At 64.7% G+C, this 110,861-nt stretch carries 112 protein-coding genes, 2 tRNA genes, 2 pseudogenes and 1 riboswitch; of the genes and pseudogenes, 51 read left to right on the top strand and 65 right to left on the bottom strand.

What is annotated here, in order from left to right; all coding sequences use genetic code 11:
- The first annotated feature begins 2 nt into the window (after positions 1–2).
- Complete coding sequence (locus AAC071_RS10605) at positions 3–758, top strand: SDR family oxidoreductase (RefSeq protein ID WP_339832352.1); 756 nt, start codon at positions 3–5, stop codon at positions 756–758.
- A gap of 253 nt (positions 759–1,011) precedes the next feature.
- On the opposite strand, the gene AAC071_RS10600 is transcribed toward AAC071_RS10605, so the two are convergent.
- Both AAC071_RS10600 and AAC071_RS10595 read right to left on the bottom strand, forming a co-directional pair.
- Entirely contained in the window at positions 1,012–1,428 is a 417-nt protein-coding gene (locus tag AAC071_RS10600; RefSeq protein WP_339832351.1) for a hypothetical protein, read from the bottom strand.
- A complete protein-coding gene (locus AAC071_RS10595) occupies positions 1,428–2,813 on the bottom strand; it encodes an aspartate aminotransferase family protein (protein WP_339832349.1) in 1,386 nt (461 codons plus the stop codon). Before AAC071_RS10595 ends, AAC071_RS10600 begins: the two co-directional genes overlap by 1 nt.
- Before the next feature lie 146 nt (positions 2,814–2,959).
- On the opposite strand from AAC071_RS10595, the gene AAC071_RS10590 reads away from it, so the two are divergent.
- Together AAC071_RS10590 and AAC071_RS10585 are read left to right on the top strand one after the other, a co-directional pair.
- Entirely contained in the window at positions 2,960–3,877 is a 918-nt protein-coding gene (locus tag AAC071_RS10590) for a J domain-containing protein (protein WP_339832347.1), read from the top strand.
- On the top strand, positions 3,874–4,203 hold the full coding sequence (locus AAC071_RS10585; RefSeq protein ID WP_339832346.1) for a hypothetical protein: 330 nt from the start codon (positions 3,874–3,876) through the stop codon (positions 4,201–4,203). The genes AAC071_RS10590 and AAC071_RS10585 overlap by 4 nt, the downstream gene beginning before the upstream one ends.
- Before the next feature lie 36 nt (positions 4,204–4,239).
- Here AAC071_RS10585 and AAC071_RS10580 read toward each other — a convergent pair whose 3' ends face one another.
- Entirely contained in the window at positions 4,240–4,746 is a 507-nt protein-coding gene (locus tag AAC071_RS10580) for a hypothetical protein (RefSeq protein WP_339832345.1), read from the bottom strand.
- Between the two features lie 27 nt (positions 4,747–4,773).
- A complete protein-coding gene (locus AAC071_RS10575; protein ID WP_339832344.1) occupies positions 4,774–6,231 on the bottom strand; it encodes an amidase in 1,458 nt (485 codons plus the stop codon).
- Between the two features lie 302 nt (positions 6,232–6,533).
- Here AAC071_RS10575 and AAC071_RS10570 point away from each other — a divergent pair, with 302 nt between their 5' ends.
- Complete coding sequence (locus tag AAC071_RS10570; RefSeq protein ID WP_339832341.1) at positions 6,534–8,174, top strand: 3-(methylthio)propionyl-CoA ligase; 1,641 nt, start codon at positions 6,534–6,536, stop codon at positions 8,172–8,174.
- A gap of 62 nt (positions 8,175–8,236) precedes the next feature.
- A complete protein-coding gene (locus tag AAC071_RS10565) occupies positions 8,237–8,995 on the top strand; it encodes a DUF1499 domain-containing protein (protein ID WP_339832339.1) in 759 nt (252 codons plus the stop codon).
- On the opposite strand, the gene AAC071_RS10560 is transcribed toward AAC071_RS10565, so the two are convergent.
- From AAC071_RS10560 to AAC071_RS10530, 7 genes are all read right to left on the bottom strand, one after another.
- The gene (locus AAC071_RS10560; RefSeq protein ID WP_339832337.1) at positions 8,980–9,891 is read right to left on the bottom strand and encodes an MBL fold metallo-hydrolase; all 912 of its coding nucleotides are present in this window, start codon (positions 9,889–9,891) and stop codon (positions 8,980–8,982) included. The two genes, AAC071_RS10565 and AAC071_RS10560, sit on opposite strands and share 16 nt — an antisense overlap.
- Before the next feature lie 50 nt (positions 9,892–9,941).
- A complete protein-coding gene (locus AAC071_RS10555) occupies positions 9,942–10,478 on the bottom strand; it encodes a MarR family winged helix-turn-helix transcriptional regulator (protein WP_339832336.1) in 537 nt (178 codons plus the stop codon).
- Positions 10,479–10,612: 134 nt separating this feature from the next.
- Positions 10,613–10,834, bottom strand: a complete 222-nt coding sequence (locus AAC071_RS10550) for a hypothetical protein (RefSeq protein WP_339832335.1) — start codon at positions 10,832–10,834, stop codon at positions 10,613–10,615.
- Between the two features lie 181 nt (positions 10,835–11,015).
- Positions 11,016–12,566 (bottom strand): acyl-CoA synthetase, encoded by a 1,551-nt coding sequence (locus tag AAC071_RS10545; RefSeq protein ID WP_339832333.1) that lies wholly within the window; start codon positions 12,564–12,566, stop codon positions 11,016–11,018.
- A gap of 86 nt (positions 12,567–12,652) precedes the next feature.
- Positions 12,653–13,888: an aspartate aminotransferase family protein gene (locus AAC071_RS10540; protein ID WP_339832331.1), complete on the bottom strand. Its 1,236-nt coding sequence runs from the start codon at positions 13,886–13,888 to the stop codon at positions 12,653–12,655.
- A 55-nt stretch (positions 13,889–13,943) separates the two neighbouring features.
- Positions 13,944–14,402 carry a DUF2946 family protein gene (locus tag AAC071_RS10535; RefSeq protein WP_339832329.1) on the bottom strand — a complete coding sequence of 153 codons (459 nt, stop codon included), beginning with the start codon at positions 14,400–14,402 and terminating at the stop codon, positions 13,944–13,946.
- 34 nt (positions 14,403–14,436) lie between these two features.
- Positions 14,437–15,243, bottom strand: coding sequence for an enoyl-CoA hydratase-related protein (locus AAC071_RS10530; RefSeq protein WP_339832327.1), 807 nt, complete (start codon positions 15,241–15,243; stop codon positions 14,437–14,439).
- Positions 15,244–15,352: 109 nt separating this feature from the next.
- Between AAC071_RS10530 and AAC071_RS10525 the strand changes: the two genes are divergently transcribed.
- The gene (locus tag AAC071_RS10525) at positions 15,353–16,201 is read left to right on the top strand and encodes an enoyl-CoA hydratase (protein ID WP_339832325.1); all 849 of its coding nucleotides are present in this window, start codon (positions 15,353–15,355) and stop codon (positions 16,199–16,201) included.
- Between the two features lie 62 nt (positions 16,202–16,263).
- Here the strand turns inward: AAC071_RS10525 and AAC071_RS10520 are convergent, their stop codons facing one another.
- From AAC071_RS10520 to AAC071_RS10510, 3 genes are all read right to left on the bottom strand, one after another.
- The gene (locus AAC071_RS10520; RefSeq protein WP_339832323.1) at positions 16,264–18,252 is read right to left on the bottom strand and encodes a TonB-dependent receptor; all 1,989 of its coding nucleotides are present in this window, start codon (positions 18,250–18,252) and stop codon (positions 16,264–16,266) included.
- Between the two features lie 136 nt (positions 18,253–18,388).
- Positions 18,389–18,630, bottom strand: a riboswitch (cobalamin riboswitch).
- A 44-nt stretch (positions 18,631–18,674) separates the two neighbouring features.
- Entirely contained in the window at positions 18,675–19,310 is a 636-nt protein-coding gene (locus AAC071_RS10515) for a glutathione S-transferase (protein WP_339832321.1), read from the bottom strand.
- Positions 19,311–19,441: 131 nt separating this feature from the next.
- A tRNA-Pro gene (locus AAC071_RS10510) sits at positions 19,442–19,518 on the bottom strand.
- Between the two features lie 158 nt (positions 19,519–19,676).
- Here AAC071_RS10510 and AAC071_RS10505 point away from each other — a divergent pair.
- Positions 19,677–19,751: transfer RNA gene (locus AAC071_RS10505), tRNA-Gln, on the top strand.
- A gap of 78 nt (positions 19,752–19,829) precedes the next feature.
- On the opposite strand, the gene AAC071_RS10500 is transcribed toward AAC071_RS10505, so the two are convergent.
- The 3 genes from AAC071_RS10500 to AAC071_RS10490 form a co-directional block, all read right to left on the bottom strand.
- Positions 19,830–20,264: a hypothetical protein gene (locus tag AAC071_RS10500; protein ID WP_339832318.1), complete on the bottom strand. Its 435-nt coding sequence runs from the start codon at positions 20,262–20,264 to the stop codon at positions 19,830–19,832.
- Between the two features lie 172 nt (positions 20,265–20,436).
- Positions 20,437–20,811, bottom strand: a complete 375-nt coding sequence (gene csgH / locus AAC071_RS10495; RefSeq protein ID WP_339832317.1) for a curli-like amyloid fiber formation chaperone CsgH — start codon at positions 20,809–20,811, stop codon at positions 20,437–20,439.
- A 70-nt stretch (positions 20,812–20,881) separates the two neighbouring features.
- On the bottom strand, positions 20,882–21,385 hold the full coding sequence (locus AAC071_RS10490; protein ID WP_339832316.1) for a hypothetical protein: 504 nt from the start codon (positions 21,383–21,385) through the stop codon (positions 20,882–20,884).
- Between the two features lie 282 nt (positions 21,386–21,667).
- On the opposite strand from AAC071_RS10490, the gene AAC071_RS10485 reads away from it, so the two are divergent.
- Positions 21,668–22,150: a hypothetical protein gene (locus AAC071_RS10485; RefSeq protein ID WP_339832314.1), complete on the top strand. Its 483-nt coding sequence runs from the start codon at positions 21,668–21,670 to the stop codon at positions 22,148–22,150.
- A gap of 8 nt (positions 22,151–22,158) precedes the next feature.
- Here the strand turns inward: AAC071_RS10485 and AAC071_RS10480 are convergent, their stop codons facing one another.
- Both AAC071_RS10480 and AAC071_RS10475 read right to left on the bottom strand, forming a co-directional pair.
- Positions 22,159–24,060 (bottom strand): ABC transporter ATP-binding protein, encoded by a 1,902-nt coding sequence (locus tag AAC071_RS10480; protein ID WP_339832311.1) that lies wholly within the window; start codon positions 24,058–24,060, stop codon positions 22,159–22,161.
- Positions 24,057–25,856 (bottom strand): ABC transporter ATP-binding protein, encoded by a 1,800-nt coding sequence (locus AAC071_RS10475; protein ID WP_339832309.1) that lies wholly within the window; start codon positions 25,854–25,856, stop codon positions 24,057–24,059. Before AAC071_RS10475 ends, AAC071_RS10480 begins: the two co-directional genes overlap by 4 nt.
- A 233-nt stretch (positions 25,857–26,089) precedes the next feature.
- On the opposite strand from AAC071_RS10475, the gene AAC071_RS10470 reads away from it, so the two are divergent.
- From AAC071_RS10470 to AAC071_RS10450, 5 genes are all read left to right on the top strand, one after another.
- Positions 26,090–27,325 (top strand): DUF3419 family protein, encoded by a 1,236-nt coding sequence (locus tag AAC071_RS10470; protein ID WP_339832388.1) that lies wholly within the window; start codon positions 26,090–26,092, stop codon positions 27,323–27,325.
- Positions 27,326–27,339: 14 nt separating this feature from the next.
- Complete coding sequence (locus tag AAC071_RS10465; protein ID WP_339832386.1) at positions 27,340–28,008, top strand: class I SAM-dependent methyltransferase; 669 nt, start codon at positions 27,340–27,342, stop codon at positions 28,006–28,008.
- A 113-nt stretch (positions 28,009–28,121) separates the two neighbouring features.
- A complete protein-coding gene (locus AAC071_RS10460; RefSeq protein WP_339832307.1) occupies positions 28,122–29,687 on the top strand; it encodes a L,D-transpeptidase family protein in 1,566 nt (521 codons plus the stop codon).
- A gap of 111 nt (positions 29,688–29,798) precedes the next feature.
- Positions 29,799–30,401, top strand: a complete 603-nt coding sequence (locus AAC071_RS10455) for a DUF882 domain-containing protein (protein ID WP_339832305.1) — start codon at positions 29,799–29,801, stop codon at positions 30,399–30,401.
- A 119-nt stretch (positions 30,402–30,520) separates the two neighbouring features.
- A complete protein-coding gene (locus AAC071_RS10450) occupies positions 30,521–31,090 on the top strand; it encodes a cytochrome b/b6 domain-containing protein (RefSeq protein WP_339832303.1) in 570 nt (189 codons plus the stop codon).
- On the opposite strand, the gene AAC071_RS10445 is transcribed toward AAC071_RS10450, so the two are convergent.
- The gene (locus tag AAC071_RS10445) at positions 31,075–32,304 is read right to left on the bottom strand and encodes an acyl-CoA dehydrogenase (protein WP_339832301.1); all 1,230 of its coding nucleotides are present in this window, start codon (positions 32,302–32,304) and stop codon (positions 31,075–31,077) included. The genes AAC071_RS10450 and AAC071_RS10445 overlap by 16 nt on opposite strands.
- Positions 32,305–32,384: 80 nt before the next feature.
- Positions 32,385–33,311, bottom strand: a complete 927-nt coding sequence (locus AAC071_RS10440) for a LysR family transcriptional regulator (protein ID WP_339832299.1) — start codon at positions 33,309–33,311, stop codon at positions 32,385–32,387.
- 99 nt (positions 33,312–33,410) lie between these two features.
- Here AAC071_RS10440 and AAC071_RS10435 point away from each other — a divergent pair, with 99 nt between their 5' ends.
- Positions 33,411–34,442 carry an NAD-dependent epimerase/dehydratase family protein gene (locus AAC071_RS10435; protein WP_339832297.1) on the top strand — a complete coding sequence of 344 codons (1,032 nt, stop codon included), beginning with the start codon at positions 33,411–33,413 and terminating at the stop codon, positions 34,440–34,442.
- A gap of 167 nt (positions 34,443–34,609) precedes the next feature.
- On the opposite strand, the gene AAC071_RS10430 is transcribed toward AAC071_RS10435, so the two are convergent.
- Positions 34,610–35,617, bottom strand: coding sequence for a nitronate monooxygenase family protein (locus AAC071_RS10430; RefSeq protein ID WP_339832295.1), 1,008 nt, complete (start codon positions 35,615–35,617; stop codon positions 34,610–34,612).
- A gap of 95 nt (positions 35,618–35,712) precedes the next feature.
- On the bottom strand, positions 35,713–36,615 hold the full coding sequence (locus AAC071_RS10425; RefSeq protein ID WP_339832293.1) for a LysR family transcriptional regulator: 903 nt from the start codon (positions 36,613–36,615) through the stop codon (positions 35,713–35,715).
- Positions 36,616–36,841: 226 nt separating this feature from the next.
- Here AAC071_RS10425 and AAC071_RS10420 point away from each other — a divergent pair, with 226 nt between their 5' ends.
- Entirely contained in the window at positions 36,842–37,840 is a 999-nt protein-coding gene (locus tag AAC071_RS10420; protein ID WP_339832292.1) for a nitronate monooxygenase family protein, read from the top strand.
- 52 nt (positions 37,841–37,892) lie between these two features.
- Here the strand turns inward: AAC071_RS10420 and AAC071_RS10415 are convergent, their stop codons facing one another.
- Complete coding sequence (locus AAC071_RS10415) at positions 37,893–38,594, bottom strand: Crp/Fnr family transcriptional regulator (protein ID WP_339832290.1); 702 nt, start codon at positions 38,592–38,594, stop codon at positions 37,893–37,895.
- Between the two features lie 98 nt (positions 38,595–38,692).
- Between AAC071_RS10415 and AAC071_RS10410 the strand changes: the two genes are divergently transcribed.
- Both AAC071_RS10410 and AAC071_RS10405 read left to right on the top strand, forming a co-directional pair.
- Positions 38,693–39,526 carry a TauD/TfdA family dioxygenase gene (locus tag AAC071_RS10410; RefSeq protein ID WP_339832289.1) on the top strand — a complete coding sequence of 278 codons (834 nt, stop codon included), beginning with the start codon at positions 38,693–38,695 and terminating at the stop codon, positions 39,524–39,526.
- Positions 39,527–39,590: 64 nt separating this feature from the next.
- Positions 39,591–40,460, top strand: a complete 870-nt coding sequence (locus AAC071_RS10405; RefSeq protein ID WP_339832288.1) for a TauD/TfdA family dioxygenase — start codon at positions 39,591–39,593, stop codon at positions 40,458–40,460.
- A 277-nt stretch (positions 40,461–40,737) separates the two neighbouring features.
- Here AAC071_RS10405 and AAC071_RS10400 read toward each other — a convergent pair whose 3' ends face one another.
- Genes AAC071_RS10400 through AAC071_RS10385 form a run of 4 tightly spaced genes read right to left on the bottom strand, consistent with a single transcriptional unit; the run spans position 40,738 to position 44,324 of the window.
- A complete protein-coding gene (locus AAC071_RS10400) occupies positions 40,738–41,643 on the bottom strand; it encodes a DMT family transporter (protein WP_339832287.1) in 906 nt (301 codons plus the stop codon).
- A 17-nt stretch (positions 41,644–41,660) separates the two neighbouring features.
- Positions 41,661–42,902 carry a serine hydrolase domain-containing protein gene (locus tag AAC071_RS10395; RefSeq protein WP_339832286.1) on the bottom strand — a complete coding sequence of 414 codons (1,242 nt, stop codon included), beginning with the start codon at positions 42,900–42,902 and terminating at the stop codon, positions 41,661–41,663.
- Between the two features lie 36 nt (positions 42,903–42,938).
- Positions 42,939–43,229 carry a hypothetical protein gene (locus AAC071_RS10390; protein WP_339832285.1) on the bottom strand — a complete coding sequence of 97 codons (291 nt, stop codon included), beginning with the start codon at positions 43,227–43,229 and terminating at the stop codon, positions 42,939–42,941.
- 33 nt (positions 43,230–43,262) lie between these two features.
- A complete protein-coding gene (locus tag AAC071_RS10385) occupies positions 43,263–44,324 on the bottom strand; it encodes a serine hydrolase (RefSeq protein ID WP_339832284.1) in 1,062 nt (353 codons plus the stop codon).
- Positions 44,325–44,397: 73 nt separating this feature from the next.
- On the opposite strand from AAC071_RS10385, the gene AAC071_RS10380 reads away from it, so the two are divergent.
- Positions 44,398–46,368, top strand: a complete 1,971-nt coding sequence (locus tag AAC071_RS10380) for a cellulase family glycosylhydrolase (protein WP_339832283.1) — start codon at positions 44,398–44,400, stop codon at positions 46,366–46,368.
- Here the strand turns inward: AAC071_RS10380 and AAC071_RS10375 are convergent.
- The 4 genes from AAC071_RS10375 to modA are packed head-to-tail and all read right to left on the bottom strand — an operon-like array spanning position 46,355 to position 49,367.
- Positions 46,355–47,131 (bottom strand): DNA-binding transcriptional regulator, encoded by a 777-nt coding sequence (locus AAC071_RS10375; RefSeq protein WP_339832282.1) that lies wholly within the window; start codon positions 47,129–47,131, stop codon positions 46,355–46,357. The genes AAC071_RS10380 and AAC071_RS10375 overlap by 14 nt on opposite strands.
- Before the next feature lie 52 nt (positions 47,132–47,183).
- On the bottom strand, positions 47,184–47,912 hold the full coding sequence (locus AAC071_RS10370; RefSeq protein ID WP_339832281.1) for an ABC transporter ATP-binding protein: 729 nt from the start codon (positions 47,910–47,912) through the stop codon (positions 47,184–47,186).
- Positions 47,905–48,573, bottom strand: coding sequence for a molybdate ABC transporter permease subunit (gene modB, locus AAC071_RS10365; protein ID WP_339832279.1), 669 nt, complete (start codon positions 48,571–48,573; stop codon positions 47,905–47,907). Before modB ends, AAC071_RS10370 begins: the two co-directional genes overlap by 8 nt.
- Positions 48,574–48,581: 8 nt before the next feature.
- On the bottom strand, positions 48,582–49,367 hold the full coding sequence (modA, locus tag AAC071_RS10360; RefSeq protein WP_339832277.1) for a molybdate ABC transporter substrate-binding protein: 786 nt from the start codon (positions 49,365–49,367) through the stop codon (positions 48,582–48,584).
- Positions 49,368–49,564: 197 nt separating this feature from the next.
- Here modA and AAC071_RS10355 point away from each other — a divergent pair, with 197 nt between their 5' ends.
- Genes AAC071_RS10355 through AAC071_RS10345 form a run of 3 tightly spaced genes read left to right on the top strand, consistent with a single transcriptional unit; the run spans position 49,565 to position 51,559 of the window.
- Positions 49,565–50,422 carry a TauD/TfdA family dioxygenase gene (locus tag AAC071_RS10355; RefSeq protein WP_339832275.1) on the top strand — a complete coding sequence of 286 codons (858 nt, stop codon included), beginning with the start codon at positions 49,565–49,567 and terminating at the stop codon, positions 50,420–50,422.
- Between the two features lie 28 nt (positions 50,423–50,450).
- Entirely contained in the window at positions 50,451–51,020 is a 570-nt protein-coding gene (locus tag AAC071_RS10350) for a DUF1214 domain-containing protein (RefSeq protein WP_339832273.1), read from the top strand.
- The gene (locus AAC071_RS10345) at positions 51,017–51,559 is read left to right on the top strand and encodes a DUF1254 domain-containing protein (protein ID WP_339832270.1); all 543 of its coding nucleotides are present in this window, start codon (positions 51,017–51,019) and stop codon (positions 51,557–51,559) included. Before AAC071_RS10350 ends, AAC071_RS10345 begins: the two co-directional genes overlap by 4 nt.
- A gap of 74 nt (positions 51,560–51,633) precedes the next feature.
- Here the strand turns inward: AAC071_RS10345 and AAC071_RS10340 are convergent, their stop codons facing one another.
- The 6 genes from AAC071_RS10340 to AAC071_RS10315 form a co-directional block, all read right to left on the bottom strand.
- On the bottom strand, positions 51,634–53,178 hold the full coding sequence (locus AAC071_RS10340; protein WP_339832267.1) for a N,N-dimethylformamidase beta subunit family domain-containing protein: 1,545 nt from the start codon (positions 53,176–53,178) through the stop codon (positions 51,634–51,636).
- A gap of 83 nt (positions 53,179–53,261) precedes the next feature.
- Positions 53,262–55,358: a S9 family peptidase gene (locus AAC071_RS10335; RefSeq protein ID WP_339832264.1), complete on the bottom strand. Its 2,097-nt coding sequence runs from the start codon at positions 55,356–55,358 to the stop codon at positions 53,262–53,264.
- An 11-nt stretch (positions 55,359–55,369) separates the two neighbouring features.
- Positions 55,370–55,774, bottom strand: a complete 405-nt coding sequence (msrB, locus tag AAC071_RS10330) for a peptide-methionine (R)-S-oxide reductase MsrB (protein WP_339832261.1) — start codon at positions 55,772–55,774, stop codon at positions 55,370–55,372.
- A gap of 62 nt (positions 55,775–55,836) precedes the next feature.
- Positions 55,837–56,289: a MaoC family dehydratase gene (locus tag AAC071_RS10325; RefSeq protein WP_339832259.1), complete on the bottom strand. Its 453-nt coding sequence runs from the start codon at positions 56,287–56,289 to the stop codon at positions 55,837–55,839.
- Positions 56,290–56,383: 94 nt separating this feature from the next.
- Positions 56,384–56,875, bottom strand: coding sequence for an OmpA family protein (locus tag AAC071_RS10320; RefSeq protein WP_339832257.1), 492 nt, complete (start codon positions 56,873–56,875; stop codon positions 56,384–56,386).
- Positions 56,876–57,095: 220 nt separating this feature from the next.
- Positions 57,096–58,661: an AMP-binding protein gene (locus AAC071_RS10315; protein ID WP_339832256.1), complete on the bottom strand. Its 1,566-nt coding sequence runs from the start codon at positions 58,659–58,661 to the stop codon at positions 57,096–57,098.
- A gap of 215 nt (positions 58,662–58,876) precedes the next feature.
- Between AAC071_RS10315 and AAC071_RS10310 the strand changes: the two genes are divergently transcribed.
- Positions 58,877–59,782 (top strand): crotonase/enoyl-CoA hydratase family protein, encoded by a 906-nt coding sequence (locus tag AAC071_RS10310; RefSeq protein WP_339832255.1) that lies wholly within the window; start codon positions 58,877–58,879, stop codon positions 59,780–59,782.
- A gap of 19 nt (positions 59,783–59,801) precedes the next feature.
- On the opposite strand, the gene AAC071_RS10305 is transcribed toward AAC071_RS10310, so the two are convergent.
- The 4 genes from AAC071_RS10305 to AAC071_RS10290 form a co-directional block, all read right to left on the bottom strand.
- Positions 59,802–61,046 (bottom strand): MFS transporter, encoded by a 1,245-nt coding sequence (locus AAC071_RS10305; protein WP_339832254.1) that lies wholly within the window; start codon positions 61,044–61,046, stop codon positions 59,802–59,804.
- Positions 61,047–61,161: 115 nt separating this feature from the next.
- Positions 61,162–62,421: an MFS transporter gene (locus AAC071_RS10300; RefSeq protein ID WP_339832253.1), complete on the bottom strand. Its 1,260-nt coding sequence runs from the start codon at positions 62,419–62,421 to the stop codon at positions 61,162–61,164.
- 57 nt (positions 62,422–62,478) lie between these two features.
- The gene (locus AAC071_RS10295; protein ID WP_339832252.1) at positions 62,479–63,153 is read right to left on the bottom strand and encodes an NAD(P)H-binding protein; all 675 of its coding nucleotides are present in this window, start codon (positions 63,151–63,153) and stop codon (positions 62,479–62,481) included.
- Entirely contained in the window at positions 63,150–64,373 is a 1,224-nt protein-coding gene (locus AAC071_RS10290) for a citrate synthase family protein (protein WP_339832250.1), read from the bottom strand. Before AAC071_RS10290 ends, AAC071_RS10295 begins: the two co-directional genes overlap by 4 nt.
- A 177-nt stretch (positions 64,374–64,550) precedes the next feature.
- Between AAC071_RS10290 and AAC071_RS10285 the strand changes: the two genes are divergently transcribed.
- Positions 64,551–65,690 (top strand): citrate synthase/methylcitrate synthase, encoded by a 1,140-nt coding sequence (locus AAC071_RS10285; RefSeq protein WP_339832249.1) that lies wholly within the window; start codon positions 64,551–64,553, stop codon positions 65,688–65,690.
- 221 nt (positions 65,691–65,911) lie between these two features.
- On the top strand, positions 65,912–66,961 hold the full coding sequence (locus AAC071_RS10280) for a DUF2332 family protein (protein ID WP_339832247.1): 1,050 nt from the start codon (positions 65,912–65,914) through the stop codon (positions 66,959–66,961).
- 52 nt (positions 66,962–67,013) lie between these two features.
- Here the strand turns inward: AAC071_RS10280 and AAC071_RS10275 are convergent, their stop codons facing one another.
- Positions 67,014–69,017, bottom strand: coding sequence for an alkyl sulfatase dimerization domain-containing protein (locus AAC071_RS10275; protein ID WP_339832246.1), 2,004 nt, complete (start codon positions 69,015–69,017; stop codon positions 67,014–67,016).
- 110 nt (positions 69,018–69,127) lie between these two features.
- Between AAC071_RS10275 and AAC071_RS10270 the strand changes: the two genes are divergently transcribed.
- Both AAC071_RS10270 and AAC071_RS10265 read left to right on the top strand, forming a co-directional pair.
- Positions 69,128–69,781: a Crp/Fnr family transcriptional regulator gene (locus AAC071_RS10270; RefSeq protein WP_339832245.1), complete on the top strand. Its 654-nt coding sequence runs from the start codon at positions 69,128–69,130 to the stop codon at positions 69,779–69,781.
- Positions 69,782–69,897: 116 nt separating this feature from the next.
- Positions 69,898–70,665 carry a carbonic anhydrase family protein gene (locus tag AAC071_RS10265; RefSeq protein WP_339832244.1) on the top strand — a complete coding sequence of 256 codons (768 nt, stop codon included), beginning with the start codon at positions 69,898–69,900 and terminating at the stop codon, positions 70,663–70,665.
- Positions 70,666–70,671: 6 nt separating this feature from the next.
- On the opposite strand, the gene AAC071_RS10260 is transcribed toward AAC071_RS10265, so the two are convergent.
- The 3 genes from AAC071_RS10260 to AAC071_RS10250 form a co-directional block, all read right to left on the bottom strand.
- Positions 70,672–71,583 carry a glycosyltransferase family 61 protein gene (locus AAC071_RS10260; RefSeq protein WP_339832243.1) on the bottom strand — a complete coding sequence of 304 codons (912 nt, stop codon included), beginning with the start codon at positions 71,581–71,583 and terminating at the stop codon, positions 70,672–70,674.
- Positions 71,580–72,872 (bottom strand): hypothetical protein, encoded by a 1,293-nt coding sequence (locus AAC071_RS10255; protein ID WP_339832242.1) that lies wholly within the window; start codon positions 72,870–72,872, stop codon positions 71,580–71,582. Before AAC071_RS10255 ends, AAC071_RS10260 begins: the two co-directional genes overlap by 4 nt.
- Before the next feature lie 148 nt (positions 72,873–73,020).
- Positions 73,021–73,392, bottom strand: coding sequence for a hypothetical protein (locus tag AAC071_RS10250; RefSeq protein WP_339832240.1), 372 nt, complete (start codon positions 73,390–73,392; stop codon positions 73,021–73,023).
- Between the two features lie 195 nt (positions 73,393–73,587).
- Between AAC071_RS10250 and AAC071_RS10245 the strand changes: the two genes are divergently transcribed.
- Positions 73,588–74,730, top strand: coding sequence for a hypothetical protein (locus AAC071_RS10245; RefSeq protein ID WP_339832239.1), 1,143 nt, complete (start codon positions 73,588–73,590; stop codon positions 74,728–74,730).
- A gap of 77 nt (positions 74,731–74,807) precedes the next feature.
- Here the strand turns inward: AAC071_RS10245 and AAC071_RS10240 are convergent, their stop codons facing one another.
- On the bottom strand, positions 74,808–75,113 hold the full coding sequence (locus tag AAC071_RS10240; RefSeq protein WP_339832238.1) for a hypothetical protein: 306 nt from the start codon (positions 75,111–75,113) through the stop codon (positions 74,808–74,810).
- A 147-nt stretch (positions 75,114–75,260) separates the two neighbouring features.
- On the opposite strand from AAC071_RS10240, the gene AAC071_RS10235 reads away from it, so the two are divergent.
- The gene (locus AAC071_RS10235; protein WP_339832236.1) at positions 75,261–76,364 is read left to right on the top strand and encodes a DUF2336 domain-containing protein; all 1,104 of its coding nucleotides are present in this window, start codon (positions 75,261–75,263) and stop codon (positions 76,362–76,364) included.
- A 412-nt stretch (positions 76,365–76,776) separates the two neighbouring features.
- On the opposite strand, the pseudogene AAC071_RS10230 reads toward AAC071_RS10235, so the two are convergent.
- A pseudogene (locus tag AAC071_RS10230) lies at positions 76,777–77,151 on the bottom strand (helix-turn-helix transcriptional regulator); the annotation flags it as partial.
- Complete coding sequence (locus tag AAC071_RS10225; protein WP_339832233.1) at positions 77,148–77,414, bottom strand: hypothetical protein; 267 nt, start codon at positions 77,412–77,414, stop codon at positions 77,148–77,150. The pseudogene AAC071_RS10230 and the gene AAC071_RS10225, both read right to left, overlap by 4 nt.
- A 151-nt stretch (positions 77,415–77,565) precedes the next feature.
- Here AAC071_RS10225 and AAC071_RS10220 point away from each other — a divergent pair, with 151 nt between their 5' ends.
- The 6 genes from AAC071_RS10220 to AAC071_RS10195 all read left to right on the top strand — a co-directional run bounded on the left by AAC071_RS10220 (position 77,566) and on the right by AAC071_RS10195 (position 81,408).
- Positions 77,566–78,498, top strand: coding sequence for an alpha/beta hydrolase (locus AAC071_RS10220; protein WP_339832231.1), 933 nt, complete (start codon positions 77,566–77,568; stop codon positions 78,496–78,498).
- Positions 78,499–78,660: 162 nt separating this feature from the next.
- Positions 78,661–79,101 (top strand): MucR family transcriptional regulator, encoded by a 441-nt coding sequence (locus AAC071_RS10215; RefSeq protein ID WP_339832229.1) that lies wholly within the window; start codon positions 78,661–78,663, stop codon positions 79,099–79,101.
- Positions 79,102–79,186: 85 nt separating this feature from the next.
- Positions 79,187–79,708, top strand: coding sequence for a PAS domain-containing protein (locus AAC071_RS10210; protein ID WP_339832228.1), 522 nt, complete (start codon positions 79,187–79,189; stop codon positions 79,706–79,708).
- A 51-nt stretch (positions 79,709–79,759) separates the two neighbouring features.
- Positions 79,760–80,215, top strand: a complete 456-nt coding sequence (locus AAC071_RS10205) for a hypothetical protein (protein ID WP_339832227.1) — start codon at positions 79,760–79,762, stop codon at positions 80,213–80,215.
- Between the two features lie 192 nt (positions 80,216–80,407).
- A complete protein-coding gene (locus AAC071_RS10200; protein ID WP_339832225.1) occupies positions 80,408–80,842 on the top strand; it encodes a helix-turn-helix domain-containing protein in 435 nt (144 codons plus the stop codon).
- Positions 80,839–81,408: a DUF6456 domain-containing protein gene (locus AAC071_RS10195; protein WP_339832223.1), complete on the top strand. Its 570-nt coding sequence runs from the start codon at positions 80,839–80,841 to the stop codon at positions 81,406–81,408. The genes AAC071_RS10200 and AAC071_RS10195 overlap by 4 nt, the downstream gene beginning before the upstream one ends.
- On the opposite strand, the gene AAC071_RS10190 is transcribed toward AAC071_RS10195, so the two are convergent.
- The 3 genes from AAC071_RS10190 to AAC071_RS10180 all read right to left on the bottom strand — a co-directional run bounded on the left by AAC071_RS10190 (position 81,389) and on the right by AAC071_RS10180 (position 83,752).
- Positions 81,389–81,820 carry a SufE family protein gene (locus AAC071_RS10190; RefSeq protein ID WP_339832222.1) on the bottom strand — a complete coding sequence of 144 codons (432 nt, stop codon included), beginning with the start codon at positions 81,818–81,820 and terminating at the stop codon, positions 81,389–81,391. The two genes, AAC071_RS10195 and AAC071_RS10190, sit on opposite strands and share 20 nt — an antisense overlap.
- Positions 81,821–81,975: 155 nt before the next feature.
- Positions 81,976–82,386, bottom strand: coding sequence for a DUF5330 domain-containing protein (locus tag AAC071_RS10185; RefSeq protein ID WP_339832221.1), 411 nt, complete (start codon positions 82,384–82,386; stop codon positions 81,976–81,978).
- A 307-nt stretch (positions 82,387–82,693) separates the two neighbouring features.
- Positions 82,694–83,752, bottom strand: coding sequence for a hypothetical protein (locus tag AAC071_RS10180; RefSeq protein WP_339832219.1), 1,059 nt, complete (start codon positions 83,750–83,752; stop codon positions 82,694–82,696).
- Between the two features lie 215 nt (positions 83,753–83,967).
- Here AAC071_RS10180 and AAC071_RS10175 point away from each other — a divergent pair, with 215 nt between their 5' ends.
- Positions 83,968–84,309: a DUF1491 family protein gene (locus tag AAC071_RS10175; protein ID WP_339832217.1), complete on the top strand. Its 342-nt coding sequence runs from the start codon at positions 83,968–83,970 to the stop codon at positions 84,307–84,309.
- 2 nt (positions 84,310–84,311) lie between these two features.
- Here the strand turns inward: AAC071_RS10175 and AAC071_RS10170 are convergent, their stop codons facing one another.
- Complete coding sequence (locus AAC071_RS10170; RefSeq protein ID WP_339832215.1) at positions 84,312–84,530, bottom strand: hypothetical protein; 219 nt, start codon at positions 84,528–84,530, stop codon at positions 84,312–84,314.
- Positions 84,531–84,682: 152 nt separating this feature from the next.
- Here AAC071_RS10170 and AAC071_RS10165 point away from each other — a divergent pair, with 152 nt between their 5' ends.
- The 4 genes from AAC071_RS10165 (at position 84,683) to AAC071_RS10150 (ending at position 89,402) form a co-directional block, all read left to right on the top strand.
- Positions 84,683–86,302 (top strand): peptide chain release factor 3, encoded by a 1,620-nt coding sequence (locus AAC071_RS10165; RefSeq protein WP_339832385.1) that lies wholly within the window; start codon positions 84,683–84,685, stop codon positions 86,300–86,302.
- Positions 86,303–86,323: 21 nt separating this feature from the next.
- On the top strand, positions 86,324–87,478 hold the full coding sequence (locus AAC071_RS10160) for a mechanosensitive ion channel domain-containing protein (protein ID WP_339832214.1): 1,155 nt from the start codon (positions 86,324–86,326) through the stop codon (positions 87,476–87,478).
- 101 nt (positions 87,479–87,579) lie between these two features.
- Entirely contained in the window at positions 87,580–88,854 is a 1,275-nt protein-coding gene (locus tag AAC071_RS10155) for a D-amino acid dehydrogenase (protein WP_339832213.1), read from the top strand.
- Between the two features lie 170 nt (positions 88,855–89,024).
- Positions 89,025–89,402 (top strand): phasin family protein, encoded by a 378-nt coding sequence (locus AAC071_RS10150; RefSeq protein WP_339832211.1) that lies wholly within the window; start codon positions 89,025–89,027, stop codon positions 89,400–89,402.
- A 102-nt stretch (positions 89,403–89,504) separates the two neighbouring features.
- On the opposite strand, the gene AAC071_RS10145 is transcribed toward AAC071_RS10150, so the two are convergent.
- The 10 genes from AAC071_RS10145 to AAC071_RS10100 all read right to left on the bottom strand — a co-directional run bounded on the left by AAC071_RS10145 (position 89,505) and on the right by AAC071_RS10100 (position 100,168).
- Positions 89,505–90,023 (bottom strand): DUF934 domain-containing protein, encoded by a 519-nt coding sequence (locus tag AAC071_RS10145; protein ID WP_339832210.1) that lies wholly within the window; start codon positions 90,021–90,023, stop codon positions 89,505–89,507.
- The gene (locus AAC071_RS10140) at positions 90,010–91,668 is read right to left on the bottom strand and encodes a nitrite/sulfite reductase (protein ID WP_339832208.1); all 1,659 of its coding nucleotides are present in this window, start codon (positions 91,666–91,668) and stop codon (positions 90,010–90,012) included. Before AAC071_RS10140 ends, AAC071_RS10145 begins: the two co-directional genes overlap by 14 nt.
- A gap of 33 nt (positions 91,669–91,701) precedes the next feature.
- Positions 91,702–92,037: a DUF2849 domain-containing protein gene (locus AAC071_RS10135; RefSeq protein WP_339832205.1), complete on the bottom strand. Its 336-nt coding sequence runs from the start codon at positions 92,035–92,037 to the stop codon at positions 91,702–91,704.
- A 216-nt stretch (positions 92,038–92,253) separates the two neighbouring features.
- A complete protein-coding gene (locus AAC071_RS10130; protein ID WP_339832203.1) occupies positions 92,254–93,060 on the bottom strand; it encodes an ABC transporter permease in 807 nt (268 codons plus the stop codon).
- Positions 93,057–93,836, bottom strand: coding sequence for an ABC transporter ATP-binding protein (locus AAC071_RS10125; protein ID WP_339832201.1), 780 nt, complete (start codon positions 93,834–93,836; stop codon positions 93,057–93,059). The genes AAC071_RS10130 and AAC071_RS10125 overlap by 4 nt, the downstream gene beginning before the upstream one ends.
- A 17-nt stretch (positions 93,837–93,853) precedes the next feature.
- Positions 93,854–94,897 (bottom strand): ABC transporter substrate-binding protein, encoded by a 1,044-nt coding sequence (locus AAC071_RS10120; RefSeq protein ID WP_339832198.1) that lies wholly within the window; start codon positions 94,895–94,897, stop codon positions 93,854–93,856.
- Positions 94,898–94,999: 102 nt separating this feature from the next.
- Positions 95,000–95,518: a DUF1254 domain-containing protein gene (locus tag AAC071_RS10115; protein ID WP_339832196.1), complete on the bottom strand. Its 519-nt coding sequence runs from the start codon at positions 95,516–95,518 to the stop codon at positions 95,000–95,002.
- A complete protein-coding gene (locus AAC071_RS10110) occupies positions 95,515–96,129 on the bottom strand; it encodes a DUF1214 domain-containing protein (protein WP_339832194.1) in 615 nt (204 codons plus the stop codon). The genes AAC071_RS10115 and AAC071_RS10110 overlap by 4 nt, the downstream gene beginning before the upstream one ends.
- A gap of 103 nt (positions 96,130–96,232) precedes the next feature.
- Entirely contained in the window at positions 96,233–98,041 is a 1,809-nt protein-coding gene (locus AAC071_RS10105) for an ATP-binding cassette domain-containing protein (RefSeq protein WP_339832192.1), read from the bottom strand.
- A gap of 72 nt (positions 98,042–98,113) precedes the next feature.
- Positions 98,114–100,168 (bottom strand): PBP1A family penicillin-binding protein, encoded by a 2,055-nt coding sequence (locus AAC071_RS10100; RefSeq protein ID WP_339832190.1) that lies wholly within the window; start codon positions 100,166–100,168, stop codon positions 98,114–98,116.
- Positions 100,169–100,372: 204 nt separating this feature from the next.
- Between AAC071_RS10100 and AAC071_RS10095 the strand changes: the two genes are divergently transcribed.
- Together AAC071_RS10095 and AAC071_RS10090 are read left to right on the top strand one after the other, a co-directional pair.
- Complete coding sequence (locus AAC071_RS10095) at positions 100,373–100,834, top strand: YcgN family cysteine cluster protein (protein ID WP_339832187.1); 462 nt, start codon at positions 100,373–100,375, stop codon at positions 100,832–100,834.
- A 141-nt stretch (positions 100,835–100,975) separates the two neighbouring features.
- Positions 100,976–102,484 (top strand): inorganic phosphate transporter, encoded by a 1,509-nt coding sequence (locus AAC071_RS10090; protein ID WP_339832184.1) that lies wholly within the window; start codon positions 100,976–100,978, stop codon positions 102,482–102,484.
- A 211-nt stretch (positions 102,485–102,695) separates the two neighbouring features.
- Here the strand turns inward: AAC071_RS10090 and AAC071_RS10085 are convergent, their stop codons facing one another.
- Entirely contained in the window at positions 102,696–103,160 is a 465-nt protein-coding gene (locus AAC071_RS10085; RefSeq protein WP_339832183.1) for an NUDIX hydrolase, read from the bottom strand.
- A gap of 340 nt (positions 103,161–103,500) precedes the next feature.
- Between AAC071_RS10085 and AAC071_RS10080 the strand changes: the two genes are divergently transcribed.
- From AAC071_RS10080 to AAC071_RS10045, 8 genes and pseudogenes are all read left to right on the top strand, one after another.
- A complete protein-coding gene (locus tag AAC071_RS10080; RefSeq protein ID WP_339832182.1) occupies positions 103,501–104,106 on the top strand; it encodes a hypothetical protein in 606 nt (201 codons plus the stop codon).
- Positions 104,066–105,301: a terminase family protein gene (locus AAC071_RS10075; protein ID WP_339832181.1), complete on the top strand. Its 1,236-nt coding sequence runs from the start codon at positions 104,066–104,068 to the stop codon at positions 105,299–105,301. The genes AAC071_RS10080 and AAC071_RS10075 overlap by 41 nt, the downstream gene beginning before the upstream one ends.
- Before the next feature lie 185 nt (positions 105,302–105,486).
- Complete coding sequence (locus AAC071_RS10070; RefSeq protein ID WP_339832180.1) at positions 105,487–105,861, top strand: hypothetical protein; 375 nt, start codon at positions 105,487–105,489, stop codon at positions 105,859–105,861.
- Between the two features lie 296 nt (positions 105,862–106,157).
- Positions 106,158–106,388 (top strand): annotated as a pseudogene (locus tag AAC071_RS10065) (ATP-binding protein); the annotation flags it as partial.
- 342 nt (positions 106,389–106,730) lie between these two features.
- Positions 106,731–106,943, top strand: coding sequence for a hypothetical protein (locus tag AAC071_RS10060; protein WP_339832179.1), 213 nt, complete (start codon positions 106,731–106,733; stop codon positions 106,941–106,943).
- Positions 106,944–107,075: 132 nt separating this feature from the next.
- Complete coding sequence (locus AAC071_RS10055) at positions 107,076–107,774, top strand: hypothetical protein (protein ID WP_339832178.1); 699 nt, start codon at positions 107,076–107,078, stop codon at positions 107,772–107,774.
- 34 nt (positions 107,775–107,808) lie between these two features.
- Entirely contained in the window at positions 107,809–107,922 is a 114-nt protein-coding gene (locus tag AAC071_RS10050) for a large terminase (protein WP_339832177.1), read from the top strand.
- A gap of 413 nt (positions 107,923–108,335) precedes the next feature.
- On the top strand, positions 108,336–109,544 hold the full coding sequence (locus AAC071_RS10045) for a phage portal protein (RefSeq protein ID WP_339832176.1): 1,209 nt from the start codon (positions 108,336–108,338) through the stop codon (positions 109,542–109,544).
- On the opposite strand, the gene AAC071_RS10040 is transcribed toward AAC071_RS10045, so the two are convergent.
- A complete protein-coding gene (locus tag AAC071_RS10040; protein WP_339832174.1) occupies positions 109,513–109,809 on the bottom strand; it encodes a hypothetical protein in 297 nt (98 codons plus the stop codon). The genes AAC071_RS10045 and AAC071_RS10040 overlap by 32 nt on opposite strands.
- A gap of 42 nt (positions 109,810–109,851) precedes the next feature.
- On the opposite strand from AAC071_RS10040, the gene AAC071_RS10035 reads away from it, so the two are divergent.
- Entirely contained in the window at positions 109,852–110,094 is a 243-nt protein-coding gene (locus tag AAC071_RS10035; protein WP_339832172.1) for a hypothetical protein, read from the top strand.
- 45 nt (positions 110,095–110,139) lie between these two features.
- Positions 110,140–110,724, top strand: a complete 585-nt coding sequence (locus AAC071_RS10030) for a hypothetical protein (RefSeq protein ID WP_339832170.1) — start codon at positions 110,140–110,142, stop codon at positions 110,722–110,724.
- Positions 110,725–110,861 lie beyond the last annotated feature (137 nt).

Below are 110,861 nucleotides of genomic sequence, written 5' to 3'. Positions count from 1 at the left end.
GCATGACACAGATCAACAATGCAGATCGCCGGACGCTGATCCTGACCGGCGCCAGTCGCGGCATCGGCCATGCGACGGTGAAACGCTTTTCAAGCGCCGGCTGGCGCGTCATCACCTGTTCGCGCCATCCCTTCCCGGAGGACTGTCCCTGGGAGGCCGGGCCGGAGGATCATATCCAGGTCGATCTGGCCGATGTGAAGAATACCGAGGCCGCCATCGCCGAAATGCGCGAGCGCCTGAAGGATCAGGGCGGCCGCCTCAACGCGCTGGTCAACAATGCCGCGATCTCTCCCAAGGGGCAGGGCGGCTCGCGGCTCGGCGTCTTCGATACAGGCGTCGACACCTGGTACCAGGTCTTCCAGGTCAATTTCTTCGCGCCGGTCATGCTGGCGCGCGGGCTGGTGGAGGAGCTGAAGGCCGCCCAGGGCTCGGTCGTCAATGTGACCTCGATCGCCGGCGAGCGCGTCCATCCCTTTGCCGGGAGCGCCTATGCGACATCGAAGGCGGCGCTGGCCGCGCTGACGCGCGAAATGGCCTCGGAATTCGGCCGCCGCGGCGTCCGCGTCAACGCGATCTCGCCCGGCGAGATCGACACGGCGATCCTCTCGCCGGGAACGGACAAGATCGTCGCCGAAATCCCGATGCAGCGTCTCGGCACGCCGGAGGAAGTGGCGCGCACAATCTATTTTCTGTGCACGGATCAGTCGAGCTATGTCAACGGCGCCGAGATCCAGATCAATGGCGGCCAGCACGTCTGAGGGGATAGCGTTTCTCCTCGCCGTTCCCCTTTTCGTCACGGCCCGGCTTGTCCGGGCCGTCCACGTCTTTCTCTTTTCAGCCTTTCCATGACGCCAAGACCTGGATGGCCCGAATAAATCGGGCCATGACGGCTTTGGGTTGTGAAAAATGCAGCATTCCTGCAACTGACCCCGCTTGACCGGATAGCAGTGGGTCAAGCCCGGCAAGGACGAATTGGGAGGGTGGGAAACAAGCGAAAGACAGCGAGAACACTCACCCCGTGAAGATCACCGCGCTCTGGCTGTCGCGGAAATTCGCATCTTCATCGACCGTGAATGTCGAGACGATATAGCCGGTGGCGTCTTCGAAGATGCCGCTGCCGCCGTCGATCTGGCGGATGACGCAGCCTTGCTGGATGTCGGGTTCGACACTGTCCTCGATGAAACCTTCGCCGCGCGTCGAATAGCGGATCGTGCCGGCGCCGAAGCGGATTTCGCCGCTTTCGGTGAAGCCGCCATATTCGTCGGCCTCGACCACAGCTTCGAGCGAGGCCGTCGCGCCGTTCTGGCGCAGCACGGGGTCGACGCCAGCCGGGATCGGCGCCATCGCCTCGATGGTCAGGCGATTGCCCATCTCGTCCTCGGGCGCGACCTTGCCTTCGAAGGTCAGTTGATAGCGAAGCTCGGGCATCAGGCGGCGCGCAGGCCTTCCTTGCCGACCCGCGCCTCCACATCGTCGAGCGCCTTTTCGATGGCGGCAAAGATCGCGTCGATCTGTTCGGCGGTGACGATCAGCGGCGGGCAGAAGGCGACGATGTCGCCGGCCAGCGGCCGCACGATGAGGCCGTGCTTCTGCGCGGCGGCGATGACGGCGGCGCCGATGCCGAGGGCCGGATCGAAGCTCTTTTTCGACGCCTTGTCGGCGACCAGTTCCAGCGCGCCGATCAGGCCCGACGAACGGGCATGGCCGACCAGCGGATGATCGGCGAGCCGCGCGATATGCGCGGCAAAACGCGGCGCGACCTCGCGCACATGGCCGACAATGTTGCGCTTCTCGTAGATCTCGAGCGTCTTCGCCGCGACCGCCGCGCCCACGGGGTGTGCGGTATAGGTGAAACCGTGACCGAAGGTGCCGATCTTTTTGCTCTCGTCGATCATCGCCTGATACATCTCCTCGCCCACCGTCACGGCGGCGATCGGGAAATAGGCCGACGACAGCGCCTTGGCGACCGAGATCGAGTCCGGCTTCATGCCGAAGGTCTCCGACCCGAACATGTTGCCGGTGCGGCCGAAACCGCAGATGACTTCATCGGCGATGAAATAGATGTCGTATTTCTTCAGCACCGCCTGGATCTTCTCGAAATAGCCGGCCGGCGGAATGACGACGCCGCCGGCACCCATGATCGGCTCGGCGATGAAGGCGGCGACAGTCTCCGGGTCTTCGCGGATGATCATGTCCTCGAGGTTTTTCGCCAGCCGCGTCGTGAACTCGTCTTCGGTTTCGCCGGGCTCGGCATAGCGGTAGTAATGCGGGCAGTCGGTGTGCAGCACGCCGGCGATCGGCAGATCGAAATCGCGGTGATTGGCGGGCAGGCCGGTCAGCGAGGCCGACGCCACCGTGACGCCGTGATAGCCGCGGATGCGCGAGATGAATTTCTTCTTCTTCGGGCGCCCGAGCGCATTGTTGTAGTACCAGACCAGCTTGACCTGCTGATCGTTCGCTTCCGAGCCCGAGCCGCAGAAGAGAACCTTGGACGCCGCATGCGGCGCGATCGCCTTCAGGCGTTCGGCAAGCTCGGCCGCGCGTTCATGGCTCTTGCCGCCGAAGACATGGGTGAAGGGGATCTGGCGCATCTGTTCGGTGGCCGCGTCGATCAGCTCCTGCTCGTTGTAGCCGAGCGAGGTGCACCAGAGGCCGGCCAGCCCCTCGATATACTTGTTGCCCTCATTGTCCCAGACATAGACGCCTTCGCCGCGTTCGAGGATCATCGGCCCGGTGGAACGGAACTGGTCGAGATTGGTGTAGGGATGGATCACCGTCTCGATGTCGCGAACGGCGGCGTTGGACAGGCTCATGGGCGAGCTCCTCAGGTCATTTTCTTGCGGCGTGGCGGGCATAATGGGAGGGGCGGGCAAGCGTGTCAAAGGGGCGCGGGTTTGGCGGTTGACCCCGGGCAGGGAGGCGCGGTTGACTGTGGTGGCGCACAGACAGGACCTGCCGCATGAAAGACCCCTATGAGACCCTTGGCGTGTCGCGCACCGCGACCGACAAGGAGATCGGCGACGCCTTCAAGAAGCTTGCGCGCAAGTTTCATCCCGACCTGCATCCGGGCGACAAGGCGGCCGAGGCGAAATTCAAGGAGGTGTCGGCCGCCAACGATCTGCTGAAGGACAAGGAAAAGCGGCGCCGCTTCGATGCGGGCGAGATCGACGCCAGCGGCGCCGAGCGCCCCGCGCAGCATTTCTATCGCGACTTTGCCGATGGGCCGGCCCATGGCGCGCATGCGGCGCAGGACGGCTTTGCCAGCAACGAGGAGCTGGAGGAATTTCTCGCCCGCGCCTTTGGCGGCGCTGGCGGGCGCCGCACGGAGGGCTTCCGCGCGCGCGGCCAGGATGTCAGCTATGTGCTGCCGGTCGGCTTTCTGGAGGCCGTCAACGGCGCGACGCGCACCATCACGCTGCCCGAGGGCCGGACGCTGCAGGTGACGATCCCGGAGGGCGCCGAGGACCGGCAGATGTTGCGGCTGAAGGGGCAGGGCATGCCGGGTTTCGGCGGCGGCCCGGCCGGCGATGCCTATGTCGAACTGCGTGTCGAGCCGCATCGCTTCTTCCGCCGCAAGGACAACAACATCCATGTCGATATGCCGGTCACGCTGAAAGAGGCGGTGCTGGGCGCGCGGATCGAGGTGCCGACGATCGGCGGCACGGTGACGATGACGGTGCCGAAGGGATCGAACAGTGGCACGACGCTGCGGCTGCGCGAAAAGGGCGTCAAGGACCGCAAGACGGGTCAGCGCGGCCATCAACTGGTGACGCTGCGGGTCGTGCTGCCGGAGGGCGAGGAGCCGGAACTCGCGGCCTTCCTGGAGAACTGGCAGCCCAGGGCGGCGCAGGATCCGCGCAAGGAGATGCTGTCATGACCGGGCTCGAGGATCTGGTGGCGGCGATCGAGGCGCTGCAGCGCCGCGACCTCGATGCATGGATCGCGGAAGAACTGGTGGTGCCCGAGCTTCAGGCCGGAACCCCGGTCTTCTCGGAGATGGAATGCGCGCGGGTGCGCCTGATCTGCACGCTGCATTACGAACTCGAGATCGACGCGGCGACGCTGCCGGTGGTGCTGTCGCTGCTCGACCAGCTCTACGACACGCGCCAGCAGCTGCTGTCGCTGACCGCGGCGATCAGGGCGCAGGACGAAACCGTCCAGGCGGCGATCATGGCGGCGCTGCGGCCGGAGGGCGAGGGGTAGGGATTGGGAGGTGTCAAAGGGGAGACTGTGCGGGCTTTAGCCTTTGAGCTTTCTAGTTTGGGAGGTGAGGTCCTTCCACTCTGACATCCCATCAAGTGAATCCCTCAATTTTGAGTTTGCAGCTTGAAGCGTCGCGGTTCGACGTCGTTCCTCCGCTAGTTCATCATTTAGTCGATGGATAGTTTGTTCGCTTCGTTCTTTTTGGGAAACGGCAGATTTGATCTGCTTCTGAAGCTCATCTCGGCTTGACTGCGTCTTCCTTAGCTTTTCTTCCAGTTTTTTGTTTTTCTTCCACTGAAAAAACTGTCCATCTTTCAACTTCTCGTGCATCTCATCGAACTCAGCGAGGATTGAACATTTCAACGCAGTAAGACGTTCATGAATTTCGGTTTTTAGCTTCAGAGTATCTTGTTCAAGACGCGCCAGATCGGCTCGCGACGTTTCAGCGGAGAGCCAACCTAAAATTCGGTCCATGCCACCTGCAAAGTGCTCCCTTTCAGCACGTAGCTTCTCGATATCTTCGTTCATTGACGGAAAGCCCATCAAACCCTCCTTCTGACTAATCAGCCTTCACCACCCCTTCGGCGGTTTGAACCCACCGAGGATTTCCTCGAACATGCCGGCCACCGCAATCGTCGTGCGGTCTTCGAGATGCGGGCCGATGATCTGGATGCCGACGGGCTTGCCTTCCGAGGTGAGGCCGACCGGCGCGACCGAGGCCGGCAGGTAGGAGACGACGGCGGGTCCCGCCCAGATCAGCACATCCATGTAGTGCCGCTGGATGCCGTTCACATCGAGAACGCGCTTGTGCCAGTTCGACTGGTGATCGTGCTCGAAGGCAGGGCGCATCAGCACCGGCGCCAGTACCACATCATATGATTTGAAGAAGTCCTGCCATTTGCGGCGCAACTGCGCCTGGCGTTCCTTCCAGACCAGTTGTTCGGCAACATTCATCGTGCCGCCGATCGCCTGCAGCACCTGATGGCTCCTGTCGTCCGGCGCGGCGTTCCGGCGGATCTCGGCCCAGCGCGCCCGCACGCTGTCGGGCATGCCGGCGCCGGTCTGCGAATGCAGCAGCACCAGATAGGTCTCGGTGATCTCGGCCAGCGTGAAATCGGGCCGGGCCTGCCAGTCGAGATGGGCACCGGCCGCTTCGAGTGCCCTGGCGGCATCGGTCAGCAGCGCGGCGCTTTCGCGGTCGATGTCGCAGAAGGAATCCTCGATCCAGACCGCGACGCGCAGATCGCGCGGGCGTGCGGCACGGGCCGGCGGCAGGTCGAGCTTCCAGCCGGCGGCATCGGCCCAGCCCGGACCGGCCGCGATGTCGAGCAGCAGGCCGAGGTCTTCGGCCGACCGGGCCAGCGGACCGGCGACCGAAAGATCGCTCTCATGAAGATTGCCGGGCGCCGGTCCGAGATGGCCGCGCTTCGGCACGATGCCATAGCTCGGCTTGTGGCCGAAGACGCCGCAGAGATGGGCCGGGGTGCGGATCGAGCCGCCGATATCGGAGCCGAACTCGGCCGCGGTGAAGCCGGCCGCCAGCGCGGCCGCCGAGCCGCCCGACGAACCGCCGGGACCGCAATCGAGCGCGTAGGGGTTGTTGGTGGTGCCGTAGATCTCGTTGAAGCTCTGCAAATCGCCCGAAAGATAGGGCACGTTGGTCTTGCCGAAAACGATGGCGCCGGCGCGCTGCAGCCGTTCGATGGCGGTGGCGCTTCTTGCCGGCACATGATCCTTCCAGACCGGATTGCCGCCGGTGGAGGTGAGGCCAGCGACCTCGTAAGCATCCTTGATGGTGAAGGGCAGGCCGTGCAGCGGCCCCTGGAGTTCGCCACGCGCCAGCGCCGCGTCGGCCGCCTTCGCGGCCTTGCGCGCGCCATCGAAATCCCGCGCGACGACCGCATTGATCTTCGGATCGTGCTTTTCGATCCAGGCGATGAAGTGATCGGTCAGCTCCGCCGAACCGATCTCGCGGCGGCGGATCATCCGCGAAAGATCGCTGGCCGAGCGGAAATGAAGATCGGTCATCGATAAAGCCCCCTGAAATCCTGTTGTTTTGTTGTCCCATTAGAAGGGGCGGGGCGGCCGGAAAGCAAGGCAAACGCCACGGCGGGCCGTTGTGAGGCCGCCGAAAGGCCCCCGGCGCCCGTTGTCCCGCCCGGCCGGGCGGAACGGGCACCGGATTTTTGTTTTGCGTCGCGTTTTCTTGCGGCGAACCGGTTCCCACTTCGCCGGAAAACGCTCTAGACTGCCCGCCAAACAGGCCCCGAACGGGGCCATGCCGGGCTTGCCCCGGCGGGGACGCCACAGAGGACGAGAGGGACCGATCGATGAAGGGTTTGATGCAGGACTGGCCGCTGCGCGTGTCGACGATTATCGACCACGCGGCACGCTTTCACGGCGATCGCGAGATCGTGACGCGCTCGGTCGAGGGACCGATCACGCGCACCACCTACAAGGACGTACATCTGCGCGCCCGCAAGACGGCGCAGGCGCTGACCAGGCTCGGCGTGAAAGAGGGCGACGTCGTTGCCACCATGGCCTGGAACACGGCCCGCCATCTCGAAGCCTGGTACGGCATCATGGGCATGGGCGCGGTCTGCCACACGCTCAATCCGCGCCTTTTCGCCGAACAGCTCGTCTACATCATCAATCACGCCGAGGACAAGATCATCTTCCTCGACCTGACCTTTGTGCCGATCCTTGAAGGCATTGCCGCAGAGCTGCCGAAGGTGAAGGCCTATGTGATCATGACCGACAAGGCGCATATGCCGCAGACCAAGCTTGCGAACGCGCTCTGCTTCGAGGAAATCGTGGAAGCCGAAGACGGCAATTTCAAATGGGCCGAAGTCGATGAGAACGCCGCCTGCGGTCTCTGCTACACCTCGGGCACGACCGGCAACCCGAAGGGCGTGCTCTATTCGCACCGCTCCAACGTGATCCATTCGATGGCCGCCAATATGGGCGATGCGCTGGGCATGAAATGCGCCGATGCGATCCTGCCCGTGGTGCCGATGTTCCACGCCAATGCCTGGGGCATCGCCTTTGCGGCGCCGGCCGTCGGCGCCAAGATCGTGATGCCCGGCGCCAACATGGATGGCGAGAGCATTTATGAACTGCTCGACAAGGAGCAGGTGACGGTGACGGCGGCGGTGCCGACCGTCTGGCTGATGCTGCTGCAATATCTCGAAAAGACCGGCGCCAAGCTGCCGGTGCTCGACCGCGTCGTCATCGGCGGCTCTGCCGCGCCGCGTTCGATGATCGAGATCTTCGAGAAGAATTACGACGTCAAGGTGTTCCATGCCTGGGGCATGACCGAAATGTCGCCGATGGGGACGCTTGGCGCCTTGAAGGCCGGCATGGCGGAACTGCCGCTCGACAAGCAGATCGACGTCAAGGTCAAGCAGGGCCGCGCCATCTACACGGTCGAAATGAAGATCACCGACGACGACGGCAACGAACTGCCGTCGGACGGCAAGGCCTTCGGTCATCTGATGGTGCGCGGCCCGGCGATTGCCGGCGCGTACCTCAAGGGCGAGGGCGGCAACATTCTCGACAAGGATGGCTGGTTCGACACCGGCGACGTCGCGACCATCGATCCGCAGGGTTACATGCAGATCACCGACCGCGCCAAGGACGTCATCAAGTCGGGCGGCGAATGGATTTCCTCGATCGAGATCGAGAATCTCGCCGTCGGCCATCCCAAGGTCACGGAAGCCGCCGTCATCGGCATTGCGCATCCGAAATGGGACGAGCGTCCGCTGCTGATCGTGGTGCCGAAGGAAGGCGAGAAGCCGAGCAAGGAAGAAATCCTGCGCTACATGGAAGGCAAGATCGCCAAATGGTGGATGCCCGACGATGTGGCTTTCGTCAGCGAGATTCCGCATACCGCGACCGGCAAGATCCAGAAGCTGGCACTGCGCGAACAGTTCAAGGACTACAAGCTGCCGACGGCAACCGCCGCCGAGTAAGACCGGCGACAAGACGGGCGGGTCCATGAGTACCCGCCCGAAATTTTCAGGGGGACGAAATCATGGGCAGGCAGCCATCGCGTCTGGCGAAATGGGGTTTGTGGATCGCGGTTGCGGCGCTTGTCGTGCTGGCGGTCTGCGTCATCGGCAATCGCACCGAGCTCATTCATTTCGGCATTGCCGTGCGCGGCCTGGCACTGGCCGCCGCGCTGGGTCTTGTCGGCGTCGTCGTTTCGGCGGCGGGCATCATCCGCACCATGACGTCGAACCGCAGCGGCGCGCGCCTTGCCATTGCCGGCCTTGTTCTCGGCCTGCTGGTCGCCGCGCCGGTGGTGCAGGCGATCCTTGCCGGGTCGCAGGTGCCGGGCATCCATGACATCACGACCGATCTCGACAATCCGCCGTCATTCGATGCGGTGGTCGCGCTGCGCGGCGAAGGCAGCAATCCGCTCGACCGCGCCGCGCCGGAAGACCTCGCCGCGTTGCAGGCACAGGCCTATCCCGATATCACCACGATCATGCTGGCCGAACAGCCGGGCCGGGTCTTCGAGGCCGCGGTCGAAACGGCGCGCGATCTCGGCTGGGCCATCGTCGCAATGAACCCCGAGACAGGCCTGATCGAGGCGACGGCGACGACGCGGGTGATGAACTTCCGGGACGATGTCGCGATCCGCGTCACCGAACGCGGTGACGGTGCGGCGGTCGACATCCGGTCGGTCTCGCGCGTCGGCATCAGCGATCTCGGCGCCAATGCCAACCGCATCCGCACCTTCCGCGACGCGTTGAAAAAGGAGCTGGCGGCAGGTCAGGCGAGCCGGTAGGTCGCCCCAAGCGTCGGCTTGCCCTCGGTCGTGACGACGCCGCGCTCGACCAGATATTCGATATGGGCGAGCATCGAGCGCGCCGCAGCCGGGTAGAGCCGCTTGTCGACCGCGGCATAGACGACCGGCACCATGTCGGCAATCCGCGTGCGGCCGGCGGCGAGCTGCTTCAATATCTGCTGCTCGCGTTCCTCGCGATGGGCGATGAAGGCGCGCACGAAGGGCTTCGGGTCGCGGATCGCCGGCCCATGTGTCGGCCAGTAGATCTCGTCGTCACGGGTCAGCAGCAGCTTCAGCGATTCCATGTAGCGCTTCATGTTGCCGTCGGGCGGGTTGACAATGCTGGTCGACCAGCCCATCACATGGTCGCCGGTGAAGAGCGCCTTCTCCTCACGCAGCGCGAAACACATATGGTTCGAGGTGTGGCCCGGCGTGTAGACGCATTCGACGCTCCAGCCCTCGCCTTCGAGAATGTCGCCATGCCGGATTTCGACATCCGGCCTGAACGCCATGTCGCCGTCTTCCTCGACCTTCACATCGTCGGCGCCGGCGCCTTCCATGCCCGCGCCATGCGGTCCGAAGGCATAGGTCGGCGCGCCGGTCAGCGATTTCAGCGGCTTTGCGGCCGGCGAATGGTCGGAATGGGTGTGGGTGATCAGGATGTGGGAGACGGTTTCGCCCTCGAGCGCGGCCAGCAGCGCCTCGACATGCGGCATCAGCAGCGGACCCGGATCGACCACCGCGACCTCGCCATGGCCGATGATATAGGTGCCGGTGCCTTTGAAGGTGAAGGCCGAGGGATTGTCGGCGACGACGCGGCGGATCAGCGGCGAGACCTCGTCGCAGGCGCCGTATTCGAAGCTGATGTCGCGGACGTAAGGAATCTCGACGGCCATGTGCATACTCCCGGTTGCGGGCGGGAGAATGGACCGTCCGGCGCCGCGCTTCAACCCAGCGGACCGTCGCGGCCGCGGCGCCCGTTGCCCTTGCCCTGTGCCAGACGCGACAGGTTGGCGCGCATCCGCACCATCATCTCGATGAAGTCCTGGCGTTCGCTCTCGCTGAAGCCTGAAAAGGCCGCGTCGAGAATCTCGTCGCCCGCGTCCCACATCTGGTCGAGCAGCGGCTGCGCCTTGCCGGTCAGGAATAGCTGCTGGGCGCGCCGGTCGCGCGGATCGGGCCGGCGCTCGACCAGGCCGAGTGCGGCGAGCTTGTCGACCAGCCGCGCGACGGTGATCGGCTGCACTTCGAGCAGATCGGCCAGCCCCACCTGGTTGAGCCCCTGATGGCGCGAGAGATGGGCCAGCGCCCCCCATTGCGCCTGGGTCAGGCCGCTGACGCGCTCGGTGAAGGCGACCCGCATCAGCCGCGAATTGTCGCGCAGCAGGAAGCCGGTGGCGCGTTCGGGGTTCTGGTCGGAAGCGGTGCCGGCCGCCGGCTGACGCGCGGCTTCGGCGGCAAGGTCGATTTTCACTCCGGGCATGGCGATACCCTGCATGGCTGTCTAAGGGCCTGACTTCTAATAAGCATTGCTTATCATATCGGTCCGGCTTGACGCCGCGCAAGGGCCGCCTCTGGCCGCCGGGCACCCGGGAAGCCCGGGCGCCCGGCGTGGGGTCAGTAGAGGCCGGCGATATAGACGATCAGACTGGCCGAATAGACCCAGAGCAGCGTGTAGCCGGCCGCGGCCAGTGCGTCCGAAAGATTGAATTCGGCGCGTGTGCGGGCGGCCTGGGCCTTGAGGGCACGGGCGAGGCGGCCGGCGCGGGCGGCGAGGCCCGGGGCCAGCGGGCGGGCTTCGGGGGCGAGGGGGGAGACGGGGTGCTGCGCGGTGGACATGGGACGTGCCTCTCACTGGGGGTTGCGAGAGCCCGGCCCGGCCGTTTCCGTGGACAGGGCGCCTGATACGGCGCCGCTTTCTGTTGCAACCAGGATATGTTGCAATGCACAAACTGACAAGATGTCAGATATGAATTTTCGTTGAACGGCCGCCGCTGTTGCGGTGCCGCAACAGCGCCGCTCAGATCTGCCGGCCGGCCTTCTCCCAATAGGGCTCGCGCAGCTTGCGCTTGAAGATCTTGCCGGAATCCTCGCGCGGCAGGTCGGTCCTGAACTCGACCAGACGCGGCACCTTGTAGCCGGCGATGCGTTCGCGCAGAAAGGTCCTCACATCGGCCTCCGTGAGCGCGGCACCCGGCTGCGGCTGCACCACGGCGCAGAGCGCCTCGCCGAACTCGTCGTCCGGAATGCCGAAGACCGCGCAGTCGCCGACACCCGGCATCTTGTGCAACTCGGCCTCGATCTCGGCCGGGTAGATGTTGACGCCGCCCGAAATCACCATGTCCTTGGCGCGGTCGCAGAGATAGAGAAAGCCGTCCTGGTCGAGATAGCCGACATCGCCCAGCGAGATCAGGCCGGCCTTTTCGGCGCGGCGCCGCTTCTCGTCGTCGCCGTGATAGGTGAAGTCGGGAATGGTCGATGTGCGGCAGACGACCTCGCCGGTGGCGCCCTGCGAGAGCTCGGCGCCATTCTCGTCGATCACCATGACCTTTGCGCCCTCGACCGCCTTGCCGACCGTGCCGGGATGGGCGAGATATTCCTCCGAATTGCAGAACACGACCGCGCCGGTTTCGGTGCCGCCGTAATATTCGTTGATGACCGGACCCCACCATTCGATCATCGCCTGCTTGACATGGACCGGGCAGGGCGCCGCCGCATGCACGACGAAGCGCAGTGAGGAGAGATCGTATTTCTTCTTCACGTCGTCCGGCAGCTTCAGCAGCCGCACGAACATGGTCGGCACCATGTGCAGATGCGTGACCTTGTGGCGTTCGATCATCTGCAGCAGTTCCTCCGGATCGAAACGCGGCTCGAGGATGACATTGGCGCCGACGCGAAAGGCATAGAGCCCGTAGGCATTGGGTGCCGAGTGATACATCGGCCCGGTGACGACGGTCACCATCTCCTGCGGTTCGCCATAGGCGGCGTTGAAGCCCATCACCTGGCCGATGATGGCGCCCCAGGCCACCGCCTGCTCGGCCGTCGGCGGCGCCCGGCGCACGCCTTTGGGATGGCCGGTCGTGCCCGAGGTGTAGATCATCGAGCCGGGCGGCTCGGCGGGGCCGGCCGCGACGGGCTCGAACTGCTCGAGCCAGCGGCTCCAGTCCTCGGTGCCGGCCGGCAGCGCGGCGGCTTCCGCCGATATGCCGTAGGCGGACATGATCTCGGGCGGTGTCGCGACGAGGAAGACGGGCACGTCCTTCGGGATTGCCCTTTCGATGCCGCGATAGAGATCGGCATGGATGACGATCGCCTTGGCGCCCGAATTCTCGAAGATGTAGCGCGCCTCGTCGGGCGAATTGTGCCAGTTGACCGGCGTCGAATAGGCGCCGACCAGACCGGCCGCGACCGAGGCCTCGAAAAAGGGAAAGTCGTTCCGGAGATAGACCGCGACGACATCGCCCGGGCCGATGCCGAGACTGCGGAAGCCGCCCGCCGCCTTCGCCGCCCGCAGCGCCAGCGCCGCATGATCCACCACGCGCGCGCCCGACCGCACCACCGCTTCGCCCATCGTCGCCTCCCCGGATGACATTCTTGTTGGCCGAAGTGTAGCAGCGCCCGCGGCCTTGTCATCGGGCGGCGACAGCTGACGCAGCGTCAGCTGTAGCGTGCCTCGCGCTTCTTGCCTTCGTTCCCGGCCTTCACCTCGCCCAGCGCCCATTCGAGATCGGTGAGATAGGTGCCGGTCACCTGCGCGTGGAAGGGCGAGAGCATCAGATGCAGGCCCTTGGGCTCGGTGGTGAGGCTCGTAAACCAGCCGCGCTCGAACAGCTTGCCCCAGACGGCGAAGGGGTCGACCTCATCATGCGTGAAGGCGATCAGGCCAAGCTGCGGCCGGCCGAGCACGCGGAAGCCGAGTTTCGCGATGCCGGTCTCGATCGCTTCGCGGGCATCGGTGACCTGCCGGTGCTTGGCGCGGTAGCCTTCGACGCCGAGAAAGTTCATCACCGCCCAGGCCGCCGCGATGGCGCCGCCGGGGCGTGTGCCGGCCAGTGTCGGCGTCACCATGCGTCCGCCCGGCCAGTCGGCGCAGTCGAAGATCATGTGCGCGCGCAAGGCTTCCGAGCGGAAGAGCACCGTCGAGGCGCCCTTGGCGCAATAGCCGTATTTGTGCAGGTCGGCCGACATCGAATGCACGGCTGGAACCTCGAAATCGAAAGGCGGAATGTCGCCGCCGTTCATGCGCACGAAAGGCGCGATATAGCCGCCGACACAGGCATCGACATGAAGCCAGAGACCCTTGCGCGCCGCCATCTCGCCAAGCGCCACGATCGGATCGATCAACCCGTAGGGAAAGCAGGGCGCCGAGCCGACCAGCATGATGGTGTTGGCGTCGGCCGCCTGTTCCATGGCCGCGACATCGGCCACCAGATCGGCGCAAGGGACGCGCCGCATCTCGATCTCCATCATCTTCGCCGCCTTGTCGAAAGCGGGATGCGCCGACCAGGGCGCGACGATATTGCAGCGGCCGGTGACGCCTTTTTCCTTCCGCGCATGGTCGCGGGCGGTCTTGACCGCCATGGTGATCGAATCCGTGCCGCCCGAGGTGATGTTGCCGGCCGCCCCCTCCGGCGCATGGAGGAGCGCAAGGCCCATGCCGACGACCTCGTCCTCCATCTGCTTCAGGCTGGGAAAGGCCATCGGTCCAAGCCCGTTCTCGGACATGAACATCGTATAGGCTTCCTTCTGGACCTCCGCGACGTCCGGCCCGGCATTGAAGACGTAGACGGCGGTCTTGCCGTCTCGCCATTTGACGTCGCCCTGCGCGCGCTCCGTCATTTCGGCTTTCAGTGCCGCCCAGTCCGTACCCTTTTCCGGCATTGTCGTGCCCATCCGTCTTCTCCCCTCGGTTGAAGGGGGAAGACTAGCAGATCGCGACGGGCGGGCATCAACGATGTGCGTCGCCGGAGGCCGCTGGAGGTGCACGCGGCTGAGCGGACATTGGAACGATTGCTGCAACAAGATAGGCAACCGGCACGGCGATCATGGGCGGCGCCCAGCCTGATGCGGCATGGGCAAATGTTGAAGCGAGCATGGCCCCGCAATGATGCAGGCAGGAACCGGAGTCGTGCGATGTGCCGGCCGGGACCGGCTCGACCGGATTGCCGTCGGCGTCGAGATAGATCGTCCTGTTCTCGCCGCCGGTGCAGATGACCGTCTCGAAGAGTGCCTGCGTGGCCGGCCCGGCCATCTGCAGGACGGTCGGCAGCGCGATGTGGAGCAGCAGCGCAAACACCGCCAAGGCACGAGCGACGGTCAGCCCCGCCGTCCGTCCCGAAGTGTGGTCATCATATTTGCCAATCGCCCCCATCGAAAAAACATAGTGGCAATCGCGCAGACGCGCCATGCTTGCTGACCGAACATCTTGTCGCAGAGCGAGATTATCTGCCCGTGAATTTCGGCATCCGCTTGTCGAAAAAGGCTTTCACGCCTTCCCGCACATCGGCGCTCGGGTTGGCGATCATCACCGACAGGGCTGCATCGCCCAGCGATTGTTCGAGGGTCATGCCCTGGCCGCGCATCATCATCGACTTGGAGAGCCGGACGGCAAGCGGCGCCCGCAGGGCAAGCTCGCGGGCAAGCTCCATGACACGGGCTTCGAGCTCGGCAGCGGGCACAACTTCGGTGACGAGACCGAGATCCTCGGCCTCGCCGGCACTGTAGACTTCCGCCAGCATGGTCATCTTGAGGGCGAGATCGAGCCCCATGAAGCGCGGGAAGAGCCAGGCGCCGCCTTCGTCCGGCAGCAACCCGAAGCGGCCTGACGTGTCGCCGAGCTTGGCCGTGTCCGCGGCGATCCTGAGATCGCAGGAGAGCGCCAGCGTCAGTCCGCCGGCAACCGCCGGCCCGTTGACCATGGCGATGGTCGGTTTGTCGAGACGCGACAGGGCGAGGATGACGCGGTGCATGCCGTCGCGCATTTCGCGGCCATGCGAAAGCTGCGAGGACATCAATTCGGCATGATGTTCGTCGGCGCCGCTGATGTCGCCGCCCGAACAGAAGCCGCGCCCGGCGCCGGTCAGGATCAGGCAACGCAGTTCGTCGTCGCGCAGATAGATATCGATCGCCTCGACAAGCTCCTCGCAGAGCCGCGTCGTATAGGCGTTCATCTGGGCCGGCCGGTTGAGCGTCACCCGCGCGATATGCGGCTCGGGCGTTTCGAAGAGAATCTCGCTGAATTCAGCCATCCGGTTTCCTCCCGCTGCGCATCTCGAAAACCCGGCGCGCTTCGGCCTATACTGGCCCAAACCGCATTGCCATGAAAGACAAACGCCGAAATCGAGGGAGGAAATAATAATGAGTGGCTACGAAGATCTGACATACGAGGTGAAGGATCGCGTCGCGCTAATGACGCTGAACCGTCCGGACAAGCTCAACGCCTGGACGGCGGCGATGGAGAAAAGCCTGAAACGCGCCATGGCCGAAGCCGTCGCCGATGACGAGGTGCGCGTCATCGTGATCACGGGGGCGGGCCGCGGCTTCTGCGCCGGCGCCGACATGAACCTGTTGCAGTCGATCAAGCCCGGCAAGTGGGAAGACCGTGAACTGGCAAGTGCCGCGCGCGAGGAGAGTTTCGATTTCGCCAGCGGCCTCGGGCCCGATGTCAGTGCGCATTATGGCGGCCGCTTCGGCTATCTGATGCAGGTGAAGAAGCCGATCATCGCCGCCATCAACGGCCCGGCCGCCGGCCTCGGCCTCGTCGTCGCGCTTTATGCCGACATGCGCTTTGCCGGCTCGGAGGCGAAATTCACCACTGCTTTCGCCAGCCGCGGGCTGATCGCCGAGCATGGCGTGTCGTGGCTCTTGCCGCATCTGGTTGGTCCCGCCCGCGCGCTTGATTTGCTGATGTCGGCGCGCAAGGTCTCTGCCGCGGAGGCCGCCGAAATGGGCCTCGTCAACAAGACCTTCCCGCAGGAAAACTTCATGGCGAACGTCATGGATTACGCAAGGATGCTGGCGACGACCGTTTCGCCGCGCTCGATGGCCGTGATGAAGGCACAAATCTGGAAGGCGCTGTTCCAGAACTTCAACGACGCGCTCGCGGTCGGCGACAGCGAAATGCAGAAGAGCTTTTCGAGCGAGGACTTCAAGGAAGGCGTTGCCCATTTCGTCGAGAAGCGCACCGCGAATTTCACCGGGCGTTGAGAGACATTGCAGAATGAGAAAGGCGCGGGATAAATCCCGCGCCTTTCGTGTTTGCGCGCCGTTCAGAACGAGAAGGCGATGCCCGCAAGCGCCTCGACGCCGGGCGCTTCGAGGCCGTGCGCCGGTTCGTAGGTCTTGTCGAGCAGGTTGTTGATCCGCGCGGTCAACTGCACGCTCTCCGTCAGCTGGTGCGAGGCCGCGAAATTCACGACGGTGTAGGGCGCCTGATAGACATAAAAGCCGAAACCGTCGCGCGGAATGTCGCGGTCCGGATCGACCCACTGGATATTGGTCGAAAAGACGGTGCTGTCCCAGGGTCGCCAGCTCGCCGTCAGGCCTATCTCGTGGCGCGGACGGCGCGTCAGAGCGCCGACGACGGCGGCGGTATTGGTGTCGAGCGACATCCATGTGTAGTCGATGCGTGCCGTCAACCGCTCTGTCGGATTGACTTCAATGAAGCTCTCAAGGCCTTTGACATCGAAACGCTGGAGATTGGCGGCGGTGGAATCGCCGGTGAGCGGGTCGAAGACGATTTCGATGGCGTCCTTGACGCTGTTTTCGAACCAGGTCGCGCCGGCACGCGCCTTTCCGCCGGCAAATCCCTGCTCGATGCCCACTTCCCAGCCGCGGCTCTTCTCCGGCTTGAGGTTGGGATTGCCGGTATATTGTCCAGCGGGGAAGCCGAGAAAGGCGCTGAACTCGCTGCCGAAACGCTGATAGAGCGACGGCGTCTTGAAGCCGGTGCCGTAGCTCGCGGTGAGGCGCGTGTCCGTCTCCGGATGGTAGTAGCCCGGCGCGATTGTGTACGAGGTGTGGTTCTTCAAGTCATCCGGCATGTCGTGATGCAGGCTGAGCGTGGCAAAGAAGCGCTCGCCGAACGTCATGTGATCGGCGGCATAAACCGCGAAGGCGTCGGCGTCGGCATCCGACGCCGATGTGACGACAAAACCGCCGAAGTCGCGCAATCCGTTCGACGAATACTCGTCGCGCGTATAGCTGCCGCCGAAGGTCAGCAGGTGCTGCGGATGGATGTCGAGTGCATTTTCGAAGCGCGTCTGCAATGTCCGGCCCTCGTATTCGACATCGGCGAGGTAGATCGAACCGCCGGGGTCCGGGTTGTCGGCGAGATCGGACTTGTACTGCGTGACACCGACCGAGAGCCGTGGGCGCCATTGACCGCCGAGAAACCGGCCGGAGATTTCGCCCGAGGACTGCAGGCGCCTCGACTTGTAGGTGCTGTCGAAGTTCTGGAACACCGGCACAAAGCCCGCCGTCGCGCCGTCATCGTCGATGTCGGTGTCGGAATCCGTGTACTGGACAAAGGCGGCGGCATTGAGACGTTCGTTGAGCTTCACGCCGATGCGGCCGGAGGCGGAAACGACCTCGTTGCCGTCCTTCTCCTTGCCGCGCGCGTCACGAAGACGGGCCGGCGTGACATCGGAGCCGTTGGTTGCTTCGCGCGAGAGCGAGAGGAAATAGTCGACATTTCCCGCCACGCCGCCGGTATTCGCATGCGTATTGAGCGTGCCGAGCGTTCCGCCCTCGACCCTCAGTGTCGTCACAGGCGTTTCGCTGCCTGTCTTCGTGATGATGTTGACGACGCCGCCCATCGCCTGGCTGCCGTAAAGCGCCGATTGCGGTCCGCGCACCACTTCAATCCGCTCCACATTGCCGAGCGGAATATTGGCAAGATTGGCCGCGCCGCCCGGCGAGGCGGGGTCATTGACCGGCAGGCCGTTGACCATCACCAGCGTCTGATTGGAACTGGCGCCGCGCGTGAAGATCGATGTTTGCGAGCCGCGCGCGCCTGACTGCACCACATGCAGGCCTGGAACGGATTTCAATGCGTCGGCAACGTCGCGATATTGAAATGTCTCGATATCTTCGGCCGTGACGATGGTGAAGGAACTGGCGACCTGTTTGGTCGGCAACGGCTCGACGCCGGTCGTGACCAGCACTTCGGGTGCGACGGGTGTGTTGTCGGCCTGCGCGGCGACCGCGAAAACGGGTAGCAGGAGAGCGGCAATTGCCGCCCGGCTTGCATTTTTCATTTGAATGGATGCCCTGTCTCTGGCGCGGCCAACCCCGGCCGCATGGCGCCGGGAGAAGGGGAAAGACAGGAAACGGAAAGGCCCGGACGAGAACGAATGCGGGCGTAACCGTCCCGCTGGCGCACCCCGGCCCTCGGCAGATGACGAACCCGGTGGCAGGTCTCCTGGCTCGCGGGTCGTCGGCCTCGTTCCGTCTTCCCGGCCGTCACTCCCGAAAGAGCACTGCGCCAGTGACATAAGTGGAACGCGGCCTCGCCGCTTACAGTTGCGGGGGCAGCCAGGGCATCGGCTTCGCTCGAAGCCTCACCCTGTTCCCTCTTGCCTCCTTGCATCCGTTCCGAGGAACGAATGCGCGGAACCATCGAGTGCCCGCATCATAGGCCGCGCGCGGCCCGTGTCAAACTGACGGTTTCAGGATTGGACTATGCCTTGGCGCTGGGCCGTGCCGACACGGCGGCATGCCAGCGCAGAAGGTCGGCATGGTCCGGCCTCGGCTCCTGCTTCACCCATTTGGCGAAATCGACGCAGACCAGTGCGGTGATGTCGGCAAAGGAATAGCGGTCGATGGCGATGAATTCGCGGCCTTTCAGTCGCTCGTTCAGCATGTCGAAAAAGCGCGCCAGACGCAGAGCGCCTCGCGCGGCGAGTTCGGGAATCTGCGGCAGGTCGACCGGACCGGGCAGCGCGCGATTGACCATGCCCTTGGATGTATTGCGCAGCACTTCGGCAATCGGCATGAAGCCGTCGAACTCGATCCGCGCATTCCAGCTGAACACAAGCCCCTTTTCCTCCGGCGTCGTGCCGAACAAGGGCGGCTCCGGCTTGACCGCCTCGGCCCATGCCGCAATTCCGATATTCTCGGTGAGGATGGTGCCGTCATCGAGCTTGAGTGCCGGCACGGTGCATGCCGGATTGATCTGCCGATACGCGTCGCCGAGTTGTTCGGCCTTCATCAGATCGACCTGGACGGTTTCGTGATCGATGCCCTTCTCGGCCAGCAGGATGCGGGCGCGGCGCGGACTCGGCGCGGCAGTGAAATCATAGAGAACGGCAGCCATATCGGTTCCTCGTATTCGCAATAGGGCAGGCCGTCGCATCGGCGCTGCGGCGAATGATACAGGGGATGTCCGGATTTGGAACCGTCAGGGCTCCACCGTCTCTCGACGATCGGCGGCGGTCTTCTTCGCATTGGTCGGAGTGGCAGGATTCGAACCTGCGACCCCCTCGTCCCGAACGAGGTGCGCTACCAGACTGCGCCACACTCCGTGTCCCATGCGAGGCGGCGTTATAGCCGCCAAAACCGGGCCCCGCAAGGGAGATTCCCGGCCGCGTCCCGTGCCGGCCCGGCCGGTTGCGGGGACCCGCCGATGCCGGTATGTTCCGCCACATTTCGCGAGGCCACCCATCAGGCTTCCGGAGCCTGCTGGGGCGTAGCCAAGTGGTAAGGCAGCGGATTTTGATTCCGCCATTCGGAGGTTCGAGTCCTCCCGCCCCAGCCAGAAAACCTGGTCCGCGCGACCCGATTCCAACCAGTCAGCCCAGCCTGTGCCGAACGCGCGATGCGGGCGCCCCGAAACTCAGAGCCGGACGACGGCACCGAGCAGCATGCTGACATGTCCTTCACCCCAGAGTGGCAGCAGGAGACGTGCATAGGCGGCCGATCGGAAATAACTCGGTTTGCCGCTTTCGACCGTTACGCTGGCCTGACTCCGGAAAAAATCGAGCGGCGCCTTTACGTCGACTTCGTCGGCGAAGCGTCCGTTGACGTCCCTGCCATATTGCGCAGCGATCTCCTTGCCGACCATTTCGAAACGGAAGCGCTCCGGCTTGGCGAAGGCGGTCACGAGCATCAGCCGGTCCGCAAGAGCGGGCAGATCCGAGAGCTTGACGTCATCCCAATAGGGCATGTCGCTCGCCTGGCCCCTTATCAGCTTCCGCCAATAGGCATGGACTTCGGCAAGGTCGGATTCGAGTGCTTCGGGAACGGTATAGGGAATCGTTGGGTTGGTCATGATCTTCCCGTGACTGGCCGGACCGCAGTCCGGCACCGGACGAAGCCTCACCGTACCGCGCCGGGTTTATGCCGACAACCGCCTTGCGCCGATTGATCCGGTCGCGTCGGCGAGCCGGTATTCCACCCGACACCTGGCAGGTCTTGGCTGCATCCCGTCCGCGACCTTGCGGTTACAGCGAGACGTGTTCGCAATAGGTCGCACCCGAGGAACTCTCGATGGTCAATGCGACATTGTATTTGTCGTGCGGGCCGAGATTGAACTCGGTGACGGATATGACGACTTCGCCGTCATCGCCGACCTCGAAATCGCCGCCTTGCGACACATTCGAGCTTCCGCTTGCGCCCGAGCGCTCGAGCGAGAGTTGATAGCTGCCCGAAAGGCCGGGCGATCCAAAGGCCACACTCTCAAGGCGAATGCCGCCAGGAACGGCGATCGCGCGGATTTCGCACTGCATTGGCGGCGCTGCGCTTGCCGGCACGATGGCGGCGAGCGAAATGCCCAGTACAATGGGCGCAAGGGCAAGAGACATCCGGTTTCTCGACATGAACTTTCTCCCGTTTGAGGAAGCGGCGCAGGAGGCAGCGGGGTGCCGCCTCCTGACGCGGGCCTCGGGGTCAGTAGCCGCCCTGAATGACGACCGTCGTGTTGCCGTGACCGGTCTGCACGGTATTGGCCTTCTGGCCGTTGCCGACCTGGATGGTGGCGGCCGTGTTGTTCGAACCGAGCTGATCGGTCGTCGCCTTGTGGTTGTTGCCGATCTGGGCAATGCCGGAGGTATTGTTGCGGCCCGTCTGGATCGTGGTCGCAGTATTGTTGCGACCTTCCTGACCGGTCACGGCGTAGTTGCCCTTGCCGTACTGATCGGTCAGCGCGCTGTTCCGATTGCCCAGCTGCTGCTGGTAGAGGTAGTTCCACTGACCGCGCTGCACGGCCTTGGAATAGTTGGCATGGCCCTTCGTGTTGATCGTGCCCTTGTTGCCATAGCCGTTCTGCGTATAGACGCCGGCATTGTTCCAGCCCTTCTGATAGACAGATGCGCTGTTGCCGGCGCTGGCGCCGGTCGCGCCGGCAACGACAAGGGCGGTGAGGGCGGCGCCTGCCAGTAGAAACTTCTTCATTTTACGTCTCCTGCTTTGGATGGCCGCGATGATGGGGCCGGTTGTTGACCATGCCTTTCTAGCGAGACGTTCCTGAGCGGCGTCTGAAGTCGGCATTCATTCTCCGTTCACCGGCGGCGTGACGGATCGTCGTCGCGTGAATCAGTCAAGGCGCGAATGCGAACCCGAATCTGAACGCGGTGTGAACGGCAACTTCAGCGCGCGATCATGCCGGTATGACTAGAAGGGCAGCGATCGGTATGTGCGGCGTATCGCCGTTCCACGACGCAACAGGAGAAACACATGAAACGGTTACCTCTCGTCCTGTCGGCCACGTTTCTGGCTCTGGTCCTGATGGCGCCCACTGCGCGTGCCGGAAGCGTCGCCGTCGTCGATCAATCGGGCAGCTACAACCTCACCGTCGTTCAGCAGAAGGCAGGTCAGACGAAAGTCGTGACAAAGGAGATCAAGCCGCGCCTCTATGCCAGCACGGCCAACCGATTTGCAACGAAGACAGCAAAGGCAGGCGTCAGGCAGTCGCTTCTGGGAGGATTCCGTGCGATGTCGGCCTGCGGCTTCGGCCATGGGGGAAATAACGTGTCGGTCGACCAGCATGGTGTCGCCAACAGGGCGGCGGCGGTTCAGGGAGGCGCTGGCAATTCAGTTGTCACCGCACAGACTGGATCGGACAATGCCGCCTTTGTCATCCAGCAGGGGAGCAACCACACGGCCTATACGACACAGGCGGGCAACAACAACATCGTGTTCGTCAACCAGCGTTGCTGACGCGGCGGTCACGGGCGACCGGCCTCGATCCCGTTGCCTGAAACGTCCTGAACCTGCAATTCGTAGAGCGTCTTGTAGACACCGCCCTTCGCCATCAGTTCCTCATGGGAGCCGATCTCGCGGATCTCGCCCTGCGTCAGCACGACGATGCGGTCGGCCTCGCGGATCGTCTGCAGCCGGTGGGCGATGATGATGGACGTTCGGCCCGTCGTGACTTTCGACAGCGCGTCCTGGATCAGCAATTCGGTTTCGGTATCTATGCTCGCAGTCGCCTCGTCGAGGATCAGCACTTCGGGATTCATTGCCAGTACGCGCGCAAAAGCAAGGAGCTGGCGCTGACCGTGGCTGAGGTTGCGGCCGCGCTCGGTCAGCATCGTGTCGTAGCCCTGCGGTAGCATGCGAATGAAGGGGTCGGCATGGACGAGCCGCGCGGCGGCCCGCGCCGCTTCGCGCGTGATCGCCGGATTGCCAAGCGCGATATTCTCGTAGACGCTGCCCGAGAAGATGTGGAAGTCCTGCAGCACGACACCGACACGGCGGCGGATTTCGGCCGGCGGCACATCCATGATGTCGATGTCGTCGATCAGGATCGAGTTTTCAGGCACATCGTAGAAGCGGCAGAGCAGGCGGATCAGGCTGGTCTTGCCCGAGCCGGTGGGGCCGACGATCGCGATGCGCTCGCCGGGTGCGATATCAAAGGTCACGTCGTCGAGGATGGTCTGCCCCGGCCGGTAACCGAAGGTAAGATGGTTGAACCGGACATGACCACGAAGGTCCTTCGGCAGCGACTTCGGCGCCGCCGGCTCCTTCAGCGCCTCGTCCCAGTCCAGCGCCTGGAAAATGCGTTCGCAGCTCGCCATGGCGCGGAAAACGACGTTCCACTGTTCGCCCATCGCCACGATCGGGCGGAACATCATGTCGGCGAACTGTGCAAAAAGAATGACGCTGCCGAGTGTTGCTGTCATCTCGAAGACATGATGTCCGCCGAACCAGATGATCGCGGCCATGGCGAGAAACGCCATGCTGTCCATGGCGGGGCCGTAATAGCTTTCGATCCGGATAGCCTGGTTTTCCTGATCGCGATTCTCCCGGTTGATTTCGCTGTAGCGTTCGAAATTGATCTGCTCCCGGCCGTAAAGCTGCACGACCTCGATGCCGGAGAGGTTCTCCTGCAGGTTCTCATTGAGCCGTGACATCGAGGAGCGGATGCCGCGATAGACCTGACGCGAGGCCATGCGGAAAATCCAGGTCGCCAGCGCCGCCACCGGCAGCAGCAGCATCAGTTCCATCGTCAGCGTCGGGTTGAGTGCCAGCATGATCGAGACGGCGACAAAGAACGGCACAAACTCGCCGAGCAGCACGCCGAATCCGGCCAGCAACTCGAACAGGGTCTCGATGTCGTTTGTCAGCCGCGTCATCACCCGGCCGACCGCGACCCGGTCGTAGAAGCTCGATGGCAGGCGCTCCAGATGGGCGAAGAGGTCGCGCCGGAGATCGCGCAGGCCGTTGAGAACGGTGCGCGCCAGCATCACGCGGAAGCCATGGCCGAAGCCGGCCCAGAGCAGGGTCCACAATCCGTAAAGCAGACAGGCGGCGACGATCGGATGCAGCGTCAAAAGATCGACGAGAAGGGCGTTGAGTGCCTTCTGGCCGAAATCGGGTGCGCCCTCGTCGGCCGTCGGCAGCAGAATGCCATCGACCACGACACGGCTGACGACGACCGGCGCCAGAACTGCGGCGCTGGCTGCCAGCAGCACGAACAGCAGCGCGACGAGGCCCTGCCGGCGATAGGGCCGGAGCCAGTGCATCAGGCGGCCGACAAGCCGGAAGTCGAATCCGCGTGTCTCCATCTCGTCATCGAATACGGTGTAGTCGCGGCCACGGTTCTCGGAGTGCGGTTGCGCGCTCATGCTGTGTCCCCCGTCAGACTGCCAAGGCTCTGCGCCAGTTCCTCGCGCCGCCCCTGCTGCCGTTCAAGCGCCGCATAGAGACCGTTCTTCGCAAGAAGTTCCGCATGGCTGCCGACTTCAGCGACGCGCCCCTCCTCGAGCACCACGATACGGTCGGCATGGCGCGCGGTCGAAACGCGGTGCGACACCATGATCGTCGTGCGGCCCTTCCGCAGCGTCTTGAGCCGCGACAGAATGAACTCTTCGGTCTCGGTGTCGACCGAGGAAAAACAATCGTCGAGCAGCAGCACCGGCGTTTCGCGGATCAACCCGCGGGCGAGGCTGGCGCGCTGCTTCTGTCCGCCCGACAGCGTCACGCCGCGCTCGCCGACGATGGTTTCCAGGCGATCGGGCATGCGCCGGATCGTCGTTTCGAGATCGGCGCTTTCGGCGGCGCGCCAGACCTCTTCCGTTTCGCGTGCCGGATTGTCGTAGGAGATATTCTGCGCAATATGCGTGGCAAAGAGAAACGGGTCCTGAGGCACCATGGCGATCTGGCTGCGCACTTGCGTCAACGGCAGCATGCGGATATCGCGGCCGTCGAGATAGACCGAACCCGGTGGCGGATCGAGAAGCCGCACGATCAGGCGCAGCAGCGTCGACTTGCCCGAGCCGACGCGGCCCAGCACGGCGATCATCTCGCCCTTGCCGATTTCGAGCGACACATCGTTGAGCGCCGGCCAGCCCTCGCCCGAACGCGCCGGATGGACATAGGAAAGATGATGCAGCGTGATCGCCCCGCCGATCTTGTCGAGCGGTGCCGCATCCGGCGCATCGCGGATTTCGGGCTCGCGGTCGAGAATCTCGAAGATCCGCGCCGCCGCCGAGCCGCCGCGCTGGAACAGCGTCACCATCACGCCACCTTCCTTGATCGGCGCCAGCATCATGTTGAGATAGAAGATGAAGGCCGTGAACGTGCCGAGCGTGATCGTTCCCTCAATGACCTGGAAGCCGCCATAGCCGACCACCAGCAGCGTGGTAAAACCGGTCGCAATCAGCATCGCCGAGGTGAGGCCGGAATTGAGAAACATCAGCTTGTAGTAGTCGCGCGCATAGATGTCGGAGGTCGCTTCGAAGCGGTCGATCTCGCGGCTTTCCTGGGCATGGGTCTGGATGGTGCGGATGCCGTTGAGATTTTCCTGGACCTGCGCGGAAAGCGTCGAAAAGCCCTCCTGCACCAGTGTCGACTGGTTGAAGATCTTCCTGGCGAGCAGCCAGCCGATAAAGGCGAAAGCCGGCAATGCCGGCAGCAACAGCAGCGTCAGTGTGGCGGACTGATAGAACATGAAAATGAAGGCGACGATCCCGGAAAAGCCGAGGACGAAGAGAAGCCGCGTGCCCATGCCGATGAGTTGCCGGATCAGCGTGATATCGTTGATCGCGCGGGCCATCAGGTCGCCGGTCGGAAACTGCGAGAAGAAGCGCGGCCCCATCAGTTCCAGGTGCCAGTAGAGCCGCTGACGCAGACTGAACGCGACCTCGACGCCGACTTCCCGCACATAGCGCCGCCCGTAGTTGAAGGCGGCATAGCGCAGGGCCATCAGACCGAGTATGGCCAGCGCCGGCAGCGCCAGCCGATTGTCGCCGGCGGCGATGCGGTCGATCCCCATCTTGAGATAGAGCGGCATGAAGGCTTCGAGCAGGCGGCCGAAATTGATCAGCGACATGCCGCCCCAGAAGCGAAGCTTGTGCTGCTGCACCAGCGGCACCAGGCGCCACAGGGGGCTGCGGTCCGGAGAATGGCGCGACGATTCCACGGGAGAACGTCCGTAGCTCTGGCGCGGAGACGACGGCGCCGGTTTGAGGTCGGGAAGGACCAACTATACGCCTCGCAAAGCGATTCGGAAGCCGATGTGTCACCGGACTGTCACGGAACTGTCACGCGGCGGCTTTATCCGCAAGGTATCTCCCCGGTTATCCCCGGCATCGAGCCGGCCGAATTTCCGAGGAGAGTTCGTTGTCTCACACCGCGATCCCCGCCACTGCCGAATTGACACCGCCGGTCGGCGGCCGGCGCGACATCCGCCGGCGTCTGGAGCGTGCCGTACATCGACACCGGCCCGTGTCGCGCGCCGGCATGACCGAACGTCTCTTTACCTGGCTTTTCACCGGCCTTGTCTATCCGCAGATCTGGGAGGACCCGGAGGTCGACATGGCGGCGATGGAGCTGACGCCGGAAAGCCGGATCGTCGCCATCGCCTCGGGCGGCTGCAACGTGATGTCCTATCTGGCCGCAGGCCCCGCGCGCATTACGGCGCTCGATCTCAACCCGGCGCATGTCGCGTTGGTCCGGCTGAAACTCGCAGGCGTGGCCCATCTGCCGAGTCACGAACATTTCTTCCGGTTCTTCGGCCGCGCCGATGCCCGCGCAAATCTCGCGAGCTATGCGCGTTTCCTGCGTCCCCGGCTCGATGCCGCGACACGCGCCTATTGGGACCGTCGGAGCCTGAGCGGCCGTCGCCGCATCTCGCTGTTCTCCCGGGGCTTCTATCGCCACGGCCTGCTCGGCCACTTCATTGGCGCGGCGCATCTGCTGGCACGCCTCTATGGCGTGTCGTTCCGCCCGCTGCTCGACGCGCCGACGATCGAGGGTCAGCGCCGCTTCTTCGAACAACGGCTGGCGCCGCTCTTCGACCGCAAACTGATCCGCTGGCTGACCGCCAAGCCGTCCTCCCTCTACGGCCTTGGCATCCCGCCGGCCCAGTACGACGCGCTGGCAGGTGGTCGCGAGATGCGCGTTGTGTTGCGTGAGCGACTTGAACGGCTCGTTTGCGGCTTCCCGCTGAACGAGAACTACTTCGCCTGGCAAGCCTTCGCGCGCGGCTACGCACCCGGCATGGACGGTCCCTTGCCGCCCTATCTGAAACACGAAAATTTCGCCGCCCTGCAGGCCGGCGCCGCGCGTGTCGAGGTGTTGAACGCCTCCTTCACCGACTATCTGCGCTGCCAGAGCGATGGCAGTGCCGATCGCTATGTCCTGCTCGATGCGCAGGACTGGATGACGGATGCGCAGCTGAACGATCTCTGGACCGAGATCACGCGTACGGCGCGCCCCGGCGCTCGCGTGATCTTCCGCACCGCCGCCGCGCCAAGCCTGCTGCCCGGCCGCGTCGACGACACGATCCTTGCCCGCTGGGACTACCGCGCCGAAGCGTCGAGAGAATTCTCGGCGCGCGACCGCTCGTCGATCTATGGCGGCTTTCATCTCTACGTCTTCAGGGGCTGAATGCCGTGACCGTCATGGCGCGCGATGACGAGGAGCGGGATCATGGACGGCTGATGGACCGCGTCTACCGCCGTCAGCGCCACTTCTACGATCTGACGCGGCGCTACTACCTGCTCGGGCGCGACCGGTTGATCGAAAACCTTGCGCCGCCGCCGGGTGCGACGGCACTGGAGGTCGGCTGCGGCACCGGGCGCAATCTCGTCTGCGCCGCACGCCGGCATCCTCAGGCGGAATTCTTCGGTGTCGACATATCGCACGAAATGCTGGCGACGGCGCGCCGCGCGGCAGCGCGCGCGGGAATGGGCGACAGGATCCGTCTTGCATCCGGCGATGCGACGCGCTTCCATCCTTATGCGGTGTTCGGTTTCAGCCGTTTCGATCGCATCTTCATGTCCTACACACTGTCGATGATTCCGGACTGGCAGGCAGCATTGGCGCAGGCGGCCTGCAACCTGGCACCCGGCGGCAGCCTGCACATCGTCGATTTTGGCCAGCAGGAGCGCCTGCCGCGCTGGTTTCGCGCGCTGTTGCAGGGCTGGCTTGCGCGCTTTCATGTCACCCCGCGTCGTGATCTCGATGCGGCCTTGCGCGTGCTTGCCGAAAAGCTCAATGCCGATCTCGAATTCCGTTCGCTCTATCGCGGCTATGCCTGGTATGCGGTGCTGCGCCTCCCCGTGGCTTGACGCGCTGGAGCCGGCGTTTCCGGTACAACCCTCGCAATCGGACGACGCGAGGACTACATTGATCGGAAAGACGGGTTCGAACGCCGCCTTCGAGACGGCGCGAAAGAGGCAGATTGACAGTACGAAAGTCCGGATCGAGACAGACCAGACATGCGCTGGCGGTTGTCCTGTATGCGTCTGCGCTCGCCCTGTTGCCCGGCGCCGTGGCCGAAGCGCGATGCAGCCCCGAGCAAATGCGGGCCGAACTGGCACAGGGCACGTGGTCTTCGGGCGTGGCCGCGTTCTACGACCTCTGGGGCGGTGGCTGTGCCTGGACGGATGAAGCGGCGACGGCGCTCCATGCGGCGCTGACGCACATCGATGCGCATGGATTGCCGCCTTACTTGTTTCGCGCCGATGAAATCGGGCGGGAACTGCGGCCGCCGCCCGGCGCGGCCGCGGCAAACCGCGACCTGTTGCTGACGACCGAAGCGCTGCGCTACGCGAATATCATGCGCGGCGGCCATGTCGATATCGCCGAGCTGTATGGCGATGTCGCCATCCGCCGCTGGAGCGCCGATCCTGCGCCTGAGCTGGCCGCAGCCCTGCGCAGCGGCCATCTTGCACATTGGCTGGACAATCTGCCGCCAGCGGCACCCGAATACCAGCGATTGAAGGCAGCGCTGGCACAGTATCGCGAAATGGAAAGGCGCGGCGGCTGGCCGACCTTTGATCTGCCGCCGGGCAAGCGGTCACTGAAGCCGGACGAAACCGGCGCATTTATGCCGAAGTTGCGCGCGCGGCTGCAGCTTGCCGGCGATCTGCAGCGGGCGGGGGAGGGCGATCTCTACGATGCGGCGATGGTCGAGGCCGTGCGCCGGTTTCAATCGCGCCACGGTCTGGCGGTTGACGGCGTTGTCGGACGCGACACGCTGGCCGCACTCAATGTGCCGGTGGCGCAGCGGATCGCGCAGATCGCACTCAACATGGAGCGCTGGCGCTATATGGCGCCAGCGATGCCGCCGACCCGGATCGAGGTCAATGTGCCGGCCGCCGAGGCAATGGTCATCGCGGATGGCGCGACCGACTTTCGCATGAAGACGATCGTCGGCAGGAAATCGACGCCGACGCCATTGCTTGTCAGTGCGATCGAACGGGTCGTGATCAATCCGCCATGGGTTGTGCCGTTCTCGATCTACCGGCGCGACATCGCGCCGGCCATTGCGCGCGATCCCGACTATCTGCAGAAGCATGAAATGAGTTGGCAGGATGGCCAGCTGGTCCAGCAGCCAGGCCCGGAAAATGCGCTGGGCCGTCTGAAATTCGATCTGCAAAGTCCCTTCGCCGTCTTCCTGCACGACACGAATGCGCCGGGGTTGTTTGCAAGCGACAATCGTTTCCGCAGCAGTGGATGCATTCGCGTCGAAAAGCCGATGGAACTTGCGGTCTACCTGTTGGCCTCGACGGACTGGTCGCGCGAGCGTATCGAAGACCTGATCCGCGCAGGGGCGACGGTCCCATTGCGCGTTGAGCCGCCACTGCCCGTGATCCTCGCCTATTGGACCGCTTTTGTCGAAGCGGATGGGTTGGTCCAGTTTCGTGACGACATTTACGGGCGCGATCACGCATTGAGCGCCACACTTGGCGGCATGACGTTGCCGCCCTTGGCCATCAGCGAGGCGCGCGAATGCGGGTCCTGACCGGCGTTCTCCATAATTATTGTTGAAAATCAATAGCTTGACCTTGTCCGCTCAATTGGCAGAATGACCGTTGATTTTACAGTGATCGAGGGGAGAATTATGGTATCTCGAATGACGCGGCGCCGCCTGATCGGACTCGGTGCGGCCGCCGCATCCTGCGCCTTTGCGCCCATGGTGCAGGCATCGCCACGCCTGCCGCTGCTGCGTCCCGGCGATCACCATCCCGCCGCAACGGATGCGATACGGCTGGATGACGCGCGCGAATTGCGCCTCCTCAACACGCATACGGGTGAGAAGCTGAAGCGCGTCTACTGGGCCGAGGGCCGCTACGATACCGACGTGCTGAAGGAAATCGCACATCTGATGCGCGATCATCGTTCCGACGAGCGGCACGAGATCGACCCGGCCCTTCTCGATGCGCTGCATGCGATGCAGCTGAAGCTCGAGTCCGGCGACAGCTTTCACATCATTTCAGGATACCGCTCGCCGGCAACCAATGCACGTCTGCGTGAAGGCAATGCCGGCGTCGCCAGAAAGAGCTATCACATGCGCGGCATGGCGGTGGACATCCGCTTGCCCGGCCGCGATCTGACACACCTGCGCAATGCGGCGGTCGAAATCGGCTTCGGCGGCGTCGGCGACTATCCGCGCTCCGATTTCCTGCACATCGATGTCGGGCCGGTGCGCCAGTGGGGCGGCGCACGCAACGCCTGAACATGCGCCTGAACATGCGAATGAATCGCGTACATCCTGCGACAGGATGGAATCTTGCGGCGGCATCGGAGCCGTGACCATATCCATGGATGTTTCACGGATGACGGTCTGGACCTCCAATGCCGGTGTTTCACAAGCTACGCATCTACCACGCCGTTCTCGCATTCCTGGTTCTGGCGGCCTACTTCACGGGCGACGAGATTGAGGTGCTGCACAACTGGCTCGGCTACGGCGTGGCGGCAATGATCGTCTTTCGTATCGGCTGGGGCGTTGCAGGCCCGCGGCAGCTCGGGATTTCGAGGCTCTTTCCCGACATCATGGCACTGGCGAAAATCCGCCGCATGAATCATCCGATGGTGAGCCGGACGCTTCTGGCCGGCATCGTCATCAATCTGCTGCTGGTGACGGGAACGGGGCTCCTGATGGAACCACCGCCGATCGGTCCGTTCGCTGCTGAAGTGTCGATCGCACCGGTATTCGCCAACGACGACCGGGACCGCGATCGCGGCCGGGACGGCAATGAGAACGAAGCACTCGAAGAAGTTCACGAGACGACGGCGAACCTTCTGGTTCTCTTCGTCGTCTTGCACGTGACCTATCTTCTCGCGTTCAAGCGGCCGATGGCGTTCTTCATGCTCTTCCTGCGCAATGGCGGCGCGGCCGCGGCACCGCCTCAGAAGAAGGCCTGAATACCCGTCTGTTCGCGGCCGAGGATCAGCGCATGGACGTCATGCGTGCCTTCATAGGTGTTGACGGCCTCGAGGTTCATGACATGGCGGATGACGTGATATTCGTCCGAAACGCCGTTGCCGCCATGCATGTCGCGCGCGACGCGGGCGATGTCGAGCGCCTTGCCGCAATTGTTGCGCTTCATCAGCGAGATCGAGGCCGGCGCCGCCGTGCCGGCGTCGAACATGCGGCCAAGCTGCAGGCAGCCCTGCAGGCCGAGCGCGATTTCGGTCTGCATGTCGGCAAGCTTCTTCTGGATCAGCTGATTGGCCGCCAGCGGCCGTCCGAACTGCTTGCGGTCGAGCGTATATTGCCGCGCTGCATGCCAGCAGAATTCCGCTGCGCCCATCGCGCCCCAGGCGATGCCGTAGCGCGCCCGGTTGAGGCAGCCGAAGGGACCGGCAAGCCCGCGCACATTCGGCAACAGGTTCTCCTCCGGCACGAACACATCCTGCAATGAAATCTCGCCGGTGATCGAGGCGCGCAAGCTGAACTTGCCTTCGATCTTCGGCGTCTCGAAACCCTTGAAGCCGCGCTCGACGACGAAGCCGCGGATCGTGTCGTCTTCGGTCTTGGCCCAGACGACCGCGAGATCGGCGATGGGCGAGTTGGTAATCCACATTTTTGCGCCGTTGAGGATGTAGCCGCCATCGGCCTTCTTCGCCCGCGTCTTCATGGAGCCGGGATCGGAGCCGTGATCGGGCTCGGTCAGGCCGAAACAGCCGACCCATTCGCCGCTTGCGAGCTTCGGCAGATATTTCTCGCGCTGCGCCTCGGTGCCATAGGCGTGGATCGGGTGCATGACCAGCGAGGACTGCACGCTCATCGCCGAGCGGTAGCCTGAGTCCACACGTTCGATTTCGCGCGCTACCAGACCGTAGCAGACATAGGAAAGGCCGGCACAGCCGTATTTCTCGGGCAGCGTCGGCCCGAGCAGCCCCTGCGCGCCCATCTCGTTCATGATCTCGCGATGGAAGACTTCATGCCGGTTCGCTTCCTTGACCCGCGTCATCAGCTTTTCCTGCGCATAGGCCCGTGCACTGTCCCTGACCAGGCGCTCTTCCTCGGTGAGCTGCTCCTCAAGCAGCAGCGGGTCGGCCCAGTTGAACGAGGCAAGCGGCGGATTGGGCTTTTCGCCGGTCGCGGGCGTCTTGGCTTCAGCGGCATTCGACATCGGATCGTCCTCGAAACGTCGGGGAAAGGCGGGTTGCCGAAGGATATAGCAGGGAGGGGCGAGGGTGGCGAGCGCGCCCGTCAGGCACCGGCGACCTTTTTCGCCGCGGCATCGCCCTCCCGCACATAGGCCGTCATTTCCTCGGCCAGATGGTCGAAGACCAGCCGCATCCGGCGGCTGGTCTTGAGGTCCTCATGCATGACGATCCAGATGTCGAGTTCGAACTGAAAGGCGCCGGGCAGCACCGGCACGAGGTCCGGATAGCGCTTCGCCAGCGGATACTGGCACATGCCGAAGCCGAAGCCGGCCTTCAGAGCCCCGAAGGCACCGATGTCGCTGTCGCAGCGATAGGCGAAAAGATCGCGCGTCAGCGGTACCCCACCGAGATCCTTGAGACGTCGAATCGAGGCTTCGCGGTCGAAGCCGATGACCGGCATCCCCAGGAGTTCGCCGGCCGATTTCGGCATGCCACAGGTTTCGATCAACGTCCTGTGCCCATGCATGCCGAGCATCACCACACCGACCTTGCGTGCCACAAGCGCGGATTGCGTCGGCCGGATCATCCGCACCGCGATGTCGGCGTCGCGGCGGATGAGATCGTCCGAGCGGTTCGACAGCACCATCTCGATGACGATGCGCGGATGTTTTTCTCGGAACCGCGCAAGGATCGGCGGCAGCACCTCGACCCCGATCATTTCGCTGGCGGTGATCCGGACGGTGCCGCTGTCGTCCTCGGCCTCGCCGGAGGCCGCCCGCCTCAGGGCCTCTGCGGCACTCGCCATCGCCTCGGCATGGGCCACCAGCGCCAGCGCGCCCTCCGTGGGCGCGAGCCCGCCTTGCGAGCGCGTGAAGAGCCCGACCCCGAGCGCCTGCTCCAGCGCGTCGACATGGCGCCCCACGGTCGGCTGCGTCAGCCCGAGCTGCCTCGCGGCACCCGAAAGGCTTCCTTCGCGGACAACCGCCAGAAAGGATCGATAGAGTTCCCAGCCGGGTTCGAAATCGGTCATACAAAAACGTATATCAATTAGCCGAACTTTGACAATTCATATTCGCAAATGAATATCCCATTCTCCACCCGTCAACGCGGGCTACAGGAGAACAGGATCATGGCTTCGACGGCACTCATCATCGGCGCAACCGGCGGCTTCGGCAGCGAAATGGCGGCAGCGCTGCGCAATTACGGCTGGCAGGTGCGTGCCATGCACCGCAAGCCGAAGGCGGCGGCGCGGCAGCTGGCAGACATGCCCTTCATCGACTGGATCAAGGGCGACGCCATGAACGCCGCCGACGTGAAAGCGGCGGCCGTCAATGCCGATGTGATTGTTCATGCCGTCAACCCGCCCGGCTACCGCAACTGGGGCGGCACCGTGGTGCCGATGATCGACAACACGATCGCGGCGGCGAAAGCCTCGGGCGCCGGCATTCTCTTTCCAGGCACCGTCTACAATTTCGGGCCGGACGCCTTCCCGCTTCTCGCCGAGACCTCCCCGCAACATCCGAAAACCCGCAAAGGTGCGTTGCGCGTCGAGATGGAACGCCGCCTGCGCGCCGCTTCGGAAGAAGGCGTGAAAGTGCTGATCCTGCGCGCCGGCGATTTCTTCGGCGGCTGCCATGCCGGCAACAACTGGTTCGCGCAAGGCCTGGTCAAGCCCGGCAAACCCGTTCGCGCAGTCACCTATCCGGGGCCGCATCATGTCGGTCACCAATGGGCATACCTGCCGGACATGGCCGAAACGGCGGCGCGGCTGCTCGCGCGCGCCGATGATCTCGCGGATTTTGAGACCTTCCATTTCGGCGGCCACTGGCTCGAACAGGGCATCGAGATGGCCGATGCGATCCGCGCCGCCGCGCGGCGGCCCGACGTGCCGGTGAAGCGGCTCCCCTGGTTCGCGCTGACGCTGCTGTCGCCCTTTGTCGAGACGTTCCGCGAGATGCGCGAAATGCGCTACCTCTGGAAAAAGCCGGTGCGGCTCGACAATACGAAGCTTGTCGCCTTTCTCGGCCGCGAACCCCACACCCCGCTCGACATCGCCGTCCGCCAGAGCCTCGCCGCGCTCGGCTGCCCTGGTGCCGACGACCTCTATTCCGAAGAAGAGTCTCTGTCCCTCACCCGCCTGACGAAAGGAACGATCCAATGACCCGTATCGATCGCATCGAACGCTTGTTCACCGCCGTCGCCGCCACGGCGCTCGGCCTCTACCTCCTCGGCTTCCTGCACGAAACGGCCGAACTGTATCTCGTCTGAACGAAAACGGCGGCGGGATCTCTCCCGCCGCCGTTGCGAGAAGTCGCTGGGCTGCAGTGATTATTCAGCCGCTGCCTTCGAGGTGGTCAGTGCTTCCGCCGGCATCCGCTCGGCAAACTCGCGACAGGCCTGCACATATTCGCGCTTCAGCCGGTCAACCAGTTCGGCGACGGGCGGTGCGTCGGTGATCTGGCCGATGCCCTGGCCCGAACCCCAGATGTCCTTCCACGCCTTCTGCTTCATGTTGCCGCCCGAGCCGAAATTCATCTTCGACTTGTCGGCTTCCGGCAGATTGTGCGGGTCGAGACCGGCAGCGGCAACGGATGGCGCCAGGTAGTTGCCATGCACGCCGGTGAAGAGGTTGGTATAGACGATGTCGTCGGCCGCATAGTCGATCAGGTTCTGCTTATAGGCCGGATCGGCATTGGCCTCGGCGGTGGCGACGAAGCGCGTGCCCATATAGGCAAGATCGGCGCCCATGGCGAGCGCACCGGCAATGCCCCAGCCGTCCGACAGCGCGCCCGACAGGATGACGGTGCCCTTGAACCACTGTTTGACTTCGCGCACCAGCGCGAAGGGTGACAGCGTGCCGGCATGACCGCCGGCACCGGCGCAGACGAGGATCAAGCCGTCGACGCCTTGTTCGGCGGCCTTCTTCGCATGTTTGACGTTGATGACATCGTGGAACACCTTGCCGCCATAAGTATGTGCCGCGTCGATGACTTCGGCGGGGGGGCGGAGCGAGGTGATGATGATCGGCACTTCGAGCTTGGTGCAGACGTCGATGTCATGCGACAGGCGGTCGTTCGACGCGTGGCAGATCTGGTTGACGGCGAAGGGAGCGACCTTCTTTTCCGGATGTTTGGCCTGGTATTCTCCAAGTTCGCCCTTGATCCGCGTGATCCACTCTTCCAGCACATGTGCCGGCCGCGCGTTCAGCGCCGGAAAGGAGCCGACGATCCCGGCCTTGCATTGCGCGATGACAAGTTCGGGGCCGGACACGATGAAAAGCGGCGAACCGATCACCGGAATTTCCAGACTGTTCTTCAGGATATCGGGCAGCGCCATGGGTCGTCTCCTCGGATGATGATCTGGATATCAATATGGACCGGATCGCGGTCCCTGGAATGTTCACGAATGAAGAGCGGGGTGTGCGTCCTCGTTCAGCGCCCGGCCAGCCGGTCGCGATCGGCCTTGGCTTTCTCGCCGATGAAGTCGATGACAGCACGAACGGGCGCTGTATCGCGCAGGTCGGGATGCGCCAGCAGCCACATCTCGGTGCCGTTGGCGAGCTTCTGCGGCGCGATGCGCACAAGGTCGGCATAATGGTCGCCGGTCAGGCAGACCAGCGTCGAGATGCCGACCCCGGCTCTGACCGCCTGAACGAGATCGGCGTCGGAAAAACAGCGCAGCGCCACGCGCGCGCCCTGCGTCACATGGGCGAGCCAGTCGGCCAGCTCGACCTCGGCCGCCCGCCCGCCGAAGCCGACGATACGATGATCTTTCCATTCCTCGCGCTTTGCCGGCAGGCCGAAGCGCTCGGCATATGAACGCGAGGCGAAAAACCCGACGCCGATGCGTCCGATCTTGCGTCCGACGACATTCTCGCGGCCGGGTCCGTAGGGGCGAATGACGACATCGGCATCGCGCCGCTTGACCGATACCTGCGTCACCTCGTTGACGATCTCGATTTCAATACCAGGATGCCGGCTCGAGAATTCGTCGAGATAGGGCATGAACCAGTAGGAAGCGAGGCTGTGCGGAATGGCGACGCGCACCAGGCCCTGCGCTTCGCCGTCGGCGCTGGTCGCCGCATGAAGCGCGCGCTCGGCCGCCAATGACATCGGCTCGACTTCGGCGCGCAAGCGCTCGCCGGCGCCCGTCAGCGCATAGCCGGTCGGTTCGCGCACGAAGAGCTTGGTGCCGAGATTCTTCTCCAGCGTGGCAATGTGACGTCCGACCGTCGCATGGCTGAGCTTCAGCCGCCGCCCGGCGCCCGAAAGACTCTGCGTATCGACCACCGCCAGAAAGATCCGGTAGGCGTCCCAATTGGCTTCGTTGTTCATGGCTGAACAATCCGTTGTCCGATCCTGCAGCGGCAGACTGCGCCGGTTTTCCGTTCATTTCAAGAACCTGGGTCAGGCGTTCGCGATGTGCGGGCGACGCTGCGGCAAGTGCCGGTGGCGGATTCCAGATGTGCAAATGCCCTGTTCCTTCTGCTAGAACAGACACATAAGAGAATTGAAGCGGCCCGGCCGGTTGGCGCGGGCTCCGTTCAGGGGAGACAGCGAAGTGCTCAAAACCAGATTCACGGAAATGTTCGGGGTCGATCACCCGATCGTGCAGGGCGGCATGCAATGGGTCGGCCGGGCCGAGCTCGTCGCCGCCGTCGCCAATGCCGGTGCGCTCGGCTTCATCACCGCGCTGACCCAGCCGACGCCGGACGATCTCAGGAAGGAGATCGAGAAGTGCAAGGGCCTGACCGACAAGCCCTTCGGCGTCAACCTGACCATCCTGCCGGCGCTGAAGCCGCCGCCCTACGCCGAATACCGCCAGGCGATCATCGACTCCGGCGTCAAGATCGTCGAGACGGCGGGCTACAAGCCGCAGGAACATGTCGATCACTTCAAGGCGCATGGCATCAAGGTCATCCACAAATGCACCGCCGTACGCCACGCGCTCTCGGCCGAGCGCATGGGTGTCGATGCGATCTCGATCGACGGTTTCGAATGTGCCGGTCACCCGGGTGAAGACGATATTCCGGGTCTGATCCTGATCCCGGCCGCGGCCGACAAGGTCAAGATCCCGATGATCGCCTCCGGCGGCTTCGGCGATGCGCGCGGCCTCGTTGCCGCGCTGGCGCTTGGCGCGGAAGGTGTCAACATGGGCACGCGCTTCATGTGCACCAAGGAAAGCGCCATCCACCAGAAGGTGAAGGAACAGATCGTCGCCAATGACGAACGCGCGACGGATCTGATCTTCCGCACCCTGCACAACACGGCGCGCGTTGCGAAGAATGCGGTCAGCCGCGAAGTCGTCGAGATCGAGAAGAAGGGCGGTGCCAAGATCGAGGACATCGCCCATCTCGTCGCCGGCGCCCGTGGCCGTGTCGTTTATGAGCAGGGAGACCCGGATTACGGCATTTGGTCGGCCGGCATGGTGCAGGGCCTGATCCACGACATCCCATCCTGCCAGGAACTGGTGACCCGGATGGTCGCCGAAGCCGAGGCGATCATTGCCCAGCGCCTCAACCGCATGGCCGGCATTTCGGTGGCGCGCGCGGCGGAATAGTCGCCGTCAGACACCAATGAACGGGCCCGCGCCGGAAACGGCGTGGGCTTTTTCACACGCGGTTCTCCATCGCAATCGCGTGCAGGCCCGCCGGATCGAGCACCGAGATGCTGCGATAGCCGGTCTTGACAAGTCCCCGCTTTGCGAAATCCCGCAGGATGAGGTTGACGGTCTTGCGTGAAAAGCCGGTCAGTTCCGCCAGTTCGTCCTGGCGGATCGGCAGCGTCGCCGGGCCGCCGCCGCCCCAGGGAAAGCTGTAGCCATGCAGGCGGCTGGCAATCTGTGCCCGGGGCGACAGCCGCATGCGCTCGGCATAGGCGCGCGCCGCCCAGACAAGCTGCTCGGTCGCAAGCTCGGCGAAATGCAGCCACAGCTCCGGCATGTCGCGCACGATGGCGGCCAGCGCGTGTTGCGGAATGAAAATGGTCTCTGCGCGCTCCCGCGCGATCGCGGTCGTCACGCGCTTGCCGCCCAGCACCTGCGCCGCATAGCCGAAAACGGTGCCCGGCCCCGAAATGCTGATCGGCACACTCTCGCCATTGTCGAGCGCCACGTGGGTCGTCACCGAGCCCGACAGCACGCCATAGAGACCATGCGCCGCGTCGCCGGTGTCGTAGATCCAGCGGCCAGCCTCCACGGCGGTCACCTGCGCATGGGCGACCAGCGCCTCGCGCAACTGTGCCGGGCAGCGCGCAAACCATCCGTTGCGGCTGAAGGTTTCGGCAATCCGCTGGCGGTCGGGGACGGCGCGCATGAATTTTCTTGAAATGTTACCAAAGTAACAATCTAGTCCATGTCGCGGCCTATCCTCAAGCCATGACCGGCAAACCGGCGCTTCACGTGGAGGAAATCATGGGTGCGATCGAAGTTCGGAAGATGACGGGCGGCTGCGGCGCCGAGGTGCTGGGCGTCGACATCGCCAGCCCCTCGAACAGCGACATGGAGGCGATCCGCGCCGCCTATCGCGACTATGGCGTGATCTTCTTCCGCGACCAGAAACTGACGCCGGAAGAGCACATCGCCTTCGCGCGGCGCTGGGGCGATATCGACATCAACAAGTTCTTCCCGGCCAACGGCCGGTACCCGGAGATTGCCGAGGTGCGGAAGGAGAAGGAACAGATGGTCAATGTCGGCGGCGGCTGGCACACCGACCATTCCTACGATATCGAACCGGCGATGGGCTCGATCCTCGTCGCCCGCGTGCTGCCGGACGAGGGCGGCGACACGCTGTTTGCCGATATGTACAAGGCCTACGACGCATTGTCCGATGGCCTGAAAAAGACCCTTGAGGGCCTGCGCGCCGTCCACTCCAACGCCCATGTCTTCGGCGCCGCGGGTGCCTACAAGGCGAGCGATCAGGCGGCCGGCTTCAAGGGCGAGAGCCTTGTCGGCGAGGCGGTGCATCCCGTCGTGATCACGCATCCGCTGAGTGGGCGCAAGGCGCTTTATGTGAACCCCGCCTTCACCACCCATTTCGAAGGCTGGAATGCCTTCGAGAGCAAGGCGCTGCTCGACTATCTCTATGCCCATGCCGTGCGGCCGGAATTCACCTGCCGCTTCCAGTGGCGCGAAGGCTCGGTCGCCTTCTGGGACAACCGCGCCACCTGGCACTACGCCGTCAACGACTATCAGGGCGAAAAGCGTCTGATGCACCGCATCACGATCGGCGGCGTATCGCTGGGCTGATCGCGCAGGCTGTGGCATGCTTTCTCCCGGAAACTGCCATCAAGGGCAGGCAAGGGAGGTAGAGATGTCGCAGGCTGCAATCAGCAAGGGAAGCATTCAGGTTCGTCCGAATCCGGACGGCTTTGGCGCCGAGGTGAGGGGTGTCGATTTGCGGCAGCCACTCGATGCAGCGGCTGTCGCCGACATCCGCAGTGCCTGGCTCGATCATCAGGTCGTCTTCTTTCCGGACCAACCGCTCTCCATCGACGCGCTGGAGCGGTTTACGCTCGCCTTCGGCGATTGGGGGCGTACCGATTTCATCAAGCCGCTTGACGGCCATCCCAATGTGCTGGAATTGCGCCGGGAGCCGGACGAACGCTCCTCCAACTTCGGCGCCGGCTGGCATTCCGACTATTCCTTTCAGGAAGCGCCGCCGGCCGCGACGCTGCTGCTGTCGAAAACGGTGCCGCCGGTCGGTGGCCGTACGTTCTTCGCTGACGGCTATCGCGCCTATGAAGTGTTGCCGGCGGAAACGAAGCAGCGCATCGCCGGCTTGCGCGGCATCCACAGCGCCGTGCTTCCCTATTCGAAGGAAGGCTTCTACGCCAATGAGGGCAAGGGCCGCTCGATGACGATCGTGCCGTCGGACGAAGCGAAGAAGACGCAGACCCATCCAATCGTCCGCACCCATCCCGAAACCGGCCGCAAGGCGCTTTTTGTCAACCAGGTCTACACGATCGGGATCGACGGCCTGCCGAAGGAAGAGGGCGATACGCTGTTGCGCGAGCTTTGCGCCCATTCGGTCAGCGAGGCGTTTCTCTACCGCCATGCCTGGCAGCCCGACATGCTGCTGATGTGGGACAATCGCTGTGTGCAGCATTTTGCGGAAGGTGGCTATGATGGCCACCGCCGACTGATGTATCGCACCACTTTTGCCGGTGATGTTCCGCATTAAATGACAGCGGCACTTACCTGAATGCAGGTCTTCCGTGCCGTAGCGGCACACAACGCCGGAATCATGCGCCTACGGAACGATTGTCATTGATTCGCGGCCGCCGAAGCGTATCGTTAAAGCCTGATGCACACCCGAGGTGCGTCAGGGCGGCTGTATCGGGACGTGATTGTATGCTGGCGACCCCTTGCCCCCCCGACGCCGCGGCAGCAGTCTTCCCCGCAATCGCCGTCAGCCCCGGATCCGGTGTCAGCCACCGGGTCCGGGGCTTTTAGGGACTCTAGCGCGCGAAGAGCAGCATCAGGATGCCGCCGGCGACCAGCGCGATGCCGATGAATTCGAGCCGGTTGGTTCTCTCGCCGAAGATGAAATGCGACGAGATGAAGGTGAAGACCAGTTCGATCTGGCCGAGCGCCCGCACATAGGCGGCGTTCTGGATGGTCATGGCGGTAAACCAGCCCATTGAGGCCAGCGCGCCGGCAAGCCCGACGGCCGAACTGACTTTCCATGTCGCGAGTGCCGCGCGCAGATCGGCGGGGCCGCGCCACCAGAGCCACAGCGTCATCGCCACCGTTTGGATTGTCAGCACGACGACCAGCGTGTAGGCGGCGGCGGTCAGGAAGTCGGGCCGCTCCAGCGACAGCGAGGCGCCGCGATAGCAGACGGCGGCGACGCCGTAGCAGGCGCCGGACCCGACCCCCATCAGGGTCGGTTTGTCGCCGAGCGAACGCAGGAAGGCCGCCAGCGTCAGTTTCGCTTGTGCCATCGAAATAACGACGACCCCCGCAAGGCTGATCAGAATGGCGAGAAAGGCACCGAAACTCAGGAGATCGCCCAGCACGATGAGGCCGAACAGCGCCGTCTGGATCGTCTCGGTCTTGGAATAGGTGTTGCCGACGGCGAAGTTGCGATAGGCGAAGATCGCCACCAGCAGCACCGTGCCCCAGATCTGCGCGAGCCCGCCCAGCGCCGCATAGGCAAGGAAGGCGGCATTGGGGTCGGGCAGCGTCGCGCCGGTGAAGATGACGAGCCCCGTGAGATAAATCGCCGCCACCGGCAAGCCATAGGCGAAGCGCACATAGGTGGCGCCCATCGCCGACATCTCGCCGGTGAGCTTCTTTTGCAGCGTCGAGCGTAGGTTCTGCAGGAACGCTGCGGCAATCGTGATCGGTATCCAGAGCGGCATGATGCGCGCGGGCCGCCTCAGTCGATAAGCGCCCCGTAGACGAGCTGTTGCAGTTGCGGGCGCAAGGGGTAGGTCGAGGAAGGATAGAGCTGCGTCAGGAAGATGGCGACGAGTTCTTCTTCCGGGTCGATCCAGAAATAGGTCGAGGCCGCGCCGCCCCAGGAGAAGTTTCCGGGAGAGCCGATCGCCTGCGATTCCGCCGGATCGAGCGTCACCTGGAAGCCGAGGCCGAAGCCCGCGCCCGCCGGCGCAAGTTCGCTGAAGGCGGCAGTCGACATCACGTTCATCCGCTTGTCATCAGGCAGATGGTTCAGTGTCATGAATTCGATGGTCTTGGGCGAGCAGAGCCGCACGCCCTCGAACTCGCCGCCATTGAGCAGCATCTGGCAGAAGCGCCAGTAATCCATCATTGTCGAAACGAGACCGCCGCCGCCCGAAAGGAATTTCGGCGGCGTCGCATAGGTGCTGGTCTCGTCGCCGAGGTCCATGATGCCGGTCTTGCCGCTCCTGGGGTCCTTGAAATAGTTGGTGGCAAAGCGTCCGAGCTTGTCCTTCGGTACGAAGAAGCCGGTATCGTCCATGCCGAGCGGCGCGAAGATGCGGCTCGCCAGGAACTCGTCGAGCGGCCGGCCCGACAGTACTTCGACGAGGTATCCGCAGACATCGGTCGCGACCGAGTAGCTCCATTGTTCGCCCGGAGAGAACAGCAGCGGTATGTCGGCAAGCGCCGTCACCATCTCCTTCAGCGTCAGCTTCACCGTGTTGGCGCCGTCGATGCCGGCATCGCGATAAAGTTGGTCGACCGGATGCACATGCATGAAGCCATAGGTCAGGCCTGAAGTATGTGTCAGCAGGTCGCGGATGGTCATTTCGCGCGCGCAGGACTTCGTCTCATATTTCTCAGCAGTGCCGCCGGCCCAGACCTTCAGCTTCTTGAATTCGGGGATGTAGCGCGACACTGGGTGATTGAGCTGAAAATGCCCTTCCTCGTACAACATCATCAGCGCGAGGCTGGTGATCGGCTTGGTCATCGAATAGATGCGGAAGATCGTGTCCTTCTCCATCGGCAGCCCGCGCTCGCGGTCGCGGTTGCCGCGCACTTCGAAATGCGCGATCTCGCCGCCACGCGACACCAGCGTCGAGAAGCCCGCAAGCTTTCCCCGATCGATATAGGAACTGAAATAGTTGGGGATGTTGGCAAGGCGGTCGGCATCGAGGCCGACATCCTCGGGTTTTGACAGCTGCGGCATGATGTTCATCGGACGTCTTCCTTGTGATTGATTTTCGAGAATGTTTCAGTCGGGTTGCCAGCCAAGCTGGCGCAGCAGGGCATCAGCACTGCGCGCGCGACTGGTGATCATTTCGTTGCTGCCGGCATCGAGCGCAATCGCCTCCCATCCTTCAGGGGTCTTGCGCAGCCTGAAACTCGGCCGCATCTGTCCGCAGCGCGTGAGATAGGGTGCCGTCACGCCCTGCGCGTTCCGGCGGAATTCGAGATCGAAGGGTGAGCCGTCCGTGGCGGCCTTCAGGCGCCGGCGGTCATGCTCGGTGACGAGATCGCCGGGAAATCGGACGATGCTTCCCAAATTGTCGGTTCCTCCCGTTTGCCGGCAGGCAGTCTATGCCGGCCGGAAGCAATCCACCACCGCGGCGATCCATTTGCGCGGATTGTCCTTGATCTCGAGCGGCGTCTTGCCGTGACGTACCACCACCATGTCGAGCGCCGGCACGCAGACCGTATATTGCCCGTCATAGCCATTGGCCGAGAAGCTGCCAGGACCGGCGAGGTCGAGCCACCAATGGACGCCATAGGCATTCTCGGCGTCGGCCTGCTGCCAGGTGGGCCTGCGCGCATAATCGACCCAGCCCTCCGGCAGCAGCCGCTTTTCCGCCCACACGCCGCCACGCAGATAAAGCAGGCCGAACCGCGCGAAGTCGCGCGGCGTGCAATAGCAGAACGACGAGCCGATGAAGGTGCCGGCCGTGTCGAATTTCGGCTGCGGCGATCTCATGCCGAGCGGATCGAAAAGCCGGCGGCGCATCAACGCCTCGAAGTCCGGCCCGAATGCATCTGCCGCCCGCGCCAGGCAGCGGCTGACGATATTGGTCGTGCCGCTGGCATAGGACCAGTATGCCCCTGGCTCATGCTCGAGTGGAAACGAGGCAGCGAAATGCGCCACATCGTCCTTGCCTTCGCCCCACAGCATCTCGATGACGTCGGAAGGATGCTCCGGCACATAGTCCTCACGGAAGGCGAGACCGCTCGACATTCTGAGCAGAAGGTCGAGCGTGATCGCATGGCGCGGATCGCCGGCGTCCTGCCATTCCGGAACATCGGCCGGCGCATGTATGTCGAGCTTGCCGTCGCTGACAAGCAGGCCGGCCAACGCATGCGTGATGCTTTTGGCCTTCGACCAGGAGGGACAGGTGACGTCGGGCCCGAAGCCGGCCCCGTAGCGCTCATGGACGAGCCGCCCGCCCTTGATGATGACGACCGCATGCGTTTCGCCGAGATCATCCGGCGCCACATCGGCAAAGGCATGGTCCATCAGCCGCTGCAGCCGCGCCTGGTCGGTCTCCGGCGGCAGCGGGCCGGTCGGCCAGTCACGGACTGGCCACGGCACGCCGGCCGGTTGGGCAGGCAGGGCGGGCAGCGCGTCCCGGGTCGTGGTTGCGATCATGATCGGGCTCCGGTTTGTATGTGGCGATGGTGCCCGCTATCCTCGCGCGCAACAAGAAGCTCGGGAGGACAAAATGGCATTGCCGAGGCTCGGGATCGACGGCGAGTGGTTTCACGGGACCGACGGCCGCAAACGCCTGCTGCGCGGCGTCAATCTGGGCGGCGACTGCAAGGTGCCGTACACGCCGAACGGGCACACCAGCATCCCGACCGATTTTTCCGATCACCGCACGGTCTCCTTTGTTGGCCGGCCCTTTCCGCTGGCCGAAGCCGAAGAACACTTCGGACGGCTGAAGGCCTGGGGCTTCAACTGCCTGCGCCTGCTGACGACATGGGAAGCGGTCGAACATGCGGGGCCGGGCCGGTATGACGAGGAATATCTCGACTATTTCGCGACGCTCTGCCGCATGGCCGACGACTACGGTATGTATGTCTTTGTCGATTTCCATCAGGACGTCTGGAGCCGCATGACCGGCGGCGACGGTGCGCCGGCCTGGCTCTTCGAGGCAGTCGGCCTCGACTTCACGAAGTTCCATGCCGCCGGCGCCGCGCATGTGATGCAGTACAAATACGATTTCGCCCGCGGCGGCCGCCAGGAAGACAATTACCCGACCATGACCTGGTCGCAGAACTACAAATACCCGGCCAATGCGATCATGTGGACGCTCTTCTTCGCCGGCGACGCCTTCTGTCCGGATTTTCTCGTACAGGGCCGCACCGCGCAGGAATTCCTGCAGGAACATTATCTGGGCGCGATGGAAGCGGTCGCGCAGCGTGTGAAGGACCTGCCCAACGTCATCGGCTTCGACTCGCTTAACGAACCGGGCTCGGGCTATGTCGGCCTGCCGCTGAGCTATCGTCATCTCGGTCCGAGCGAGAAGAACCCGATGCCCGCGCGGCCGGGTCTCGCCTGGTCGCCGCTCGACGGCTTTGCCGCGGCCCGCGGCCTTGCCCGCGACATTCCCGAGATGCAGATCGACTGGGACGCGCGCGCCGTGGTGAAGAAGCGCAACGTGCTGGTCAATGCCGACGGCGTTTCGATCTGGCGCGAGGGGCGGCAATGCCCCTTCGAGCGCGCGGGCGCCTACCGGCTCGATGGCGGCGAGATCGTTGCACGGGACGAGGATTTCTTCGTCGCGCGCAACGGCCGCAAATGGAACATGGATGCCGATTTCATGGGGCCGTTCTTCGCCCGGGTCGCCCGGCGCGTCCGCGCGATCAACAATGACTGGCTCCTCTTTGCCGAACTCGATCCGGGCGCCGGCATCGGCCACGGTTTCCCGCCCGACACGCCCGAGCGCACGGTCAATGCCAGCCACTGGTACGACATCGTGACGCTCTCGGCCAAGCGCTTCGACTTTCCGCTGAAGATCAATCCCTACACCGGCCGCACGACCGAGGGCGCCGATGCGATCGAAGCCTCCTACACGCGCCAGCTCGGCCGCATCAAGGATGCCTCGAAGACGTTGAACGGCGGCACCGGTGCCCCGGCACTGCTCGGCGAATTCGGCATCCCCTTCGATCTCGACGATGCCGCCGCCTACAAGGCCTGGGATGCCGGCGACCGCTCGGAAGGCCCCTGGGAGAAGCACATCATCGCCCTCGACCTGATGTACAACGCGCTCGACAAGCTGCTGATGCATTCGACGCATTGGAACTACACCGCGTCCAACCGCAACGATCAGGCGGTCGGCGACGGCTGGAACCAGGAAGACCTCTCGATCTACAGCATCGACCAGCGCACGGATCCGTCGGACTTGAACAGCGGCGGCCGCGCGCTGAAGGGTTTCGTGCGGCCCTATGCGCGCACCGTCGCCGGCCGTCCGCTGAAAATGAAGTTCAAGCGCGAGACGGGCGCGTTCCGTTTCGTCTATCAGGCGGAAGGCGCGGGCGAGACCGAAATCTTCGTGCCGCGCCTGCAATATCCGAACGGCTACGACGTCGAGGTCGAAGGCGGCACCGCGACGCGCGACGACGACAACCAGAGCCTTCTGGTCCACGCGGTCGGCTCGGAAAAGGTCGCGGTCATCGTTACCCGCCGTTGAGCCCCGCCGCGATCGCCGTCGCCGCGGCGCGCATCGGCGCGAGATAGCGTCGCACGGCTTCCGCCTCGCTCATGGTCGAGCCGATATAGCGCATGTTGATGCAGGCCGCGACCGTCTCGCCCTGCATCACCGGCACGGCGAGCCCCATCGCCGGGTCGCCGCGCATTGGCGCTGTCGTCGCATAGCCGCGTCGGCGGATACCATCGATCATGGCATCCACATATTTCCCGTCCCGCGCCGCTGCATTCATCTTCGATTTCGAATGGCACAGCAGCGTCATCAGCACCCGGCGCTCTTCCGCGGGACAGAACGAAATGTAAGCTCGCCCCAACGCCGACACGAGAATGGCGAGCCGCCGGTTCAGCCAGTCGGGGTCGGTCGCAAAGGGGCTTTCATGCCGTGTCGAGAGCCTGACCAGCATCGCGTCCCGATCCAGCGTCGCAAGACCCATCGGCCATTTATGTTCAGCCGTCAGTGCCATCAGAAACGGCCGCGCCGCCTCGACCACGCGGTCGGCATGACGAAACCCGCTCGAAAGCCGGAGCACGCGCTCGGTCAGCGCATAGCCGCCGCGCCGCGGCAGCCGCGTTACATGGCCTGTGGCAATCAGCGTGTCGAGCAGGCGCACCAGCGTCGGCTTCGGCAAGCCGGTTGCGTCATGCACGCCGGCCAGCGTCGACGTGCCGGCGGCATTGAGCGCCTCCAGGATCTGCAGACTGCGAATGACCGGCTGGACGCCGCTTTCGCCATCGGGTGCTGACATGCGCCTTCCTCCGACTGCCAGCCTAATTCCGTCTGGCGGAATCATTAAATCCTCAGGCGTCGTCGTCGGCAAGATCGAGCAGTTCGGCAACCTCGGCGCTGGCCGGCCGCGCCATCACCTCGGCAACGCCGCCCGATTGCAGAATGCGGCCCCTGTGCATCACGCAGAGCCGGTCGGCCAACCGCGTCACGTCGTCGAGATCATGCGTCACCAGCACGACGGGCATCGGCAGGTCGCGGCGCAGTTCGACGAGTTCGCGCCGCAGCTTGCGCCGTGTCACCCGGTCGACCGCCGAGAAGGGCTCGTCGAGCAGCAGCACGTCGGGCCGCCGCGCCAGCGCCCGCGCCACGGCCACGCGCTGCTGTTCGCCGCCCGAAAGCTGCGCCGGGCGCCGGTCTTCGAGCCCGTCGAGATGCAGCCGCGCCAGCAATGCCATCGCGGCGTCGCGCCGCGCTGCGCGCGGCATATCGCTGAGCGCTTCCATCACATTGGCAAGTGCTGTCAGATGCGGGAACAGCGCATAGGACTGGAAGACGAGGCCCGCCCGTCGTTGTCGCGCGGGCATGTTGGCGTTCGCCGCGCCGTCGAACCATGTCGTGCCATTGCAGGCGATGTGTCCTTCCGCCGGCCGGTAGAGCCCGGCAATCGCGCGCAGCGTCGTCGTCTTGCCGCTGCCCGACGGGCCGACCAGCGCCATCGCCTCGCCGGGCGCCACCGAAAACGTGACATCGAGCGGGATCGGCGCGTCCTGGCGCAGCCGCACGCTGAGCCCCTCACCCATAGCGCCGCCCGATGCGTTGTGTCAGCAGATAGCTGGCGGCGATGGTGACGAGCGACACCAGCAGCAGCACTGCCGCCATCTGCCCGGCCGCGGCCTCGTCGAAGGCCTGCACCCGGTCATAGATCGCAATGGCGATGGTGCGCGTCTCGCCGGGAATGCTGCCGCCCACCATCAGCACAACGCCGAATTCGCCCAGCGTATGCGCGAAGGTCAGCACCGTGCCGGTCAGGATGCCGGGCCAGGCAAGCGGCAACTCGATCCGCCACAGCGTCCGCCAACGCGTGAGCCCGCAGCTGGCCGCCGCCTCGCGCAGTTCCGGCCCCACCGCCTCGAAGGCGCGCTGGATCGGCTGCACGGCAAAGGGAATGTTGACGATCAGCGAGGCGGCGAGCAGCCCCTCGAAGGTGAAGACCAGCGTCTGCCCGAACAGCCGCTCGAACATCTGCCCGAACCAACCGCCCGCGCCGAACGCCGTCATCAGATAGAATCCGAGCACGGTCGGCGGCAGCACCAGCGGCAGCGCCAGTCCCGCTTCCACGATGGCGCGGCCGCGCATCCGCGTTGCCGCCAGCCAGCGGCCGGTGATGATGGCGAGCGGGATCAGTAGCAGCACGGTCAGCCCGCCAAGCCGGATCGTCAGCCAGAATGCTTCCCAGTCCATCCCGCCGCTCACATCGTTTCGCCGGGCAGCACGAATCCGTAGCGCCGCATGATCGCGCGTGCCTCGTCTTCCTGCAGGTAGCTGTAGAAGAGATGCGCGGTTTCGCCAGCGCCTTTGATCAGCGCCATGCGCTGGCGCAGCGGCTTGTGCATCGCTTCGGGAATGAGCGCGTGAGCGCCGCGCCCACTCACCTCCGGCGCCAGCGCCAGCGACCAGGCGACGATTCCGCCTTCCGTATTGCCCGAAAGCGCGAACTGCGCCGCCTGCGACACGTTTTCGCCATAGACAAGCTTGTCTTCGATCGCGTCCCGCAATCCGGCATCGCGCAGCGCTTCCTCGGCGCGCTGCCCGTAGGGCGCGTGTTCGGGATTGGCAATGGCGAATTTCTTCAGCCGTCCGTCTTCCAGTGCGGCTGCAAGATCGCCAAGCGTGCCGTCGGCTTCGAGCGGCGACCCCGGCGGCACGATCAGCACGATCCGCCCTACGGCGTAGAGCGTTCCGTCATCCGCCGTCAGTCCGGCCGCGGCAAGCCGTTGCACGAAATCCTCGTCCGCCGACAGGAACATCTGGAAGGGCGCGCCCTGGCTGATCTGCCGGAAGAAATTGCCCGACGATCCGAAAGCGAGCCTGACCTCGCGTCCGGTCGCCGCCTCGAATGCGGCCGCCACCTCTGCCAGCGCGAATTGCAGGTCAGACGCCGCCGCGATCGTCGGCGCATCGTCGGCGCGGGTGCCGGCAGGCATCAGCATGGCGAGGAACAGCGCGAGGAACCGCAGGTTTGCGCCGGTTTTCATGGCTCGGGTCTCCCTGTTGCGCCGCCAGGCGGCATGCCGGCATCGCACCCCGCGTTTATCGCCCGGCCGCGCCTGCGGGGCAATCTGCCATTAATTCCGTCTCGCGGAACTTCACAATTGCGTGCTGGCCGCCGCCGCACCGCCGCGCTTAGGGTCAACGCAAGCGTTCGAGGAAACCCGGGACCCGGAGGATCGCCATGAGTCAGCCTGCCCTGAAGCCGCAAGCCGCGCCCTTCACTGTCATGCCGTTGACGCCGACCATCGGCGCCGAACTTCTCGAGATCGACCTCGCACAGCCGCTCGACGATGCGGCGCTGGCGGCCATCCGCGCCGCGCTGCTCGAATGGAAGGTCGTCTTCTTCCGTGACCAGGATATCACGACCGACGAGCACCTCGCCTTCGCCCGCCGCTTCGGCGATCTCGAAGTGCATCCATTCGCGCCGCAGAAGCCCGACTACCCCGAAGTCCTCGCCATCACCCATGACAAGGACAGCAAGGGCCGCGAAAATGTCTGGCACAGCGATGTGACTTGGCGCGAATGTCCCTCGCTCGGTTCGGTGCTGCGCGCGATTGAACTGCCGGAGGTCGGCGGCGACACGCTCTTCTCCGACATGTACGCTGCCTACGACAATCTCCCCGACCGAGTGAAGGAAAAGATCGACGGCGCGGTCGCCGTCCACGACTTCGCGCATTTCCGCAACATGATGCGCAAGCGCGGCAAGAGCGAAGCCGAGATCGAGGAAATGAACCGCAAATTTCCGATGGTCGAACATCCGGTGGTGCGCACCCATCCGGAAACCGGCCGCAAGGGCATCTATGTCAACGCCGCCTTCACCCAGCGCATTATCGGCATGGAGAAGGCGGCATCGGACGCCATGCTCGCCTTCCTCTACGCGCAGGCCGCGACCCCCGAATATCAATGCCGCTTCCGTTGGCGGAAGAATTCCATCGCCTTCTGGGACAACCGCGCCTGCCAGCACTATGCGGTATCGGACTACTGGCCCGCCGTCCGGCGCATGGAGCGCGTGACTATCATCGGCGACCGACCGCGCTGAACGCCGCCGCCAAATGACAGAGAGAAAAATGAAAACACTTGTCTACTGGGGCTCTGCCCTGGCGGCGGCGCTCGCCGTCGCGATCCTTTCCGCATGGTGGCTCGTCACCGACTACGACGGCGGCTATCGCACCGGTCCCTGGACCACGTCCGTCGTCTTCGGCAGCGTCGATGCGGATATGTACACCCGCGCCCGTGTCGCGCTCTTCGGCCTTCTCGCCCTCGACAAGCGCGAGACCATGTACTACCAGGCGCGCGTCGACAGCGATGGCGACTGGCTGACGGGCAACTGCACCTACCGCCTCGAAGGTCGCGACCTCGCCGCCCATTGGTGGAGCATCACGGCCTACGACGCCGACAGCTTCCTGATCGCCAACGAGGACGACGTCTTTTCCTTCTCGCAGACGACAACGGCGCGCGAATCGGACGGCAGCTTCGTCATCCGCATCTCGGCCGACCGTCAGGAAAAGAACTGGCTGCCGGTCAAGGCCGGCGAGACCTTCGATCTGACGGCGCGCTTCTACAATCCCGACGCTTCCGTCCACGTCGATCCCGCCGCCGCCGTTCTGCCCTCCATCGTGAAGGAAACCTGCCGATGAACCGCAAACTCCAATGGGTTGCCGCCGTCGCGGTACTGGCAGTCGCCTTCCACGTCGCCATCGTCTGGGCGGTTCCGCGTGTCGTGATGTCGGTCGCCGTCTCGAAACTTGGCGGTTCCGGCGCTCTCAACAGCTTCATGCATCCGCCGCGCTCCACCGACAAATGGCGCACGGTCGTCCGCCCGAGCCCCGATCTCGCCTATTCGATCTGCGCGCTCGATCTGTCGGACGGCCCGGTGACGATCGAGGTCCCGGCCAGCGAACCCTACACCTCGCTCGCGCTCTATTCCTCGATCACCGACAACTACTATGTCCGCAACAACCGGCAGGATGGCGGGCTCGCAGAGGGCGAGACGATCAGGCTCCTCGTTGCCGCGACGGGCGACATGCCGGCGGACCTGCCGGATGGCATCGAGGCCGTCACCGCGCCGACCGAAAAGGGCCTCGCGCTTGTCCGCCGCGTGATCGAGAACGACGACGCCATGCCGCGGCTCGACGCATTGCGCGCGGTCTCCGTCTGCGCGCCGCAGCAAGGCTGAGTGGCAACCGGCGATAGCCGGGCGCCGGCCGGGCCGCGTTCTTGAAAGGGAACGCGGCCCGCACCTTTTCCGGATCAGGCGAGAAAGCGTCCGAGCACGTTTTTGGTGATCGTCTCGACGAACGGATTGCGCGCCTTGAGCCCGTAGGCCCATTCGGTCGTGCCTGAATTGAAGACCTCGCCCTTGCCGCGCTTGAATGTCGCCAGTACCGCATGGCCGCGCATCATCCGCGCCCGGTTTTCCGGCGAATCGTGCCCGGCAAAGGCGCGCGTTAGCGGCCCCCAGGCTTCGGGCGGCACGGCGCCGGCGAATTCCGATTCCGGTTCGCCCAGCGTGACTGGCGCCGTGGCGATGATTTCGAGGTTCGCGGGCACGCCGAGCCGCGGCACCGGCTTCGGCAATCCGTCCTCGCCGAAGGTCAGCGCGCAGCCGTCATTCTCGTAGCCGATCAGCCGGCAATCGTCGCCGAAGACGTCGCCCCAGAAGAGATCGGCGCCCGCGAGCGCCCAGTGTTTCTCATCCCACACCGTATAGCCGCCGATGCCGCGCGCCACGCAAAGCCCGAAGCGGTGATAGCCGCCGAAAAGAAACGACAGTCCCGTCAGTTGCGCTTCCGGTTTGCCGATCCACGGGCTCGACCAGAGGCCGGATGTCAGGTGGCGTTTCTCCGGGATTGCGGCAAGCGGATCCTCGTCTTCCGCCCGCGCCTTGTGCGCGACATAGGTTTCGCCGCCATCTTCCCAGCGGCACTGCCAGTAGCATGTATTGCCGGACAGGATGATCGCGCGCCCGCCCGCATCGACAAACCGCTCGACTTCCGCGCGCTGGCCCCAGCTCCAGTATTCGCTGTGGCCGACGAAGAGCGCCGCCTTGTAGCCGTCAAGCGCCTGCGGCTCGGCTTCGAGATCGTAATCGGTCAGGTAGTCGAGCGCGATGCCGTTCTCTTCGGCCCATCCGACGAATGCATGTTCCCATTTGTCGGTAAAGCCGGCCGGGCAGTCCCAGCCTTCGCCGCCGGCCTTGACCTCACTGGCGACTTCGCCGACATCGGGTTTTTCCTGAAAGCGGCGTCGCGTCGCGCTCACCAGCCGGTGTTTGGGCGAGGCCGGCTGCATGATCCCGCGCGAAAAGGGCCGCGCCGTCGAAAGCCGCGCGGCGACGACATGTGCCGCTTTGTCCTTCGGGATCGGGGCGGGCGCCGGCCCGCCGATCCAGACATAGGTATTGGCGCCGCCCCACGAGTTGTAGGCGTGATAGGTGTTGGTCGCGAGCACGATGACAGCCTTGGCTTGTGGCGTCGCGGCCTTGACGCAGAGCATGTGATGACCGGTAGCGCCGTCGGCGCCGCGGAACCGCACATCGTAATAGCCGGGCGCCCAGTCCTCGGGCACCGTCAGCCGGAACGCTTCCGGCCAGCCGCAGCCTTTGACATGCGCCTCTTCCGGCGCTTCATGCCGCCCCACCGTGACGCCGTCCTTGCGCCACACGGGCGTCCGCGCCGCGCCGAGCCGCGCGATCTCGATGTCGCAACTCCCGCCGGTCGCCGACATGAAAAAAGTCACGCTCTCGCCCGGCCGGGCGCTCAGTCGATCGGAATAGCCCCAGATCCAGGTGTTCACGGTTTGCCGACCCTTCGCGAGGAATATGAATATTCCTCACATTAAAGGCGAAGCGGACCCCGGCGCAAGCCCGGTGTGTCGTCTCAGGCCTTCTCCGTCACGGCCAGCGCAAAGGCATGGACCCGCGCCACTTCCTTCAATCGCTCGAAGCGTCCCGACTTGCCGCCATGGCCGGCATCCATGTTGATGTGGAGCAGCGTCACATGGTCGTCGGTCTTGAGCGCCCGCAGCTTTGCCACCCATTTGGCCGGCTCCCAATAGGTCACGCGCGGATCGGTTAGGCCCCCCAGCGCGAAGAGATGCGGATAGGCTTGGGGCTTCACATTGTCGTAAGGCGAGTATGACGCCATGTAGTCATAGGCTTCGCGGCTTTCGATCGGATTGCCCCATTCGTTCCATTCGGGCGGCGTCAGCGGCAGCGAGGCATCGAGGATCGTCGCCAGCACATCGACGAACGGCACTTCTGCGACAATGCCCTTGAAGAGATCGGGCGCCATGTTGGCGACCGCCCCCATCAGCATCCCGCCGGCGCTGCCGCCATGCGCCACGATCTTGCCGCGCGACGTGAAGCCCTGCGCCGCCAGATGTTCACCCGCCGAGATGAAATCGGTGAATGTGTTGCGCTTCTTCATCAGCTTGCCGTCGCTGTACCAGCGATAGCCTTTCTCCTTTCCGCCGCGAATATGCGCGATCGCATAGACGAAACCGCGATCGACCAGCGACAGGCAGGTGGTCGAGAAGGAAGCGGGAATGCTGATCCCATAGGCGCCGTAGCCATAGAGCAGGCAGGGCGCGCTGCCGTCGAGCGCGAGGTCATTGCGGGTGAGGATCGACACCGGCACCTGCGCGCCGTCCGGCGCCGTCGCGAAGATCCGCCGTGTCACATAGTCGGCCGGATTGTGTCCGGACGGAACCTCCTGCCGCTTGCGCAGGGTCCGCGCCCGGCTTTCGAGATCGTAGTCGTAGACCTCGGCCGGTGTGGTCATCGAGCTGTAGGCAAAGCGCGTCTGCCGTGTCTCGTATTCATATCCGGCGCCCATGTTGAGATCATAGGCTTCTTCCTCGAAGGCGATCTCGTGCTCGGCGCCGTCGGCAAGCCGTCGGATCGCAATGCGCGGCAGCCCGTCGCGGCGTTCCAGCCGCACATGATGGTCGCGATAGGCGACATGATCGAGCACCAGCGTGCCCGGCCGATGGGGTATGAAATCGCGCCAGTTCGCGCGCTCCGGCGCCTCTTCCGGCGCTTCGGCGATCTTGAAATCCTCGGCATCGGCATTGGTGAGGATCAGGAACCGTCCGCGCGGCGCATCATGCTCGAGATCGTATTCGACGCCGTCCTCGCGCGGCGCGACGAGCCGGGGCGGTGTCCCCGGCGCATCGGCCGGGATCAGGTAGAGTTCGCTGGTCTGGTGGTCGTGGCTGGAAATGACCAGCCAGCGCCCGCTCTGCACCTTGCCGACGCCGACAAAGAAGCCCTCGTCCTTTTCCTCATAAACAAGCGTGTCGTCGCTGGCGGGCGTGCCCACCACATGGCGAAAGACTTTCAGCGGCCGGTGCTCGTCATCGACCTGCGTATAGAGAAAACTCTCTCCCGCGGCGTCCCAGGCGATGCCGGGCGAGGTGTCGGGCACTTCGTCGTCGAGATCCTTGCCGCTCGCTACGTCGCGCAGCCGAACCGTGAAATATTCCGACCCTATGCGGTCGGCCGACCAGGCCGCCAGCCGCTGTGTCGGATCGTGATCGACATCACCGATCCTGAAATAGTCCGTGTCTTCGGCCTCCTTGTTGGCGTCGAGCACAATCTCTTCGCCGCTCTCTGCGTCGCGTGGCCGGCGGCAGAAAATCGGATGCTGTGCACCCTCTTCGAAGCGCGTGTAATAGGCGAAAGCGCCGTCGGGCGAGGGCACCGAGCTGTCATCTTCCTTGATCCGGCCCTTCATCTCGGCAAACAGCGTCTCGCGCAGTTCGGCGACCGGCTTCAGCGCTTCCTCGGCATAGGCGTTTTCGGCTTCGAGATAGGCGCGGATATCCGGATCGAGCACGTCCGGATCGCGCATCACCTCGCGCCAGTTGGCATCGCGCAGCCAGGCGTAATCGTCGATGCGCGTGATGCCGTGATGTGTATCGCTCTGCGGCCGCTTCTCGGCACGCGGCGCCACGGCAGGGGGTGTCAGTTTCATTTGGATTATAGTCAGTCGGCGTCGGGCTTGAAATCGAGCGCCGTGCCGTTGGTGCAATAGCGCAACCCCGTCGGCTGCGGCCCGTCGGGAAACACATGCCCGATATGCGCATCGCATTTGGCGCAGGCGATTTCGATCCGCCGCATCCCGTGGCTGACATCTTCGCGTTCGGCAATGGCGCCTGGCGCGATCGCGTCGAAGAAACTCGGCCAGCCCGAACCGCTCTCATATTTGGTCTCGGAGCGGAAAAGCGGGGTCTTGCAGCAGATGCAGCTGAAGGTACCGTCGCGATGCTCGTTGAGCCAGGGCCCCGTGAAGGCACGCTCGGTCGCCGCGCATCGCGTGATCGCATATTGCTCGGGCGTCAGCTTTTTCTGCCATTCGTCGTCGGGCTTCGTCGCGCTGTCGCCGGTCATCCGTTCAACTCCTTGATGTCGGTTGGCGCCCCGCCTGCGGGAAGCGGGGCGCGCAAATTCGCTTATTCGAAGATCAGGCTCAGCGTTTCGGCGACCATGGCCGGACGCTCCTGACCCTCGATTTCCATAGTCACTTCATTGGTGATCTGCGTGCCGCCGGCCTTGGGCGTCGCATCCTTGAGCTTGACGCGGCAGCGCACGCGGGAACCCACCGGCACCATGTTGGTGAAACGGACCTGGTTGGAACCGTAATTGATGCCGCGTGTCGCGCTCTTCACCGTGCTGATCTTGCCCATCAGATAGGGCAGCAGCGACAGCGTCAGATAGCCATGCGCAATCGTGCCGATCCCCAGTTCCTTCTGGGTGCGTTCCGGGTCGATATGAATCCACTGGTGATCGCCTGTCGCGTCGGCGAACTTGTTGACGCGGTCCTGGTCGATCTGGACCCATTCGCTGACGCCGATCTCCTTGCCCTTCTCGGCAACATAATCGGCAACCGTATCGAAAACGCGCATATGGCTCTCCCGTTGGGTGATTGGTGTCTCTGTCGGCCCCGAGGGAGCCTCTTGCGGCCACAAACTAGCGGGCCGGGCGCCCCCCGCCAAGCACTCAGCGCGACAGCCTGATCCGGACCCGGCGGTCTTCCTTCGAATCCCAGGTCAGCGTTTCCTGCAGCCAGCCCCAGGCCTCGCCCTCGGCGACGATCGGCATCTTCGAGCGCGGCCAGCCCGCCGCCTCGAGCCCGGCGGCGACATTCCGGGCCCGCTTCTGCGACAGCGCGATATTCGCCGCCGGATCGCCGACCTTGCTGGCCTTGCCGAAAAGACAGATCTGTCCGGCCTTCTGGCCCTTGGCAAACTTCACGATGCGCTCGAATTCCTTCTGGTATTTGGGGTCGACCCGGCTGGAATTGGTTTCGAAATAGACATAGTAGTTCCGTTCGAACGCCTTGTTCGACTTGCCGAGATTGCGGCACTCGCGCCCTTGCGTGTGCAACTCGGAAGTCTGCGCTGCAGCCCCGCCGGCAAGCAGCGCCGTCCCCCCGGCCATTCCGCTGGCCAGCATGGCCGCTGCGACAAATCCCTTGAGCGCCGTGTGCATGGAAAACCTCCGTCCGGATGAATCGGCTCAATCTAGCACATTGTGTGAATGAACGGACCGGCGCGACGGACCGGTGCCCGTCGCATTTCGGAAAACAAGGGTGTCATCCCGGCGAAAGCCGGGAGAAGCCTGGATCCATGGGCCGTAAGGTACCCCGAGTGCCAGAACGCAAAACGGCCCGGACATTCGCCGGGCCGTCTGTATTTCTTCTTGAACCGCTTCAGACGATCTTGCTCTCGCGGTTGCCCCAGTAGCGGTCGCGGATCAGACGCTTGTAGAGCTTGCCGGTCGGATGACGGGGCAGTTCCTCCTGGAAGTCGATCGAGCGCGGGCATTTGATCGCCGAGAGATGCTCCTTGCAGAATTCCATCAGTTCGGCTTCGAGCGCGGGGCCTGCATCGGCCCAGTTTGCCGGCTGCACCACCGCCTTCACTTCCTCGCCGAAATCCTCGTTCGGCACGCCGATCACGGCGACGTCGGCGACCTTCGGATGCATGACGAGGATGTTCTCTGCTTCCTGCGGATAGATGTTGACGCCGCCCGAAATGATCATGAAGGCCTTGCGGTCGGTCAGATAGAGATAGCCGTCCTGATCGACCTTGCCGATATCGCCCAGCGTCGACCAGTGCTTGTGCGTCGGATGCCGGCTCTCCTGCGTCTTCTTCGGATCGTTGTAGTACTGGAACATCGGCGCGTTTGGATCTTCGGCCTCAAAATAGATCGTCCCGGATTCGCCGATCGGCAGTTCGTTGCCTTCCTCGTCGCAGACATGCAGCTTGCCCATCAGCGGCTTGCCGACCGAGCCCTTGTGCGCCAGCCACTCTTCGGAATTGAGAGCGCAGAAGCCGTTGCCTTCGGAACCGGCATAATATTCGTAAATCACCGGTCCCCACCATTCGATCATCTGTTCCTTGACCGGCACAGGGCAGGGGGCGGCGGCATGGATCGCCACTTTCAGCGACGAGACGTCGTATTTCTTGCGCACGTCCTCCGGCATCTTCAGCATCCGGACGAACATGGTCGGCACCCACTGGCTGTGCGTGATCTTGTACTTTTCGATCAGCTTCAGCGCTTCTTCGGGGTCGAAATGCTCCATCACGACAATGGTGCCGCCGAGCCGGTTGACGGTCATGCAATAACGCAGCGGAGCGGCGTGATAGAGCGGCGCCGGCGAGAGATAGCGGATATTCTCGTCCATGCCGTAGAGCAGCTGCGCCAGCAGGACGAGGCCCGACGCCTCGTCGATGGCGCCGCCGGTCAGCGGGATCCGGATGCCCTTCGGCCGGCCGGTCGTGCCCGACGAATAGAGCATGTCGGTGCCGGCGGTCTGGTCGGCGATCGGCGTCTTCGGCATCTGGTCGCGCGCAGCCTCATAGGCTTCGTACCCGGCGACCGCGCCGCCCACCGTGAACATCCGTTCGACGCCGGGCAGATGGTTGCCCTCGACCAGTTCGCGCGCCGTCGCCTCCAGCGCCTTCGAGGTGAAGAACAGCTTGGCGCCGCAATCGGCGGCGATATAGGCGATCTCGCCGGCGGTCAGACGCGACGACACGCAGGTGAAATAGAGGCCCGCGCGCTGCGCCGCCCAGCAGATTTCGAAATAGCGCGCGTTGTTCTCCATGAAAATGGCGATCGCGTCGCCGGCTTTCAGACCCGCGGCGCGGCAGAGATGCGCCACCTGGTTCGAACGCTCGTCGAGTTCTTTGAAGGTCACCGTCTCGCCGGTCGCGCCCATGATGTAGGCGGGCTTGTCCGGCGTCTTGGCGGCGTGAACATAAGGATGCATCGCTGGTCGTCTCCCGGGGGTACTTGAAAGGCGGCGTCGCTTTTATGCGCGCCCATTGTTATATCTGGGGCCAGAAAATCCGCGGCCCTGCTGCCGCAAAGACACAGCAATATGACACTTCCGTCAACTTGCTTTGGCGTGCGGGCGATTGACGCAACGGCAACGCCCGCCGCACGTGAAATTCGGCATAAAGCCGCTTAGAGGGAGCAACATATATGGCCTATGAGACGATCAAATACGAGGTAGCGGACAATATCCTGACCCTCACCCTCAACCGCCCGGACAAGCTCAACGCCTTCACCGGCCAGATGATGTTCGAAATGATCGACGCCTTCGACAAGGCGGATGCCGACGACAATGTCCGCGCCATCATCGTGACCGGCGAGGGCCGCGCCTTCTGCGCCGGCGCCGACCTCTCGGCGGGCGCCAAGACCTTCGACTATGCCGATCGCGAGGACCGCCCCGAAAAGCAGGGTACGCCAGTCATGGCCAATGGCGAGATCGACTGGTCCCATGAAAGCGTGCGCGACGGCGGCGGCCGCCTGACCCTGCGCATCTTCGAAAGCCTGAAGCCGGTCATCGGCGCCATCAACGGCGCCGCCGTCGGCGTCGGCGTCACCATGCAGTTGCCCATGGACATCCGCCTTGCCTCCGAGGACGCCAAGTTCGGTTTCGTCTTCGCCCGCCGCGGCATTGTCCCGGAAGCCTGCTCGAGCTGGTTCCTGCCGCGCGTCGTCGGCATTTCCCAAGCCTTGGAATGGACCTATTCGGGCCGCGTCTTCGGCGCCGACGAAGCCCTGAAGGGCGGCCTGGTGCGTTCGCTGCACAAGCCGGCCGATCTCCTGCCGGCCGCCCGCGCCATCGCGCGCGAGATTGCCGACAATACGGCCGCCGTCTCGGTCTCGCTGACGCGGCAGATGCTCTGGCGCATGCTCGGTGCCGATCACCCGATGGAAGCGCATAAGGTGGACAGCCGCGCCATCTATGCGCGCGGCGCCTCGGCCGACGCCAAGGAGGGCGTCATGTCCTTCCTCGAAAAGCGTCCGGCGGTCTATCCCTGCAAGACCTCCACCGACATGCCGTCCTTCTACCCCTGGTGGCAGGAACGGAAGTACAGCTGAGGCATCGGCGAGGCGTCACCTATCGTGGTGGCGCCTCGACGCGCCACAGCGGCGTCAGCCAGTAGATCGCCGCCCACAGCACGATCATCAGCCCGCAGGGCACCAGCACCGCATCGAGCGGGCCGACCCAGGCAATCAGGAAGCCGATCAGCACCGAGCCGATCGGCCCGCCGCCCATCGTGCCGAGATTGAAGCCCGCCAGCATCCGCGCCCTGAGCGCCGGCGTCGCGCCTTCCTGAACGATGGCGCGCGACTGGCTCATCGAAATCCCGGCCGCCAGTCCCCAGAGATGCGCCAGCAGGAAGACGCCCCAGATCGGCGGTTCGAAATGGATGAGTACCATGACGACAGAGCCGGTGCACATGGCCAGCATGATCGCGCGGCCCTGCCGGCGGATCGGTCGAAGTCGCGACAGGGTGAAGGACGAAATCCCGATGCCGCCGAAGAACGACATGAACACAAAGCCGATCTCGCGCGAACTGCCGTGATAGACATCGCGGATCAGCAGCGGGAACAGCACCATGAAGACGCCCATGAAAAGGATGCCGGAGAAGAACATCAACAGCAGCACCGGACGAATGCGTTCGTCGCGCCACACCGCTTCGAGTCCTTCCTTGACGTCGCGCAGCGGTCGCCGCCGCGCGCCGGGTGCCCCGTGTTCGACGGGCGGCGAAACGGCAAGCCGCGACGTCGTGAAGGCGGCAAAGCCGAGCAGGCTCGCCTGCAGGATCAGCAACGGCGCCGCGCCGACATACTCGGCCGGACTCCCGAGCAGATAGCCACCGACCTGACCGAGAAACTGGCCGCTCATCGCCAGCGCCACCGCGCGCTGGATATTGCCGCCAAGGCTGGTCATGGCAACGCGCGACAGCATCGAATCCCGGGCCGGCATCACGTAACCGCCGATCGTCGACAGGGCGATCGCATAGAGGATCATCATTTCGTAGAAGAGAATGCCGTTCCAGATCAGCGCTGCGAGCAGGAGCGGCGGCACCATGGCAAGAAATTGCAGCCGCATCAGATGCGCGCGCAACTCGACACGGTCGGCCATCGCGCCCCCGAACAGCCCGAGGATCAGCATCGGCAGCATCGAGAACATCTGCGCGATGCCGACGCGGTCGGAACTTTCATGCAGCACGAAGGCGATGATCCACGGGAACAGCACGCCCTGAATGCCGCCCGCCAGGAAATAGCCCCACAGGCCCGCCATGTACCAGCCATGGTCGTTGCGCGGCGTCCCGGCGGGCGCGTCTGCTGGTGTCATCAGGAGGCCTCGAATCGGCGGAGATGCTGCCGATAGACGGATGGAAATTGGTTCGGTTGCCTCACTATAGGCGCGGCTCTGGCGGTCGCAAAGTGCGCGTTCGAAGCGGCCAGCGCTACTCCATCTCGGCCTTATAGCTCCAGATCGGCGAGAGGAAGTAGAGCGCGGCGAGGATGCCCACCATGATCGTCGCCGGCACCAGCACGGCATCGAAAATGCCGAGCCAGCCGACGAGAAGGCCCATGGTCAGGGCGCCGATCGGCGCGCCGCCCGAAAAACCAAGCTGATAGGCGGCGAGCACACGCGCCCGGTGGCTTTCGGGCGCGGCGATCTGAACGATGGTGCGCCCCATCGTCATCGTCGTGCCGGCGCCCATGCCCCACCAGAACACCAGCACGCAGATCATCCAGAACGGCATCGGAAAGTGGAAGAGCGCGAGGATGATCAGCCCGCTGGCGAGCGATCCCATCATCATCCGTCCGCGATGGCCAATATGGCCGATCCGGAACAGCACCATGTTGACGATGATGGTGCCGCCCCAGAAACAGATATTGATGATCGCGAACTTGACCGTGAATTCGGCCGACGTCGTCAGGTAGATATCCCGGATCATCAGCGGCAGGACCACAAGGAAACTGCCGACATAGAATAGCCCGACCGCGAAATTGAGGCCGATCACCGTGGCGACGATGGGAATGCGCGCCGCTTCCCTCAGCCCGTCGACGATCTGCGCGAAGCGGCTCTCGCTGCTGGCCGCATTGGAGGGCGGCAGCGGCGCGAGCTTCAGCGAGGCGAAAAAGCCCGACAGCATGATGCAAGCCTGGAAGATCAGCAGCGCCGGCGTGCCGGTCAGCGCGGCGAGGGCGGCAATCAGCATGCCGACAAGCTGCGAGCCCATCTGCACGCCCATCGCCATGGTCACGGCCTGCTGGATGCCGGTTTCGGCGACGCGGGTCAGCGCCGAGTCGCGTGCGGGGATCGCAAAGGCGCTCAGCGTGCCCATGGTCAGCGCGAAGATGATCAGTGAGGCGTAAGTGAGGTTGCCGGAAAGATAAATTCCGGCAAGGACAAGCGGCGGCAGCGCCGACAGGATATGCACACGGATCAGGATGCGCCGCGCATCGCCATGATCGGCCACCGTGCCGCCCAGCAGCATGAAAAGGATCGCCGGTGCCATCAGCGACATCTGCGCGATGCCGACCCGCGCGGCCGGTTCGTTGAGAACCTGCGTCACGAGGAACGGAAAGATCACGAACTGGATGCCGAGACTGACGAACCAGCTCGCCTGTCCGCCGAGATAGAAGTTGAGGCGTTGCCGGCGCGCACGCGCGATCTCGCCGTTTTCGGCCGAGGCCGTGCGCTGCTGCGCCGTCATGACGGCATCCTCCCAACCTCAATTCATTTTTGGAACTGTATCACGTGAAAGGTAATTTCAAGCCCCCGCCAGACGCATCATCTGGTCGTAGGCATGAATTTGCCGTCCGGATGTTGGGCTTGCCGCAGCGGCATGCATGGCGCGCACAACATTTTCGGCCTGCATCGAACGATAGGCACGCATCGGTCCGAACATCAGCCCATCGAGCACGGGTGAAACCAGCTTGCCGATCGTCTCGACGGGGCGCGATTCCCGCCTTGCGCCGATCAGCAGGCCGGGGCGGAAGATGTGCAGCGCCTCGAAGCCGAGTGCGCCAAGCGCCTGTTCCGTCTCGCCTTTCACGCGCGAATAGAAAACGGACGAAGCCGGATCCGCACCGATCGAAGAGACCAGCATCATGCGTTTGGCGCCGCGTGCCTTGGCCGCTTTTGCAAAGGCGACAATGGCGTCGAAGTCGACCTTGCGGAAGGCGGCCTGACTGCCGGCCGTCTTGATCGTCGTGCCCAGCGCGCAAAAGGCGTCGTCGACCGAAATGTTCTTCTGCGCCAACGACTTGTCGAGCGCATCGAAATCGACAACCACCTCTTCGAGCTTCGGCGACGGCGCGACGCCGAGCGGGCGACGCGTCACCGCGACGACGCGTCTGTATTGCGGATCGGCAAGCAGCAGCTTCAGCAGATGGCCGCCGACAAGCCCGCTCGCGCCGGCGATTAATGCAGTCTTTTCAATCATCTGGGTGCCTCGCCCGTGTAACGCGCCCGCGGCCGGATCATCGTGCCGGTGCGATATTGCTCGATCGCATGGCCGATCCAGCCGGCCGTGCGCCCGAGCACGAAAATGCTGAGGCCCGCACCGCGCGGCAGATGCAGCACGGCGCCCATGGCGGCGATGGCGAAATCGATATTGGCTTTGAGGCCGCCCGCTTCTTCCATCACGCGCAGAATTCGTTGTGCGCGCAAGAAGTTGGCATCGTCGCCGTATTTCTCTTTCAGCATCGAGATCAGCGCCTTGGCGCGCGGATCGCCTTCCGGGTAGAGCGGATGACCGAAGCCCGGCACCGGGTCGTTGTCCTTCAGCCGCTGCAGCACCGCGTCCTCGACGTCCTGACGGTTGGCCATGTCGAGCAGCAGGCTCTCGACGCGCCCCGACAGCCCGCCGTGACGCGGCCCCTGCGCGGCGCAGATGCCGGCCTGCACCGCTGCATATAGCGTGGCGCCGGTGCCGGCGACGCAACGGACGGTAAAGGCCGAGGCATTGAGCTCGTGATCGGCGCAGAGCACCAGTGCCGCGCGGATGAGTTCCGAGGCCGGTTTCTCGCCCTGCGTCAGCGCCCTTGTGAGGACCTCGTGCAGCGGCTTGTCGCTCGGTTCCGCGCCCGAGATGACCGCGCCGACGAAGCGCATCAGCCGCGCGCCGGTGGCCGCAAGGCCCTGATCGGTCATGTTGTAGACGGCGGCATCCTCGAGCGCGGCGAGCGGCAGGAGCGCCAGACAACGCTCGATTCGCGGGCTTTTTGCGAGGCTTTCAGCCATTTTCTGCAATGCCGCGCTGGGCCGCAGCACCGCCTCGCGGGTGAAGGGCTGCTCGCGCGCGCCCCAGAGAAGCGCTGCCACCTGCTCCAGCGAGGAGGTGCGCGCCAGCGCCGTCGCATCCGAGCCGCGATAATGGAGCTGACCGTCGGCAATCAGCGTGATCGCCGAATCCATCACCGGCAGGCCGAAGCTGAGAGAGGTCGAAAGGGCCGGATTTTCGGCGGAAACCCGCCGTTTCTTGAGCAGCCGCACATCCTCGGCGCGATACCGCCTGGCACGCGACCCCGGCACCGGTTCCGAGCGGATCAGGTCGCGGCTGACATAGGCATAGAGCGAGGCGAGGCTGATTCCGAGCTCGGCCGCCGCCTCGCGCGCCGAGAGATAGAGGCTTTCCGGCCGATTTCCGGGCTTCCTGGCCATGACCTGTCCAAAATGATTTTACATTGATTAGCTTAATCAAGATTGACGATCAATCAAGTATCGCCCAGCTTCAATTGTGACAGCGCGCTGTCAAACCGCTGTGCAGCGCTGCGGCGTCTGCGGAGCAAGCCTATGAAAATATTGGGATTTCAGCGCCGGAACGGAAGGAATTGAGCGATGTCGAAGACAGTCACACAGGAGCGCGCAACAGCCAGCGGCCTCGACAATGTGGTCGCCGCGGAGACGAATCTGAGCCATGTCGATGGCGAGGCGGGGCGCCTGATCGTCGCCGGATATGAGGTCGAAACCCTTGTAAAAACTCACGATTTTGAAGGTGCCGTGGCCGAACTCTGGCGCGCCGCGGGCGCCGAGACGGGCGATCTGAAGGCCGCGCTGGGCAGCGCGCGCACAGCAGCGTTCAGGCTCGTACCCCCCCTTCTGTCACGGAACTGTCACAAAACTGTCACGGAAGGTCTGCGTACCGGATTGTCGATGCTCCCGGACGGCGAGCCGACCCCGGGGATAAGTCGAGATATCCCCGCCCAGGTGAGCGACGCGCTGCGCGTGCTGGGTGCCGCGCCGGTTTTTGTCGCCGCACTGTGCCGGCAGCAGGAAGGGAAATCCCCGGTCGCGCCCGATCCGACGGCCGGCCATGCCGCCGATTTCCTCCATATGCTGAGGGATGCGGAGGCGAGCAGCGCCGAGGTTGAAGCGCTCAATGCCTATCTGGTGACGGTGATGGATCACGGCATGAACGCCTCGACCTTCACCGCCCGCGTCATTGCCGCGACGCGTGCCGGCACGATCTCGGCGGTGGTCGGCGCGCTCTGCGCGCTGAAGGGGCCGCTGCATGGCGGTGCGCCGGGTCCGGTGCTCGACATGCTGGACGAGATCGGCACCGAGGCGAATATCCGCCCCTGGCTCGAGGCGGCGATCGCGCGGGGCGACCGGCTGATGGGCTTCGGCCACCGCGTCTACAAGGTGCGCGACCCGCGCGCCGACGTCTTCGCCCATGCCGTCAGCCTGCTGACGAACAACAACGAGCGCCTGCGCTTCGCCCGCAAGGTCGAACACGAGGCCCTGGCGGCGCTGAAGGAAGCCAAGCCCGGCCAGCGCCTCGACACCAACATGGAGTATTACACCGCCGTGCTGCTGGAAGCGCTCGGCATCCCGCGCGACGCGGTGACGCCGGTCTTCGCCATGGCCCGCATTGCCGGCTGGACCGCGCATGTGATGGAACAGGAGCGGGTCGGACGCCTGATCCGCCCGCAGTCCGTCTATGTCGGCGACTGGCCGGAAGAGACGCGGGCGGCTTGATTTCTTCACCCTCCCCCTGAGGGAGGGTCAAAATTCGCATCGCGAATTTTGGGGAGGGGTGCTCCGCTATCGGCAAATGGTGCGCTATCGATTATGCGCTGAAGTCCCATGCCTACCCCTCCCCGAAAAATCCTCACTGCGTTCGAATTTTTCGACCCTCCCTCAGGGGGAGGGTGGGAAGAGAAGAAAACGAGAAATCAATCCGTAAACGGAATAAAATCATGCCCGACACGCGCACGATCCCCGATGCCTTCCGACGCCAGGCGGTGGCCTGCCGGCATCTCGGCTCGCCGTTCACCGCCCGCGTCTGCGAGGCGCTGGCGGACGGGCTGACGCGCGAGACGGGCTTCGGCGCGCGGATTCTCGGATGGGAAGGCAATCCGGTAAACGACGCGCTGGCCTTGCGCGCGGCCGGTGCGCTGAATGCGCTGGCGCGGTCGGGCGGCTGCGCAGGCCTTGCCGCCGCCTATCCGCCGCACGATGCGGATGACGATGTGCTGCGCGATGCGATTGCGGCGGCAATGGCCGGCCACGACGATTTCCTGACGTGTTTTCTCGACAGCCCACCGCAGACCAACGAAGTGGCGCGCTCGAATGCGCTGCTTGGCGGCGCGTTGCATCTTGCAGCGGCGGCCGGGTTGCCGCTGGCGATCCACGAAATCGGTTCGAGCGCCGGGTTGAACCTTGTGTTTGACCGCTACGCCTATGAACTGGGCGCGGCAAGGTGGGGCGCCGCCGATGCGGCCGTGACGATCTCAGCCGATTGGTCGGGCGATCTGCCGCCGCTCGACGCGCCGCTTCGCGTGGCCGCGCGCGCGGGCTGCGACATCAACCCGCTCGATGCCGTGCGCGACCGTGAAAGGTTGCTTGCCTATATCTGGCCCGACCAGCGGGCGCGGCTTGCCCGCATCGCGGCGGCGCTGACCGAAGCGGCGCGAACCGGCGTCGCGGTCGAGAAGGCGGACGCGGGTGAATGGGTCGAACGGCATTTCGGGCATGCGGGCGAACGTGGCATCGTCCGTGTACTGATGCATACCATTGTCTGGCAATATCTGCCGGCGGCAACGCAGGCCCGCATCGAAGCGGCCATGGCGCGCGCCGGCGCTGCCGCAACGGAGGACGCCCCCGTGGCGTGGCTTCGCGCCGAACCCGACAAAATCGACAAGCTGTCCGCCGCCGTCACGCTGACGCTCTGGCCGGACGGCGAAGGCGAAACGCGAACCCTCGGCCGTACCGATTTTCACGGGAGATGGACGAAGTGGGGCGGGTGAGGGGAATGCCTTCCACTTCCTTCCTACCCTCCCCGAAGGGGGCTCGTTCCGCCTAGGGCTCGACGACGTTGAACCAGAAGGGTGGCGTTTCGAGGGCTTCGAAGAAGGCGCCGAGCGCCGCCGCATCGCCCTCCAGCGTCGCCTCGCCGGCCTGCGCCAGTTGCGGGAAGCTGCGCCGCCGCAACATCAGGTCGTCGAAGGCGCTCCGGCTCATGCGGATCGTGGCGGCGGCATTTTCCGAAACGGCGCCAAGGCGGGGAAAGGCAACCGCGCGACCGATATCGACCAGAATGTCTTCCTGCGTATCGGTGAAACGGAAGTTCAGTTCGAACGGCGCGCGCGCCAGTTTTTCCGGCGCGTAGCGCACCGACAGCGCATTGAACAGGTCGATGCTCGCCACGCCCGCAATGAAGTCCTTGTTGCCCATATTGACTTCGCCGACATCGGGCAGGCCGCGGCGCAATTCCTGCGCGCCCGACAGGTAATAGGCGCGCCAGGCGCCGCTTTCGGCCTGGAAGCCCATCTGTTCGTAACTGGCCGCCAGCCAGTCGCGCGCGGCTTCGTTGGCCGCATCGGCAAAGACGACATTGTTGAAGACATCGGCGGCCCAGCGATAGTCGCCGCTTTCGAAGGCCCTTTGGCCCTCCGCCAGCGCCGCATCGGCACCGCCCATGGCGGCGACGAGACGCGTCGCGCGTTCGACCGGCGGATGCGCATGGTAGTTGGCCGGAACGCCGTCCCACCAGCCGAAATAGAACTGGTAGACCGCCTTGGCATTGTGGTTGAGCGTGCCGTAATAGCCGCGCGTGTGGAACGCTTCGCCCTGCAGCGCCGGCTCCGGCAGCGCCTCCGCGACTTCGGCGATGGTCCCGCCGGCATTTGCCAGCCGCACCGTCTGGTCGTGGATGTAGCGGTAGATGTCGCGCTGGTCGCGCAGAAACTTCTCGACATTCTCCGCGCCCCATTTCGGCCAGTGATGGGAGGCGAAGACGATATCGGCCGTGCCGTATTCGGTCAGCACATGGTCGATCACCTGGCTCCATTTCAGCAGGTCGCGGACATGGGCGCCGCGCGGCGTCAGCGCATTGTGCAGCGTGCCCGACGCAACCTCGGCGGTGCAGAGCGCGTTGAACTGCGGCAGGTAGAACATGAACTCGCCCGGGGCTTCGGTGTCGGCCGCGTCGATGAATTCGAAGATGACGCCGTCGACCGTGCGCTGCGTGCCGGTCCCCGGAACTTCCTCGGTCGGCGCAATCAGGCCGACCGAACCCTTGGGAAGGGCCGGTCCGAGACCGACCGAGACCTGGGCGGCCGGATCATGCGGCAGCGCATTGCCGAACATCAGCACGGCCCGCCGGGACATATGGTTGCCGGCCAGCAGGTTTTCGGAAACGGCCGCCGTCAGGAAGCCTTCGGGCGCAAGGATCGGGACGTTGCGGGCCTTCGCGTCGTCCTCGTCGATCACGCCGCGCACGCCGCCGAAATGATCGGCATGGCTGTGCGTGTAGATCACGCCGGTGACCGGCCGGGCGCCCAGCGTGTCGTTGACCAGTTTCAGCGCCGCCGCCGCCGTCTCGCGCGCCAGCAGCGGATCGATCACGATCCATCCCGTCTCGCCGCGGATCACGGTCATCACCGCCAGATCGTAGCCGCGCACCTGCCAGATACCGTCCGTGACCTCGAACAATCCGTGCAGGTTGGTCAGCTTCGCCTGCCGCCAGAGCGACGGATTGACCGTGTCGGGGCTTTCGCCGGCAATGAAATCCGACGCCTTGATCGGCCAGACGACATTGCCGTCGGCATCATGGATCGCGTCGGCGTCGATCTGTGCCAGCAGCCCGCGCTGCGCATCCTCGAAATCGGCTTGTGAATCGAGCGGCAGGCGCGCGGCGAAGGCGGCATTGGCCAGCCGCGTCGCTTCGGTCGCTTCGCCGGCGGGCGGGGGCGCGATGTCGCTGCGATCGCTCTCGGGCTCCGAACAGGCGGCAAGCGCCAGGGCGATTGCCAGGCTGGCGCCCGCCAGCAGCGGCATGCGGGTCTTGCGGTCGATGATCATGGTTCCAGCTCCCTGAATTTCCAGCCTTGAACCTATCCGCCCGGCCTGTTGCGTTTTGTCGGGAAGCCGACACTCTGGGGCGTGTTTCGACCTTTTCCGGGAGCGCTCCAATGCCGGCCTATCCCTCAAGCCCCTACAACTGGATCGACGGTCTGCCGGACAGGGCGCGCGATGCCCTCCAAAGGGCCATGGCGCCGCATCTGTCGCGGACCGGCGGGGATGTCTACACGCCGACGACGCGGGCCCGCGGTCTCTACCGGGTGCTGGCGGGCCGGGCGCAGATGTATGTGATCGGCGCCCAGGGACAGCAGATCCTGTTCCGGGACTTCGGGCCGGGCGAAACCTTCGGCGAGGTCGCGACGCTCGATCTGCAGAACTATCCGGTCTTCGTCTCGATCGATGCCGGCTCGAGCGTCGGCTTCGTTGCACATGAGCAGGTGACGGCACTGTCGCAGGAATTCCCGGACATCAGGCGCGCGGTCGAGGCGGCGGTCTGCCAGTATGTCCGTACCCTGATGGCCTTTCTGGTGTCGGCTCTGACGCGCAACGCGCAGGACCGTGTGCATGACCGCCTGGTCTGGCTGGCCGACTCCCGGCCCGGCGGCCGGGCGGCCGGGCCGGTCCGGACGACCCAGGCCGATCTCGCCGCGATGCTCGGCCTGTCGCGCCAGAGCGTCAACGAAGCGCTGGCCGCGCTCGAAGCGGGCGGGCGTGTCCGGCGGTCGCGCGGGGCGATCGACCTGACGGACGCAATCGTGCCGTGAGCGTTGTGCCGACAGACAGCGAAAATTGTGAGGCACGGCAAGCTGGTACGGAAGGCGCCCCGGGCGTAACCTGCCGACTGTCCGCGCCGTGCGGACCAGACAGCCGGGGGAACGAAATGCAACGGATCGAGCGGGCGCGAGGGATCTTCGTGGCGGGCTGCGTGGCCGCGGTCCTGATGACGGGCGGTGCACTGGCCGAGGGCGGCGGGGAACATGCCGCCTGGGACTACGGGACGGCGCATGGGCCCGAACACTGGGCCGATATCGACCCCGCCTATGCAACCTGCCGCACCGGCGCGCGCCAGTCGCCCATCGACCTTCCCGATGCCGGCACGGCGGACGGCGCGGCGCCGCCGCTCGTCCTCGACTACCGGCCGGGCGCGGCGACGGTGGTCAATCTCGGCCATACGCTGCAGGCCAATGTCGCGGCGGGCAACCGGCTGACCGTCGGCGGGGTCGTATATGAGTTGCTGCAGTTCCATGTCCATACGCCGAGCGAACACAGCATCGACGGCCGGCATTTTCCGATGGAAGCGCATCTCGTTCACCGCAACGCAGAAGGCGGACTGGCGGTGGTGGGCGTGCTGATCGATGCGGGCGCTGCCGGCGTCATCGACGAACTGCCGCTGCCCGATGCGGTGGGCGCCTCGGCAGAACCGGATGCCGCGCTCGATCCGACGCATCTGCTGCCGGCGTCGCGCGCCTTTCATGCCTTCGAGGGTTCGCTGACCACGCCGCCCTGCAGCGAGGGCGTGCAATGGATCGTGATGCGCGAACCGGCAACGGCGAGCGCCGAAGCGCTGGCCCGCATCGCCGCGCTGCTGGGTCCGACCAATCGTCCGGTCAACCCGCTCAATGGCCGCGCGCTGTTGTCGGGCGAGTAGCGCCGGTCAGGCGCGTGCGGTCCAGCGGCGGAAGGAGGCGACGATGCGATCGCCGAGCGTCGGCTTTCCCATCCCGGCGAAGAAGTCCTGCAGCGCGTAGCGGTCGAGTGGCTCGATCACGCCCGGACAATTGTCCTGCCGGTAGGGCATGTTCATGCATTCGGACAGGCATTGCTGGAAGGGAATGACGAAACCGGGCGGGCGGAGCAGATAGACCCGCGTGCCTTCGGGCGCCCAGATCAGATTGGCGAATTCGGCGCCTTCGATGCCGGCGACGCCGCGCACTTTCGAGAACACCGCGATCTGGCAGCCGACGCTGTGGCCGCCGGGCTCGTAGATCGCAACCGGATAGCCGCGGGCCTGCATCTGCGCGCAGACTTCGACGAGATTGGTAAGGTAGCGCCGGGCCCGGCCATAGCTCGGAATTTCGGCCGGCCCGCCCGGCGCGTAGAAATTGGGCATCGCCGAACGTTCCAGCAGCAGGATCCGGCCCGCCAGCGCGACATCGGCGCCGCAACCGCAGCGGTTGGGAATGGCCGCCTTCAGGGCCGGTACCACCCGGTCGAGACGCGACCGCAGTTCCTGCCTGAATTGCGGATCCTGCGTGAAGCGGTCCCAGTGTTCCAGCAGGACTTCCTCGGCGGCCGCATGTTGCCGCGCGATCTCGTCGGCAGCGGCGATCACGAAATCGACGCCGAGACAGGACAGGCATTCCCGCGTGACGGCGTCCATGACGGGCCCGCAGGATTCGAGCACGTAGCGGCGGCGATCGGCGGCATGGGCGAGGTGATGATCGACCGTGGGCAGCAGGTAGCCGAACATGTAGTGCCAGAAATGCTGCACCGAGCCTTCCATGCCTTCCCTCTCGACGGTCAGGCGGATCGGCCGGGCGGAGATGGCGGCGGCTTCCTCGGTCACGACACGGCCAGAACCGGTTGCGGCAGTGTTGCCGGTTCGGGCGTCGCCCGCGCCAGCAACGCCTGCTGTCGTGTCCAGAGATCCAGCAGCCGGGTCGCGGGCATGTCGAGATGATCGAAGCTCAGCGGTTCGTCCCGTTCAAGCGCCCGCCGCACGACCGGACGCGCCGGACCTTCCTCGACATCGAGCAGGCCCTGCGGCACCTGGCCGGCGGCATCGGCGTCGGCCGCCGTCACGATCAGGCCATAGACTTCGTCGCTGCCGATCGCATGGCCGATGGTATCGCCCGGCTGCAGCGGTTTCTTGGCATGGGCATAGCAGTCGGTCACCCGTCCCTTGCGCAGGCCGATCACGGCCTTGCCATATAGTGCCGCCATGGCGACGGCGCGCGTCGTTTCGAGATGGCAGAGGTGATAGGGGCGCAGGAAGACGTAATAGGGATGCCGGCCGGTGACCTTGTAATAGCCGAGATAGCCGCGCTTGAACGCATCGTCGCAGCGGCCGACGACATAGACGCCGCCGCCATGCTGCCGGGCGCCGAGAATGTAGTCGACCCGTCCCTGACCGCCATAGGCGTCGAAGTCGAAAAGATCGAGAACGTCTTCCATGCGCTCGGCGCGCGGGCCCTGCATGCCCGGCACGAAGGGTGTCAGGCCGTGCTCGTTGGCGATCAGCGACATTTCGATATTGAGTTTCGAACCGTCGGTATAGGCGAGACACTGTCTGGTCGTCAGATTGAGGCTGCGGGCGATCTCGACCGATCCTTCCATCGTCCGGTAGCGGTCGAGAAAGCCCTTCATGTTGCCGGCCTGGACGATCTCGAAACCCCACATCTCGATTTCTTCCATCATCCGCGCCAGCACGCCGTGCTGGTCGCCGGCATCGCTGGTGACGACGACGCCGTGGCGCGCCGCCGCATCGCGCAGCAGATGGCCGAGCATCAGATCGACTTCGGCATTCATCAGCACGCAATGCACCTTCCGCTCGATGGCGGCCATGCAGTAGTCATGGGCCGCGACGACCGAATTGGTCGCCTCGATCAGCACGTCGCAGGCGAGCGCGGGATCGCGCAGCGCAGCCAGGGCGTCGGTGGTGACGCGGACCGGCTTGCCGTAGAGCCGGGCGGCTTCGCCCAGGGTGGATTCCGAGCGGCCGGCAATGAAGGAGAGACGCATGCCGGGCGTGCGTCCGATCTGATGCGCGATCCCCCGGCCCATCAGGCCGGTGCCGACCAGGCCGACATGGATCGGATTGCCGTCGGCCTCGCGCTGTTTCAGTTCGTTCAGCATCGTCACATCCGGTAATGGGCGTTTCCCGCACCGGACAATCGAGGATTCCAGAGCGTTCCGGAATATGACACATCGCATGTCGACGGTCGAAATCTTCCGAACACTGAATTAAGGATTTCACCGGCGCGTGGCGATGCGCGGCCGCCGGTCAGCAGGGTGGGCGGTCGGCGAAGGTCTTTTGCGCGAGTTTGACGGCCGGCTCGTCCAACAGTTGCGGATTCCAGTCGCCGGTGCGGACGATCTGCTGCGCGAGCTGGATCCAGGATCGCGGTCCGTCGATATTGATGCAGCCGAGCGGATTGGGTGCCGGTGCCTCGAAGCTGCGTTTAAGCTTTTCGTCTTCATGCAGATAGCGCAGGACGTTGAAATAGCCCTCGAGATATTGCCGGCAATAGCGAGCTTCGCGCGGCATCGGCATGGTCGGGTTGAGCTGATGGGCGACCAGCGCATCGCAGGCGGCATGGAGGTCGCGGCCGGTCTCGATCCGGACGCGCGCCTCGGCCTCTGGCGGCAGCAACACCGCCATCCCCGGGAGACACAGCCCGAAAATTAACGCTATCGACGTAAAGACGGCCTGTTTCGGCCTCTTTTTTGCGCTTCGCATTGCAGCCATTCCTTCCTGACGCGACAATGGAGCCGAGATCGGCCGCCGCTGCAACCATTTGCGCGCGCGGCCGTCGGTCGCGCAGATGCGGGACGGCAAGCGGGTGGGACGATGAAGTCGCGCATATTGATCTATGGCGTCGATCACTACATGGGCGCGCTGACCTCGCGCGTCGCGGTGGCGCGCGGCGTGTCGCATATCGGTGCCGGCCGCGACATCGCGCCGGTGGCGCAGCACGCGGCCGCCATGGCCGGGCCGGCGCAGAGCGGCGGACCAGTCGAGCCGCGCATCTTCACGCCGGGCGACGCGCATCGCATTGCCGGTCAGCTCGACGATGTCGGCGTCGTGGTCAATGCGGCACGTCTTTCCGAGGGCGATTTCAATTCGTTGCTTATCGCCAGTCTGGCGACCGGCACGCATTTCATCGATCTGTCGGCCGACCGTGCGACGGCCGCCGCGCTGGAGGCGCGCGACGAGCCGGCGCGCCAGGCCGGCGTCATGCTGCTGGCCGGGGCCGGTTTCGATTTCGCCGCGATCGATGCGCTGGCGGCGCGGCTGGCCTATATCCTGCCCGGCGCGCGTGCGGTGACACTGGCGGTCAAGCGCGGGCTGCTGCTCGAAAGCGAGGCGCGGGCGCTGATCGAGGCCGCCCGCAAGCCCGGCGAGACGGTCAAGAACGGCCAGCTGGCGGCGGCACGGCCGGCCGCGCGCCGTCTCGAAGTCGATTTCGATGCCGGTCCCGAAATGGCCTGGCTGGCGCCCTGGAACGGTTATGCAACCGCGGCGCGCCATCGCGGCGCCTATTCGACCATCGAATGTTTCGAGGCGCTGCCCGAGCCGCTGGAACGCGTGCTGGCGGCCGGCGGCTTCAAGGCCCGCCTGTTCCGCCGCGGCTGGGGCCTGAAGCGGCTTGAAAAGAAGCTGGGGCGCCGCCGCAGCCGGCTGACCGAGACGCAACTGACGCGCGGCCGCGCCGTTGTCTGGGGCGAGGCGCGCACGCCCGACGGCACGCTGCGCCGCGCGCGGCTCGAAACGCCGGATGCGCATCTCTATTCGGCCGAGGCCGCCGTGGTGCTGGCGCGCCGCACGCTGGCCGGCGCCGCACGCGCGGGCTTCCAACTGCCCTCGGCGATCGGCGGCGCGGCGCTGGTGGAGGAAATTCCGGGCGTCGCCTGGCGCGAACTGGCCGACCCGTCAGACAATCTCGCCTTCGAGATCGACCGCCCGGTCGCTGCCGACGCGAAGAGCGCCTGAGTAAATTCGCCTCGCGAATTTTGGGGAGGGGTACTCCGCCATCGGCATCTGCATGCGTCGCGATTATGCGCCGACTGTCAGCGCACGCCGGTGCCGCGGCTCGACGTGTCCGGCATGCCGGCACCGCTGCCCTCGTCGCGGATGCGGCAGGCGTTGTAGCCGGCATTCCAGCCCGCCCGGTAGGCCTCGTCGCTCTTGTAGGCTTCCTCGTTGCGGGTGACGGTCGAGGGATCGCCCGGGACGCGCGAGGTCGCCGTCCAGCAGCCATCGGCGCGGCCGGCCTTGTAGTTGGGGTCGTCGGCATGCTTGCTGACGCCGAGACCGCAGGCCGAAAGCGCCAGCAGCGCCGCCAGAACCATGCCCGTCCGCCAAATTCCGCTCATGCCGATATGCCTTTCCGGTGAAATGGCCTTCAAGGATAGGCGCCGCGGCCGGCGGCGGCAAATCGCCCGGGCCCGATGCTTTACGGGGCGTTAATGCGCGGATGGTTTGATGGGGGCCGAATTCGCGCCAACCGGAAAAGCAGCTTCATGGCCCTTTACGGCACCGCCCGGGACGATGACGAGGAAACGCCGCCGAACGCCGCCGATCAGGATGCGTTGCTGCGCCGGCTTGCCGATCTGGCGCTGCTGCCGGCCTCGCTGGTATCGCCGCAGGAGCGCAGCATCCTCGATTCGGTGCTGGCCTCGCTGGCCCAGCGCTTCGATCCGTCCACGCGCCAGCGCATCGCCGAGCGCCTGACGCAGCACAGCGACGGACCGCGCGAACTGGCAATGGTGCTGGCGCTGGACGATATCGAGATCGCCCGGCCGCTGCTGGCCGAGGGCGCCACGCTGAAGGCCGGCGACCTGGTGCATGTGGTGCGCGAAGGCGGCCCCGAACATCTGCTGGCCCTGGCCGGCCGCAAGGATCTGGGCAGCGATGTCGCCGATGCGCTGATCGATGGCGGCGAGACGGCGGTGATCTGCCGCCTGCTCGAAAACGGCAGCGCCGAACTGTCGCTGCGTGCCATCGAAACGCTGGCGCGGCGCAGCGCCGCCGAGCCGGCCTTGCTGACGCCGCTGCTGGCGCGACCGGAACTGACCTTGCGTCTGGCGCATCTGGTGTTCTGGTGGGCGCCGCCGCCGCTCCGGCTCGAAATACTCAGCCGCTTCACCGTCGAACGCCGTCATGTCCACGATGCGCTGGAAGAAATCGAGATCGGCGCCTTCGCCTTCGATCCGGCGCTGGCCAGTGCGCTGTCGATGATCAGCCGGCCGGTCGCCGCCGACAAGGCGCAACTGCATCACCTGCTGGCCAATGCCGCGGTCGGCAGCCTCGGCGCGCTGGCCGAAGGCCTGGCCGGCCTCGCCGGTCTGCGCACCGGCACGGTGTTCCGTATCCTCAACGATCCGACCGGCGAACCGTTGTCGGTCATGGCCAAGGCGGCCGGACTCAACCGCAAGGAATTCGGCGACCTGATCGTCGCCGCGGTCGATCTGCGCAAGGGGCCGCTGCCCGGCAAGGCCGATCTCGAACGCATGGGCCAGCTCTTCGACACGATCTCGACCGACCGTGCCGACCTGGCGCTGCATTGCTGGGATGTGACGCTGGCCAGCGAAACGCTGGCGGGCGGCGGTGAACGGCCGGACTGACGCGGGCGCTTTCTCAGTCGGCCGCACTGGGCGGCGCATAGACCGGCCCGTCTTCCGCCGCGGCGTCGGGTGCGGCGACAATTCGGGCGAAACGCGGGCCCGAGACGATTTCCTCAAGTTCGAGACGGGCCGCCCTTGCGGTGCCGATGATGTCGCCCTCGGCCCGGTCGACCAGATCGAGCACGGCGCGGATGCCGTCGAGCACCTCGTCGAGCCAGGGGTCGAGTTCGCCGCCCTGCGCCTTCAGCGCCACCGCATCGGCGGCCAGCTGCGTGACCGCGCGGCGCACGGCGGCCGTATTGAAATCGACCGGCCCGGTGACCAGCGCGGCCAGCTTGCGGATCTGCGCGCCGACGCCGTCGATCAGCGCCCGGCGCTCGCGGTCGCGGCGGCCCGCTTCGTCGGCCGGCGGCGCCAGATCGTCGAGCGAGACGCCGAGCACTTCGGCAATGGCGGCCATGGTGCGGAAGGTGCCGTCCTTCTTGCCGGTCTCGATTTCCGACAGATAGGGTGCGCTCATGCCGGTGGCGCGGGCCAGTTCGATCGCCTTGAGGCCGCGATGCTCGCGCCAGACGCGGACCGGATTTTCGCCGTCGGCGATGCGATGCGCGACTGCGGCCGGGACAGGCTCGAGCCCCCCGGCTGCCAGTGCGGCGCGACCGGCGCGCATGTCTTCGGCATCCTCGGCGGCGCGTTTCAGCTCTTCATAGGCGGCAACCGGCAGCACGACGAACAGCGTTTCGCCATCGGGCCCGGCGATCTTCTGGTGTGTGGCGTCGGCGCTCATCGGCCGTCGCTCCCGCCGGTCAGCGCCAGCACGGTGGTGACGCCCGCCCGTTCCGAATAGACGATGCGCAGCGCGCCGCCGGCGCGGCAGGAGAGCAGGCCCGGCGCCAGCAGGCGCGGCGGGGGCAGGCCGGGCGCGGCCTCGGCAAAGGCGCGCACCCGCGCCCGGTCCCCGGCGCCGAGACGCAGAAAGCTGCGCCATGCCGGGCGCGCATAGCGCAGGTTGCGCGGCGCCGCTGAGCGTTCGATCGACAGATTCTGCATGGCTCCAACCGAAACCGCGGGCCTCGTCAAATCGTCAGGGATGGACGCTTCGATTTGTGAGGCCGGTCCTGTTCGCCGCCTGCTAGCATTGCTGTCGTAGCGTGCATCGCAAGCCGCGAATCTCGTTGAATCGAAACACAGGGAGACCGGAATGTCCAATGAGCGTGACGGGCTGAGCATCGCGCGGCTGAAGGAACTGGTGCGCGAACGCAGCAAACGCGCCGCATTGCCGCTCGACGAGCGCCGCAAGGTGATGGACGGCAATGCCGAGATGTTTCCGGTGCCGCCGGGGGCGACGGTCGAAAGCGCCGATCTCGGCGGTCTCGGCGCCGAATGGGCACATGCGGGCGATTCGGGGTCGGGGCCGGTGGTGCTCTATTTTCACGGCGGCGGCTATGTCGTCGGTTCGCCGGTTTCGCATCGCCATCTGACGGCGCGGCTGGCGCTGGCGGCCGGGGCCTCGGTGCTGAGCGTCGCCTACCGGCTGGCGCCCGAAGCGCCCTTTCCGGCCGCCGTCGAGGACGGGCTGAAGGCCTATCGCTGGCTGCTGGCGCGCGGCGATGCGCCCGAACGGATCGCGCTGGCCGGCGACTCGGCCGGCGGCGGGCTTGCCATGGCGGTGCTGCTGGCCGCCAAACGCGACGGCCTGCCGATGCCGGCGGCCGCCGCGCTGCTCAGTCCCTGGACCGACCTGACCTGCGCGACCGCGACCTATGCCTCGCGCGCCGCGGCCGATCCGATGATCACCCAGGCCGGTATCAGGGAAATGGCCGCGCTCTATCTCGACGGCGCCGATCCGCGCGCGCCGCTGGCCTCGCCCAATTTCGGCGATCTGACCGGCCTGCCGCCGCTGCTGATCCAGGTCGGCAGCGACGAGGTGCTGCTCGACGATGCGCGCGATCTCGATGCCCGCGCCCGCGCGGCCGGCGTCGCGGCCGAACTCGAGGTCTGGGACGACATGATCCATGTCTGGCACGCCTTCTACCAGATGCTGCCCGAGGGCGAGCGCGCCATCATGCGGCTGGGCGCCTGGCTCGGGGACCGGCTCGCCGCCCCGGCCGGACGCGGCAGTGCCGGGGTGTAATGGCCATTTAAATCAGGGTTAACGCAGCGGCGGTGATTTGCCGCCGCGGAAGCACTGGGAACCTTGATTGCTAATCGTCAAAAGAGCTATAGAATCAGCCGCTATAGAATCGTCTGTAATATTGAGATTGTTTATTGCCCTGAAGACGGCGCGGATTCAGGGATGGCGGTGGATCGGACCAGACAACAAGAGGCGATGGTGACGGAGAAGTCGGAACTGATCGAGATGACGGCGGAAATCGTTTCGGCCTATGCCGGTCACAACAAGGTGGCGCCCGATGAACTGGCGGGCCTGATCCACAGGATTTTCGGGACGCTGACCCAGATCTCGAATGATGGTGGCGGCCCGCGGCCGGCGCTCGAACCGGCGGTGCCGATCCGCAAGTCGATCACGCCCGACTATCTGATCTGCCTCGAGGACGGCAAGCGCTTCAAGTCGCTGAAGCGGCATCTGCGCGCCCATTACGATCTCAGCCCCGACCAGTATCGGGAGAAATGGGGCCTGCCGCGCGACTATCCGATGGTGGCGCCCAATTATGCCCATGCGCGCTCGAAGCTGGCCAAGAAGATGGGCCTCGGCCAGGGCGGCCGCAGCCGCCGCTAGGCCGCGCGGCTTGCATTGCCGCCCGCCGCATCCCAAGATTTTCCCACCTGATTCGCCGCCGGCCGCTGGCCGGCCTGAGGAGGATGTGCTCCTGACCCGCGCCGACCAAGCCATCCGTGCCCAGTTGATCGTGCCCGAGCAGCGCGAGCTTTTCGATTACTGGCGCGCCAAGTCGGTCGATGGCCGCTATCCGGTGCGGGCCGACATCCAGCCGGGCGAGCTGCGCGCGCTGCTGCCCTCGCTGAGCCTGCTCGATGTGGTGGCGGCGGGCGAGGATATGGTGCGGCTGCGCGTGCGCCTGGCCGGCACGCGGCTGCGCGACTATTTCGGCGTCGAGACGACCGGGCATTTTCTCGACGAATACGATCTCGGCGACCAGAACGCATACTGGGACGCGGCCTATCGCGAGGTGATCGGCGCCGGCCGCCCGGCCCAGGGCGTGATCGCGCTCGATGCCTGGAAGCAGCCCAATGTCTTCCAGTTCTGGCTGCGCCTGCCGCTGGCCGATGCCGAGGGCCGGATCGCGATGGTGCTGGGCCACGACGCCTTCCTGCAGTCGGAAAAGGCGCATGCGCTGGCCGAACGCGCCAATCTGCGCATCGCTTGAACCGGGCCGCCCGAACGGCGAGACTGGTCGGGACGCCGCAGGGAGATTGCCGTGAAGATCCCGCCAATCAGCACGATGCTGCACCGCGCCGCCGTTCTGGCCGCGCTGTTGCCGGCTGCCGCGCAGGCCGCGACGCTTGACGGCGGCAGCATCACCATCCGCCAGGGCGAGCAGGCGAAGTTTCCGATTACGGGCGGCGCCACGCCGAGCGATCTCCGCGCCCGCTGCACCCTCGACGAGGTTGGCGGCAGCGCCAGCCTGATGTTCGACGGCGAACACTATATCGCCATGTCCGATCTGGCCGTCGGCGAGGCGATCACGCTGACGCGCGGCGAGCGCCGCGACTATGCGCTGGCCGGCGTCGTCGATGCGCCGGCGGGCGGGGCCTATATCGCCTTCAACTTCACTGGTGCGGCCGCCGCCATGTGTTTCCCGGGCATGGCCTGCGACGGCGCCGGCGGTAGCGCGGCCAGCGTGACCGTGACCTGCCGCAACGGCACGGACTGACCCCCGGACCGATCCTTCCCGACCGATGCAGCCGGCCGCGGTGCCCGCCAGCGGCCGATTTCGCCTGTCCGTCCAGCGGCTTGCCGAAACTTATCCCCGTCCGCCCGGCGGCATGGCAATTTTGACCAGTGAAAAGGAATAAATTCCTTTAATCTTCGTGAGAGGTGGCGAGGTCCGCCCGGGAGATGGTCAATGGAACAGGATTTAATTCATATTCATCGCGGCAGGCGCACCAGCCCGGACCGGCCGGCCGCCACCGGCTGGAGCGCCGCGCCGCCACGTCGCAAGCGCCGCCGGCCGTCCCCGGCGCGGCCGGGCCAGGACCGCGCCACCCGGACGCTGGCCCTTGTCGCCGGCGCCTGGCAGGTCTCCCTGCCGGAACTGCGGGCGCCGACACGGCGCCGCGCCACGGTGGCATTGGCCCGCCAGGTTGCGATGTATCTGACCCATGTGATTTTCGGCGTCAGCCTGTCGGAGGTCGGACGCCTGTTCGGCCGCGACCGCCGCACCGCCGCCCATGCCTGCCGCCAGATCGAGGACCGCCGCGACGATCCCGATTTCGACCGGCTGCTCGATGCGCTGGCGGCCCGGCTCGAAGGCGGCGCCCGGCCGGGCAGCGACGCATGAAGCCGGCCCGCCGGCGCCGTGGCGCGCCGCCCGATCCCGACCGTTTCGCCGCTGCGCATCGCCTGCCGGGCCGCCGTCATGTGACGATCGACGGCCTGCGCTGCGAGGTTGCGACCAACGAGGCCGAGACGCCGCTCGGCTGGTTGCGCCGTCGCAAGGGGCCGGACGGCAAGCCGCTGATCGACCAGATGCAGTTCGAGGCGGGCGAGCGGTTGCGGCGCGACTTCACGATCGGCCAGCTGATGCCGCGCCTGACCACCGACTGGTCGGCGGTGGGCGGCCGCCAGCGCAAGAGGCGCCCGCCGCGCGACCCGGCCGCGATCACCGACCAGGCGCTGGCCGCGCGCCATCGCGTCGCCGCCGCCCTGGCCGCAGCCGGTCCCGGCCTCTCGGATCTGCTGATTTCGGTCTGCTGCCTTCTCGATGGCATGGAAGCCGCCGAACGGCGTTTCGGCTGGCCGCGGCGGGCCGGCAAGGTGGTGCTGGCGATCGCGCTCGACCGGCTGGTCGCGCATTACCGGCTCGGTTCGGAGCGGCGGGCGCCGGTCAGCCGCCGGCCGGCGTGAGATGCGCACGCGCGTCGGCCTGGATCCGCCCGACCATCGCATAGAGCCCGTTGGAACGCTGCGGCGTCAGATGTTCGTCGAGGCCGAGCCGGCCGAATATGGCGCGCGCGTCGATATCGAGAATCTCGGCCGGCGTCCGATCGGAATAGAGCCGCATCAGAATGGCGATCAGACCACGGACGATATGGGCATCGCTGTCGCCGCGGAAATGGAGGTGCAGCGTGCCGTCCTCGGCCCGGCGCGGCTCGACGATCAGCCAGACCTGGCTGACGCAACCCTCGACCTTGTTGGCCGGCGCATGTTCGGCCGCGCTGAGCGGTTCGAGACCGCGGCCGAGCTCGATGACATAGCGGTAGCGCTCCTCCCAGTCGTCGAGGAAGGCAAAATCGTCGATGAGGTCCTGAATGCTCATTGGCGCTCCGTCCGTATCCGGTCAGGACATAGCGGGCCTGCCCCCGAAGGACAAGCGCCCCGCCGCTCGGGAGGCGAGCGACGGGGCGTCAAGGGGACCGGATGCGGGTCTAGGCCCCCGCATCCGGCAGAGGCGCAGGCGACGGATGGGTGAGGTCAGGCGCCGGCGGGGTATGAGGAGGCAAGGGCTTGCCGCCCGAGAGGGGCAAGCGGCGAGGGAGGCTGGTCCGGCTGCTGCCGCTCCTTGGCCTTGTCGGTCAGCCAGACAAGTGCCATGCCGCCATAATGCGTGGTCTGGCGGATGACATGGCCGAAAATATCGTGACTGCGCGCGCAGATATCCGGATTGCGGCCGCAGAACCCCATCACATCCTGGGCGGAGCGCGCCGCCATGGTGAGGGCCTCGCCGGCGCCCATCTCGGGCGCGGGCGGCTCCTGCGGCAGTTCGAGCGCGGCGGCGCTATAGCCCCCGGCGGCGGCGGTCCGGGCCGCGGTTTCGTCTTCGGGGGATGGCAGCAGGAAGGCCAGCACCGTCAGCCAGAAGGCAGCTCTCAGAATAAACGACATTGTTTTCACCCTTTCAAAGGCCGGCCGTCCCAGGGACCGGCAATGACATGGGCGAAGGCTATGGCGTGACCTGCTGCCGCGCCGTTAAATCGATAGATAAAATACAATATAGATTGAAGCTTGTACTCAAGAATGTAAATTCTGGTTTATTTCACCTCTAATCTGTACTTAGAAATATAATCTAATTCTATGAAAATCAGAGTAAAATACGCAAAAAATTTGACGCGCATTTTCCGCAAATGCGCGTCAAAAAAGATCGACATTCGATTCAAATTCATTCGAACCGGCCGCCCGCAAGGCGCCGGACTTACTGGGCGGCCGGTAGCGCCGCAGCCCAGCAACCGCTGACTTCCTCGACCGCGTGCTTGCCGGCGCACCAGGCTTCCTCGGAGGGGAAGCGGGCCGCGGCAAGGCACTGGTCGAGATTGAGACGGGCCCAGTTGAGGCAGCGCCCGGTCGGATTGCGCGGCGCGCTTGCCTGAGCGGCGGCCGTCGAGCCGTCGAGCACCTGATGGGCGGCGAGCGTCAGAATGCGGTTCATGACGGATGGCGTATAGGCGGCATGCGCCGGTCCGACGGGCGATAGCGCAGCGAGAACCGCACGTGCCTGTTCCAGCGGGCTCGCTGCCGCCGTCTTGACGGGCACCTCGGGCTGGCCGGGCAGCGGGGCGGTCATGCCCCATCTCTGTTTCTGGAACTGGTAGGCGGTGTCGATGAAGCGGGCCGAAAGCTGCTGCATCCGCCCGGTTTCCTCGCGGATGGCCGCGGCAACGGCCGCACTGGCCGAGCCGGCACCACCGATCTGCAGGACATAATCCTCGTCGGCGGAAAGCGTGGCGAGCAGAGCGACCTTGCCGAGACCGCGCGCCTCGTTGCGCACGCCCTGGGCGAAAGCGGGATCTTCGGCGGCGATCAGCGCGCGGGCCGCATACCAGCCCTCGGCGAGTCCATCGGGTTCGGCAAAGCGCAGCCGCGCAATGGCTCGGCGCACATCGGCCGGTGTGTTGAGTCGCGCCTCGGCAACTGTGGCCAGGGCCGAACCGTAGCTGACATAGACACCAGCGAAATCGCCAAGACGCGGCGCGGTCGTCAGCGCCGAAATGCCGGCCGAAGGATCGATCGAGGCGACTTGCACAGGCCCGCGCTTGAGCGGCGAGGGAAGGGGAATGGGCACGCTGGCGGCAACGGTCGCGTCCTCGGCAGCCGCCGCGACAGGCGCGGGCGCCGGTTCGGGGGCGACCGCGACCGGTTTGCCGTCGCCTGCAGATGTCAGGCATCCCGCCAGCAGAAAGGCAGCGGCGACGGGAAGCACGGCGCGATGCGCCTGTTTCAGGAAAGGCAGTGACACGTTGCGACCCTCTGACATGACATGATCCCCCCGAAAATCCGCGATAGACGAAACGGCCGCTTCGACCGCAAGCGGCCCGGCCGGTCAGCCCATCCGCGAAAATGCCTCACTTAACAAAGTGTTGATGAGTCTAATCCTGCAGCGACGCGACGGCAAACAGGAAACGCGTTAAGGATGAACGGCAGTGCCCGACGGGACTGATGCCGGCAACGGCCGGATATACGGGGAAATAAATGGAAGCGCCGCCGCGGCTGAAGGCTGAAATCTGGGTGAAAGCACTGATCCGCCGTTGCGAAACGGCCGGTGCCGGCGCGATGGTGGTCCGGCGTGGCGATGCGACGTCGGGCGTCGTGCTGGTCAAGGTCAACCGGCTCGACGGTCGGGCGAGCGTCTATGCGCCGGCGCGCGACGGCGAAGGCGCGCTGTTCTGGATGGCCCGGCCAAGCCCGGAGCCGGTCCCCGAAGTCGATGCCGATGCCTATATCGACAAGCAGCGGCAGCGCGACCCCGACCTCTGGGTGGTCGAGATCGAGGATCGCGAAGGCCGGCATTTCCTGTTCGAGCCGGTGCGCTGAATTCAGGGGCGCATGAACATGAAATCTTCATCCGGGTCGAGATGTTCGGCCGCTTCGAGCAGTTCGGCCTTGATGTCCTCCGGCTTGCGGATATCCCGCCAGATATGAATCACCTTTTCGAACATGATGCGGGCAACGGCATCGGTCGAGAGACGGGCCGTCTCGGCCTCCTTGAGCATGGCCTCGATATGAGGCTCGACAACATCGCGGGCGCTGGTCATGGGTTTCTCCTGATGGTCAATGGCATGATGGTGCCATGCTGGCATGCCGTGCAATCACCGCCGAGGGGCCAGTTTGTCGCGGGGTGGCGGCACCAGCCGCTTTGAGCTAGGTTCCGCCGCGAATTCATCCCGGAGACGAAACGTTGACCATTATCGACGCCGCGGGCCGTCAGCAGGGGGATTTGGCGAACGAAATCCGCAAGCGGCGGACCTTCGCGATCATCTCCCATCCCGACGCCGGCAAGACGACACTGACCGAGAATCTGCTGCTGAAGGGCGGCGCGATCCGCATGGCGGGCCAGGTCAAGGCGCGCGGCGACAACCGGCGTGCGCGCTCCGACTGGATGAAGATCGAACAGGACCGCGGCATCTCGGTGACGTCGGCGGTGATGACCTTCGAATACAAGGGGGTCGTCTGCAACCTGCTCGATACGCCGGGCCACGAGGATTTCAGCGAGGACACCTACCGCACGCTGACGGCGGCCGACAGTGCGATCATGGTAATCGACGCCGCCAAGGGCATCGAGGCGCAGACGCTGAAGCTCTTCGAAGTCTGCCGCTTGCGCGACGTGCCGATCATCACCTTCATCAACAAGATCGATCGCGAGGGCCAGAATCCCTTCGAGCTGATGGACGAGATTGCCTCGAAACTGGCGCTCGACACCGCGCCGATGATCTGGCCGGCCGGCATGGGCGGCTTGCTGCGCGGCATCTTCGATCCGGAGAACGATCGCTTCATTCCCTATGAAAAGCCGGGCACGGAAAAAGCGGGCCCGGACAGCGAACCCGAGAGCCTGAGGGGCGACCGGATCGCCGACTATCTGGGTGCGGAGGAGCTCGGGCATTTTCGCGACGAGATGGAACTCGCCCGCGAGGGAAGCCCGGCCTTCGACATCGAACAGTATCGGGCAGGCCATCTGACGCCGGTCTATTTCGGCAGTGCGCTTCGCAAGCTCGGCGTGCGCGAACTGCTGGATGCGGTTGTCGCCTATGCTCCGCCGCCGCGCGCGCAGCCCGCAGCGACCCGCATCGTCGAGCCGGCGGAGCCGAAACTGACCGGTTTCGTCTTCAAGGTGCAGGCCAACATGGACGCCAATCATCGCGACCGTATCGCCTTCATGCGCATCTGTTCGGGCAAGTTCAAGCGCGGAATGCGGCTCAAGATCTCGGGCAGCGGCAAGACCATCGGCGTCAACAACGCGATCATGTTTTTCGCGCAGGACCGCGAGCTGCTCGACGACGCCTATGCGGGCGACATCATCGGCATTCCCAATCACGGCACGATCCGCGTTGGCGATACGCTGAGCGAAGGCGAAGACCTCGTTTTTACCGGCATTCCGAATTTCGCGCCCGAAATCCTGCGCCGTGTCCGTCTCGACGACCCGATGAAGGCCAAGCACATGCGCCGCGCGCTGGAAAGCCTGGCCGAGGAAGGCGTGACGCAGGTCTTCAAGCCCGAGATCGGCGCCAACTGGATCGTCGGCGTGGTTGGACAGCTGCAGCTTGAAGTGCTGGCGTCGCGCATCGCTGCTGAATATGACATCAAGGTGCAGTTCGAGCCGGCGCCCTTCGAGACGGCACGCTGGGTGCTGGCTGACGACGCGGCCGAACTGAAGCGCTTTGTCGAGGCGCATCGCGGCAACATGGCGACCGACCGCGACGGCGCGCCGGTCTTCATGGCCAAGAGCAACTGGGAAATCGGCTATACACTGGAAAAATGGCCGAAGGTCCGATTCTCGGCGACGCGCGAGCGCGCATCGGCAGCAGCATAACGGCGAATTCCGGCGGGACGAATGATGCAGGATGTAATTGCAGGGTTTGGCGACTACGGGCGGTTGATCGCGGATGTCTGGAACACCGGCGTGCTCGGAATCAGCATCGGCAACATTCTGGTGGCTTTGGCCATATTCGGATTTTTCTACGTGCTGCGCGGCCTCTTCACGCGTTTCGTCATGCGCCTGGTCGACCGCTGGGTCGAAAGCAGCGAGACCCATATCGACAACTATATGCGCGACGCGGTGCGCAATCCGATGCGCTTCCTCTTTCTGGCGCTCGGTTTCTTTTTCGCGACCGAATATCTGGCACTCGATGGCGGATTCGAGGTCATTGTCGAGAATTTCAATCGCTCGCTGATCGTCGTTGCGATCTTCTGGATTCTCTACAATTGCATAAAGCCGCTGAGCGAGGGCTTTCGCCGTCTCGAAAGACTGTTGACGCCGGAGATCACGGATTGGCTGATCACCGGCGCGCGGACCGCGGTGGTGCTGGTCGCCGCTGCGACGATTCTGCAGACATGGGGCATTCAGGTGGCGCCGATCATTGCCGGTCTCGGCCTGTTCGGCGTTGCGGTCGCGCTGGGGGCGCAGGATCTGTTCAAGAACCTGATCGGCGGCGTGTCGGTCCTGGTCGAGCGGCGCTTCGGCATGGGCGACTGGATTCTCGTCGATGGCGTGGTCGAGGGGTTCGTCGAGAAGATCGGGTTCCGTTCGACGCTGGTACGGCGCTTCGACAAGGCGCCGGTCCATGTGCCGAACCAGAAGCTGGCCGACAATGCGGTGACCAATTTCAGTGCGATGACCTATCGCCGGATTTCATGGATGATCGGCGTCGAATATCGCACGACGGTCGACCAGTTGCGCCGCATCCGGGACGGGATCGAGGACTACATTGCCAACAACGACGCCTTCGTGAAGCCGCCGCTGGCGGCACGCCTGGTGCGCATCGACTCCTTTGGCGATTCTTCGATCGACATCATGATCTATTGCTTCACCCATACGATCGTCTGGAGCGAATGGCTGGAGGTAAAGGAAGAACTCGCGACCACGATCAAGACGATCGTGGAGGAAGCCGGAACCGGCTTCGCCTTTCCGAGCCGCTCGATCTATGTCGAGACCGTGCCCCCAATGCCTGAAGCCATCGCGGCAACACGTGGCGCGGCCGGCGGCTGAGCCGACCCGTCCGGCCATCTCTCTTTGTCGTCGCCAAGAGGGCGCGGCTTTGCTACCGGTAGAGCCCAATTCGAACCCGGCATGTGCAAGGCAGGTCCGTCGTGAAAGTCGCCGTCATCGGCGCCGGCATTGTCGGTGTCGCAACCGCCTACGAACTCGCGCTGCGCGGCGCCGGGGTGACGCTGATCGAGGCGCACGAGGGGGTGGGTCTGGGCACCAGTTTTGCCAATGGCGGGCAGATATCGGCCTGTGAGGTCGCGCCCTGGGCAGGCCCCGAGATTCCCGGCCTGATCCTGCGCTGGCTCGGCCGCGACGATGCGCCGTTTCGCCTGCGGCCGAAAATGGATCCCGATCAATGGCGCTGGCTGCTGCGCTTTCTGATGCGCTGCCGGGCGTCGGCGCGGCGTGAGCGCATCCCGCCCAATCTCGAGCTGGCCTTGCTGACGCGGGCGCGCATGGCCGCTTATGAGGCTGACTTCCGCGCCGCCGGCCGGCGGTTCGCCTTCGACCGGCGGGACAAGGGAATCCTGCGCATCTTCCGCGAGCGCCATGCGCTGCGCGAGGCGGCGGCCGAGAGCGAAACCATGGCGCGGCTGGGTATCGAACAGCAGGTGCTGACGCCGGCCCAATGTGTCGAACTCGAGCCGGCTCTGGCATCGGCACTGCAGCGCGGCGAGATCGCCGGCGGTCTCCATTCGCCGTCCGACGCCAGCGGCGATGCGCATCTCTTTTCGAAGGCGCTGGCCGCGGCTGCGGCGGCACGGGGCGTGACCGTGCTGACCGGTGCCGCGGTTGCGGAGATTATCGTACGCGGCGGCCGCGCCTGCGGCGTGGCGACCGCGCAGGGGCCGGTCGAAGCGGATGCGGTGGTTGTCGCCGCCGGCGCCGGCACGGCGGCATTGCTGAAACCGCTCGGCCTGCGCAGCTGGATCTATCCGGTGAAGGGCTATTCGGTGACGGTGCCGGCACCGGAGGGCAATGCCCCCGAGGTCAGCATCACCGACGAGGCGCGCAAGATCGTGATCAGCCGCCTCGGCGACCGTCTGCGCGCGGCCGGGCAGGCGGAGGTCGCCGGCTACGATCTGACGCTGGAGCCTGCCCGCGCCAATGCGGTCCTCGACGGACTGCTCGGGCTGCTGCCACAGGCCGCGCCACGGGCCGGTGCGGCCGAATTCTGGTGCGGCCTGCGGCCGATGACTCCGGATGGCAGCCCGGTGATCGGCCGTCTCGAGCCTTTTCCGAATCTTTTCATCAATAGCGGTCATGGCACGCTGGGCTGGACGCTGGGGGCGGGCAGCGGCGCGGCGCTGGCCGACCTGGTCTGCGACAGCGCGCCGCAACTATCCCTAAGTCCTTTTTCCATAAGCAGATTTTGAATAATTTGGCGCACCGCAACCGCCATTTTGGTGCAATGCACAAAATATCTTGACGCAGGGACAGGGGTCAATTATCTCATGTTGCAGCGCACAAATCCGGCGCGCCGGTATGTGCGGGGAAACGCTCGCAGTGAGGCGAGCGACCACGCGATACAGGAGATGGAAATCAGATGACTGAAGCGACCCCCAAAGCGAAGAAGGCCAAGACCGCCGCCAAGCCGCGTGCGAAGAAGACGACGACGGCCCGGACGGCCAAGGCTGCGCCGAAGGCCGAAGCCCGGAACCCGATCGAAGTGGCGTCCGGCATCATCGTCACGCTCGCCCGCACCAACTTCGAAGAGTCGGTCGAGACCGCCCGCGCCGCCCTGAAGGCCGGCAGCATCAAGACGGCGGTGGAACTGCAGAACGAACTCGTTCGCGCAACCATCAAGCGGAACATCGACGCCGCCCGCGAGCTCAACGAGCTGACCGTGTCGACCGTGCGTGAGGCCGTGAGCCCCTACGCCACGAAGTTCACCGAAGCTTTCGAAAAGCTCCGCGCCGCGTAATTCGCGCGAGACCCGCAGTTCTCGCTGTCGCGTATTGTTGCGTAAGAGAGCCCGGCCCCTGAAAAGGGTGCCGGGCTTTTGTCTGTGCCGGATGGGGACGGGTCAGACCGCCTGGCGGGCGTCGCTCCGCGCCGCAAGCCGCTGGCGAAGCGACAGGACCGGCGCGCGACCGTCGGTCGCCGGCTGATAGGACAGCGAAAACACGCCGACGCTTTCGGCCCAGATTTCCGGGGTGATGTTGTCGGCAACTTCAAGCGCATCGAAGCCGCAGCGGACCATGAAATGGAACTGGTCGCGCAGCACATTGCCGACCGCGCGCAGCTCCCCCTTGTAGCCATGGCGCTCGCGCAGCAGCCGCGCATAGGAATAGGCGCGCCCGTTGCGATAGACCGGGAATTCGAGCGCCACCACCGCGAGCTTGTCGAGATCATCGGCAATGGCGGAAGGTTCCTGGCCGCTCTTCAGGCGCACGCCAAGCGGCGTGTTGCGCGCCGCAAGCTCGCCGCGTTCCTTCTGCCAGCGTTCGAGGCTGACAATGACGGCACCCGCCGGCAGTGCGTCGTCATCCGCGACGGTCGTGTAATCGTCGGCGACGAACTTGCCGTTCCTAATGAGTTGCATAGAGACTCTCCTTGAACGGTTCGATGCCGGTGCGGCGATAGGTGTCGATGAAACGCTCGCCGGCCTGCCGCAGGCCCAGATAGGTCGTGACGATCGTCTCGATGGCGTCGACGATCTGATCCTCTGTGAAGGCCGGGCCGACAATGTCGCCGATGGCAGTCTTCTCGTCAGCCGCCCCGCCCAGCGTCACCTGATAATATTCGACGCCCTTCTTGTCGACGCCCAGAATGCCGATATGGCCGACATGGTGATGGCCGCAGGCATTGATGCAGCCCGAGGTGTTGATCTTCAATTCGCCGATTTCGTGCTGCCGGTCGAGATCGGCGAAGCGCTCCGAAATCTGCTGCGCCAGCGGGATCGAGCGCGCATTGGCGAGCGCGCAATAATCGAGGCCAGGGCAGGCGATCTGGTCGGTGATCAGGTTGATGTTGGCGGTCGCGAGCCCGGCTGCCTTCAGTGCCGCATGCACGGCCGGCAGATCCTTCTTGCGTACGTCGGCCAGCGTCAGGTTCTGCTCATGCGTGACGCGCAGTTCGTCGAAACTGTATTTCTCGGCGATGTCGGCGACCGCGTCCATCTGGTCCGACGAGCAGTCGCCCGGTGTGCCGCCGATGGGCTTCAGCGAGATGTTGACGATGGCATAGCCCGGCATCTTGTGAGCCGCGACATTGGACTTCACCCAGTTGGCGAAATCCCGGTCGGCGACAACCGCCTTGTTGAGCTCGGTGCTTTCGTCGGGCAGCGTTTCGTAGGCGGGCGGTGCGAAATAGGTCTGGATGCGCGCCACTTCTTCCGCCGGCAGGTGCAAGGCGCCGGTCTTGCGGATTTCGGCGAACTCGGCCTCAACCTGCCGCTTCATTTCTTCCGCGCCGATCTCATGCACCAGGATCTTGATGCGCGCCTTGTAGATATTGTCGCGGCGTCCATACATGTTGTAGACGCGCATGATCGCCTCGAGATAGGCGAGCAGATCTTCCTTCGGCACGAAATCGGCAATCTTCTTGCCGATCATCGGCGTCCGGCCGAGCCCGCCGCCGACATAGATCTCGTAGCCGATATCGCCCTTGCCGTTCAGCACGATCTGAATGCCGATATCGTGGACGCGGATCGCGGCGCGGTCGTCCGGCGTGCCCGAAACGGCGATCTTGAACTTGCGCGGCAGGAACGAAAACTCCGGGTGGAAGGTCGACCACTGGCGGATGATTTCCGAAACGATGCGCGGATCCTCGATCTCGTCTTTCGCCGCCCCGGCATACTGGTCCGAGGTCACGTTGCGGATGCAGTTGCCCGAGGTCTGGATCGCATGCATCTCGACGGTGGCGAGGTCGGCCAGGATATCGGGCGTGTCCTTCAGCGCCGGCCAGTTGAATTGCAGATTCTGCCGGGTCGTGAAATGGCCGTAGCCGCGATCGTATTTGCGGCCGATATGGGCCAGCATGCGCAACTGCTTCGACGACAGCGTGCCATAGGGAATGGCGATGCGGAGCATATAGGCATGGAGTTGCAGATAGACGCCGTTCATCAGCCGCAGCGGCTTGAACTCGTCTTCCGTCAACTCGCCCGAGAGGCGCCGCGCGACCTGCCCGCGAAACTGCGCCACGCGCTCGTTGACGAGTTGCTGGTCGAATTCATCGTAACGATACATCTGTAAGCCTTTGTCTCTCGCGGGTTCGTGCGTTCAGCGATGAACGCCCGGCAGCTCCGCCTGCTTGCCGAGATCGAGGCGCACGGTCGGGCCCGCCTGCCGGATCGTCTCACGCACGCTTGCCGCGCGAATGCCACTTTCGTCGCGGGTCACCTCGAAGAGATAGGGTTCGACCACGATATTGCCGTCGACCGCGGCCTGGGCGCGGGCGAGCAGGGCTTCACCCGCTTCCTTGCCCTCGGCCACATCGGCCTCCTGCAGCGATTCCGACCAGCCGTCCGCCGCCGTCAGATAGACGACAATCCCGTCGGCCAGACGGTTGGCGGTCAGCGCCTGAAACTGCGCGCCCTTGCGGCTGTGCTGGGCCATGTCGCGACACTCCTTGCGGCTGCATGCGCATCGCCCGGGGCGTTCCCTGTCTCGCGATGCAAGGTCGGCCGCCGGGCGCGCAGCGCCCGTCCTAATTACCGGGTAACATGGGTTTTTTGCCAAAGATCGTCAATAGAGGTGTAGAACAATATTATTCACACAAATATTTGTTAATTATCGGTACGGCGCGGAAATCGGCCAGTTTGGCTGGACGCCTCAGAACTCGCGGCGGACAGCGCTTTCGTGCCAGCGCCGCAGCAGCAGATGCTCGAGCCAGGTCAGGCTGAAGAAGATTGCGATGCCAAGCCCCGAAAGCAGGAACAGCGCAGCGAACATGCGCGGGATGTCGAGGCGGTAGCCGGCCTCGACGATGCGCCAGGCAAGCCCGGTTCCGGTGCCCGAGCCGGCAACGAACTCGGCGACCACGGCGCCGATCAGCGCCAGCCCGCCCGATATCTTCATGCCGGCCAGGATGTAGGGCAGGGCCGAGGGCAGTTGCAGCTCGGTCAGGATCTGCCAGCGGCTGGCGCCATAGAGCCGGAAGAGATCGCGCAGATTGTGATCGGCCGAGCGCAGCCCCAGCGTCGTGTTGGAAAGGATCGGGAAGAAGGCGACGATCCAGGCGAGGATCAGCACCGCCAGCTCGATGCGGTCATAGCCGACCCAGATCAGGATGAGCGGTGCGATGGCGACCACGGGCGTCACCTGCAGCGCCACCGCATAGGGAAAGAGCGCCATCTCGATCCGCCGGCTTTGCGAAAACAGAATGGCAAGGCCGATACCGCCGGCGGCGGCGAGCAGGAATGCCATCAGCGTCACGCGCAGCGTTACCCAGAGCGATGCCATCAGCGAACCGAAATTGAGCGTGAGGCTGGCCCAGATGGCGCTGGGTGCGGGCAGCACAAAGGGCCGCACTTCGCCGAAATGGACGATCGCTTCCCAGACAGCGAGAAACGCAACGCCGACCAGAACCGGGACGACAACACGCATCGCGTGCGCCAGCGCCGTCTCTCCGCCGTTCATGGCAGGGCCCCCTCGCGCAGGGCCGCGCTGACGGTCGCACATTGATCGACATAGCCATGCGAACGGCGAAACGCCGGTCCGCGCGGGTGGGACGCGTCGATGGCGACCGCGTCGAGCACGCGCCCCGGCCGCGCGCCCATCACCAGCACGCGCTCCGAGAGATAGACCGACTCGTAGATGCTGTGCGTCACGAAGATCACCGTCCAGCGCTGGCTGCGCCAGAGTTCCAGCAGGTCGTCGTCGAGCTTCTCGCGCGTGAATTCGTCGAGCGCCGCAAAGGGTTCGTCCATCAGCAGCACGGGCGGTGCGGTCACCAGCGCGCGCGCCAGCGACACGCGCATCTTCATGCCGCCCGAAAGCTCGCGCGGGAAAGCGCCGGCGAAATCGGCCAGGCCGACGCGATCCAGCGCATCCATCAGTTGCGGTCGTGCCTTGTCGCGCGCGACGCCGCGCAGCTTCAAAGGCAGATGCACATTGTCGAGCACCGAAGCCCAGGGCATCAAGGTCGCATCCTGAAAGACGAAGCCGATATCGGCCGGTCGCGCGCCGTCAGGCGTCGCCCAGCGGATGCCGCCCGCCGTCGGGGCAATGAGCCCCGCGATGATCCGCAGCAAAGTGCTCTTGCCGCAACCCGAAGGTCCGACCAGAGAGACGAAATCGCCCTGGCGGATTTCCGCGTCGACATCCCTGAGTGCCAGTGTACCGCTGCCATATGTCTTGGCGACGCCGGACAGCGTGAGCAGGGGAGGGCGCTTCGGCGCGTCGATCGAATTCATGCCTGCGCGGCCGCCCCCTATTCGCCGGACAGCTGTTTCTTGAGTTCAAGCCCCGCGCCCTGATTGACGAATTCGAGCGTATAGGCGCTGTGAACATCGAGATCGGCCGAGTAGACGCCGGCCCCCACCATCGTCAGATAGAAATCCTTCCAGCGGGCTTCGGTCATGGCGCCGATGCCCAGCGTCAGCGTATCGCCGGAATCGACGATGCCATATCGTTTCATCAGGACGATCGCATTGGCGATCACATCGTCGGTCATGTCGGGATTGTCGCGCTTGATCAGCGCATTGCCGGGCGCCGGATCGCCGTAGAGATAGCTCACCCAGCCGCGGATGCTCGCATCGACAAAGGCCTGCACCAGTTCGGGCCGTTCGGCGATGGTGCGGTCAGCCGCCAGAACGAATGCGGCATAGCCGGGATAGCCATAGTCGGAGAGCAGGAAGACCTGGGGCTCGATGCCGCCCTCCTTGCGGATCATGTAGGGCTCCGACGAAAGATAACCCTGCTGGATCGCCTGCGGATCGGTGAGGAACGGCGCGAGATTGAACGTGTATTTGCGAATCTGGCTGTCCGCGAATCCGTATTTGGCCTTCAGCCACTGCCAGAAGGCGCTGACCGTCGCATCCGACACCATGATCGGCTTGCCCTTCAGGTCGGCAACCGACGTTACATCGTCACGCGGATGAGTGATGAAGACCTGTGGATCCTTTTGGAAGGTGGCCATTACGGCCTTTGCACCGGCGCCGGCTGCGACGATGTTGAGCGGAATGAAATTGTTGGAGCCGATGCCGAAATCGACCGAATGCGCGGCCAGCAATTGGGGGACGTTGATGCCCGGACCGCCCTGCACCAGCGTCACGTCGAGCCCGGCCTCGGCATAATAGCCATTGGCGATTGCCTGGTAGAAGCCGCCATGTTCGGCCTGGGCCTTCCAGTCGGTTGCGAAGCTGATCCGGGAGAGGCCGTTTTCCGGCTGATTGCTCGAACCCAGCGTCAGCACAAGAACGATCGCAACGGCGACCGCTGCCGCCGCAGCGCCCAGGATCAGATTTCGGTTCATCGAGGCCTCCCCCTTGGGACGCGCGGCACATCGCGCCAGCGGCGGCAATGCTATCAGCGGCAAACCCGGAGGGCTACCGGGCGGATGAGGGCGATGTGAGGTTCAGAGCGGCTCGCAATTGGACTGCTGCCGCAAGGCGTCGATCGCGGGGCGGGCTTCGTCCGAAGCGATCAGCGAGCGGAAAAGGATGATCCCGCGGCTGCTCGGTGCGACAACGACAGGCGTTTCGCCGGCCGTCGTCGTCTCGTCGTTTGCCAGGACGATCTCGATGCGGCCGGTCGGCGCCTGCCGGTCGTTGACGACAAAGAAATTGTCGGTATTGGCGGCAAACATCGAAAGCGACCAGTATGTGTCCGGCACGGGCGCAGTGACGCGCAACGGCCTTGCCGCAACGTCATAGACGCAGGCCGTGTAGAGAAGGTCGGGACTCGGCCGGACAATGCCGCGCGTTGCCGCGGTGGCCGGTTCGGGATAGAGCGCCTTGTTGACGCCACCGGCCTGTGCAGCAATACCGGCCATCGCCCGGTTCATGATGCCATAGGGCAGGGCGAAGACGGTCAGGATATGAAAGACGGCGGCGAGAACCACCGTGCCGGCAATCCACATGGGCCAGGTTTTCATTGTGAACATGCCTCCCTGGCGATGCGCGGCAGCACGATCCCGGATGGATCGCGCGCGGCCGCCTCACTCGGATTGTAAAGACGCAGCGTCAGCGTGAACGACCCGTCATTCTCGCCTGTCGGTATCCAGTTGCCATCGCGGGCGCCGCGGCCGATCGAGATCACGAAGCTGTTGTCCTCCTCGCGCGCGACCGTGTTGCCGCCATAGGAATAACGGTCGTGCGGATTGGGGATCAGATAGTGGTCGGCAGCATAGGCTGTGATGCTCCACCAGCGTGCCGGCGGATCGGAACCAAAGATATTGTAGGTGCATTCGGTGCGAAGCGGCGCGCCTTCGTCATCCGTCGCGGCGGTGAAATAGATCGTCTCGTTGCGATTGAGGGCCAGAAGGCCGGCAATGGCGACGCGTGCGCGTGTATAGGGATCGGCCTCGGACGAACCGATGACGTCGCTGGACTCCCAGGGGCCAATGGCAATCGTTCCGCCAAGTCCGCCGCTTCCGAGAAGAAGCAAGGCCGAACCGACGCCCAGGATGAGCGCGACGGAAAAAGAAGCGAGAAGCTTCAGGACGAGCTTCAAAAGTCCCCCACCCGGATCCTCCTGGATCCGCATTCGGCCCGCGTTTCGTCTCGCCAATCCCCCAAGCGAATCGAAACTCTCACCATCCAAAACCGTGCCAGCGCAACAGTCAAAGGGATTGTGCGCGCGTGGTTAATCAGGCGCCGGAAAGCGCCTCGCGCTTCAGCTCAAGCTCCAGCCAGAGTTCCTCGGCAGCAGCGAGTTCGGCTCTGAGGGCATCGTGGCGTGTCGTCGTCCGGTGAAATTCGTCGGGGTCGCGGGTGTAAAGCCCCGCATCTGCGAGCTTTTTCTCAAGGACGGCAATCTCCTGCGCCAGCCGTGGCATCTTTTCCTGCAGCTCTTCCAGCGCCCTGGTGTCCTTGTAACTGAGCTTGGAAGCCGGTCGCGCGCGGTCGGGTCGGGCCGGCGTGGAGGCGCGCCCCGCGGCCGCTCGGGCCGTCGCGGGTCCTTCGCGCCGGGACTGGGACAGATAGTCTGAATAGCCGCCCGGATATTCCACGGCGCCGCCATTGCCGTCCAGCGCGATGACAGAGGTGACGACGCGATCGAGAAAGTCCCGGTCATGGCTGACCAGCAACACCGTGCCGTCGTAATCGGCCAGCATTTCCTGCAGGAGGTCGAGCGTTTCCATGTCGAGATCGTTGGTCGGTTCGTCGAGAATGAGCAGGTTCGATGGCTTGGCGAGCGCCCGGGCCAGCAACAGGCGGCATTGCTCGCCCCCCGACAGCGCCTTGACGGGCTGGCGCGCCTGCGACTCGCGGAACAGGAAGTCCTTCAGATAGGAAACGACATGGCGCGGCTTGCCGCGCACCAGGACCTGATCGCCGCCGCCCTCGCAGAGCGTCTGCCAGAGCGTTGCTTCGGGATCGAGCGCCGCCCGCGTCTGGTCGACATAGACGGGCGTGAGGTTGGTGCCGAGACGGACCGTCCCGCTGTCGGGTTCAAGGGCGCCGGTCAGTATTTTCAGCAGCGTCGTCTTGCCGGCGCCATTGGGTCCGATCAGTCCGACCTTGTCGCCCCGCATGATGCGGGTCGAAAAATCGCGCACGGCAACCCGTTCGCTGCCATCCGGTTGCGGCCAGCTCTTCGAAATCCCGCGGGCCTCGACGACCAGCGAACCTGAGGCGGATCCGCTCTCGGCAACCAGCTCGACGCGTCCGGTCTGACCGACGCGGCGCGCGCGATCGGCGCGCATGGAATGAAGGCGACGCAACCGGCCCTGGTTGCGTGTACGCCGTGCCGAAATTCCTTCGCGCGACCATTGCGTTTCCTGCTCGATCAGCCGGTCGAGCTTGTGCGCGACGATCTCCTCCTCGGCCAGTATCTGTTCCGACCAGTCTTCAAATGCCGCGAAGCCCTTGTCGAGCCGCCGGATCGTGCCGCGCTCGAGCCAGAGGCAGCCCGCAGTGAGGCGGCGCAGAAACGCCCGGTCATGGCTGATCAACACGAAGGCGCCACGGAATTGCGACAGCGTCTGCTCCAGCCATTCGATCGACGGCAGGTCGAGATGATTGGTCGGTTCGTCCAGCAGAAGGATATCGGGTTCTTCGGCCAGCACACGCGCCAGTGCCGCCTTGCGGCCCTCACCGCCCGACAGCGTCGAAGGGACAGCCGAGGGCGAAAGCTTCAATTCGTCGAGAGCTGCCAAGGCCTTGTGCTGTTCGGCGCCGCCGGCTGTTACAAAGTCGAGAACGCTTGCAGCCTTGCCGAAGTCGGGCATCTGCTCGAGATAGGCGATGCGCGTGCCCGGCTGACGGAAGATCTCGCCGCCATCGGGTTCGACAAGGCCGGCGGCAATCCGCAGCAAAGTCGATTTTCCCGAACCGTTGCGCCCGACAAGGCACAGCCTGTCGCCTGCCGCGAGTGCAAAACTCGCCCCCGCGATCAACACCTGGTCGGCGAAGACGACGCGAATGTCGCGAAGGGCGAGAAGCGGGGGGGCCAAGCTGGAAAATCTCTGGGTGGTGGTGACGATGAGCCTGTATGGCGCATCGGACCGTCTGACGCAAACGCAGTCCTAACGCCGGCCGCCAATCGTTTCGCCGCCTCGCCGGAAGCCTTGCCCCCAGTTGCCCGGCCGGCCCTCAAGCTTCGGCGCAGCCGAAAAGAGGTCGCTCAGTTCGGCAAAGAATCCCGTCGGCGCGCTGGTGGCCGTCCTGATTGTGGCGTCGCGGTAGCGTACGGCGCCGGGGAGTGGTGCGGGTGGCTGTCCCTGCTGGGCGGCGGCCATGTATTCGCGCCAGGCGGTGGCGGCGACATTGCTTCCGGCGGCGCCGTCGGTCGGCGTGCTGTCGTCATTGCCGAACCAGACGCCCGCCGTCTCGTTGCCTGTATAGCCGATGAACCAGGCATCGCGATTGTCCTGGCTGGTGCCGGTTTTCCCGGCGGCAAGCCGGCCCCCGATCCGGGCGCCCCGTCCCGTGCCATCCGTCATCACGCTATGGAGCATGTAGGTCATGTCATGCGCATGCTCCGGCTTGGTCGCTTGCGTCACGTCAGGTACATGCGCGTAGAGTACATCGCCGTTCTCGGCGACGATTTCGGAAATGCCGTAGGGCGCGGCTCTCCGTCCCTCGTTTCCGAACACCGAATAGGCCGATGTCAGCTCCAGCAGCGTCACTTCCGCGCTACCGAGAACGACCGAGAGATTGCGCGGCAAGGGCCGTTCGAGACCGAGCCGTCGTGCGGCATTGCCGATACGGTCCATGCCGACCTTGTCGCCGACCTGCACCGCGATCGTGTTGATCGAATGAGCGAGCGCGGTGGCAAGGCTGACGGTGCCCCAGTCGCGCGCCGATGCGTTGCGTGGTGTCCAGCCGCCCATCGAAACGGGTTCATCCGTAACCGGACTGTCGGGCGTGTAGCCGGCTTCCAGTGCCGCCAGATAGACGATGGGCTTGAACGCCGATCCCGGTTGCCGCATTGCTTGCGTTGCGCGGTTGAACTGGCTTTCGAGATAGGAACGCCCGCCGACCATCGCGCGCACGGCGCCGTCGGGACCGAGGGCTACCAGTGCGGCCTGCGAGACGTTGCGCGCGTCGCCGGCATCGGCTAGCGCTTTCGTGATGGCGGCTTCCGCAGCCTTCTGGCGGCGGAGATCGAGCGTTGTGCGAATGGTATAGCGCCCGCTCGCGCCGGGCATGGTTGCGGCAGCCTGTGCCGCGACCCAGTCGACGAAGTATTCCTGGCCCTCGGCGCGGTCACGTATCACGACATCGGCCGGGTTGGCGCGCGCGCCTGCGACTTCCTGAGCGGTCAGCGTTCCGGAATCGACAAGACGGTCGAGGACCTGACCTGCACGGGTGCGGGCACGCTCAAGGTTGTTGCTGGGCGCGAAGCGGCTCGGCGCTTTCGGCAAGCCGGCCAGAATGGCGGCCTCGGCAAGCGATACGTCGCGCACGGACTTGCCGAAGTAGTACTGCGCTGCCGCGTCCATGCCGTAATTGCCGGCACCCATGTAGATGCGGTTGAGATAGAGCGTCAGGATTTCGTCCTTGGAAAGATTGCTCTCGAGCCAGAGCGTGATCAGCGCTTCCTGTGCCTTGCGCATGACGGTGCGGCGGTTGTCGAGATAGAGATTCTTGGCGACCTGCTGCGTGATCGTCGATCCGCCTTCGACGAAGTCGAGCGCCTTGAGATTTGACCACATGGCGCGCGCGATGCCGCGCGGATCGAAACCGTTGTGTTGGTAGAAACGGCGATCCTCGGTCGCGAGCACGGCCATGATCAGATAGGGCGGCAGTTCGCCAAGCGGAACGGTTGGTGCCGTGCGTTTGCCGCGGCTGCCGATCTCGTCGCCATTGGTGTCGAGCACCGTCAGCATCAGCGTTTCATCGGGCCCGGCATCGATCACCCGTTGCAGGTTGGGCAACATCAACAGGACCAGTGTAAACGTGCCCAGAATGAACGCCGTCAGAATGAATGATGTTGTCGCGAGGAGGTCGGGCTGCCAGCGCCGTTTCGCGCGCGGGCGGTCGCCGTCATTCCTGTCCGGCGGTATCGGCAGGTCGTGCACCGGCGTGCCGCGCTGCTGCGCGCGCATCGGGTAGAGATCGTGATCGTCCTGCGACACGGTTAATGGCCTCGAAAGCTACACGTCCGGCGTTATCCGGACAGGGTTTTCATGCGAGCCTTGTGCCAGCCGGATCTGCGCCGAAACGAGACTGGATCAACTTTGTGCGGGGAATAGGGCGGCATCGCGGCAAAGCGGGGGCAGGAAAAGTGCGACTTTCCGGAACCGCTTGACGGAAGCCGCGGCGCGCGCTTCTGTCCCGGAATGAACGGCACCGGCGAACCCTTCTGGCGTGTCAAACGCCTTGACGAAATGAACCGCGCGGAGTGGGAGAGCCTCTGCGACGGCTGCGCGAAGTGCTGCCTGACCAAGCTCGAGGACGAGGACACGGGCACGATCGAATATACCGACATCGCCTGCCGTCTGCTGGATGCGGAGACCTGCCGCTGCTCCGACTATCCGAACCGCTCTGTGCGCGTGCCCGATTGCGTGACGCTGACGCCGAAGAATCTCGATGACATCGACTGGATGCCGCCCTCCTGCGCCTACAGGCTGTTGAAGGAAGGCAAGGATCTGCCCTGGTGGCACCCGCTGGTCTCGGGCGAATACGAGGCAGTACGGCTGGCCGGTATGTCCGTCCACGGACGGTTTCTCTACGAGGACGAGGTCGACATGGAAGACCTCGAGGACCGCATCGTCGACTGGCCGCTGATGCCCCCCGAGTGACAGCGAAAACGGCAGCGGACCCCCCCCTCTGTCACGCAACTGTCAAAAAACTGTCACAAACCCTAGGCGGGAACCGCCCGAAATGCTAAAGGCTCTCCCCGGCCGGTCTGCCCGCGGGCGGCGGACGATTCGGGGGCGATTTTGGCGAAGAGCACACTCGACAAGGATCTGAAAAAGGTCGTCCGTCTCGAAGAGGCGACCTATGCGCTGTCGCGCTCGATCGCGGCGCCGGGTCTGGCGATCATTTTCCTGCTGGCGGTGTTCCTGTTCATGAGCGGCCTTGCCCCGGCAGGGCCGTTGAGCCTGTTCGTGATCGCGGGCGGCGTGATCGCCGGCTACATGGCGCTGAACATCGGCGCCAACGACGTCGCCAACAACATGGGGCCGGCGGTCGGCAGCCGCGCCCTGCCGCTCGGCGCCGCGCTGGTCATCGCCGCGATCTGCGAGGCGGCGGGCGCGATCCTGGCGGGCGGCGACGTCGTCAACACGATCTCGCGCAACATCGTGCAGCCGGCCGAAGCGTTCCAGGTCCTCGATTTCGTGATGCTGATGGTGGCGTCGCTCCTTGCGGCCGGCATGTGGCTGCATCTCGCGACCTTCCTCAACGCGCCCGTCTCGACGACCCATTCGATCGTCGGCGGCGTGGTCGGCGCCGGCATCGCCGCCGCCGGCATGGCGGCGATCAACTGGCCGATGATGGGCGCGATCGCGGCGAGCTGGGTGATCTCGCCGGTGATGGGCGGCATCATCGCGGCCGCCCTTCTCGGTTTCGTCAAATGGCGGGTGCTGTTCCGCGACGACGACCGCATCGCGGCGGCGAAACGCTGGGTGCCGGTGATGATCGGCCTGATGGCCGGCGTCTTCGCGATGTATCTGGCGCTGAAGGGCTTCTCGCGTGTCTGGAAGCCCGCAGCCGGAACGGTCTGGGCGCTCGGCGCGGCCGGTTTCGTCGCCGGCTGGTTCATGACCCGGCCCTGGGTCGAGCGGCGCGCCGCGGCGATCGAGAACCGCCGCAAGCATGTGGCCAAGCTCTTCACCCTGCCGCTGATCTTCGCCGCCGCCCTCCTGTCCTTTGCGCATGGCGCCAACGACGTCGCCAATGCAGTCGGTCCGCTGGCCGCCATCGTGGCCGCGGCCGAGGCCGGTCAGGCCGCGCCCGACAAGGTGGCGCTGCCGCTCTGGGTGCTGCTGATCGGCGCCATGGGCATCGCGCTCGGCCTGGCACTGTTCGGCCCGCGCCTCATTCGCACGGTGGGCGAGAAGATCACCAAGATGGATGCGGTGCGCGCCTTCTGCGTCGCGCTGGCCGCCGCCATCACGGTGCTGATCGCCTCGGCGCTGGGCCTGCCGGTCTCCTCGACCCATATCGCGATCGGCGGCGTCTTCGGCGTCGGCTTCCTGCGCGAATTCCTGGCCAATAACGGCCTCAATGCCGATGCGCCGAAAAAGAAGAAGGTCCGCGCCGGCGACCCCGACACGCTGAACAAGACGCCCGAAGAGGCGATCCGCCGCCAGACCAAGCGCGAGGCACGCCGTCTGGTGCGGCGCGCCCATGTGCTGACCATCGCCGCCGCCTGGGTGATCACCGTGCCGGCGGCCGGAATGCTGGCGGGCGGTATCTATGTGGTGCTGAAACTCACCATGGCTTGAGGCGGCCGTCAAAAACTAGTCGGTTACCTCCTTGTCGCCACCCTCCCCTTGGGGAGGGTCGAAATTTGTGAAGCGCAAGCGAAACAAATTTCGGGGCGGGGGCCGCGGCGCCCTCTCCCCCGCCCCGAAAAATTCTTCGCAAGCTCGAATTTTTCGACCCGCCCCCAGGGGCGGGTGGGTTGAGAGGGATGCACGGCACCTCTTTCCGCTGCTACGGCTGCCCGCGCAGCATCAATGCCAGTTCGGCAAGGCGCGGTTCCGACAGCAGCTTGCGGGCCTCGTTCAGCGAGGCCCAGTGGCGGCGGCGCTGCCGCTTCTCGGGCCAGTCCTCATGCTGCTGCGTGACGCGCAGCGGATAGAGTTCGACCTCGATCGGGAGCGGCCGGAGGCCGCGCCGCTTGAAGCTGCCATAGGCGCCCAGCGGCAGGGGCGCGACCTCGCCCTCGACGCCGGCTTCCTCGAAGGCCTCGCGCGCGGCGGCCTCGGCCGGCGTCAGCCCCGTCATCAGCCCGCCCTTGGGAAAGATCCAGCGCCCGGTGCGCCGCGAGGTGACCAGCAGCACCGCGACCTGGCCGTCGACCACCGCATAGGGGATGGCGCCGACCTGGCGCTGCGGCGCGCTCGGCGCGTGGCGGCGCAGCGTGTAGCGAAGCGAGACGATCATTCGGCGCAGCATGGGAACTCCGGGTTGGACGGGGCGAGCATAGCCGAGTCGGCGGCGGTTGTGGCGGATTCTCGAAGGGAAGGGGTTTGCACGCAGAGGCGCAGAGACGCAGAGGTGCAGCGGGTGACGCGAAAGCAGTGTTTTCTCCAGACAGCCGAAAGGAGGAATGACTGGCGCTTCGCGCCGAAGGCGCAATTGTTCTTCTCTGCGTCTCTGCGTCTCTGCGTGCATTCCTCCCTTCCTTGCGTTTGGCTGCCGCGAAAAAACCACGCCTCGAAAGATATCCCCGCTTGTCAGCGCCGCGCTCGATACCCACTTACTGTCCATCTCCAGAATTGCATCCGGACCGAACATGGCGACGAAGCGGAAGACATCCGCCGCGGCGGCGAAGCCGCGCGCGGCTCCGAAAGCGGCGCGGCGCAAGCCCGACGATGCGGGCATCGACTGGGACCGCATCCGCGCCGATTACGAGATCGGCGCGCGGAAGGTCAAGGAAATCGCCGATGCGCACGGCATCAAGTTTCAGAAAATCTCGGCACGCGCGCGACGCGACGGCTGGCCGACGCGGAAGGAAATCCGCTCGACGCAGTACACGGCAACCGGTGCGCCGCTGCCGGTCGATGCCGAGGCGCTGGCGGGACGTCTGATCAAGCTGATCGCCCGCGAGATCGCCGATCTCGAGGCGCAGCGCAAGGTGACGCGCGACGAGGCGCTGGGCGAGCGGCAGGCGCGGCGGCTGGCCTCGCTGGTGCGCTCGGCCGACAAGCTTCATGAAATCGAACAGGCGGCACGGCAGGCAAAGAAGAATGACCCCGAAAGCGACAGAGCAAAACGGCGCGCCGAGGACGAGCGAATCCTCACCGAACTTCGAGATCGCTTCGCTCGCTGCTTTGCCGCCGCCGATGCGGGCGCTGTTCGTGAAGCGGCTGACGCGGCGCGAGGCGCGGGCGCTCCATGATTGCTGGCCCTTCTGGGCGCGGGCCGATCAGCGCGCGCCCGAAGGCCGCTGGACGACCTGGCTGATGCTGGGCGGCCGCGGCGCCGGCAAGACGCGGGCCGGCGCCGAATGGGTGACGGCGGAAGTCGAGGCCGGCCGCGCCGGCCGCATCGCGCTCGTGGGCGAGACGCTGGCCGATGTGCGCGAAGTGATGGTGGACGGGCCGTCGGGCCTGCGCGGCATCGCGCGGAACGGCATGCGGCCGCGCTACGAGGTTTCGCGCCGGCGTCTGCTCTGGCCGAACGGCGCGGTGGCGCATGTCTTTTCGGCCGGCGAACCCGAAAGCCTGCGGGGCCCGCAATTCGACGCGGCCTGGGGCGACGAGCTGGCCAAATGGCGTCACGCCGAAGCGGCCTGGGACATGTTGCAATTCGGCCTGCGCCTCGGCACGCGGCCGCGCCAGGTGATGACGACGACGCCGCGTCCGGTGCCGCTGGTCAAGCGCCTGCTGGCCGATCCGGCAACCGCGGTGACGCGGGCCGCGACCGCGGCCAATCGCGCCCATCTGGCCGACGGCTTCCTGCGCAATGTGATGGCGCGCTATCGCGGCACGCGGCTGGGGCGCCAGGAACTCGATGCCGAGCTGATCGAGGACAATCCGGACGCGCTGTGGACGCGCGAGACGATCGAGAAGGGAAGGTTGCGCGACATCCGCGACCTGGTGCGCGTGGTGGTGGCGGTCGATCCGCCGGCCTCGAGCGGCGCCGGTGCCGATGAATGCGGCATTGTCTGCGCAGGGCTGGGGCCCGACGGCAGGGCTTATGTGATCGACGATCGTTCGATGGGCAGGCTCTCGCCGCTGGCCTGGGCAAAGCGCGTGGCGGGCTGCTTCCGCGCCCATCAGGCCGACCGGATCGTCGCCGAAGCCAATAATGGCGGCGAGATGGTGGCGCAGGTGATGCGCCAGGAAATGCCCGAGGCGCCGATCCGGCTGGTGCATGCAACGCGCGGCAAGCGCCTGCGCGCCGAACCCGTGGCGGCGCTTTACGAGCGCGGGCTGGTGCATCATGTCGGCGCGTTTGCGAAACTCGAGGACCAGATGTGCGACTGGGCGCCGGGTGCGAAAAGCCCCGACCGCCTCGACGCGCTGGTCTGGGCGCTGACGGAACTGATGCTGTCGGGCGAGGCGGGCGAGCCGAAGGTGAGAAGGTTGTGAAGGGGGTGGCACGCGGAGGTGCGCAGAACTCGAAACGGAACCAAAAATTGACCTTGTAACTACTTGATTTTCCTTGTGTATCAATAAGCTATTGAATCTGCAGGGAATTTGGCCTAAATCTTTGGCTTGCAGGCTATGGATGGGGAACCGGGGGGCTTGGTTTGAACGCTTCCCAGGGTAGCAAAATGTCTGACGAATTCTCTGTGACGATAAGCGCGGTCGTGTTTCCCGACGGTGACTATTGGGTTGTCCAGGGCATCGAGCACGACATCTGTGCGCAAGGAAGAACAATCAAGGATGCGTGTCAGGCGTTTGAAGAAGCTGTCTGCGCGAATGCGATGATTGGCTTGGCCGGAGGCATCGCTCCGCTCGCCGATATATCCCCTGCTCCCGAGAAATACCGGCGAATGTTCGAGCATGCTTCCATGAGCATGACGGCGACGCAATCGGAGCCGGTGTGTCTCCCGTTGTCTCGGGAAGGAGAGGCGCGGACCTTCATCCCGGTTCTTCGGTTGTTTGAAAACTCGACGGAAAACGGCAACGTATCCGCGTATGCCTGATTGAGCCTGCGCGCGGTCAAAGGGGGGACTTTGGCAGAGCCATTGGGCGTCCGCCCGACGCTTGCGGAACTCATATACGAGCTGGAGACCCTGGGTTGCTCCATTGTCGACCTTTCCAAGGCGATTTACGGCCCTCGCGGTCCGATAAAAGCCAGATATGTAAAGAACCCCGCGACCGACGGTCACTGCATATTGCCGAACATCCCCATGGATGAACGCGTGACGATCCCTCTGATCGAGAGCATCGAACGGAGACTCGGCGTAAAGACCCGCTTCACGGGCTAACCAGCACGCATGTCACCTTCGCCCATGCGACGCGCGGCAAGCGGCTGCACGCCGAGCCCGTGGCGGCGCTTTACGAGCGGGGCCTCGTGCATCATGTCGGCGCGTTTGCGAAACTCGAGGACCAGATGTGCGACTGGACGCCGGGCGCAAAAAGCCCCGACCGCCTCGACGCGCTGGTCTGGGCGCTGACGGAACTGATGCTGTCGGGCGAGGCGGGCGAGCCGAAGCTGCGGAGGCTGTAGAGGTAACTGCAGGCTGGATTCCGCAGGCTGCAGAAACCGTTTATTCGCAATGCCTTAAAAGAAAAAAAGCAACGATTCTATATGTGAGGCATGATATCGCGATATCAAATTTTGTTAGTGCTGGTATCGTCAGCATGCTACTTTTACGAGCGATACCGATTTGGAAGTGAGGGTGTCTAAGTTGGCAGTAGGGGTACAGCGACCCGCATCAATTGGACCCTAAGGTCTGTCCGGGATCGCCAGTTCACGGACCCACAGAGTTTTTGGCAAAGCGCCGGAGTGTGGTGTACTTGCCATTAGGTGCTGAACCAGCACTTTGTCGTTGTTCATGGAGACATTGATATGCGCGTTATGTCGAAAGAGCAGTCCGAGATTCTGGATAAGCTGACAAAACTTGCATATGGAGATTTCAACCTCGTGGAAGAGGCTATTACGGCGTGTTCAGCGGGGACCATGACGGCGCCCCTTGCTGAAGTGATCGCTTATATCGAGAGACGGCGCGTGAATCCAAATGATAATTCGGCACAGCAAGAGAAAATTGCTGCGCTCGCTTAAGGTTGTTAAAACCTGGATATTGCAGCGAAAACACTATTTTTAGTTGCCTTTGTTCAGCCGGGAATTGGTTTTTTCCTCGGCATCTACTCGCTCAACAGGTTCTCGCGTGATGTAGCTGGCACTAGCGTGCTGATGGAATTGGCAGTTGTTTTGCCGATAGCGCTTATTGCTCATGCTTTGGCCGCGACGATATTTTTTGTTCTAAATCTAGTTTCTATTGAATGTTTCAATCTCAATTTTGTGGACGTTGTTCATGATGCGTATGTGAGCACCCAGAATGGTGTGGGTATAGTTCGCAGATATTATAGCTGGCTTCCTATCGCAGCCTTTGGAGTTTTTTATATCTTGGGCCTGTCCGCTTTGGCCTTCTGGGCGGGACGGTACGTCGGCAAGGCGGTCATTATCGGCCCCCTCAGGATGTTTGCGCGTCACAAGTGGATATACGAAATCATTTATGTTAGCCGTCATGAGCAGGCCAACGTCCAAGCACATGTAATGACTCATATCCGGCAGGATGGCAGAGTCCTGATGTATCGCGGGTATCTAGAGGAGTTTTATTTCGCGCCGGACGGATCAATCAGCTATCTCCTGCTGAACAAATGCCATCGTTTATACTTGCACCTGAACGAGAGATCCCCAGAGACAAGTCCGGATCAGCACATCCTACCCTTGGCCAATAGCGAAAGTGCCGAAAAGGGATTCAAGCCGTTTTTGATGATCGAGGGTGAGGATATCGCCAACGTCGTATTCGAGCGTCGACCGTCAGTTGGTATTGCAGATACAGCAATCGGTACGTTGGATGAAGCTCTCAAGACGATTAACAGTTCCTAGCTGAAACGCTTCGTTGCTCGCCTAGGCAAAGCGCGTGGCCGGTTGCTTCCGCGCACATGAGGCCGACCGGCTCGACGCCCTGGTCTGGGCGCTGACGGAGCTGATGCTGTCGGGCGAGGCGGGCGAGCCGAAGCTGCGGGGGCTGTAGGGAAGGAAGAAGAAGGAAGGACTCACGCGGAGTCGCGGAGAAGAGAAGGAAGAAGGGACTCACGCAGAGACGCAGAGAAGGTTTGTTGGCGCTTCGCGCCGGAAGATGATTTGGCGCTCCCTCACCTCTCACCCTTCAATTCGTCATGGCCCGCATGAAGCGGGCCATGACGATTTTGGGTGGTGGTGAATGTTTCTCTGCTTCACCAAAAACAAAAGTGTCACCCCGGTGATCCCGGCTTTCGCCGGGACAAGAGCTGGGGTCCATCTGACTCGCCACTTGTTGCTGCCGCCCATGGATCCCGGTGTTCCCGGCTTTCGCCGGGACAGGCGCCGGGGTGACACCATTGGTTGGGTTGGCGGTCGTGCCAGACCCGTGACCCGCAAATCCGGCAAACCGAACGAGGACGACCGATGCCCAATCCGTTGATGGCATTCGCGCGCCTGATGCGCCCCGGCCCCCGCGCGGAAAAGCAGTCGCGCGTGGCGCCGGCGATTGCGTTTCAGGCGCTGGGGCGGCCGGTCTGGACGCCGCGGGATTATGCGGCGCTGGCGGATGAGGGCTTTCAGCGCAATGCGGTCGCCTATCGCTGCGTGCGGGCGATTGCCGAGAGTGCCGCCAATGTGCCCTGGCTGCTTTACGAGGGCGACCGCGAGCTCGCCGAGCATCCGCTGTTGACGCTGCTCGAACGCCCGAATGCCGGCCAGGCCGGGCCCGACCTCTTCGAAAGCTGGTTCGGCTTCCTGCAGGTGGCCGGCAACGCCTATCTCGAACTTGTGGAGGCGGACGGGCGGCCCCGTGAGCTGCATGTGCTGCGCCCCGACCGCATGAAAGTGGTGCCGGGGGCGTCGGGCTGGCCGGCGGCCTACGAGTATGCCGTCAACGGACGGGTGGTGACGATCCCCTGCGACGCGGCGACCGGCGAAAGCCCGGTGCTGCATATGCGGCTCTTCCATCCGCTCGACGATCACTACGGCATGAGCCCGCTTGAGGCCGCCGCCTGCGCCATCGACATCCACAACGCGGCCGGCGGCTGGAACAAGGCGCTGCTCGACAATGCGGCCAGGCCCTCCGGCGCGCTGGTCTACAAGGGCGGCGAGGCGGGCGCCAATCTCAGCGAGGACCAGTTCGAGCGGCTGAAGCGTGAGCTCGCCGACAATTACGCAGGCCCCGCCAATGCCGGCCGGCCGCTGCTGCTTGAAGGCGGGCTTGACTGGAAGCCGATGGGGCTTTCGCCGAAGGACATGGATTTCATCGCGGCGAAAAACGCAGCCGCGCGCGACATCGCGCTGGCCTTCGGCGTGCCGCCGATGCTGCTCGGCATTCCGGGCGACAACACCTATGCCAATTACCGCGAGGCCAACCGCGCCTTCTGGCGCGCGAGTGTGCTGCCGCTCCTGGGCCGCACGGCGCGCGCGCTGACGCGCTGGCTGGGCCCGCATTACGAAGGCGGCACGAAGCTTCGCCTCTGGTACGACGCCGACGCCATCGAGGCCTTGTCGTCGGAACGCGAGGCGCTGTGGGAGCGGGTCGGGAAGGCCGGTTTCCTGTCGGACGACGAGAAACGCGAGGCGGTCGGCTATGGGCGTGTCACGCGCCCTTCGACTTCTGCACGTGATTGAGCACGACGACGAGGCCGACGACGCCGAAGACCATGAAGACGAAACCGAGGCCGATGCCGCGCATCTGGTAGGAGAGATAGAGCAGCATCACCGCCACGACGGCGCCGAAGCCGGCATGGGGCGAGACGCTGTAGCCCTTGAGCGTGAAGAGCGACGGCACGGCGATGCCACGGGCGCGGCTGCGTTTTTCGGTCCAGATCAAGAGCATCGGCGCGACGGCGAGCGCCATGCCCATGGCGAGGATCATCCATTCATCGGCATTCATGCGGGGGGTGTCTCCGGCGGGATGGCAATGGGAGCAGCATACATGAACGGCGACGAAAAACACTGGCATCTCGACCGCCGGGTGCCGATCGCGGTGATCGTGACGCTGCTGCTGCAATCGGCCGCGGCGCTGGTCTGGGCCGGCTCGGCTGCCGAACGCCTCTCGGTGCTGGAGACACGGGCGCTGCGCATCGACGAGATGGTCGAGCGCACGGCCAGGCTCGAGGAGCGCGCGAAGGGCGTGACCGCGGCGCTGGAACGGATCGAGGCGAAGTTGGAGCGGTAGAGGCCCGCCATGGGATCGGCTACTATATCCCGAAGGGGGAACATCATGGCAATACAGGCGCGCGAGGACGAGAGACGCGGCGCGAGCCGCGTGATCCGGTCACGGTCGGCGTTGAAGCTCGCCGTGTTCGGCTTCACAGCCCTGAAGTTTGCGCCTTATGCGATGAGCGGTGTCTGGCCGCTGACCGCCTGGCAGCAGGGCTACGACGTTTCCCTTGCGACGGTCCTGCTGTCTTTTCTGCTGCCGGTGGTCTGTGTGGTCGCTGCTCTTGGAAAGATCGAGCTGCATCCCGACCGGATCGTCTATCTCGGCATCGGTGGCTACCGGACATTGCCGCTGCGTAGCATCACCCGAGCCTACGAAGGCAAGAGTTCGTGGCTGGGTTATGCCATTCTCGAATCGCACGGAAAGCGGAACCTGTTCCTGTCGAGCCTGGAGTTCACAAAGGAAGATGTCGCGCGCGTTCTCGCCTTTCTCGAAGAGCAGGCACGGGAAGGGTCGCGCGCGCTCGATACCGAGATACCCGATTCACAAGCGAAACAGGATCGTCTGATGTCGCGCTTCACGTTTGCTCATTGGGTTGCGGCCTGGCTTGCGGTCGCCCTTCTGCTCGTCATCGTGATGGGCTGATAGTGCCGCGCGGCTGGAAGAGCAAACGAAGGGCGTGATGGCGGCGCTGGCGCGGATCGAGACGAAGCTGGAGCGGTGAAGATCCCACCCTCCCCTTGGGGATTCCTCTGCAAAAGAGAGTGGCATTTGGATTGTAG

This window comes from uncultured Parvibaculum sp. (assembly GCF_963975745.1).
In the GTDB taxonomy this organism is placed as follows: Bacteria; Pseudomonadota; Alphaproteobacteria; order Parvibaculales; family Parvibaculaceae; genus Parvibaculum.
Note: the sequence above shows the minus strand (reverse complement) of the source record. Positions and strands in the feature narration are given on the sequence as shown.

What these genes read in the sequence shown, in the direction of transcription:
- AAC071_RS10245 (WP_339832239.1), top strand. Translation starts at nt 73,588, where the DNA reads ATGAAGTCGCGCATATTGATCTATGGCGTCGATCACTACATGGGCGCG.
- AAC071_RS10530 (WP_339832327.1), bottom strand. Translation starts at nt 15,243, where the DNA reads ATGGCTGAATTCAGCGAGATTCTCTTCGAAACGCCCGAGCCGCATATC.
- AAC071_RS10450 (WP_339832303.1), top strand. Translation starts at nt 30,521, where the DNA reads ATGCCGGTGTTTCACAAGCTACGCATCTACCACGCCGTTCTCGCATTC.
- AAC071_RS10575 (WP_339832344.1), bottom strand. Translation starts at nt 6,231, where the DNA reads ATGACCGATCTTCATTTCCGCTCGGCCAGCGATCTTTCGCGGATGATC.
- AAC071_RS10595 (WP_339832349.1), bottom strand. Translation starts at nt 2,813, where the DNA reads ATGAGCCTGTCCAACGCCGCCGTTCGCGACATCGAGACGGTGATCCAT.
- AAC071_RS10135 (WP_339832205.1), bottom strand. Translation starts at nt 92,037, where the DNA reads ATGGCCCAGCACAGCCGCAAGGGCGCGCAGTTTCAGGCGCTGACCGCC.
- AAC071_RS10430 (WP_339832295.1), bottom strand. Translation starts at nt 35,617, where the DNA reads ATGGCGCTGCCCGATATCCTGAAGAACAGTCTGGAAATTCCGGTGATC.
- AAC071_RS10140 (WP_339832208.1), bottom strand. Translation starts at nt 91,668, where the DNA reads ATGTATCGTTACGATGAATTCGACCAGCAACTCGTCAACGAGCGCGTG.
- AAC071_RS10225 (WP_339832233.1), bottom strand. Translation starts at nt 77,414, where the DNA reads ATGCAGAATCTGTCGATCGAACGCTCAGCGGCGCCGCGCAACCTGCGC.
- modB (WP_339832279.1), bottom strand. Translation starts at nt 48,573, where the DNA reads ATGGACTGGGAAGCATTCTGGCTGACGATCCGGCTTGGCGGGCTGACC.
- AAC071_RS10160 (WP_339832214.1), top strand. Translation starts at nt 86,324, where the DNA reads ATGATGCAGGATGTAATTGCAGGGTTTGGCGACTACGGGCGGTTGATC.
- AAC071_RS10235 (WP_339832236.1), top strand. Translation starts at nt 75,261, where the DNA reads ATGGCCCTTTACGGCACCGCCCGGGACGATGACGAGGAAACGCCGCCG.
- AAC071_RS10560 (WP_339832337.1), bottom strand. Translation starts at nt 9,891, where the DNA reads ATGGCCGTCGAGATTCCTTACGTCCGCGACATCAGCTTCGAATACGGC.
- AAC071_RS10255 (WP_339832242.1), bottom strand. Translation starts at nt 72,872, where the DNA reads ATGCTGAACGAACTGAAACAGCGCGAGGCCGACGGCAATCCGATCCAT.
- AAC071_RS10465 (WP_339832386.1), top strand. Translation starts at nt 27,340, where the DNA reads ATGGCGCGCGATGACGAGGAGCGGGATCATGGACGGCTGATGGACCGC.
- AAC071_RS10080 (WP_339832182.1), top strand. Translation starts at nt 103,501, where the DNA reads ATGGCGACGAAGCGGAAGACATCCGCCGCGGCGGCGAAGCCGCGCGCG.
- AAC071_RS10410 (WP_339832289.1), top strand. Translation starts at nt 38,693, where the DNA reads ATGGGTGCGATCGAAGTTCGGAAGATGACGGGCGGCTGCGGCGCCGAG.
- AAC071_RS10425 (WP_339832293.1), bottom strand. Translation starts at nt 36,615, where the DNA reads ATGAACAACGAAGCCAATTGGGACGCCTACCGGATCTTTCTGGCGGTG.
- AAC071_RS10115 (WP_339832196.1), bottom strand. Translation starts at nt 95,518, where the DNA reads ATGAAAACCTGGCCCATGTGGATTGCCGGCACGGTGGTTCTCGCCGCC.
- AAC071_RS10480 (WP_339832311.1), bottom strand. Translation starts at nt 24,060, where the DNA reads ATGAGCGCGCAACCGCACTCCGAGAACCGTGGCCGCGACTACACCGTA.
- AAC071_RS10540 (WP_339832331.1), bottom strand. Translation starts at nt 13,888, where the DNA reads ATGGGCACGACAATGCCGGAAAAGGGTACGGACTGGGCGGCACTGAAA.
- AAC071_RS10200 (WP_339832225.1), top strand. Translation starts at nt 80,408, where the DNA reads ATGGAACAGGATTTAATTCATATTCATCGCGGCAGGCGCACCAGCCCG.
- AAC071_RS10455 (WP_339832305.1), top strand. Translation starts at nt 29,799, where the DNA reads ATGACGCGGCGCCGCCTGATCGGACTCGGTGCGGCCGCCGCATCCTGC.
- AAC071_RS10095 (WP_339832187.1), top strand. Translation starts at nt 100,373, where the DNA reads ATGAACGGCACCGGCGAACCCTTCTGGCGTGTCAAACGCCTTGACGAA.
- AAC071_RS10185 (WP_339832221.1), bottom strand. Translation starts at nt 82,386, where the DNA reads ATGTCGTTTATTCTGAGAGCTGCCTTCTGGCTGACGGTGCTGGCCTTC.
- AAC071_RS10060 (WP_339832179.1), top strand. Translation starts at nt 106,731, where the DNA reads ATGCGCGTTATGTCGAAAGAGCAGTCCGAGATTCTGGATAAGCTGACA.
- AAC071_RS10190 (WP_339832222.1), bottom strand. Translation starts at nt 81,820, where the DNA reads ATGAGCATTCAGGACCTCATCGACGATTTTGCCTTCCTCGACGACTGG.
- AAC071_RS10370 (WP_339832281.1), bottom strand. Translation starts at nt 47,912, where the DNA reads ATGGGTGAGGGGCTCAGCGTGCGGCTGCGCCAGGACGCGCCGATCCCG.
- AAC071_RS10170 (WP_339832215.1), bottom strand. Translation starts at nt 84,530, where the DNA reads ATGACCAGCGCCCGCGATGTTGTCGAGCCTCATATCGAGGCCATGCTC.
- AAC071_RS10220 (WP_339832231.1), top strand. Translation starts at nt 77,566, where the DNA reads ATGTCCAATGAGCGTGACGGGCTGAGCATCGCGCGGCTGAAGGAACTG.
- AAC071_RS10355 (WP_339832275.1), top strand. Translation starts at nt 49,565, where the DNA reads ATGAGTCAGCCTGCCCTGAAGCCGCAAGCCGCGCCCTTCACTGTCATG.
- AAC071_RS10535 (WP_339832329.1), bottom strand. Translation starts at nt 14,402, where the DNA reads ATGGCGCGTCTGCGCGATTGCCACTATGTTTTTTCGATGGGGGCGATT.
- AAC071_RS10515 (WP_339832321.1), bottom strand. Translation starts at nt 19,310, where the DNA reads ATGGCTGCCGTTCTCTATGATTTCACTGCCGCGCCGAGTCCGCGCCGC.
- AAC071_RS10300 (WP_339832253.1), bottom strand. Translation starts at nt 62,421, where the DNA reads ATGACGGCGCAGCAGCGCACGGCCTCGGCCGAAAACGGCGAGATCGCG.
- AAC071_RS10550 (WP_339832335.1), bottom strand. Translation starts at nt 10,834, where the DNA reads ATGTCCACCGCGCAGCACCCCGTCTCCCCCCTCGCCCCCGAAGCCCGC.
- AAC071_RS10570 (WP_339832341.1), top strand. Translation starts at nt 6,534, where the DNA reads ATGAAGGGTTTGATGCAGGACTGGCCGCTGCGCGTGTCGACGATTATC.
- AAC071_RS10395 (WP_339832286.1), bottom strand. Translation starts at nt 42,902, where the DNA reads ATGAACATCATGCCGCAGCTGTCAAAACCCGAGGATGTCGGCCTCGAT.
- AAC071_RS10335 (WP_339832264.1), bottom strand. Translation starts at nt 55,358, where the DNA reads ATGAAACTGACACCCCCTGCCGTGGCGCCGCGTGCCGAGAAGCGGCCG.
- AAC071_RS10125 (WP_339832201.1), bottom strand. Translation starts at nt 93,836, where the DNA reads ATGAATTCGATCGACGCGCCGAAGCGCCCTCCCCTGCTCACGCTGTCC.
- AAC071_RS10195 (WP_339832223.1), top strand. Translation starts at nt 80,839, where the DNA reads ATGAAGCCGGCCCGCCGGCGCCGTGGCGCGCCGCCCGATCCCGACCGT.
- AAC071_RS10500 (WP_339832318.1), bottom strand. Translation starts at nt 20,264, where the DNA reads ATGACCAACCCAACGATTCCCTATACCGTTCCCGAAGCACTCGAATCC.
- AAC071_RS10070 (WP_339832180.1), top strand. Translation starts at nt 105,487, where the DNA reads ATGTCTGACGAATTCTCTGTGACGATAAGCGCGGTCGTGTTTCCCGAC.
- AAC071_RS10545 (WP_339832333.1), bottom strand. Translation starts at nt 12,566, where the DNA reads ATGGGCGAAGCGGTGGTGCGGTCGGGCGCGCGCGTGGTGGATCATGCG.
- AAC071_RS10120 (WP_339832198.1), bottom strand. Translation starts at nt 94,897, where the DNA reads ATGAACCGAAATCTGATCCTGGGCGCTGCGGCGGCAGCGGTCGCCGTT.
- AAC071_RS10310 (WP_339832255.1), top strand. Translation starts at nt 58,877, where the DNA reads ATGGCCTATGAGACGATCAAATACGAGGTAGCGGACAATATCCTGACC.
- AAC071_RS10325 (WP_339832259.1), bottom strand. Translation starts at nt 56,289, where the DNA reads ATGCGCGTTTTCGATACGGTTGCCGATTATGTTGCCGAGAAGGGCAAG.
- AAC071_RS10045 (WP_339832176.1), top strand. Translation starts at nt 108,336, where the DNA reads ATGCCCAATCCGTTGATGGCATTCGCGCGCCTGATGCGCCCCGGCCCC.
- AAC071_RS10435 (WP_339832297.1), top strand. Translation starts at nt 33,411, where the DNA reads ATGGCTTCGACGGCACTCATCATCGGCGCAACCGGCGGCTTCGGCAGC.
- AAC071_RS10215 (WP_339832229.1), top strand. Translation starts at nt 78,661, where the DNA reads ATGGCGGTGGATCGGACCAGACAACAAGAGGCGATGGTGACGGAGAAG.
- AAC071_RS10400 (WP_339832287.1), bottom strand. Translation starts at nt 41,643, where the DNA reads ATGCCGCTCTGGATACCGATCACGATTGCCGCAGCGTTCCTGCAGAAC.
- AAC071_RS10345 (WP_339832270.1), top strand. Translation starts at nt 51,017, where the DNA reads ATGAACCGCAAACTCCAATGGGTTGCCGCCGTCGCGGTACTGGCAGTC.
- AAC071_RS10150 (WP_339832211.1), top strand. Translation starts at nt 89,025, where the DNA reads ATGACTGAAGCGACCCCCAAAGCGAAGAAGGCCAAGACCGCCGCCAAG.
- AAC071_RS10600 (WP_339832351.1), bottom strand. Translation starts at nt 1,428, where the DNA reads ATGCCCGAGCTTCGCTATCAACTGACCTTCGAAGGCAAGGTCGCGCCC.
- AAC071_RS10350 (WP_339832273.1), top strand. Translation starts at nt 50,451, where the DNA reads ATGAAAACACTTGTCTACTGGGGCTCTGCCCTGGCGGCGGCGCTCGCC.
- AAC071_RS10520 (WP_339832323.1), bottom strand. Translation starts at nt 18,252, where the DNA reads ATGAAAAATGCAAGCCGGGCGGCAATTGCCGCTCTCCTGCTACCCGTT.
- AAC071_RS10375 (WP_339832282.1), bottom strand. Translation starts at nt 47,131, where the DNA reads ATGTCAGCACCCGATGGCGAAAGCGGCGTCCAGCCGGTCATTCGCAGT.
- AAC071_RS10040 (WP_339832174.1), bottom strand. Translation starts at nt 109,809, where the DNA reads ATGAATGCCGATGAATGGATGATCCTCGCCATGGGCATGGCGCTCGCC.
- AAC071_RS10565 (WP_339832339.1), top strand. Translation starts at nt 8,237, where the DNA reads ATGGGCAGGCAGCCATCGCGTCTGGCGAAATGGGGTTTGTGGATCGCG.
- AAC071_RS10110 (WP_339832194.1), bottom strand. Translation starts at nt 96,129, where the DNA reads ATGCGGATCCAGGAGGATCCGGGTGGGGGACTTTTGAAGCTCGTCCTG.
- AAC071_RS10605 (WP_339832352.1), top strand. Translation starts at nt 3, where the DNA reads ATGACACAGATCAACAATGCAGATCGCCGGACGCTGATCCTGACCGGC.
- AAC071_RS10320 (WP_339832257.1), bottom strand. Translation starts at nt 56,875, where the DNA reads ATGCACACGGCGCTCAAGGGATTTGTCGCAGCGGCCATGCTGGCCAGC.
- AAC071_RS10275 (WP_339832246.1), bottom strand. Translation starts at nt 69,017, where the DNA reads ATGATCATCGACCGCAAGACCCGCATGCCGCTGCTGGCGGGCGCCAGC.
- AAC071_RS10030 (WP_339832170.1), top strand. Translation starts at nt 110,140, where the DNA reads ATGGCAATACAGGCGCGCGAGGACGAGAGACGCGGCGCGAGCCGCGTG.
- AAC071_RS10240 (WP_339832238.1), bottom strand. Translation starts at nt 75,113, where the DNA reads ATGAGCGGAATTTGGCGGACGGGCATGGTTCTGGCGGCGCTGCTGGCG.
- AAC071_RS10085 (WP_339832183.1), bottom strand. Translation starts at nt 103,160, where the DNA reads ATGCTGCGCCGAATGATCGTCTCGCTTCGCTACACGCTGCGCCGCCAC.
- AAC071_RS10415 (WP_339832290.1), bottom strand. Translation starts at nt 38,594, where the DNA reads ATGCGCGCCGTCCCCGACCGCCAGCGGATTGCCGAAACCTTCAGCCGC.
- AAC071_RS10555 (WP_339832336.1), bottom strand. Translation starts at nt 10,478, where the DNA reads ATGCCCGGAGTGAAAATCGACCTTGCCGCCGAAGCCGCGCGTCAGCCG.
- AAC071_RS10035 (WP_339832172.1), top strand. Translation starts at nt 109,852, where the DNA reads ATGAACGGCGACGAAAAACACTGGCATCTCGACCGCCGGGTGCCGATC.
- AAC071_RS10280 (WP_339832247.1), top strand. Translation starts at nt 65,912, where the DNA reads ATGCCCGACACGCGCACGATCCCCGATGCCTTCCGACGCCAGGCGGTG.
- AAC071_RS10295 (WP_339832252.1), bottom strand. Translation starts at nt 63,153, where the DNA reads ATGATTGAAAAGACTGCATTAATCGCCGGCGCGAGCGGGCTTGTCGGC.
- AAC071_RS10145 (WP_339832210.1), bottom strand. Translation starts at nt 90,023, where the DNA reads ATGCAACTCATTAGGAACGGCAAGTTCGTCGCCGACGATTACACGACC.
- AAC071_RS10270 (WP_339832245.1), top strand. Translation starts at nt 69,128, where the DNA reads ATGCCGGCCTATCCCTCAAGCCCCTACAACTGGATCGACGGTCTGCCG.
- AAC071_RS10440 (WP_339832299.1), bottom strand. Translation starts at nt 33,311, where the DNA reads ATGACCGATTTCGAACCCGGCTGGGAACTCTATCGATCCTTTCTGGCG.
- AAC071_RS10180 (WP_339832219.1), bottom strand. Translation starts at nt 83,752, where the DNA reads ATGTCAGAGGGTCGCAACGTGTCACTGCCTTTCCTGAAACAGGCGCAT.
- modA (WP_339832277.1), bottom strand. Translation starts at nt 49,367, where the DNA reads ATGAAAACCGGCGCAAACCTGCGGTTCCTCGCGCTGTTCCTCGCCATG.
- AAC071_RS10580 (WP_339832345.1), bottom strand. Translation starts at nt 4,746, where the DNA reads ATGGGCTTTCCGTCAATGAACGAAGATATCGAGAAGCTACGTGCTGAA.
- AAC071_RS10265 (WP_339832244.1), top strand. Translation starts at nt 69,898, where the DNA reads ATGCAACGGATCGAGCGGGCGCGAGGGATCTTCGTGGCGGGCTGCGTG.
- AAC071_RS10490 (WP_339832316.1), bottom strand. Translation starts at nt 21,385, where the DNA reads ATGAAGAAGTTTCTACTGGCAGGCGCCGCCCTCACCGCCCTTGTCGTT.
- AAC071_RS10445 (WP_339832301.1), bottom strand. Translation starts at nt 32,304, where the DNA reads ATGTCGAATGCCGCTGAAGCCAAGACGCCCGCGACCGGCGAAAAGCCC.
- AAC071_RS10590 (WP_339832347.1), top strand. Translation starts at nt 2,960, where the DNA reads ATGAAAGACCCCTATGAGACCCTTGGCGTGTCGCGCACCGCGACCGAC.
- AAC071_RS10130 (WP_339832203.1), bottom strand. Translation starts at nt 93,060, where the DNA reads ATGAACGGCGGAGAGACGGCGCTGGCGCACGCGATGCGTGTTGTCGTC.
- AAC071_RS10055 (WP_339832178.1), top strand. Translation starts at nt 107,076, where the DNA reads ATGGAATTGGCAGTTGTTTTGCCGATAGCGCTTATTGCTCATGCTTTG.
- AAC071_RS10585 (WP_339832346.1), top strand. Translation starts at nt 3,874, where the DNA reads ATGACCGGGCTCGAGGATCTGGTGGCGGCGATCGAGGCGCTGCAGCGC.
- AAC071_RS10525 (WP_339832325.1), top strand. Translation starts at nt 15,353, where the DNA reads ATGAGTGGCTACGAAGATCTGACATACGAGGTGAAGGATCGCGTCGCG.
- AAC071_RS10290 (WP_339832250.1), bottom strand. Translation starts at nt 64,373, where the DNA reads ATGGCCAGGAAGCCCGGAAATCGGCCGGAAAGCCTCTATCTCTCGGCG.
- AAC071_RS10405 (WP_339832288.1), top strand. Translation starts at nt 39,591, where the DNA reads ATGTCGCAGGCTGCAATCAGCAAGGGAAGCATTCAGGTTCGTCCGAAT.
- AAC071_RS10285 (WP_339832249.1), top strand. Translation starts at nt 64,551, where the DNA reads ATGTCGAAGACAGTCACACAGGAGCGCGCAACAGCCAGCGGCCTCGAC.
- AAC071_RS10380 (WP_339832283.1), top strand. Translation starts at nt 44,398, where the DNA reads ATGGCATTGCCGAGGCTCGGGATCGACGGCGAGTGGTTTCACGGGACC.
- msrB (WP_339832261.1), bottom strand. Translation starts at nt 55,774, where the DNA reads ATGACCGGCGACAGCGCGACGAAGCCCGACGACGAATGGCAGAAAAAG.
- AAC071_RS10315 (WP_339832256.1), bottom strand. Translation starts at nt 58,661, where the DNA reads ATGCATCCTTATGTTCACGCCGCCAAGACGCCGGACAAGCCCGCCTAC.
- AAC071_RS10305 (WP_339832254.1), bottom strand. Translation starts at nt 61,046, where the DNA reads ATGACACCAGCAGACGCGCCCGCCGGGACGCCGCGCAACGACCATGGC.
- AAC071_RS10485 (WP_339832314.1), top strand. Translation starts at nt 21,668, where the DNA reads ATGAAACGGTTACCTCTCGTCCTGTCGGCCACGTTTCTGGCTCTGGTC.
- csgH (WP_339832317.1), bottom strand. Translation starts at nt 20,811, where the DNA reads ATGTCGAGAAACCGGATGTCTCTTGCCCTTGCGCCCATTGTACTGGGC.
- AAC071_RS10175 (WP_339832217.1), top strand. Translation starts at nt 83,968, where the DNA reads ATGGAAGCGCCGCCGCGGCTGAAGGCTGAAATCTGGGTGAAAGCACTG.
- AAC071_RS10385 (WP_339832284.1), bottom strand. Translation starts at nt 44,324, where the DNA reads ATGATCGCAACCACGACCCGGGACGCGCTGCCCGCCCTGCCTGCCCAA.